Origin of the sequence: Nonomuraea phyllanthi (genome assembly GCF_006334985.2) — a bacterium.
In the GTDB taxonomy this organism is placed as follows: Bacteria; Actinomycetota; Actinomycetes; order Streptosporangiales; family Streptosporangiaceae; genus Nonomuraea; species Nonomuraea phyllanthi.
Genome location: NZ_VDLX02000012.1, coordinates 57,672 through 169,596 on the forward strand (window position 1 = coordinate 57,672; position 111,925 = coordinate 169,596).

At 71.2% G+C, this 111,925-nt stretch carries 107 protein-coding genes and 2 pseudogenes (2 of these 109 only partly in view); 53 read left to right on the forward strand and 56 right to left on the reverse strand.

Annotated features, from left to right (window positions below; all coding sequences use genetic code 11):
• Positions 1-123, forward strand: partial view of a hypothetical protein gene (locus FH608_RS29645; protein ID WP_139633930.1) — the final stretch only. Its footprint begins 891 nt before the window's first position; 123 of the gene's 1,014 nt are visible here — the last part of the coding sequence; its start codon lies off the left edge, out of view; its stop codon occupies positions 121-123.
• Positions 124-142: 19 nt separating this feature from the next.
• Here FH608_RS29645 and FH608_RS29650 read toward each other — a convergent pair whose 3' ends face one another.
• The 4 genes from FH608_RS29650 to FH608_RS29665 all read right to left on the reverse strand — a co-directional run bounded on the left by FH608_RS29650 (position 143) and on the right by FH608_RS29665 (position 6,079).
• Positions 143-517, reverse strand: a complete 375-nt coding sequence (locus FH608_RS29650) for a hypothetical protein (protein WP_139633931.1) — start codon at positions 515-517, stop codon at positions 143-145.
• A 23-nt stretch (positions 518-540) separates the two neighbouring features.
• Positions 541-1,068, reverse strand: coding sequence for a DUF2950 domain-containing protein (locus tag FH608_RS29655; protein WP_139633932.1), 528 nt, complete (start codon positions 1,066-1,068; stop codon positions 541-543).
• A gap of 40 nt (positions 1,069-1,108) precedes the next feature.
• Positions 1,109-5,596, reverse strand: coding sequence for an amidoligase family protein (locus FH608_RS29660; RefSeq protein ID WP_139633933.1), 4,488 nt, complete (start codon positions 5,594-5,596; stop codon positions 1,109-1,111).
• 78 nt (positions 5,597-5,674) lie between these two features.
• Complete coding sequence (locus FH608_RS29665) at positions 5,675-6,079, reverse strand: YbaB/EbfC family nucleoid-associated protein (protein ID WP_139633934.1); 405 nt, start codon at positions 6,077-6,079, stop codon at positions 5,675-5,677.
• 133 nt (positions 6,080-6,212) lie between these two features.
• On the opposite strand from FH608_RS29665, the gene FH608_RS29670 reads away from it, so the two are divergent.
• The 9 genes from FH608_RS29670 to FH608_RS29715 all read left to right on the forward strand — a co-directional run bounded on the left by FH608_RS29670 (position 6,213) and on the right by FH608_RS29715 (position 16,295).
• Entirely contained in the window at positions 6,213-6,518 is a 306-nt protein-coding gene (locus FH608_RS29670; protein ID WP_139633935.1) for a hypothetical protein, read from the forward strand.
• Between the two features lie 73 nt (positions 6,519-6,591).
• The gene (lhgO, locus tag FH608_RS29675; protein WP_139633936.1) at positions 6,592-7,782 is read left to right on the forward strand and encodes an L-2-hydroxyglutarate oxidase; all 1,191 of its coding nucleotides are present in this window, start codon (positions 6,592-6,594) and stop codon (positions 7,780-7,782) included.
• A gap of 17 nt (positions 7,783-7,799) precedes the next feature.
• Positions 7,800-8,492: a response regulator transcription factor gene (locus tag FH608_RS29680; RefSeq protein WP_139633937.1), complete on the forward strand. Its 693-nt coding sequence runs from the start codon at positions 7,800-7,802 to the stop codon at positions 8,490-8,492.
• Positions 8,492-9,904, forward strand: a complete 1,413-nt coding sequence (locus tag FH608_RS29685) for a sensor histidine kinase (RefSeq protein ID WP_139633938.1) — start codon at positions 8,492-8,494, stop codon at positions 9,902-9,904. Before FH608_RS29680 ends, FH608_RS29685 begins: the two co-directional genes overlap by 1 nt.
• A 65-nt stretch (positions 9,905-9,969) precedes the next feature.
• Positions 9,970-10,626: a response regulator transcription factor gene (locus FH608_RS29690; RefSeq protein ID WP_139634175.1), complete on the forward strand. Its 657-nt coding sequence runs from the start codon at positions 9,970-9,972 to the stop codon at positions 10,624-10,626.
• 58 nt (positions 10,627-10,684) lie between these two features.
• Positions 10,685-12,580 carry a GTPase domain-containing protein gene (locus FH608_RS29695; RefSeq protein WP_139633939.1) on the forward strand — a complete coding sequence of 632 codons (1,896 nt, stop codon included), beginning with the start codon at positions 10,685-10,687 and terminating at the stop codon, positions 12,578-12,580.
• Positions 12,577-14,847: a GTPase gene (locus FH608_RS53030; RefSeq protein WP_226900027.1), complete on the forward strand. Its 2,271-nt coding sequence runs from the start codon at positions 12,577-12,579 to the stop codon at positions 14,845-14,847. Before FH608_RS29695 ends, FH608_RS53030 begins: the two co-directional genes overlap by 4 nt.
• 67 nt (positions 14,848-14,914) lie before the next feature.
• Entirely contained in the window at positions 14,915-15,334 is a 420-nt protein-coding gene (locus tag FH608_RS29710; RefSeq protein WP_139633940.1) for an NUDIX hydrolase, read from the forward strand.
• 40 nt (positions 15,335-15,374) lie between these two features.
• Positions 15,375-16,295 carry an aminoglycoside phosphotransferase family protein gene (locus FH608_RS29715; RefSeq protein ID WP_139633941.1) on the forward strand — a complete coding sequence of 307 codons (921 nt, stop codon included), beginning with the start codon at positions 15,375-15,377 and terminating at the stop codon, positions 16,293-16,295.
• Between the two features lie 149 nt (positions 16,296-16,444).
• Here FH608_RS29715 and FH608_RS29720 read toward each other — a convergent pair whose 3' ends face one another.
• Genes FH608_RS29720 through tdh form a run of 4 tightly spaced genes read right to left on the reverse strand, consistent with a single transcriptional unit; the run spans position 16,445 to position 20,843 of the window.
• Positions 16,445-17,611, reverse strand: coding sequence for an MFS transporter (locus FH608_RS29720; protein WP_139633942.1), 1,167 nt, complete (start codon positions 17,609-17,611; stop codon positions 16,445-16,447).
• 46 nt (positions 17,612-17,657) lie between these two features.
• Positions 17,658-18,560: a LysR family transcriptional regulator gene (locus tag FH608_RS29725; RefSeq protein ID WP_139633943.1), complete on the reverse strand. Its 903-nt coding sequence runs from the start codon at positions 18,558-18,560 to the stop codon at positions 17,658-17,660.
• Between the two features lie 19 nt (positions 18,561-18,579).
• Positions 18,580-19,749: a glycine C-acetyltransferase gene (locus tag FH608_RS29730; RefSeq protein WP_139633944.1), complete on the reverse strand. Its 1,170-nt coding sequence runs from the start codon at positions 19,747-19,749 to the stop codon at positions 18,580-18,582.
• The gene (gene tdh, locus FH608_RS29735) at positions 19,749-20,843 is read right to left on the reverse strand and encodes an L-threonine 3-dehydrogenase (protein WP_226900028.1); all 1,095 of its coding nucleotides are present in this window, start codon (positions 20,841-20,843) and stop codon (positions 19,749-19,751) included. Before tdh ends, FH608_RS29730 begins: the two co-directional genes overlap by 1 nt.
• A gap of 218 nt (positions 20,844-21,061) precedes the next feature.
• Here tdh and FH608_RS29740 point away from each other — a divergent pair, with 218 nt between their 5' ends.
• Positions 21,062-22,231 (forward strand): Gfo/Idh/MocA family protein, encoded by a 1,170-nt coding sequence (locus tag FH608_RS29740; RefSeq protein WP_139633945.1) that lies wholly within the window; start codon positions 21,062-21,064, stop codon positions 22,229-22,231.
• Between the two features lie 509 nt (positions 22,232-22,740).
• Positions 22,741-23,274 carry a hypothetical protein gene (locus FH608_RS29745; RefSeq protein ID WP_139633946.1) on the forward strand — a complete coding sequence of 178 codons (534 nt, stop codon included), beginning with the start codon at positions 22,741-22,743 and terminating at the stop codon, positions 23,272-23,274.
• 80 nt (positions 23,275-23,354) lie between these two features.
• On the opposite strand, the gene FH608_RS29750 is transcribed toward FH608_RS29745, so the two are convergent.
• The 7 genes from FH608_RS29750 to FH608_RS29780 form a co-directional block, all read right to left on the reverse strand.
• The gene (locus tag FH608_RS29750; protein ID WP_139633947.1) at positions 23,355-24,437 is read right to left on the reverse strand and encodes an SPFH domain-containing protein; all 1,083 of its coding nucleotides are present in this window, start codon (positions 24,435-24,437) and stop codon (positions 23,355-23,357) included.
• A 3-nt stretch (positions 24,438-24,440) separates the two neighbouring features.
• Complete coding sequence (locus tag FH608_RS29755; RefSeq protein ID WP_139633948.1) at positions 24,441-24,872, reverse strand: NfeD family protein; 432 nt, start codon at positions 24,870-24,872, stop codon at positions 24,441-24,443.
• A gap of 89 nt (positions 24,873-24,961) precedes the next feature.
• The gene (locus FH608_RS29760; RefSeq protein ID WP_139633949.1) at positions 24,962-26,116 is read right to left on the reverse strand and encodes a L,D-transpeptidase; all 1,155 of its coding nucleotides are present in this window, start codon (positions 26,114-26,116) and stop codon (positions 24,962-24,964) included.
• Between the two features lie 90 nt (positions 26,117-26,206).
• Positions 26,207-27,310, reverse strand: a complete 1,104-nt coding sequence (fahA, locus tag FH608_RS29765) for a fumarylacetoacetase (protein WP_139633950.1) — start codon at positions 27,308-27,310, stop codon at positions 26,207-26,209.
• Positions 27,311-27,337: 27 nt separating this feature from the next.
• Complete coding sequence (locus tag FH608_RS29770; RefSeq protein WP_193318700.1) at positions 27,338-28,093, reverse strand: hypothetical protein; 756 nt, start codon at positions 28,091-28,093, stop codon at positions 27,338-27,340.
• Positions 28,090-29,259 carry a homogentisate 1,2-dioxygenase gene (locus FH608_RS29775; protein WP_139633952.1) on the reverse strand — a complete coding sequence of 390 codons (1,170 nt, stop codon included), beginning with the start codon at positions 29,257-29,259 and terminating at the stop codon, positions 28,090-28,092. The genes FH608_RS29770 and FH608_RS29775 overlap by 4 nt, the downstream gene beginning before the upstream one ends.
• Positions 29,260-29,338: 79 nt before the next feature.
• A complete protein-coding gene (locus FH608_RS29780) occupies positions 29,339-29,968 on the reverse strand; it encodes a helix-turn-helix domain-containing protein (protein ID WP_139633953.1) in 630 nt (209 codons plus the stop codon).
• 68 nt (positions 29,969-30,036) lie between these two features.
• Here FH608_RS29780 and FH608_RS29785 point away from each other — a divergent pair, with 68 nt between their 5' ends.
• The 3 genes from FH608_RS29785 (at position 30,037) to FH608_RS29795 (ending at position 32,400) form a co-directional block, all read left to right on the forward strand.
• Entirely contained in the window at positions 30,037-30,654 is a 618-nt protein-coding gene (locus FH608_RS29785) for a hypothetical protein (RefSeq protein ID WP_139633954.1), read from the forward strand.
• Between the two features lie 39 nt (positions 30,655-30,693).
• On the forward strand, positions 30,694-31,809 hold the full coding sequence (locus FH608_RS29790; RefSeq protein WP_139633955.1) for an NAD(P)/FAD-dependent oxidoreductase: 1,116 nt from the start codon (positions 30,694-30,696) through the stop codon (positions 31,807-31,809).
• A gap of 99 nt (positions 31,810-31,908) precedes the next feature.
• Positions 31,909-32,400, forward strand: a complete 492-nt coding sequence (locus tag FH608_RS29795) for a hypothetical protein (RefSeq protein ID WP_139633956.1) — start codon at positions 31,909-31,911, stop codon at positions 32,398-32,400.
• On the opposite strand, the gene FH608_RS29800 is transcribed toward FH608_RS29795, so the two are convergent.
• On the reverse strand, positions 32,392-33,867 hold the full coding sequence (locus FH608_RS29800; RefSeq protein WP_139633957.1) for an MFS transporter: 1,476 nt from the start codon (positions 33,865-33,867) through the stop codon (positions 32,392-32,394). The genes FH608_RS29795 and FH608_RS29800 overlap by 9 nt on opposite strands.
• Positions 33,868-34,095: 228 nt before the next feature.
• Here FH608_RS29800 and FH608_RS29805 point away from each other — a divergent pair, with 228 nt between their 5' ends.
• On the forward strand, positions 34,096-35,394 hold the full coding sequence (locus tag FH608_RS29805; protein ID WP_139633958.1) for a hypothetical protein: 1,299 nt from the start codon (positions 34,096-34,098) through the stop codon (positions 35,392-35,394).
• A 93-nt stretch (positions 35,395-35,487) separates the two neighbouring features.
• Here FH608_RS29805 and FH608_RS29810 read toward each other — a convergent pair whose 3' ends face one another.
• A complete protein-coding gene (locus FH608_RS29810; RefSeq protein WP_139633959.1) occupies positions 35,488-36,246 on the reverse strand; it encodes an alpha/beta fold hydrolase in 759 nt (252 codons plus the stop codon).
• Positions 36,247-36,256: 10 nt separating this feature from the next.
• Positions 36,257-36,991, reverse strand: coding sequence for an SDR family NAD(P)-dependent oxidoreductase (locus FH608_RS29815; RefSeq protein WP_139633960.1), 735 nt, complete (start codon positions 36,989-36,991; stop codon positions 36,257-36,259).
• A 68-nt stretch (positions 36,992-37,059) separates the two neighbouring features.
• Between FH608_RS29815 and FH608_RS29820 the strand changes: the two genes are divergently transcribed.
• The gene (locus FH608_RS29820; RefSeq protein ID WP_139633961.1) at positions 37,060-37,659 is read left to right on the forward strand and encodes a TetR/AcrR family transcriptional regulator; all 600 of its coding nucleotides are present in this window, start codon (positions 37,060-37,062) and stop codon (positions 37,657-37,659) included.
• A gap of 100 nt (positions 37,660-37,759) precedes the next feature.
• Here FH608_RS29820 and FH608_RS29825 read toward each other — a convergent pair whose 3' ends face one another.
• From FH608_RS29825 to FH608_RS29850, 6 genes are all read right to left on the reverse strand, one after another.
• The gene (locus FH608_RS29825; RefSeq protein WP_139633962.1) at positions 37,760-39,421 is read right to left on the reverse strand and encodes an alpha-amylase family protein; all 1,662 of its coding nucleotides are present in this window, start codon (positions 39,419-39,421) and stop codon (positions 37,760-37,762) included.
• A 57-nt stretch (positions 39,422-39,478) separates the two neighbouring features.
• Positions 39,479-39,682: an EF-hand domain-containing protein gene (locus FH608_RS29830; RefSeq protein WP_139633963.1), complete on the reverse strand. Its 204-nt coding sequence runs from the start codon at positions 39,680-39,682 to the stop codon at positions 39,479-39,481.
• 105 nt (positions 39,683-39,787) lie between these two features.
• The gene (locus tag FH608_RS29835) at positions 39,788-40,528 is read right to left on the reverse strand and encodes a cytochrome d ubiquinol oxidase subunit II (RefSeq protein ID WP_139633964.1); all 741 of its coding nucleotides are present in this window, start codon (positions 40,526-40,528) and stop codon (positions 39,788-39,790) included.
• Positions 40,529-40,540: 12 nt separating this feature from the next.
• Complete coding sequence (locus FH608_RS29840) at positions 40,541-41,779, reverse strand: cytochrome ubiquinol oxidase subunit I (RefSeq protein WP_139633965.1); 1,239 nt, start codon at positions 41,777-41,779, stop codon at positions 40,541-40,543.
• A gap of 98 nt (positions 41,780-41,877) precedes the next feature.
• Positions 41,878-42,546 (reverse strand): response regulator, encoded by a 669-nt coding sequence (locus tag FH608_RS29845; protein ID WP_139633966.1) that lies wholly within the window; start codon positions 42,544-42,546, stop codon positions 41,878-41,880.
• Positions 42,543-43,667 carry a sensor histidine kinase gene (locus FH608_RS29850; protein ID WP_139633967.1) on the reverse strand — a complete coding sequence of 375 codons (1,125 nt, stop codon included), beginning with the start codon at positions 43,665-43,667 and terminating at the stop codon, positions 42,543-42,545. The genes FH608_RS29845 and FH608_RS29850 overlap by 4 nt, the downstream gene beginning before the upstream one ends.
• 51 nt (positions 43,668-43,718) lie before the next feature.
• Between FH608_RS29850 and FH608_RS29855 the strand changes: the two genes are divergently transcribed.
• On the forward strand, positions 43,719-43,937 hold the full coding sequence (locus tag FH608_RS29855; protein ID WP_139633968.1) for a hypothetical protein: 219 nt from the start codon (positions 43,719-43,721) through the stop codon (positions 43,935-43,937).
• Positions 43,938-44,051: 114 nt separating this feature from the next.
• Positions 44,052-45,437 (forward strand): FAD-dependent monooxygenase, encoded by a 1,386-nt coding sequence (locus FH608_RS29860; protein WP_139633969.1) that lies wholly within the window; start codon positions 44,052-44,054, stop codon positions 45,435-45,437.
• On the opposite strand, the gene FH608_RS29865 is transcribed toward FH608_RS29860, so the two are convergent.
• The gene (locus FH608_RS29865; protein ID WP_193318701.1) at positions 45,359-48,196 is read right to left on the reverse strand and encodes a BTAD domain-containing putative transcriptional regulator; all 2,838 of its coding nucleotides are present in this window, start codon (positions 48,194-48,196) and stop codon (positions 45,359-45,361) included. The genes FH608_RS29860 and FH608_RS29865 overlap by 79 nt on opposite strands.
• Before the next feature lie 135 nt (positions 48,197-48,331).
• On the opposite strand from FH608_RS29865, the gene FH608_RS29870 reads away from it, so the two are divergent.
• From FH608_RS29870 to FH608_RS29910, 9 genes are all read left to right on the forward strand, one after another.
• Positions 48,332-49,309, forward strand: coding sequence for an NAD-dependent epimerase/dehydratase family protein (locus FH608_RS29870; protein WP_139633971.1), 978 nt, complete (start codon positions 48,332-48,334; stop codon positions 49,307-49,309).
• Positions 49,302-49,571 carry a sulfurtransferase TusA family protein gene (locus tag FH608_RS29875; RefSeq protein WP_139633972.1) on the forward strand — a complete coding sequence of 90 codons (270 nt, stop codon included), beginning with the start codon at positions 49,302-49,304 and terminating at the stop codon, positions 49,569-49,571. The genes FH608_RS29870 and FH608_RS29875 overlap by 8 nt, the downstream gene beginning before the upstream one ends.
• A gap of 68 nt (positions 49,572-49,639) precedes the next feature.
• The gene (locus FH608_RS29880) at positions 49,640-50,671 is read left to right on the forward strand and encodes a LacI family DNA-binding transcriptional regulator (RefSeq protein ID WP_139633973.1); all 1,032 of its coding nucleotides are present in this window, start codon (positions 49,640-49,642) and stop codon (positions 50,669-50,671) included.
• A gap of 41 nt (positions 50,672-50,712) precedes the next feature.
• Entirely contained in the window at positions 50,713-50,910 is a 198-nt protein-coding gene (locus tag FH608_RS29885; protein ID WP_139633974.1) for a hypothetical protein, read from the forward strand.
• A 272-nt stretch (positions 50,911-51,182) separates the two neighbouring features.
• Complete coding sequence (locus FH608_RS29890) at positions 51,183-51,977, forward strand: alpha/beta fold hydrolase (protein WP_139633975.1); 795 nt, start codon at positions 51,183-51,185, stop codon at positions 51,975-51,977.
• Positions 51,974-52,420, forward strand: a complete 447-nt coding sequence (locus tag FH608_RS29895; RefSeq protein ID WP_139633976.1) for a YdeI/OmpD-associated family protein — start codon at positions 51,974-51,976, stop codon at positions 52,418-52,420. Before FH608_RS29890 ends, FH608_RS29895 begins: the two co-directional genes overlap by 4 nt.
• A gap of 50 nt (positions 52,421-52,470) precedes the next feature.
• Positions 52,471-52,788 carry a DUF3140 domain-containing protein gene (locus tag FH608_RS29900; protein WP_139633977.1) on the forward strand — a complete coding sequence of 106 codons (318 nt, stop codon included), beginning with the start codon at positions 52,471-52,473 and terminating at the stop codon, positions 52,786-52,788.
• 3 nt (positions 52,789-52,791) lie between these two features.
• Positions 52,792-53,142 (forward strand): nuclear transport factor 2 family protein, encoded by a 351-nt coding sequence (locus tag FH608_RS29905; RefSeq protein ID WP_139633978.1) that lies wholly within the window; start codon positions 52,792-52,794, stop codon positions 53,140-53,142.
• Positions 53,143-53,179: 37 nt separating this feature from the next.
• The gene (locus FH608_RS29910; RefSeq protein ID WP_139633979.1) at positions 53,180-53,395 is read left to right on the forward strand and encodes a hypothetical protein; all 216 of its coding nucleotides are present in this window, start codon (positions 53,180-53,182) and stop codon (positions 53,393-53,395) included.
• Between the two features lie 188 nt (positions 53,396-53,583).
• On the opposite strand, the gene FH608_RS29915 is transcribed toward FH608_RS29910, so the two are convergent.
• On the reverse strand, positions 53,584-54,201 hold the full coding sequence (locus FH608_RS29915; protein WP_139633980.1) for a TetR/AcrR family transcriptional regulator: 618 nt from the start codon (positions 54,199-54,201) through the stop codon (positions 53,584-53,586).
• A gap of 45 nt (positions 54,202-54,246) precedes the next feature.
• Here FH608_RS29915 and FH608_RS29920 point away from each other — a divergent pair, with 45 nt between their 5' ends.
• Positions 54,247-55,185, forward strand: coding sequence for a beta-ketoacyl-ACP synthase III (locus tag FH608_RS29920; RefSeq protein ID WP_139633981.1), 939 nt, complete (start codon positions 54,247-54,249; stop codon positions 55,183-55,185).
• A gap of 9 nt (positions 55,186-55,194) precedes the next feature.
• On the opposite strand, the gene FH608_RS29925 is transcribed toward FH608_RS29920, so the two are convergent.
• Entirely contained in the window at positions 55,195-55,872 is a 678-nt protein-coding gene (locus FH608_RS29925; RefSeq protein WP_139633982.1) for a glycosyltransferase family 2 protein, read from the reverse strand.
• A 139-nt stretch (positions 55,873-56,011) separates the two neighbouring features.
• Positions 56,012-57,025, reverse strand: a complete 1,014-nt coding sequence (locus FH608_RS29930) for a LacI family DNA-binding transcriptional regulator (protein WP_139633983.1) — start codon at positions 57,023-57,025, stop codon at positions 56,012-56,014.
• A gap of 110 nt (positions 57,026-57,135) precedes the next feature.
• Between FH608_RS29930 and FH608_RS29935 the strand changes: the two genes are divergently transcribed.
• From FH608_RS29935 to FH608_RS29965, 7 genes are all read left to right on the forward strand, one after another.
• Entirely contained in the window at positions 57,136-58,407 is a 1,272-nt protein-coding gene (locus FH608_RS29935) for an ABC transporter substrate-binding protein (protein ID WP_139633984.1), read from the forward strand.
• Positions 58,404-59,315 (forward strand): carbohydrate ABC transporter permease, encoded by a 912-nt coding sequence (locus FH608_RS29940; protein ID WP_139633985.1) that lies wholly within the window; start codon positions 58,404-58,406, stop codon positions 59,313-59,315. Before FH608_RS29935 ends, FH608_RS29940 begins: the two co-directional genes overlap by 4 nt.
• A complete protein-coding gene (locus FH608_RS29945) occupies positions 59,312-60,076 on the forward strand; it encodes a carbohydrate ABC transporter permease (RefSeq protein WP_139633986.1) in 765 nt (254 codons plus the stop codon). Before FH608_RS29940 ends, FH608_RS29945 begins: the two co-directional genes overlap by 4 nt.
• Entirely contained in the window at positions 60,069-61,919 is a 1,851-nt protein-coding gene (locus tag FH608_RS29950) for a glycoside hydrolase family 127 protein (protein ID WP_139633987.1), read from the forward strand. The genes FH608_RS29945 and FH608_RS29950 overlap by 8 nt, the downstream gene beginning before the upstream one ends.
• A gap of 27 nt (positions 61,920-61,946) precedes the next feature.
• Complete coding sequence (locus tag FH608_RS29955) at positions 61,947-65,951, forward strand: galactose-binding domain-containing protein (RefSeq protein ID WP_139633988.1); 4,005 nt, start codon at positions 61,947-61,949, stop codon at positions 65,949-65,951.
• Positions 65,952-66,095: 144 nt separating this feature from the next.
• Positions 66,096-67,298, forward strand: coding sequence for a site-2 protease family protein (locus FH608_RS29960; protein ID WP_139633989.1), 1,203 nt, complete (start codon positions 66,096-66,098; stop codon positions 67,296-67,298).
• 77 nt (positions 67,299-67,375) lie between these two features.
• On the forward strand, positions 67,376-68,668 hold the full coding sequence (locus FH608_RS29965; protein WP_139633990.1) for an ArsB/NhaD family transporter: 1,293 nt from the start codon (positions 67,376-67,378) through the stop codon (positions 68,666-68,668).
• 48 nt (positions 68,669-68,716) lie between these two features.
• Here the strand turns inward: FH608_RS29965 and FH608_RS29970 are convergent, their stop codons facing one another.
• The 4 genes from FH608_RS29970 to FH608_RS29985 all read right to left on the reverse strand — a co-directional run bounded on the left by FH608_RS29970 (position 68,717) and on the right by FH608_RS29985 (position 73,105).
• Positions 68,717-69,175: a nuclear transport factor 2 family protein gene (locus FH608_RS29970; RefSeq protein WP_139633991.1), complete on the reverse strand. Its 459-nt coding sequence runs from the start codon at positions 69,173-69,175 to the stop codon at positions 68,717-68,719.
• 22 nt (positions 69,176-69,197) lie between these two features.
• Entirely contained in the window at positions 69,198-71,432 is a 2,235-nt protein-coding gene (locus FH608_RS29975; protein WP_139633992.1) for a xanthine dehydrogenase family protein molybdopterin-binding subunit, read from the reverse strand.
• A 103-nt stretch (positions 71,433-71,535) separates the two neighbouring features.
• A complete protein-coding gene (locus FH608_RS29980) occupies positions 71,536-72,510 on the reverse strand; it encodes an FAD binding domain-containing protein (RefSeq protein WP_139633993.1) in 975 nt (324 codons plus the stop codon).
• A gap of 88 nt (positions 72,511-72,598) precedes the next feature.
• Complete coding sequence (locus FH608_RS29985) at positions 72,599-73,105, reverse strand: (2Fe-2S)-binding protein (RefSeq protein WP_226900049.1); 507 nt, start codon at positions 73,103-73,105, stop codon at positions 72,599-72,601.
• Positions 73,106-73,220: 115 nt separating this feature from the next.
• Here FH608_RS29985 and FH608_RS29990 point away from each other — a divergent pair, with 115 nt between their 5' ends.
• Complete coding sequence (locus FH608_RS29990) at positions 73,221-73,865, forward strand: TetR/AcrR family transcriptional regulator (RefSeq protein WP_139633995.1); 645 nt, start codon at positions 73,221-73,223, stop codon at positions 73,863-73,865.
• Between the two features lie 106 nt (positions 73,866-73,971).
• Here the strand turns inward: FH608_RS29990 and FH608_RS54460 are convergent.
• From FH608_RS54460 to FH608_RS30010, 3 genes and pseudogenes are all read right to left on the reverse strand, one after another.
• Positions 73,972-74,064, reverse strand: a pseudogene (locus FH608_RS54460) (IS5/IS1182 family transposase); the annotation flags it as partial.
• 1,597 nt (positions 74,065-75,661) lie between these two features.
• Positions 75,662-75,871 (reverse strand): annotated as a pseudogene (locus FH608_RS30005) (IS5/IS1182 family transposase); the annotation flags it as partial.
• A 42-nt stretch (positions 75,872-75,913) separates the two neighbouring features.
• Entirely contained in the window at positions 75,914-76,300 is a 387-nt protein-coding gene (locus FH608_RS30010) for a hypothetical protein (RefSeq protein ID WP_139633996.1), read from the reverse strand.
• A gap of 49 nt (positions 76,301-76,349) precedes the next feature.
• On the opposite strand from FH608_RS30010, the gene FH608_RS30015 reads away from it, so the two are divergent.
• Positions 76,350-76,805, forward strand: a complete 456-nt coding sequence (locus FH608_RS30015) for a MarR family winged helix-turn-helix transcriptional regulator (RefSeq protein WP_139633997.1) — start codon at positions 76,350-76,352, stop codon at positions 76,803-76,805.
• 27 nt (positions 76,806-76,832) lie between these two features.
• Here the strand turns inward: FH608_RS30015 and FH608_RS30020 are convergent, their stop codons facing one another.
• Positions 76,833-77,282, reverse strand: coding sequence for a nuclear transport factor 2 family protein (locus tag FH608_RS30020; RefSeq protein ID WP_139633998.1), 450 nt, complete (start codon positions 77,280-77,282; stop codon positions 76,833-76,835).
• 13 nt (positions 77,283-77,295) lie between these two features.
• Positions 77,296-77,691 (reverse strand): carboxymuconolactone decarboxylase family protein, encoded by a 396-nt coding sequence (locus FH608_RS30025; protein WP_193318702.1) that lies wholly within the window; start codon positions 77,689-77,691, stop codon positions 77,296-77,298.
• 102 nt (positions 77,692-77,793) lie between these two features.
• Between FH608_RS30025 and FH608_RS30030 the strand changes: the two genes are divergently transcribed.
• Positions 77,794-78,606: a helix-turn-helix domain-containing protein gene (locus tag FH608_RS30030; protein WP_226900050.1), complete on the forward strand. Its 813-nt coding sequence runs from the start codon at positions 77,794-77,796 to the stop codon at positions 78,604-78,606.
• A 51-nt stretch (positions 78,607-78,657) separates the two neighbouring features.
• On the opposite strand, the gene FH608_RS30035 is transcribed toward FH608_RS30030, so the two are convergent.
• From FH608_RS30035 to FH608_RS30070, 8 genes are all read right to left on the reverse strand, one after another.
• The gene (locus FH608_RS30035; RefSeq protein WP_139634001.1) at positions 78,658-79,920 is read right to left on the reverse strand and encodes an LLM class flavin-dependent oxidoreductase; all 1,263 of its coding nucleotides are present in this window, start codon (positions 79,918-79,920) and stop codon (positions 78,658-78,660) included.
• A 60-nt stretch (positions 79,921-79,980) separates the two neighbouring features.
• The gene (locus tag FH608_RS30040) at positions 79,981-80,967 is read right to left on the reverse strand and encodes a MerR family transcriptional regulator (RefSeq protein WP_139634002.1); all 987 of its coding nucleotides are present in this window, start codon (positions 80,965-80,967) and stop codon (positions 79,981-79,983) included.
• A gap of 586 nt (positions 80,968-81,553) precedes the next feature.
• Positions 81,554-82,066: a GNAT family N-acetyltransferase gene (locus tag FH608_RS30045; RefSeq protein WP_139634177.1), complete on the reverse strand. Its 513-nt coding sequence runs from the start codon at positions 82,064-82,066 to the stop codon at positions 81,554-81,556.
• 110 nt (positions 82,067-82,176) lie between these two features.
• Positions 82,177-83,253: a ribosome small subunit-dependent GTPase A gene (gene rsgA, locus FH608_RS30050; RefSeq protein ID WP_139634003.1), complete on the reverse strand. Its 1,077-nt coding sequence runs from the start codon at positions 83,251-83,253 to the stop codon at positions 82,177-82,179.
• A gap of 408 nt (positions 83,254-83,661) precedes the next feature.
• Positions 83,662-84,510 carry a phosphotransferase gene (locus tag FH608_RS30055; protein WP_139634004.1) on the reverse strand — a complete coding sequence of 283 codons (849 nt, stop codon included), beginning with the start codon at positions 84,508-84,510 and terminating at the stop codon, positions 83,662-83,664.
• Positions 84,511-84,835: 325 nt separating this feature from the next.
• Positions 84,836-85,099, reverse strand: coding sequence for a hypothetical protein (locus tag FH608_RS30060; protein WP_139634005.1), 264 nt, complete (start codon positions 85,097-85,099; stop codon positions 84,836-84,838).
• Positions 85,100-85,233: 134 nt separating this feature from the next.
• Positions 85,234-85,524, reverse strand: coding sequence for a hypothetical protein (locus tag FH608_RS30065; protein WP_139634006.1), 291 nt, complete (start codon positions 85,522-85,524; stop codon positions 85,234-85,236).
• A complete protein-coding gene (locus FH608_RS30070) occupies positions 85,521-85,703 on the reverse strand; it encodes a hypothetical protein (RefSeq protein ID WP_139634007.1) in 183 nt (60 codons plus the stop codon). The genes FH608_RS30065 and FH608_RS30070 overlap by 4 nt, the downstream gene beginning before the upstream one ends.
• Positions 85,704-86,245: 542 nt before the next feature.
• On the opposite strand from FH608_RS30070, the gene FH608_RS30075 reads away from it, so the two are divergent.
• Positions 86,246-86,656: a winged helix-turn-helix domain-containing protein gene (locus tag FH608_RS30075; protein ID WP_139634008.1), complete on the forward strand. Its 411-nt coding sequence runs from the start codon at positions 86,246-86,248 to the stop codon at positions 86,654-86,656.
• 330 nt (positions 86,657-86,986) lie between these two features.
• On the forward strand, positions 86,987-87,901 hold the full coding sequence (locus tag FH608_RS30080; protein ID WP_226900029.1) for an HNH endonuclease: 915 nt from the start codon (positions 86,987-86,989) through the stop codon (positions 87,899-87,901).
• A 103-nt stretch (positions 87,902-88,004) separates the two neighbouring features.
• On the opposite strand, the gene FH608_RS30085 is transcribed toward FH608_RS30080, so the two are convergent.
• The 5 genes from FH608_RS30085 to FH608_RS51715 all read right to left on the reverse strand — a co-directional run bounded on the left by FH608_RS30085 (position 88,005) and on the right by FH608_RS51715 (position 95,556).
• Complete coding sequence (locus FH608_RS30085; RefSeq protein WP_139634009.1) at positions 88,005-88,271, reverse strand: hypothetical protein; 267 nt, start codon at positions 88,269-88,271, stop codon at positions 88,005-88,007.
• A gap of 554 nt (positions 88,272-88,825) precedes the next feature.
• Entirely contained in the window at positions 88,826-90,706 is a 1,881-nt protein-coding gene (locus FH608_RS30090) for a serine/threonine-protein kinase (protein ID WP_139634010.1), read from the reverse strand.
• A gap of 97 nt (positions 90,707-90,803) precedes the next feature.
• Positions 90,804-94,274 (reverse strand): WD40 repeat domain-containing serine/threonine protein kinase, encoded by a 3,471-nt coding sequence (locus tag FH608_RS30095; RefSeq protein ID WP_139634011.1) that lies wholly within the window; start codon positions 94,272-94,274, stop codon positions 90,804-90,806.
• 45 nt (positions 94,275-94,319) lie between these two features.
• On the reverse strand, positions 94,320-94,922 hold the full coding sequence (locus FH608_RS30100; protein ID WP_139634012.1) for a TetR/AcrR family transcriptional regulator: 603 nt from the start codon (positions 94,920-94,922) through the stop codon (positions 94,320-94,322).
• Between the two features lie 247 nt (positions 94,923-95,169).
• Positions 95,170-95,556, reverse strand: a complete 387-nt coding sequence (locus FH608_RS51715; protein WP_153265198.1) for a hypothetical protein — start codon at positions 95,554-95,556, stop codon at positions 95,170-95,172.
• Between the two features lie 347 nt (positions 95,557-95,903).
• Between FH608_RS51715 and FH608_RS30110 the strand changes: the two genes are divergently transcribed.
• The gene (locus FH608_RS30110; protein ID WP_139634014.1) at positions 95,904-96,644 is read left to right on the forward strand and encodes an SDR family oxidoreductase; all 741 of its coding nucleotides are present in this window, start codon (positions 95,904-95,906) and stop codon (positions 96,642-96,644) included.
• Between the two features lie 22 nt (positions 96,645-96,666).
• Here the strand turns inward: FH608_RS30110 and FH608_RS30115 are convergent, their stop codons facing one another.
• A complete protein-coding gene (locus FH608_RS30115; RefSeq protein WP_139634015.1) occupies positions 96,667-97,935 on the reverse strand; it encodes a flavin-dependent oxidoreductase in 1,269 nt (422 codons plus the stop codon).
• Between the two features lie 145 nt (positions 97,936-98,080).
• Here FH608_RS30115 and FH608_RS30120 point away from each other — a divergent pair, with 145 nt between their 5' ends.
• The 6 genes from FH608_RS30120 to FH608_RS30145 all read left to right on the forward strand — a co-directional run bounded on the left by FH608_RS30120 (position 98,081) and on the right by FH608_RS30145 (position 103,873).
• Positions 98,081-98,839 (forward strand): IclR family transcriptional regulator, encoded by a 759-nt coding sequence (locus FH608_RS30120; RefSeq protein ID WP_139634016.1) that lies wholly within the window; start codon positions 98,081-98,083, stop codon positions 98,837-98,839.
• 193 nt (positions 98,840-99,032) lie between these two features.
• Positions 99,033-100,520, forward strand: a complete 1,488-nt coding sequence (locus FH608_RS30125) for a UbiD family decarboxylase (RefSeq protein ID WP_193318705.1) — start codon at positions 99,033-99,035, stop codon at positions 100,518-100,520.
• The gene (locus FH608_RS30130) at positions 100,517-101,569 is read left to right on the forward strand and encodes an ABC transporter substrate-binding protein (RefSeq protein WP_139634018.1); all 1,053 of its coding nucleotides are present in this window, start codon (positions 100,517-100,519) and stop codon (positions 101,567-101,569) included. The genes FH608_RS30125 and FH608_RS30130 overlap by 4 nt, the downstream gene beginning before the upstream one ends.
• The gene (locus FH608_RS30135; RefSeq protein WP_139634019.1) at positions 101,566-102,366 is read left to right on the forward strand and encodes an ABC transporter ATP-binding protein; all 801 of its coding nucleotides are present in this window, start codon (positions 101,566-101,568) and stop codon (positions 102,364-102,366) included. Before FH608_RS30130 ends, FH608_RS30135 begins: the two co-directional genes overlap by 4 nt.
• Positions 102,363-103,202 (forward strand): ABC transporter permease, encoded by an 840-nt coding sequence (locus FH608_RS30140; protein ID WP_139634020.1) that lies wholly within the window; start codon positions 102,363-102,365, stop codon positions 103,200-103,202. The genes FH608_RS30135 and FH608_RS30140 overlap by 4 nt, the downstream gene beginning before the upstream one ends.
• Entirely contained in the window at positions 103,199-103,873 is a 675-nt protein-coding gene (locus tag FH608_RS30145) for a UbiX family flavin prenyltransferase (RefSeq protein ID WP_226900030.1), read from the forward strand. Before FH608_RS30140 ends, FH608_RS30145 begins: the two co-directional genes overlap by 4 nt.
• Here the strand turns inward: FH608_RS30145 and FH608_RS30150 are convergent.
• The 3 genes from FH608_RS30150 to FH608_RS30160 are packed head-to-tail and all read right to left on the reverse strand — an operon-like array spanning position 103,856 to position 106,445.
• On the reverse strand, positions 103,856-104,542 hold the full coding sequence (locus FH608_RS30150) for a maleylpyruvate isomerase family mycothiol-dependent enzyme (RefSeq protein ID WP_139634021.1): 687 nt from the start codon (positions 104,540-104,542) through the stop codon (positions 103,856-103,858). The genes FH608_RS30145 and FH608_RS30150 overlap by 18 nt on opposite strands.
• Complete coding sequence (locus tag FH608_RS30155) at positions 104,539-105,366, reverse strand: fumarylacetoacetate hydrolase family protein (RefSeq protein ID WP_139634022.1); 828 nt, start codon at positions 105,364-105,366, stop codon at positions 104,539-104,541. The genes FH608_RS30150 and FH608_RS30155 overlap by 4 nt, the downstream gene beginning before the upstream one ends.
• On the reverse strand, positions 105,363-106,445 hold the full coding sequence (locus FH608_RS30160; RefSeq protein WP_139634023.1) for a cupin domain-containing protein: 1,083 nt from the start codon (positions 106,443-106,445) through the stop codon (positions 105,363-105,365). Before FH608_RS30160 ends, FH608_RS30155 begins: the two co-directional genes overlap by 4 nt.
• Positions 106,446-106,544: 99 nt before the next feature.
• Here FH608_RS30160 and FH608_RS30165 point away from each other — a divergent pair, with 99 nt between their 5' ends.
• Positions 106,545-107,300 (forward strand): IclR family transcriptional regulator, encoded by a 756-nt coding sequence (locus tag FH608_RS30165; RefSeq protein ID WP_139634024.1) that lies wholly within the window; start codon positions 106,545-106,547, stop codon positions 107,298-107,300.
• Between the two features lie 45 nt (positions 107,301-107,345).
• Here the strand turns inward: FH608_RS30165 and FH608_RS30170 are convergent, their stop codons facing one another.
• Positions 107,346-108,077: a class I SAM-dependent methyltransferase gene (locus FH608_RS30170; RefSeq protein ID WP_139634025.1), complete on the reverse strand. Its 732-nt coding sequence runs from the start codon at positions 108,075-108,077 to the stop codon at positions 107,346-107,348.
• An 81-nt stretch (positions 108,078-108,158) separates the two neighbouring features.
• Here FH608_RS30170 and FH608_RS30175 point away from each other — a divergent pair, with 81 nt between their 5' ends.
• Positions 108,159-108,527 (forward strand): VOC family protein, encoded by a 369-nt coding sequence (locus tag FH608_RS30175; protein ID WP_139634026.1) that lies wholly within the window; start codon positions 108,159-108,161, stop codon positions 108,525-108,527.
• 33 nt (positions 108,528-108,560) lie between these two features.
• Here the strand turns inward: FH608_RS30175 and FH608_RS30180 are convergent, their stop codons facing one another.
• Positions 108,561-109,466, reverse strand: coding sequence for an NAD-dependent epimerase/dehydratase family protein (locus tag FH608_RS30180; protein WP_226900031.1), 906 nt, complete (start codon positions 109,464-109,466; stop codon positions 108,561-108,563).
• Positions 109,467-109,537: 71 nt separating this feature from the next.
• Between FH608_RS30180 and FH608_RS30185 the strand changes: the two genes are divergently transcribed.
• From FH608_RS30185 to FH608_RS30195, 3 genes are all read left to right on the forward strand, one after another.
• Positions 109,538-110,470 carry a GlxA family transcriptional regulator gene (locus FH608_RS30185; protein ID WP_139634027.1) on the forward strand — a complete coding sequence of 311 codons (933 nt, stop codon included), beginning with the start codon at positions 109,538-109,540 and terminating at the stop codon, positions 110,468-110,470.
• A 4-nt stretch (positions 110,471-110,474) separates the two neighbouring features.
• Entirely contained in the window at positions 110,475-111,230 is a 756-nt protein-coding gene (locus FH608_RS30190) for a DUF429 domain-containing protein (RefSeq protein ID WP_139634028.1), read from the forward strand.
• A gap of 177 nt (positions 111,231-111,407) precedes the next feature.
• A protein-coding gene (locus FH608_RS30195; protein ID WP_226900032.1) for an ABC transporter ATP-binding protein crosses the window boundary here: on the forward strand, positions 111,408-111,925 show its 5' end (the start). 1,342 nt of this gene lie beyond the right edge of the window; only the first 518 of its 1,860 coding nucleotides appear in the window; its start codon is at positions 111,408-111,410; its stop codon lies off the right edge, out of view.

The following is a 111,925-nucleotide window of genomic DNA, read 5'->3' on the forward strand; positions in this document are numbered from 1 at the left end:
GCCGAGACGAGGGGCGCCGAGGAGAGCGGCACCGGCTCGACGGTCAAGAACATCCTGATCTGGCTCGCCGCCGCCGCGACCGCCCTGGGCACCATCACGTTCATCGCCCGCCGCACCCGCTGAACGGCCAAGCATCGTCCCCTCAGCGGGTGTGACGCAGCATCGCGGTGAAGCCCTCGCCGCGCAGGGCTCGCTCGACGACCTCGATGGAGCGGGCCAGGCGCACCAGGCGCGGACCCTCCTCGCGATAGACGTCGAGCACCGCCTCGACGGCGTGGGGCGGAAGGCAGGTCTTCAGGTCGACGGCCGCGCTCCGGTAGCCAGCTCTGGCGGCCTCGACGGCGGCGTCGACGTGGTGATGTGCCATCCTGGCCAGCGCCACCGGGTGGCGGCGCAGCACCTCATAGGCTCGGTAGTCCGGCGGGACGGCGTCGAGCAACCAGGACACGGCCGAGGTCTCCCACTCGGGAACGCTGGGCGGACGGACCTCGGGCGGCCACTCCGGCGGGAGGTACATACGGCAATCGTACACATATTCGATTAGCGGGGCGGCGCGGCCCCGCGTCGCACGTTCACCGTGATCACGCCGGCCGTGTGCAGGCTCGTCAGCAAGGTCCAGTCGTCGGCGGGATCGAGCCAGACCTGGAGGTCCGCGGGCCCCGACGGCCTCGGCAGCGGCCCGGCGGGCTCGTAGAAGGTCGAGATCAGGACCAGCGGGACCGGCGCCTCCCAGCGAGCGGGGGCCGGTGGCTCGTGCCGCCCGCCGAGGATCACCGCGCGGTCCGCCTCGTCGCACGCATCGAGCCGTCCTCCGGACGCGAGCTGGGCCTGCAACCTGACCTGCGCGTCCATGGCGAGGCGGACCCGCGCCGCCGAGCGCTCGCCGGGGGTGGCGAGCGAGGCGTAACCGGGGGCGAGCATCTCGACGAGTTCGGCGGGATCGTCGGCGTAGCCACGGCAGGACCCGCCCGCGTGGATCATCTCGTAGCGGTACGGCAGGCCGTCGCCTTTGAGCGGTGCGGCCGGGGCCGGCTCCATCGCTGAGGGGTTGCGGAGGGTCACGGCCATGGGATGCCATCCCGTCTCGTGGTGGGAGTGCCGCACGTCGTCATGGTGCGGGCACCCAGCGGGTGACCGCGAACAAGGCGGTGAGCTGCTCCTTGTCGGCGGCCCGCCAGAATATCTCGTCCATGAGAGTCCGGAAGGAGAGGCTGCCCTGCTCGGTGAGGTCCGGTAAGGGGTCGAGTTCGAGGAGTTCGGCGTGGGTGCCCAGCCGGTCGTACCGGCCCCTGTTGGGAGGATGGTTCAGGGCCGCGGTGCGGAACGCCGCTTCGACCAGCGCGAGCGACACCTTCACCTGGGCCTGGATGACGGCGGGATCGAGCGAACCGTCCCATGACCGAAACTCGATGTGATCCTGGGAGGAGCCTTTCATCGCCGCCATGTTCACCGCGGGGAAGTGGTCCTTGTCGGTGTCCCGCTCCGGGACCATCGACTCGTAGCCTCCGGCGGGCATCTCGTTGGGGCGGCAGTACCGGAGACCCCGATGGCCTTCTCGTTCTGGATTGTGCCCGAGCCTGAACACCGTGTCGGTGTGATGACCCGCGTAATTCAGCACGCTGGTGTAATTCTCCACGATGTGGTCGTAGTCGTGCGTGCTCACGTGGACGTGCCCGCCGGTTCTGGCAGTGGCCCTGCCGCCGTGCGCTCGGATGATCTCGCAGGCGATGCGGAGGTTCTCCCATGTCGCCGGCTCGTCGTACAGGATGGGCGAGACCAGTTCGCCCGCGACCGTGATGTCCTCTTCCAGCCTCCAGAGGCCGCGCCCGCCGTTCCTTCCTGAGCGGTAGCCCTCCGCCTGCATGGTGTGGTAGGCGTGCATCCGGGTGTCGTGGGTCAGACCGGCCTCGTGCAGAGCGCGGGCGATGCCCGGTCGTTGGCGGGGGGTGGTGCCCGTCAGGTCGAACTCGATCTCCAGTCCGAAGCCCCGCCCGCCGTCACGGGCCGCCAGGGACGCGGTGGCGTCCTCCAGCATGTACGGAATCACCTCCTGTCCCCTGTCGGCGCGTTCCACCGCCCGCTCGTAGGCGCTGCGGAACGCCGCGAAATCCCTCGTGTATGACACCTCGGGACGATCCGGCCAGCGCTGCCACGCGTGGACCCGGGCCTCCAGCGAGGCGATTTGCTCCTCCACGGCCGCGACCCTCTGCTCGAAGTCGGGGAACCGTGACAGGACGGAGTAAGTGTGGTGACGCACCCGTCGCGCCTCCGCGTGCAGGTGGATCGCGGCCTGCCGGGCCTCCCGGACGGCCGAGGGCGACAGATCGTGCAGCCCCGGCTCGATGTTCGCCGGGTCCTGCGGCCGGGCGGCCGCGGCACGACCGGCCTCTCCGGTCAGGGCGTCGAGCACCTGTCGCCGATCGACCGGCCCGAAGAGGTCGAACCCGTTCTGCTGGGCCTCGACCGCCCTCTGCGCCAGCCGTTCGACGGAATGGTCCAGCCCCGCCTCTTTCGCCAGCCGCCGCAGCGGATCGAACACCCACAGCCGGGATGGCCGGTCGGATCCGGTGATCTCAGCAAGACGGGAAAGTGCTCGCGCCTCGTCGTCGCTCGGATGCGGGACGTCATTCTCGGCCGCGATCCGCAACCCGTCCCACAGACGCGGGTCACGCGCCCGGTGAGCGTTGAGGAGGCCGGTGAGTTCCTGAGGACCTGCGGCCCGCGCGAGGTCGGCGCCGTGCGCCCGCGCGTCCTCGGCCAGGCGCGCGAGCTGCTCGACCCAGCGTCCCTGCCCGGTGTCGCCGGCCAGGCGCTCCAGCGGATGGACGGTTGGCCGCCCATCATCGACCGAGCGCGTGACGACCTCGTTCAGGAGTGCGACCATACGTGTGGTGGTGTCGCCGAGGCCGGTCAGAGATAGCTGGTCGGTGAGCTGCACGCCGTGCCACAGGTACGGGTCCTGCTGCCGGAACAGTTCCATGCCCGCATGAAATGCCGTGTTTCCGGTCGTTCCGCGGGGAAGGTAGCCGTGCTCATAGGCCGCCTGGACGACCGGGATCAAGAGCCTGCCGCTGCGGATGCCGTTCCGCACGAGCACGGGCCCGAGGAGATCCAGGATTCTGGTCGAGGTGACAGGACCCCCCATGATCTCGATCAGGAGCCCGAGCGTGCGTGCCTGCGCCGCGGTCGCTTCGAGGAAACCGAACCGCGACTGGTGCCGGTGCCCCGACCAGCGATACGGGTCCGCCGCCATGCGCTTGCCGAGAATGCCGACCAGGGCCGCACGGTCCGTCGCGGTGTCTGGTGACATGTCATGTCGCAGGGCGTCGTGGAAGAGTTCGACCAGGGCGCCCGCGTCGTGGCGGAGGCCGAGCTCGGCCGCCAGTTCGGGGAGGGCCACCAGCGGGTCCGGCTCGCCGATGGCCCTGCTCATCAATGCCAGAGCTCTTGCGGACTCAGCGGTGTCGTCCCTGACGAGCAGCCGTTGTGCCAGGCGCCGGCCTTCCGTCAGGAGCACCTCGTCCGGTACGGCCGGCGGTGGCGGGGCGGTGGCGTCCGAGGAGCCGCTGAGCAGCCGTTCGATCCGGTTCGCCGGGCCCTCCTGGTGAGGATGGCCGGGTCGCGGACCGTCCGGGCCCGCGGTGTCCCCGTTGCGCGGAGGCCGGCGGTGGACGGTCGCCTCGGCCTCGGCGACGTTGCGTGGCCGCGGATCCGCTGCCGGAGAGAAGCCGTCGGGACCGTCGGGACCGTCGGGACCGTCGGGAAATGAGGTGTCCGGGAGGCTGGGCCTCGGGTGCGTTCCCGCCGGGCTTGTTGGCTCCGCGCCTCGCTCTGTCGCCGACGTGCTCGGGAGGTGGTCCTCGGGCAGCGCGCTGGAGTGGGTGGCGGACCTGCCCGGGGCGTCCTGCGTGTCCGTCCGCGAGATGCCGGCCGTGGCGTCCGTGGTGACGTTTGCGGCGGTGCCTGTAGTGGTATCTGCGGTGGCGTCCGTGGTGGTGTCTGCGGTCGTGTCTGCCTTGGTCGCCTCCGTGGGATGTCCCTCGTGCTCGGGTGAGCGCGGCTGAACGGACGCCGCCTGGTCGGTCCATTCCGGTGCGGCGGCTTCGGTGCTTTCCGGGGCCGCGGTGATGATCGCTGGGACGGTGGCGGGGAGCAGCGAACCGCGGGGGAGGCCGCCCTGGGACGCGGTGTCGGCTCCAGGAGCTCCCGGAGCTCCTGGAGCGGGAGGGGCGGCCGGGGCTCGCTCGGCGGGGAGGTTCTGCGGGGCACGTGCGGGGGTCCCGCCGTGTTCGGCTCCGTCCCCGACCGCCCTGTGCACGGCCGCTCGGTCAACGACCGGGCCGGGCAGAAGTGTGTCGTGGCGCCGGGTGACCTCGCCCACGATCACGTTGTTCGAGTGCGGCTGGGGCAGGTTGGCGCCGGGTTCGGACGGCCGCCGGCCGATCAGGGCGTTGGCGTGGTGCTCAGGCTGGTTGGCGTGGTGCTCAGGTGGAGGGCGCTGCGCGAGGGTGGTGGTGTCGTGGCTCGTGGCCGGCGGGGTGTTGCCGTCCTGGGGCGCGTGCGGGTGGTTCTCCACGGCTCTGGGGGTGGGCGGGGGTGATCCACCGGGTGGGTGCGGCGGGTCGGTGCCGACGTGCGGGGTGGTGAGTGGGGCGTCGGCGAGTTCGGCGACGCCGAGCATCGGGAGATAGCTCACCCGGGCCGAGGCCGGGATGTCGATGCCGCCCGCGACCCCGGAGATGAAGGTGTAGGCCAGATGTGAGGCGTCGAGTTGCCCGCTGAGCGCCAGCCCGGGGACGGCGCCCGCGGTGCCCGACACCCCGCCGAGCAGCGCCTGGCCGTACAGGCTCTGCCCGATCGCCACGATCTTGTCACGCACGGCCAGCTCGGCTTCGGAGGCGGCGTACACCATCTCGCGGCTCAGCAGGCGCGAGAGCCCCGCGTTCGCGCCGGCGAACAGGGCGCCGGTCAGGGCGCCGCTGCCGAGCGACATCGCCAGCGACGCGAGGTCGAAGTCGCCCGCCTCACGATCTCCCCAGACCTGCTGCGCCGCCTGCACGCCGAAGTCCAGGCCGCCCATGATCCCGGCGAACTTCAGCATGCTGATCATGACGAGCCGCCTGATCGTCCGGATCTTCATCTGGGTCAGCAGGGTGTTGTACTGGATCAGCGCGAGAGCGGCCGGGCCATTCACGTAGATCCACACCAGCAGCCTGACGATCACCGCGCCGAGCAGCGCCAGCGAGGCATAGATCATCCACTCGGTGTGCTGCATCCGCACGCCGTGCTCGCGCAGGGACGCCGCCTCGTCGCGAAGAGCCTGCTCGAGCAGGTCGAGCAGGTCCTCCCCGGAACCGGGGCGCTCGGCGTCCTCCTGTCCGCCGAGCGCGGCGAACACCTGCTCGAACGCCTCCTTGGCGGGACCCTGCCACTCCCTGTCGCGCAACAGCCGCACGACCGCGCCGGCGTCCTCCGCCTTGATCCCGGCCAGGAGGTCCGCCAGGTTCTCCATGGTCTGCGCCTCGGCGATGATCCCGTCGACGTCGGCCTCCGGGAACGCCCCGCCCGTCAACGGCCGCGCCAGCGGCTTCACCACGTCTGGCACCCGGCTGAGATCGAGCCCCATCAGAGGGCGCCGGATTTCGCGATCACGGTCATGGCCGGCCGGCGCCGATCACGCCCGCGGCCCGCGGTCCCTCTGCTCCGGTGTGCCGGGCTGCGGCAGGAACGACTCGAAGCTCGTTTCCGCCCCGAACAGGTCCTCGAACGGAAGATCCGGTACGAAGGGCTCCATCAGCTCCTTCATCTGACCGGAGACCTGCCTGGTCGCCCGCCCGATCTCCGCGACGATCGAGGCCGACAGCTCCGACGGCGACAGCTTGCGGTAGACCCGGGGGTCCAACTCGATGGCCAGCACTTCACCGCGGGGGCCGACGGTCACGGTCACCATGCCGTCCTTCGACGTGGCCGTCGCGGACAGTTCCCGGACCTTCTCGTGCGTCTCCCTGAGCTGCTCGGTCTGCTGGTTGACCTCCTGGACGAGTTGCTCAAGCAGCCGCCACGGCTCGTCCGTCGTCACCTCGGCACCTCACTCCTATTACAAAAGCATCAAAAGTCTCACCAGTACCATTCTTTCCATATTTCGGCGAATTTTGGTGGCTATTTACATCAATCGTTCGAATAGCGGCATGCGCCCGCTAGGGTTGCCATCCGTGGAGTTCAAGGGCGTCGTCTACAGCCAGGGCCACCTCCACCGGCTGGCGTGCGCGGCGGACGGCATGGCCGGTGACGTGTTCTCCGTGCAGGCCCGGTTCGAGGCGTCCTCGGGCGCGGCGCGCGTCGCCATGGGGGACGACGAGTACGGCCGCACCTACTGGCGGGCCCGGGGCCAGCGGCTGGAGAGCATCGGCATCGGGCTCGAACTGCTGGCGACCGCGCTCCAGGAACAGGACGCCCGGCTGCACGAGGCGTCGGGACGATACGGGGTCTGCGAGGACGCGAGCACCCTGCGCACCTGAGAACGGCTCCCCGTACTCATGTTCGCTTCTTCCTGATATGGCGGGGAGGGCCGGTTAGCCGGAAAATCGTCATGTGACGGAGAAGATCGGGGTCGTGGGAGCCGGCATCGTCGGCCTGGCCGTGGCGCGCGAGCTGGCGATGGCCAGGGGCGCCGTGGTGACCGTGCTGGAGAAGGAGTCGCGCGTCGGCGCCCACCAGACCGGGCACAACAGCGGCGTCGTGCACGCGGGCATCTACTACCAGCCCGGCTCGCTCAAGGCCAGGCTGTGCCGCGAGGGCGTGACGCTGCTCAAGGAGTACTGCGCCGCGCACGCGCTGCCGTACGACGAGGTCGGCAAGCTGGTCGTCGCGAGCACGCGCGCCGAGCGGCCGCTGCTGGGCGCGCTGGCCGAGCGGGCGCGGGCCAACGGCGTGCCGGGCATCGCCGAGCTCGACGCGCTCGCGCTGCGCGAGGTCGAGCCGCACGCGGTCGGCGTCGCCGCGATCCACTCGCCGCACACCGCGATCTGCGACTTCGCCGCCGTGGCGCGGCGCCTGGCGCTCGACCTGGAGGAGCTGGGCGGGTCGGTACGCCTGTCGCACCCCGTCAGGGCGATCAGGGAGCGTGCGGGCAAGGTGGAGGTGCTGGCGGCGCGGCGGAGGTTCGCCTTCGACCGGCTGGTGGTCTGCGGCGGCCTCGGCACCGACCAGGTGGCCGAGATGGCCGGGCACGCGGGCGAGGTGCGGATCGTGCCGTTCAGAGGGGAGTTCTACGCGCTCAAGGGCGCGGCGGAAGCGCTGGTGCGCGGGCTGATCTATCCCGTGCCCGATCCGCGCTACCCGTTCCTGGGCGTGCACCTGACGCGGCAGATCGACGGCCGGGTGCTCGTGGGCCCGAACGCCGTGCTCGCCCTGGCCTACGAGGGCTACCGGTGGAGAGACGTCCGCGACGCCGGCCGGATCCTGGGCTGGCCCGGCACGCTCCGCCTGGCGAAGGCGCACTGGCGTACCGGGGTCAAGGAGGTCTACGGGTCCGCCGTCAAGGGTGCTTTCGTCCGTGGCGCCCGCCGCTACGTCCCCGAGCTGACCGCCGCCGACCTGGTGCGGGTCCCCGGCGGCGTGCGCGCGCAGGCGGTCGCCAGGGACGGCCGCATGGTCGACGACTTCGTGGTGGACGTGCACGGCAGCGTCGTCCTCGTACGCAACGCGCCCTCGCCCGCCGCCACCTCAAGCCTGGCCATTGCTCGATATATCGCAGGAATTGTCCCAGCACTCGTCCGATGAGGGCATCCTTGGATGTGATGGAATCACGCCTGCTGATAGTCGAGGACGACCCGAACATCCTCGAACTCCTCGCCGCGAGCCTCAGGTTCGCGGGTTTCGACGTGAACACCGCGAAGAGCGGCCACGACGCCGTCGCCGCCGTGCAACGGCACCGGCCCGACCTCGTCGTGCTCGACGTTATGCTGCCCGACCTGGACGGGTTCGAGATCGTCAGGCGGCTGCGCGGCGGCGGGCTGCACACGCCCGTGGTGTTCCTCACCGCCCGTGACGAGACCGAGGACAAGATCCGCGGGCTCACCATCGGCGGCGACGACTACGTGACCAAGCCGTTCAGCCTGGAGGAGGTGGTCGCGCGGATCCACGCGGTGCTGCGCCGTACGAGCGGAGACCTCCCGGCGGCCCCGCCGCGGCTGACGTTCGCCGACATCGAGCTGGACGAGGAGAGCCACGAGGTGTGGCGCGGGGGCAACGCCGTCGCGCTGTCGCCGACCGAGTTCAAGCTGCTGCGCTACTTCATGACGAACGCCGGCCGCGTCCTGTCCAAGCCGCAGATCCTCGACCACGTCTGGGACTACGACTTCCGGGGCGAGGTGGGCATCGTCGAGTCGTACGTGTCGGTCCTGCGCCGCAAGATCGACAACCGCAGCCCCCGGCTCATCCACACCCTGCGCGGCGTCGGATACGTGCTTCGCCTGCCACCGGGCCCCTGATGCGTGCCCTGCCGCTCCGGATCAAGCTCATCGCGTCGATGCTGGCCCTGCTCGCGCTGGGCATGACCTTCATCGGCCTGGTGAGCGTCTCGGTGCTGCACGGCTACCTCATGGACCGGGTGGACAGCCAGCTCAACCTGCTCACCGTCCGGATGGTGAAGAAGGTCAAGTACGACTGGCGCAAGGACAGGGAGACCGACGACCGGCCGATCACCATCGAGACCGACGCGATCGTGCTGGTCAAGGAGCCGGGCAGCGAGTTCGTCCCGATGATCGCCGACCGGGACGTGGACGCCAAGCCGAAACCGGTCCTGTCGCCCTCGCCCGGCCCCGACCCGTACACCACGCCCGCGATCAGCGGCGACGGCGAGTGGCGGGTGCGGGAGAGCACGGTCCGGCGGCGCACGCTCGTGGTCGCGGTCGACATGGAGGAGGTCGACGCGATCACCAGGCGGCTCGTGCTCATCGAGCTGCTGGGCGGCGGCGGCATCCTGCTGCTGCTGGCCGTCGTTGGCATCACCATCGTCCGGCGCAGCATGCGCCCGCTCGCCCAGATCGAGCGTACGGCCGAGGCCATCGCCGGGGGCGAGCTGAGCCGCCGCGTGCCGGACGGCGACCCGGGCACCGAGGTCGGACGCCTGGCCAGGTCGCTGAACGGCATGCTCGCCCAGATCGAGACCGCGTTCACGGCGCGGTCGGAGTCCGAGGCGGCGGCCCGCCGCTCCGAGAACCGCATGCGCCAGTTCGTCGGCGACGCCTCCCACGAGCTGCGCACCCCGCTGACCTCGATCAGGGGCTTCGCCGAGTACGCCAGGCAGAACCCCGGCGCCGACCCCGCCGAGCTGATGCAGCGCGTGGAGCAGGCCGCGGGGCGGATGAGCCTGCTGGTGGACGACCTGCTGCTGCTCGCCAGGGTGGACCAGCAGCGGCCGCTCAAGATGCGGCCGGTCGACATGCTGGCCCTGGCGGCGGACGCCGTACAGGAGGCCAGGATCCTGGCGCCCGACCGGATCATCAAGCTCGACGTGGTCGGCGGCGCGGCCCTGATCGTCTCCGGCGACGAGGTACGCCTGCGCCAGGTCATCAGCAACCTCGTCACCAACGCCATCATCCACACCGAGGCCGGCTCGCCGATCATCGTCCGGGCGGGGGCCGGCACGGGCACCGTCTTCCTCGAAGTGGTCGACCAGGGCCCCGGCCTCACCCCCGAGCAGGTCGAGCACGTCTTCGAGCGCTTCTACCGCGCCGACTCCGCCCGGTCGCGCCGCCGCTCGGGCGAGGACAGGGGCAGCGGCCTCGGCCTGGCCATCGTGCAGGCGCTCGTGCAGACGCACGGCGGCACGGTCACGCTCGACAGCACGCCGGAGGGCGGCTCCACCTTCCGGGTGGAACTCCCACTCGCCTTGGAGTGAGCCTTCAGCAAACCCTCAGGTGACTGAGTCACTCTGAGTACGTGACAAAACCCGAGGCGCTGATCATGGTGGTGGACGACGAGCCCAGCATCAGGGATCTGCTGTCCGCCAGCCTGCGCTTCTCCGGGTTCGAGGTGCTGACCGCCGCCGACGGCCAGGAGGCCGTGGAGGTGGCCGAGCGGGCCTCGCCCGATCTCGTGGTGCTCGACGTGATGCTGCCCGACCTGGACGGGTTCGAGGTGGCCAAGCGGATCGACGCTCCCGTGCTGTTCCTGACCGCCCGCGAGGCGACCGAGGACAAGATCGCGGGACTGCGGCTGGGGTACGACTACGTGACCAAGCCGTTCAGCCTGGAGGAGGTGCAGGCCAGGATCCGGGCGGTGCTGCGGCGCACGCGCGGCGAGGGCGTGCCCGCCAGCAAGCTCAAGGTGGCCGACCTGGAGCTGGACGAGGACGCCCGCGAGGTGTGGCGGGGCGGGCGCCAGGTGCGCCTGTCGCCGACCGAGTTCAAGCTGCTGCACTACTTCATGGTCAACGCGGGGCGCGTCCTGTCGAAGGCGCAGATCCTCGACCACGTGTGGAACTACGACTTCGGCGGCGACGCGGGCGTCGTCGAGTCGTACGTCTCCTACCTCAGGCGCAAGGTGGACGACGTCGAGCCCCGGCTCATCCACACCCTGCGCAGCGTCGGCTACGTGCTCAGAGAGCCCCCCGCGGGCTAGCCGCGACACCCGCCACCTGCGGTGGACCACCGAACGTGGTTGACCGTAGCGTGGTGGTATGGACCTGCTGGCCGCGTTGGAGGCGCTGCGCCGGCCGCTGGATCGCGAGCTGTTCCCGCTCGCGGTCGGCGAGTCGGCGGCCGACCGGCGCGCCCTGCGCGAGCTCGCCGGGCAGCTCGACGACTACCTGCTGCCCCGGCTGCGCTCCCTGGACGCGCCGCTGCTGGCCGTCGTCGGCGGGTCCACGGGCGCGGGCAAGTCCACGCTGGTCAACTCCCTGGTCGGGGCCGACGTCAGCGAGCCGGGCGTGCTGCGGCCCACCACGCTGGTGCCCACGCTCGTCGTCAGCCCCGCCGACCGCGCCTGGTTCATGGGCCAGAACGTGCTGCCCGGCCTGTCACGCGCCACCGGCACCGGGCCGGGAGCGCTGCGGGTCGTCACCTCCGACGCGCTGGGCGCCGGCCTGGCGCTGCTCGACGCGCCCGACATCGACTCCGTGGTCGCCGCCAACCGCGAGCTCGCCGCCCAGCTGCTGGCCGCCGCCGATCTGTGGCTGTTCGTCACGACCGCCGCCCGCTACGCCGACGAGGTGCCGTGGAGCTTCCTGCGCTCCGCGCGCGAGCGCAGCACCGCCCTGGCCCTCGTCCTCGACCGGGTGCCCGCCGAGGCGATCGAGCCCGTCTCGCGCGACCTCTCCCGCCTGCTCGCCGAGAACGGCCTCGACGGCACCCGCCTGTTCACCGTCCCGGAGGCCGCGCTGCCCTCGGAGCGGGCCCGGCTGCCCGAGGAGAGCGTGCGGCCCATCTCCCGCTGGCTCACCGGCCTGGCCGCCGACGCCGCCGAGAGATCCCGGGTCGTACGCCAGACGCTGTCCGGAGCCCTCGACAGCCTCGCCACCCGGGTCCCCGCCCTCGCCCAGGCCGTCGAACGCCAGCAGGGCGCCTTCGACGGGCTCCGCTCCGTCGTCGCGGGCGCCTACGCGGGCGGGCTGGCCGACTTCGACGCCGGCATGCGCGACGGCTCCCTGCTGCGGGGCGAGGTGCTGGCCCGCTGGCAGGACTTCATCGGCACCGGCGACCTCATGCGCTCCCTGGAGAGCCGGGTGGGCTGGCTGCGCGACAGGATCGTCGGCTTCTTCACGGGACGCGTACCGGAGGCCCAGCTCAGGGACGCCCTTGAGAACGGCGTGGCGGCGCTCATCAGGGGCGCCGCCGACGGGGCCGCCGAGCGCGCCCTGGACGGCTGGTCGGCCGCGCCGGGCGGCTCCGGGCTGCTGGACCGGCTCGGCCCCATGGAGGCCGCCCGTCTCGGCCGCGCCTCGCCCGACCTGGCCAGGCGCTCGGAGGCGGCGGTGCGGGGGTGGCAGGAGTACGTCCTCGACCTCGTACGCGAGGAGGGCGCCGAACGCCGGACGGCCGCCCGGGTGGCGTCGTTCGGGGTGAACGGGGCGGGGCTGCTGCTCATGCTGGGCGCGTTCGCCTCCACGGGCGGGCTGACCGGGATCGAGGTGGGCATCGCTGGTGGGACGAGCCTGCTGTCGCAGAAGCTGCTGGAGGCCGTCTTCGGGGATCAGGCGGTGCGTACGCTGACCGTCCGGGCGCGGGCCGACCTGCGGGATCGGGTGCGGGGGCTGCTGGAGGAGGAGTCGCGCCGGTTCACGGCCCAGCTGGAGGCGCTGGAGCCGCCCAAGGGGACGGCGGAGGCGCTGCGGTCGGCGGCCGACCGCGTCCACACCCACCGCACCCAGCTCCCCGCCCCCACGGGGCCGCCTGCCTTGTCCCCGCTTGGGAACCCCACGGGGCCGCCTGCCTTGTCCCCGTCTGAGGACCCCACGGGGCCGCCTGCCCCGTTCCCGCCTGAGGATCCCACGGGGCCGCCCGCCTCCTCCTCGCCCCATGACCCCACGGGACCGTCCCCTTCCTCTTCCGACGGCCCGGAGGAGGGGCGACCATGAAGCTGCTGCGCCGCAAGGAGGGTCCGTCCCTCGACATCCGGCTGGCCGCCCTGCTCGAAGCCGCCTCCCTGGCCGAGGGACGGCTGTCCGAGGAGGCGGTGTCCAGCGCCCGTGCCGTCGCCGAACGGGCCGGCGCCCGCCGTACGCTCTCGCTCGACCACACGGTGGCCGCGCTGGCGGGCGCCACCGGCAGCGGCAAGTCGTCGCTCTACAACGCCCTGGCCGGGACGGACCTGGCGGCGGTCGGCGTCGTACGGCCCACCACGGCGGCCGCCCAGGCGGCGCTGTGGGACGGCGACGGCGCGGGCCCGCTGCTGGACTGGCTGGACATCCCCCAGCGCCACTCCGCCACCCCCGTTTCCGACCTGTCCGGGCTTGTGCTCCTGGACCTGCCCGACCACGACTCCATCCGGCTCTCCCACCGCCTGGAGGTGGACCGCCTGGTGGAGATGGTGGACCTGCTGGTCTGGGTGGTGGACCCGCAGAAGTACGCGGACGCCGCGCTCCACGAGCGCTACCTGCGCCCGCTGGCCGCCCACCGGGGCGTGATGCTGGTGGTGTTGAACCAGGCGGACCGCCTCCCCGGGCCCGCCGTGGACCGCTGCCTCGCCGACCTCCGCCGCCTCCTGGACGAGGACGGCCTGACGGACGTCCCCGCGCTCGCCGTCTCGGCCCGTACCGGTTCCGGGCTCGGGCGCCTGCGCGAGCTGCTGGGCGACCGGGTGGCACGCCGCAAGTCCTGGTCGGTGCGCCTGACCGCCGACATCGCCACCGCCGCCGCACAGCTCGCCACCGCCGGCCCGCCCTCCCCGCAGGCGCCGCTGCCCGCTGAGAGGGCCGCACGTCCGGCGCAGGCGGGAGGCCCGGGGGAACGCACACTGGACGGCTCCCCGCCGCCGCCCGAAGGCCCCTCGGTCTCTGGAGGCGGCCCCCAGGCGGCGGCGGGGCCTCCGGCGAGAGGGAAAGCGCCGGGCGCCCCGGCCACAGGCGACGCCACGCCAGGCGTTCCGGCGGCAGGCGATGCCGCGCCGGGCGCCCCGGCGGCGGGCGGTGCCACGTCCGGCGTGTCGGCCGCGGGCGGTGCGGCGCCGGGCGTTCCGGCGGCGGGCGGTGCCACGTCTGGCGTGTCGGCCGCGGGCGGTGCCGCGCCCCGCGTTCCCGCGGCGGGCGGTGCCACGCCTGGTGTGCCGGCCGCGGGCCGTGCCACGCCCGGCGTCCTGGCCGGAGGGCGGGCGTCTTCGGCCAGGGGGCAGGCGGCGGTGGAGCCGTCGGGTGCGGGGAAGGCGGCGCCGGGCGCTCTGGCAGGTGAGCGGGTGCCGGGGATGGAGCGGGCGCTCACGGCGGCGCTCAGCGAGGCGGCCGGGGTGCCGCTGGTCGTGGCGGCCGTCGCCAAGGGACACCGGCACCGCGCCGTCGTCGCCACCGGCTGGCCCGTCACCCGCTGGGTCCGCAAGCTCCGGCCCGACCCGCTCCGCAGGCTGCGCATCGGCATCGCCGCTCCGGTGAGCGGACCGGGCGAGGCACGGCGCGCCCGCGCGGCCGCCACCGGACGGCACGGCGAGCCCCCAGGGCTCCCTCCGGCCGGCCGCCCAGGAGAGCAGCCGGGCGCACCGGCGACCGGGCGGGTGGACGCGGGCGCCGGTGCGGCCCGGGGGCACGCCGGCCAGGTGCCGCGAATCGAGATCGTGGGCCGTACCTCCGTGCCCGCCGCCTCGGCCGTGCAGAAGGCGAAGGTCGACACGGCCATCAGGGACGTCGGCGAGACGGCCGCGGAAGGGCTGCCCGGACCGTGGGCGGTGGCGGTGCGGCAGGCGGCGCGCTCCCGTTCCCAGGAGCTGGCCGACCAGGTGGACCGGGCGGTGGCCACCACGTCCGCCCGCGCCACGCGCAGCCCCCGGTGGTGGGGGATGGTGAACGGCCTGCAGTGGCTGGTGTTCGCGGTCATGCTGGCCGGCGCCCTGTGGCTGGGGGTGCTGTTCGCGATGGACTACCTGCGCCTGCCCCAGCCGCCGCTCCCGACCGTGGGGGAGGTTCCGTGGCCCACGGTGCTGCTGGCGGGCGGGGCGCTCCTGGGAGTGCTGATCGCGTTGCTGTCGCGGCTGGCCGCATGGGCGGGCGGCCGGCGCAGGGCCAGGCGTACGGCCAGAGCCCTGCGCGCGGCCATCGGTCAGGTGAGCGACGACCTCGTGCTGGCCCCCGTACGGGCCGAACTCGACAGGTACGCCCGCTTCACCGAGCTCCTGGCCCTGGCCCGGGATCGCCGTTGAAAGACCGGCCGGCGCGCCGACAGGCGGTGGCCGTGCGCGGCTTCGGCGACCGGGTTAGGGTCCGACCATGGAACAGCGGGACGAGGGTGGCGCGCAGGTGCGGGAGAAGGTGGCCTGGGTGCTGGTGCGCGACCACCAGGTGCTGGTGACGCGCTCGCACGGTCGTGACGTGTTCTACTTCCCGGGCGGCATGCGCGAGCCGGGCGAGTCGGACAGCCAGACCCTTGTCAGGGAGATCGACGAGGAGCTGCAGACGGCGATCGACCCGGCGACCATGGTGCATGTCGGCACCTTCGAGGTCCCGGCCGGGCATCCGGAGCGCGGCCCCTTCCGGATGATCTGCTACACCGCCGACCACCAGGGCCCGCTGGCCCCGGCCATGGAGATCGCGGAGAAGGCCTGGTTCGGGTACGCCGACCGGCACCGGGTCTCCTACGTGGATTCCCTCGTCCTCCAGGCCCTGTACGACGGCGGTCTCCTGCGGTGAGACCGAGGGGCGGGCCGCGATCCGGTTACTGTTGGTCCGCATGACTCACACCGAGATCGAGGTCAACGCGGAGCTGGTGCGGGATCTGCTGTGCGACCAGCACCCCGACCTGGCCGATCGCCCCTTGCGGCTCGGTCCGCGGGGCTGGGACAACCAGATGTGGCGGCTCGGCGACGACCTCGCCGTCCGGCTGCCTTGGGCGACGCGGGACGCGGACGAGCTGTTGCGCAAGGAGCACGCTTGGCTGCCCGTCCTCGCCCCGCGCCTTCCGCTGCCGGTTCCCGTCCCGCAGCGCCTGGGCGAGCCCTCCGCCCTGTTTCCGCGGCCCTGGATCGTCACGACGTGGGTGGCGGGCGAGCCCGCCGACCGCGCCCCCGTCACGCGCGCCGAGGAGGCCGCCGACGCCCTGGCCGCCTTTCTGACGGCTCTGCACCGGCCCGTCCCCGACGACGCGCCCGCAGGCCGCTTCGGCCGCGGAGGGTCGCTCGCCGACGGCTCCGAAAGGTTCGCCAAGCAGCTGGCCTCGGCCACCGAGCTGCGGCTCGTCCCCGACCCGGACGCCGTACGCGCTGTCTGGGACGACGCCGCCGTCGCGCCCGGCTGGGCCGGTCCGCCGGTCTGGCTCCACGCCGACCTGCATCCGGCCAACGTCCTCACCGCGGACGGCGGCATCTGCGGCGTGGTCGACTTCAGCGACCTCTGCGCGGGCGATCCGGCCGTCGACCTCGCCGCCGCGTGGAGCCTGCTGCCGGACGGAGCCGTCGACCGCTTCCATGCCGCCTACCAGCCGGCCCCGGACGCCGCGGCCCTGCGCCGTGCCCGCGGCTGGGCGGTGGGGACCGCACTGGGCGGCCTCCTCATCGGAGAAGCCGGCGTCCGCGGCCGTCCGGGGGGCAAGGCCACGTGGGGCCCACCCGCCCGCGCCGCACTGCGCCGCCTCGTCGCGACAATCGCTCGCTGATCGACCGCTGCCTCGTAGCGACGGTCGTCCGTTGATCGACCGCCCCGTAGTGTCGGTCGCCCGCTGATCGACCGCCTCCTCGAACACCTTGACGCCGGGCCACCAGGGCCCAGGGCATGGGCCGGCCCCCCAGCCACCGCCCGAGGGCCTTAGACGGTGCCCGGGCGGCCGGTGCGGAGCAGCGTGGACGCCAGCGCCGAGCCGCCGAGGGCGAAGGCGGCGGCGGCCAGGAAGGGCGCCGAGTGGCCGAAGAGGTCGCCGGCCACTCCGGCCGCCGCCGAGCCCGCCGCGCCGCCCATCCCGATGGAGGTGGAGATCCACCCGAACGCCTCCGCCTGCGCCGCTGGCGCGTACTCGTCCACCAGAAGTGAGGCCGTGGTCAGCGCCGGATTGAGCACCAGCCCTCCGGCGAACAGCACCGCCCAGAACAGCGGCAGCGCGCCGACCAGCACCAGGGGCGCCAGGACGAGCCCGAGCACCAGCAGCAGCCCCGCGAGCCGCGCCTGGACGCGGAATCCCCACGAGCGGGCGCCGTAGGCGGCGGCGCCCGCGATGCCGCCCAGGGACAGCGCCGCCACCAGCAGGCCGGTGGCGGCGGGCGCGCCGCGGGCGGCGGCCAGCGCGGGCAGGCCCACCTGGAGCGCCCCGATGACGCCGCCGAGAAGCAGCACGACGGCCAGCAGCACCAGCATCCGGCGATCGGTGAACACCCGTCCCCGCCCGCGCGAGGAGGCGGTGGCGCCCGCCCGGAGCGCCAGGGAGAAGGCCAGCGTGCCGGCCCCGGCCGCCACCGCGACCAGGCCGAGCGCCAGCGAGGACGAGGCCACGGCGATCAGCAGCCCGAACGCCAGCGGCCCGACCAGCATGGCGAGCTCCTGGACCAGGTACACGAGGCTGTAGGCCGCGGTATGTCCCTCGGCCCCGATCCTGCGGCCCCACTCGATCCGCATGCTGAGCGAGATCGGCGGCAGCCCGATGCCCGCCACCCAGGACAGCACCGCCATGGCCCACCACGCCCCGCCCGCCTGAGCCCATCCGACCAGCGCCAGCAGCGCCGCCACATGGATCAGGGCCGTGGCGGCGAGCACCGGCCGGGACCCGCGCCGGTCCATGAGCCGCCCCTGTACGGGCCTGCCCATGCCCGCCCCGACGGAGAACGCCGCCGCGGCCGCCCCGGCCAGGGCCAGCGAGCCGCTCGCGCGCTGCGCCACCAGCACGATGCCGACCGGCGCCACCTGCTGGGTGAGCTGCGCCAGGAACCCGAGCACGGCCTGGGCCGGTACGCCGGGCACGCCGCGGATCTCGCTGTAGGGCATTCGTCCAGGCTAGAGCCTCAAGATCGAGGGCTACGGGTGCCGACACTCAGCCGGTTCCGAGGGACTCCGCCACCGTACGGAGGGCTGACAGGAGCGGGCGCAGGAGGGGGCGGGCGTCGGCGCCGCGGCGTACGGCGGCGAAGACGCGGCGTTCAGGCCCCGGCGTCCGGCGGACCACGACGCCCGGCAGCGCCATGTCGCGCAGCGCCAGCCGCGGCACGAGCGCGACCCCCGACCCGGCCCCGACCAGGGCGACCACGGCGCGGAAGTCGTCGGAGCAGTGCCGCAGGTCCGGCGTGAAACCGGCCTGCCGGCACGCGAACGTGATCACGTCGTGCACCGGGTTGCCCGGGTAAGGCCCGATCCAGGTCTCCTCGGCGAGCGCGGTCAGGGTCGCGGACTCCGCCAGGGGATGGCCGGCGGGCAGCACCACGTCGAACGGCTCGGCGTACAGCGGCAGGCGGGACAGCCGCCGGTCGGCCGCGTCGGGGGCGCCGCCGTACTCGACCGCGATGGCGAGGTCCACCTCGCCGTCCAGCAGCATGGTCAGGCTGTGGTCGCCCTCGGCGTCCAGGACGCGTACGCGCACGCCCGGGGACGTGGCGCGCAGCGCGGCGATGGCGGGGGAGAGCACGGCGCTGATCGCGGTGGCGAAGCATGCGACGGTGACCTCGCCGGCCTCGCCCGTGGCGTACGCGGCCACCTCGGCCTCGGCGCGTTCGAGCTGGGCGAGCACCTCGTTGGCGTGGCTCAGCATGATCCTGCCGACGGCGGTGAGGCGCACGCCGCGGCCGTCACGGGTGAACAGCCGGTGGCCCACCTCGTGCTCCAGCGCGACGAGCTGCTGGGACACCGCCGACGGGGTGAGGTGCAGCGCGGCCGCCGCGGCGGTGACCGTGCCGTGGTCGGCCACCGCCCGCAGCGTACGCAGCCGCCGCGTGTCTATCACGCAGCGAGGATACTGAGGCTCACCCTCTGGCCTGCACGAAGGCCCTGATCGCGCGGTCGACGTCCTCCGGCGAGTGGGCGGCCGACAGCTGGACGCGGATGCGGGCCTGGCCGTGCGGCACCACCGGGTAGGAGAAGCCGATGACGTAGATGCCGAGGTCGAGCAGGCGTTCGGCCAGGGCCGCGGCCTCGGCGGCGTCGCCGATCATCACGGGCACGATGGGGTGCTCGCCGGGCAGGAGGTCGAAGCCGGCCTCCGCCATCCCGGCGCGGAAGCGCGCGGTGTTGGCGCGCAGCCGCTCGCGGGCCTCGTTCGAGCTTTCCAGCAGGTCGAGGATGCGCAGCGACGCCGACGCGATCACGGGGGCGAGCGAGTTGGAGAACAGGTACGGGCGCGAGCGCTGGCGCAGCAGCTCGCAGATCTCCTTGCGGGCGGAGACGTAGCCGCCGCTGGCCCCGCCGAGCGCCTTGCCCAGCGTGCCGGTGATGATGTCGATCCGGTCGGTCACGCCGTGCAGCTCGGGCGTGCCGCGGCCGGTCGGGCCGACGAAGCCGACGGCGTGGGAGTCGTCGACCATCACCATGGCGTCGTACCGGTCGGCCAGGTCACAGATCTCCCGCAACGGCGCGAAATATCCGTCCATGGAGAACACGCCGTCGGTCACGATCAGCCGCCGCCGCGCCTCCGACGCCTCCTTCAGCCTGGCCTCCAGTTCGGCCATGTCGCGGTTGGCGTACCGCAGGCGCTGGGCCTTGGAGAGCCGGATGCCGTCGATGATGCTGGCGTGGTTGAGCGCGTCGGAGATCACCGCGTCCTGGGCGTCGAGCAGGGTCTCGAACACGCCGCCGTTCGCGTCGAAACACGAGCTGTACAGGACGGTGTCCTCCATGCCGAGGAAGTCCGACAGGCGCGCTTCGAGCTCCTTGTGCACCTCCTGGGTGCCGCAGATGAACCGTACGGACGCCATGCCGAAGCCCCACCGGTCCAGCGCCTCCTTGGCCGCCTCGATCACGGCGGGGTGGTCGGCGAGGCCGAGGTAGTTGTTGGCGCAGAAGTTGAGGACCTCGCGCCCGGCCACGCTCACCGACGCGCTCTGCGGGGTGCCGATCACCCGCTCGGGCTTGAGCAGCCCTGCCTCGGTGATCTCTTCGAGCGTCGCACGAAGCTGCGGACGCACGTTTACGAACATCAGGCGCTCCTGTTCATGGTCGCGGCCGCTTCGGCCTTCGTCGGCTCCGCTCTCTCCGGCCGAGCTCCTCCGCTCCAGTCCAATATGACCTTGCCCGTCCGGCCGCTGGCGGCCGTGTCGAAGGCGGCGTCGAACTCGTCGTACGGGAACCGGTCGGTGATGACGGGGGAGAGGTCGAGGCCCTTCTCCAGCAGAACGGACATGTTGTACCAGGTCTCGAACATCTCCCGGCCGTACACGCCCTTGATCGTGATCATGGACGTCACGACGGTCGCCCAGTCGACCGCGAACTCCTCCGCGGGCAGCCCGAGCATGGCGATCTTCCCGCCGTGGGTCATGCTCGCGATCATGTCGCGCATCGCCCCCGGGTTGCCGGACATCTCCAGCCCCACGTCGAAGCCCTCGCGCAGGTGGAGCTGGCGCATGCCCTCGGCGATCGAGGACCTGGAGACGTTCAGGGCGAGGGAGACGCCGAGCTTGCCGGCAAGGTCGAGCCGCTCGTCGCTGACGTCGGTGATCATCACGTTGCGCGCGCCGACGTGGGTGGCCACGGCCGCCGCCATCAGCCCGATCGGGCCCGCGCCGGTGATCAGCACGTCCTCGCCGACCAGGGGGAACGACAGGGCCGTGTGTACGGCGTTGCCGAACGGATCGAAGATGGCCGCCACGTCGGGGTGGACGGGCACCCGGTGCACCCAGACGTTGGAGGCGGGCAGCGTCACGTATTCGGCGAAGGCGCCGTCGCGGTTGACCCCGAGGCCGACGGTGTTGCGGCACAGGTGCCTGCGGCCGGCCATGCAGTTGCGGCACTTGCCGCAGACGATGTGGCCCTCGCCGCTGACCAGGTCGCCGACGGCGACGTCCTCGACGCCCGCCCCGACCTCGACCACGTGCCCGGAGAACTCGTGCCCGACGATCAGCGGGAGCTCCAGGGTGTGCCGCGCCCAGTCATCAAATTTCCGGATATGCAAGTCCGTGCCGCAGATGCCGGTCCGCAGGACCCGGATCTTCACCTCGCCGGGACCCGCCTCGGGCTCGGGCACGTCCACAAGCCAGAGGCCGGCCTCGGCCCTCTCCTTGACCAGCGCTTTCATGGCTCCCATTCCCCCTACTCGAACCTAACGCACTGTGCCCGCTCCCCTCCGAGCATGTCCATCGAGGGATTCTTAAGTGCCCCCACAGCTCTGCTTCACGCCCTCGCAAAGCGTCCGAGAGTTGATCAGTTGTGCTCAGATCTGCACGATTAGCGCTAGTTATTGGCACAAACACGTACTAACCTGGGGCCGCTGTGGCTGCTTCGGGGAGGACACCAGTGGAAGACCTGCGCATCGGCGTCATCGGCCTCGGCCTGCGCACGAGCCTGGCGCTCGCCGCCCACCGGCCGGGCAAGGGATCGGTCGTGACCGCCCTGTGCGACTCCGACCCGGCGGTGCTCAAGCGGCAGGCGCACAAGTTCCAGGCGGAGTTCCTCACCGTGGACCACCGCGAGCTGCTCGACCGCCCCGACCTCGACGCGATCGTCGTCAACACCCCCGACGACACCCACGAGCGCCTGGCCATCGACTGCCTCCAGGCCGGCAAGGCCGTCTACCTGGAGAAGCCGATGGCGATCACGGTGGAGGGCTGCGACGCCATCCTGCGCGCCGCCCGCGACACCGGCACCCGCCTCTACGTGGGGCACAACATGCGCCACATGGGCGTGGTCCGCCTCATGCGCGACATCATCCGCAAGGGCGTCATCGGCGAGCCGAAGACCGTCTGGGTGCGCCACTTCATCTCGTACGGCGGCGACTACTACTTCAAGGACTGGCACGCCGACCGCACCCGCACCACCGGCCTGCTGCTGCAGAAGGCGGCGCACGACCTGGACGTCATCCACTGGCTCGCCGGCGGCTACACGACCAGGGTCAACGCCTTCGGCGACCTCATGGTCCACGGCGACCTGCCGCGCCGCGCCCCCGGCACGCCGCGCCCCGACGGGTGGCTGCAGGAGTACGAATGGCCGCCGACCGCGCGCACCGGCCTGCACCACGTGGTGGACGTCGAGGACGTGTCCGTGATGAACATGCGCCTCGACAACGGCGTCATCGCCGCCTACCAGCAGTGCCACTTCACGCCCGACTACGTGCGCAACTACACCGTCATCGGCACGGAGGGCCGCCTGGAGAACTTCGGCGACGGGCCGGGCGACACGGTCAAGGTCTGGAACACCGGGCCCACGGCCTACCGGGACGACTGCGACATCGCGTACAAGGTGCCGCTCGCGCAGGGCTCGCACGGGGGCGCCGACGCGCAGATCGTGGCGGAGTTCTGCCGGTTCGTCCGCGACGGGGGGACGACGGACACCTCGCCGGTGGCGGCCAGGATGAGCGTGGCGGCGGGCTACATGGCCACCATGTCGCTGCGGGACGGCGGCATGCCGTACGACGTGCCGCCGCTGGACCCCGAGCTGGCCGCGTACTTCGACGCCGGTCAGGGGTGACCGGGATACGCTTGGCCTTCCCCGAGCCGGCCGCGATCTCAGCCCCGGAGGAGATCCTCCGCATTCCTCGGCCGATGGCCTCACACTAGCCACGAGAGGCGCCAGGATGCCCGCCGCGACGGCACCACGTCCTCGATCGCCCTGGCGTGCCAGTCAGGAATGCGCACCTCAGACAGAACCGTTCGTACGGTAATCGTCACGTTCAGTAGGCGCTCCAGGGTCGGAAACGCGGTGCCGGGCTGTGTAACACTGTTGCAAGGTTGAAACACGGTCGGTCGAGGGAGACATCAGCACAACGAGATCAACTCGGCCCTTAAGGCGGCCCGCAAGATCGAGACGTTGACCGTGGTGGAAAGCCACAATGGGCACCGCTGGGGGTGGATCGAATGCGCCTGCGGCGCAGTTCCGCAGCCGGTCTGGTGCACGCCGCGTAGTCCGGGCAACCACGCGAAGCGCATTCTCCGATGGGTCAATGATCACATGGAGTGCGGAAAGAACGAGGAGGGGTCATGATCAGCTGGGATTTCAGCATCACTCTGAACCGAGCACCCACCGGGGAGGAGCTGGACGCCCTGTTCGAGGCTGGTCTGGATGACTGCTCGGTATCAGGCGGGTTCACAGACGGCAAGGTCCATGTCATGTGCGACCGCGAGGCGGAGACCATGCTCGACGCGATCGCCTCCGTGGTCGCACAGATCAAGACCGTGCCCGGTCTCTGGCCGCTCGGCGTGGGAGAAGACGACGGGGTGACGCTGGGCGACGCCGCCCGCAGGCACGGTGGTCGCACTCAGGCCAGCCTGCGACAGCTGGCCACAGGGCAGCGCGGTCCCGGCGGCTTCCCTGCGCCCCTCATCGAAGCGGACAACATCAGCATCTACTCGTGGGCGGAGGTCTCGGAGTGGCTGCGCACCAGGATGGGGGATGACATTCCGCAGGAGAATCCGGACGTCGTCCTGGCGGATGCGCTGGTCAAGGTCAACTGCCGGGCTCGGGCGGCGCACCGTGAGGAGGGGCTCCGCCAGTTGTTCGAAGCCATCGCCTGATACCGCCTCCCACTCCTCGACAGACCACGGGCGCCCGCCGTACGGCCGGCGCCCGCTTCCTTGCCGAGATCCTGCCGCCGTCAGCGGTCGGCTTCCGAAGCCTCACGGTCGCGGTCGAGGTCGGGGAACGGGGACGGCTCCTGGACGCCCTGGGTGATCTGGCGCGGCCCGTTGGGGCTCTCCGCCTCCTGGGCGTCCGCGACCGCCTCGGCGGCCGCCTCCGAGGCCTTGGCCACCGCCTCGTCCATCTCCGAGGTCTCGGGCACCTCGTCCCGCGTCGCCTCCGAGCGCGGCAGCGCCTCGGTGAACGCCTTGGAGACGCCCTGCAGCGCCGACGTGACCTCGCTCGGGATCACCCAGAACGTGTTGCCCTCGCCCTGCGCCAGCTGCGGCAGCACCTGGAGGTACTGGTACGCCAGCAGCTTCGGGTCGGGGTCGTTGCGGTGGACCGCCTGGAAGACCTGGTCGATGGCGCGCGACTGGCCCTCGGCCTCCAGGATGGCGGCGGCCCGCGTGCCCTCGGCCCGCAGGATGCGGCTCTGCTTGTCACCCTCGGCCGTGAGGATCTGCGACTGGCGCTGGCCTTCGGCGTTGAGGATCGCGGCCCGCTTGTCGCGTTCGGCCCGCATCTGCTTCTCCATCGCGTCCTTGATGGTCTTGGGCGGGTCGATGGCCTTGATCTCGACGCGGTTGACGCGCAGCCCCCACTTGCCGGTGGCCTCGTCGAGCACGCCGCGCAGCTGGCTGTTGATGGTGTCGCGGGAGGTGAGCGTCTTCTCCAGGTCCATGGAGCCGACGACGTTGCGCAGCGTGGTGACGGTCAGCTGCTCGACGCCCTGGATGTAGTTGGCGATCTCGTACGCCGCCGCCCGCGGGTCGGTGATCTGGAAGTAGAGGACGGTGTCGATCTCGACGACGAGGTTGTCCTCGGTGATGACCGGCTGGGGGCGGAAGGAGACCACCTGCTCGCGCAGGTCCAGCTTGGGGTAGACGCGGTCGATGTACGGGATGACGAAGTTGAGGCCCGGCTTGAGGGTGCGGTGGTAGCGGCCGAGCCGCTCGACGTTCTGGGCCCTCGCCTGCGGGACGATCCGCACCGCCTTCAGCACGGTGAACACCGCGAAGAGAATGATGAAAATTCCGACCAGCAACAGCGGATCCATAGGTCACTCCCGGGGATATACGAGGGCTGTCGCCCCTTCGATCTCGATGATGTCGACGGTTGCCCCCGTGGGGATCACCAACGTCTCGTCATAGGCCCGCGCCGACCACTCCTCGCCTCCGACGCGCACGCGGCCGTCGCGGCCCGTCACCTCCGAGACCACGTAGGCGGGCTTGCCGACCAGCGCCTCCACGCCGAACCGCTGCAACTGGGGCTGCCTGATGTGGCGCCTCGCGATCGGGCCGAGCACGATGAGGCCGGCCGCCGACGAGAGGGCGAAGAAGAGCAGCTGCAGGGGAACGGGGAGGCCCAGCGCCGCGGCGGCGGCGGTCAGGGCGGCGGCGACGCCCAGCAGCCCGAGCGAGGCCGTGAGGGTGAAGATCTCGGCCACACCGAGGACCACCGCGAGGATTACCCAGACGATCCATTCATCCATGTCCGGCCCTCCTATTAGGACAACGGGCCTGTGCTCACCTTTGGTTCCCCCTCTCTACCGTAATCCCCGTTCCACCATGGCGGCACCGGTCAGCGTGCCGGCCCGGCACCCGGCAGGGCGCTGCCCTGGCGCCACCGGTCCCACGGCAGCTGCCAGAAGCCCCATCCGTTGTCCCACGCGAGCCGGCGGTCGGTGCCGGTGATCGTGACGGGGTCGCCGCGCAACGAGCTGTCGTAGAACCAGGCCGCCTGGTCGGGCCTGGCGTTGACGCAGCCGTGGCTGACGTTGGCCCGGCCCTGCGCCCACAGGTTGTTCTTGGCGTGCACGTATTCGCCGCTGTTGGAGATGCGTACGGCGTGGTCGATCAGCAGGTCGTAGTAGCCGGGCTCGCCCTCGGCGCGGCCGGGGGAGATCATGCGGACCGGATTGCCCTTGTCCATCGTCAGGTGGATGCCGCTGGTCGTGGTGTATTCGGGGGTGGTGGCCATGCCGGCGCTGATGGCCATGCGCTGCACGACCGCGCCGTCGCGGCGGACGACCATCTGGTGGGTCCTGGTGTCGATGGTGCTGGTCTGCCCCCGGCCGACGGTGAAGGCGAAGGTGGAGTCGGTGGCGCCGTAGAGGCCCGCGCCGCCGCGCACGCCGGCCAGGTGCGCGGTCACCGTGACCTGCTGGTGCGGCGCCCAGAACCGGCGGGTGCGGTAGATCACCCGGGTGTCGCCGACCCACCGCCACGCGCCCTCGACCGGGGTCTCCGCCCGGACCTCCAGCGTGCGCTCGACGGCCGCCTTGTCGGTCACGGGGCTGTCGAAGTCGATGATGATCGGCATGCCGGTGCCGACGGTCTCGCCCGGCAGCGGCGTCGTGGCGGCCACCTGGAAGCCGCGCCGGGCGGGGCGGGTGCGGAAGCGGCCCATGGCCACCGTGTCGGGGCCGCCGGAACCCTGGGCCGTGGCGGTCACCGTGTATTCGGCCGCGGGCTTGAGCGTCCAGTCGGAGCGCCAGATCGTACGGGACCTGTCGAGCCGGCCGGGCACCTGCTCCCCGCCCTCGGAGACCAGCACCCGGCTGAGCGTGCCGCCGCGCGCCCTGACCACCAGGCCGTGGTCGGTGCGGGCGCGCCTGGCGTCGAAGGGCGGCCAGACCTGCACGACCGGGGGCGAGGACGGGGTCTCGGCCGTCACGGACGCGCAGCCGCAGACCAGGAGGAGGAAGGCGACACAAGTCAGCACGGCCCGCCGCATGTCACTCCTGTCGCTACGAGGGAAGCCAGAGGGAAGCCCGAGGATGGTCCCAGAGTAGCGGGGAGTCAGCGGTCAAGCACGTTGAGTCACTTATACGATGGTTCCGGTAACTTCCCCCAATGTCAGGTCGCCGGCGGTGGCTCGGATGGTCACGGTGTCGCCGTCCTCCAGGAAGGAGCGCGTCTCGCCGCTCGCGAGCTTGAGCGGGTCGCTCCCGTTCCAGGTCAGCTCGATGAGCGAGCCGCGCTCGCCGGGCGAAGGCCCTGAGATCGTGCCGCTGGCGAACAGGTCCCCGGTGCGGAGCCATGACCCGTTCACGGTCATGTGGGCGAACATCTGGTCGGGCGTCCAGTACATGCTCGAATAGGGCGGCCTGGACACGACCTCCCCGTTGAGCAGCACGTCGAGCGTGATGTCCAGCCCCCAGTCGCCCTGCCTGCGCAGGTACTCGGCGGGCTCGGGGTCCTGGGCGCGGCCGGGGATCCTGGGCAGCGCCTCCAGCGGCGTGACCCACGGCGAGACCGACGTGGCGAACGACTTGGCGAGGAACGGCCCGAGCGGCACGTACTCCCACGACTGGATGTCGCGCGCGCTCCAGTCGTTGACCAGCGTCACCCCGAACACGTGCTCCTCGAACGCCCCGGGCGGCGAGCCCGGCGTCGTCGGGACGCCGACCACGAACCCCAGCTCGGCCTCGATGTCCAGCTTCGCGCACGGCCCGAACGCGCCCGGCCCGAGCTGCCCGTGCGGGCGCCTGACCGGCGTGCCGGACACGACGACCGTGCCGGCCCTGCCGTGGTAGCCGACGGGCAGGTGCCGCCAGTTGGGCTGCAGCGGCTCGGTGCCGGGCCGGAAGATGCTGCCGATGTTGGCGGCGTGGTCGATCGAGCAGTAGAAGTCGACGTAGTCGGCCACCTCGAACGGCATGTGCAGCCGCACCTGTTCCAGCGGGATCAGGTGCCGCTCGGTCACGGAGGCGTCGCCGGTGAGCTTGTTCTGGATGAGCGTCCTGGTGTCGTGCCAGGCCGCGCGCCCGCGGGCCATGAACGGGTTGAGCGACGGCGCGCTGAACACCTCGTCGTGCAGCGCGGGTGCCAGGTCGAGCACGTGGTCGCCGTAGCGCACGCCCACGCGGGGCGCCTCGCCGGGGCGCGAGAAGACCCCGTACGGCAGGTTGTCGGCTCCGAATCCCATCAGATCAGCCCCATCAGATCAGCCCCATCAGATCAGCCCCAGCGTGCGCAGGTCGTCGACGGGGATGCTGGTGCAGCACGAGCCGTAGCTCACCAGCAGCCGCCGCGCCCGTTTCGCGGTGTCCTCGGGTACGGACCGCGCGAGCCGTACGATGTGGCCGACGTCGGTCATGCGCAGCACCGGCACCGGGTCGCGGCCCTCGACGGCCTCGCAGACCGCCAGCACGAGGTTCAGGAAGCCGTGCCGGTCGACGCCGAGCGAGGGGTCGAAGTGGCGTACGGCGTGGTGCAGCCCGGCCGTGGCCTTGAACGGGATGTCGTGCTCGACGCAGAAGCGGATGAACGCCGCGAGATGCTCCGCCGGCGGGAAGTCCTCGGCGGTCAGCCCACCGCACCGGACCTTCAGCCCCACGCCCTCGGGCACGCTGACGCCCGGCCTGCCCGCCGGCACCTCCACGAAGAGCCGCGCGTTCGCCGGCAGCCCCAGCTTGCGGGCCAGCGCGTCGATGGTCATGCCGGGCGGCAGCCTGGTCTCGACGAAGTCCACCGGCAGGTCGTGGAAGGCCGGCACGTCCTCCTGGTCCAGGATCAGCCCGATCCGCCGCGGCCGGTACTCCATGGTGCGCAGCCGGTGCAGCCGGCTGGCGGGGCACAGGAAGCGGTGGGTGAGCACGGTGCAGCCTTCCTCCAGGTCGCGCCGGTTGCGTGCCAGTGCCTCGTGCATGTGCAGGGACGTCGGCGGGAACAGCCCCGCGTCGTCCACCAGTGACGTGTAGATGTTCATCGTGACCAGGTCCAGGCGTAGCCGGGGTCCTCACAGGACAGGGCGCCCTGCCCGAGGTCGAGCGGGCGGAACGTGTCGATCATGACGGCCTTCTCGCTGGTCACCGTGACGCCGCGGGAGACCGCGTCGATGACCGCCTCCACCGCGCCCGGCTGCGGCCCGTGCGTGAAGCCGGCCGGATGCAGCGAGACGGAGCCGACGTCGATGCCGGAGCCCTTGCGCGCGGAGTAGTCGCCGCCCACGTAGAACATGAACTCGTCGGAGTCCACGTTGTGGTGGTTGTACGGGATCGGCACCGACTCGGGGTGGAAGTCGAGCGGTCGCGGGCAGAACGAGCACACCACGAACCCCGGCCCCTCGAACGTCTGGTGGACGGGCGGCGGCGCGTGCGTCTTCTTCACGATCGGCTCGAAGTCGTCGATGTTGAACGCGAACGGGTAGAGGCAGCCGTCCCAGCCCACCACGTCGAACGGGTGGTTGCGGTAGACCAGCCTGCTCAGCCCGCCGCGCGTGCGGACCAGCACCGGCACCTCCTCGCCCTCGGCGACGAGCGGCTCGGACGGGGCGCGCAGGTCGCGCTCGCAGTAGGGGGCGTGCTCCAGGAACTGCCCGTACTGCGACAGGTAGCGCCTGGGCGGCCTGATGTGCCCGCCGGCCTCGATGGCCAGCACGTTGACCTGGCCGTCCGGCACCCAGCGGTGGATCGTGCCGGTCGGGATGACGACGTAGTCGCCCTCACCGGCCTCGATCGCGCCGTACGTCGACTCGAAGCGGACGCGGCCCCGCTGGACGTACACGCATTCGTCGCCCATCGAGTTGCGGTAGAGCTCGCTCGGCGCGTCGCTCGTGGCGTACGACAACCGCACGTCGCCGTTGCCCGCCAGCAGCATGCGCCCGGTGACCAGGTCGCCCGCGCCGGCCAGTTCCTGCGTGCGGAAGTGGCGCGGCGAGAGCGGCAGGTTGGGCTCCAGCCGCGCCTCCGTCGTGGGCGTGACCGCCTCCGCCTTGACGATCGCGGTCGGCAGGTAGCGGTGGTAGAGCAGGGAGGAGTCGGACGAGAAGCCCTCCTCGCCCATCAACTCCTCCGCGTAGAGACCGCCGTCCGGCCGCCTGAACTGCACGTGCCGCTTGCGCGGCACCTCCCCAACGACGCGGTAGTACGGCATCCGCTACCTCCATAGTGTCCGATAATCGGACGGAAGTGTCCTTTATGTGTAACAACCGTCTGCCATGGGTCTGGAGATGTCAACCCAGAGCGGCGGCCAGCTCGGCGGCCGCGGCGACCACCCGGGGCCCGGCCGACCTCTCCAGCGGCCCGAACGTCACCACCCCCACCGACGCCTCCAACCAGGGCAGCCCGGTGACGGGCGCGGCGATGCCCCGCGCCCCTTCCTGCAACTGCCCCTCCGTCGCGAAGTAGTCGTCACGTCCCGCGCGCAGGGCCAGGATCGCCTGCCCCGCCGCGCCTTTCGCCAGCGGATGGCGCGAGCCCTCGCGGTAGGCCACGTGCATGTCGGTCCAGGACGGCTCCACCACGGCCACGGCCAGGCCGTCGTCACCCTCCGCCACGGTCAGATGGGCGGTCGCGCCGACCTCCTCGGCCAGCCGCCGCAGCGCCGGCATCGCCGCCGCCCGCAGCAGCGGCTGCACGGCCTGCGCCAGCGCCAGCAGCCCGAACCCCAGGTGCACCCGCCCCTCGGCGTCCCGCCGTACGAACCCCTCGCTGGTCAGCGTCGTCAGCAGCCGGTACACCACGGGACGGCTCAGCGACAGCTCCGCGCCCAGCTCGGTCGGCGTGCGGCCGCCCCTGCCGTCGGCGAGCAGTCTGAGCAGGCGAAGCCCGCGTTCCAGGGTCTGAGCGGATTCAGCGGCCATGCGACCGATTATGGGGTGACTCCGCGTCATGGAGGGTACGTAGGGGAAGCAGACCTGGGGGGTGGACCGTGCGGCGGTGGTGGGTGCTCGTGCTCGCCGTGGCCGCCGTGTGCGCGATCTCCTCCGCCGTGCCCAGGTTCGCGATGACGCTGACGGCCCGGCAGGTCCCGCTCGACCCGCCGGACGCCGTGCTGGAGGACACCTTCCACCTCACCGAGGGCATCGAGGTGCGCCGGAAGCTGCTGCCCACCGCGAGGGGCGTCACGTTCCACCCCGCCTACCTGGCGGTGGGCGTCAGGGTCGACGAGAGCGGCAGGCTGTACGGCACGCCGCAGCGCCCTGGCACGTACGTCGCCCCCGTCCGGCTCTGCGCCGGCCAGACGTGCAGGGAGCAGCCGCTCACCCTCGTCGTCTACGGCAACGTGCCCTGGGAGCCGCGCGAGCTGACCTTCCCGGGCCGGGTCGGCGTCCCGCTGGACGGCGAGATCGGCGTCGAGGGCGGCCCGTCCGACGTGATCCCGACGTTCACCGTGACCGACGGCACCAGGCTGCCCCGGGGCGTGAGCATCGGCCCCGACGGGCACGTGAGCGGCACGCCGGCGGCGAGCGGCATCTCCGAGGTGCCGGTGCGGATCTGCGTGGCGGGCAACTGCGCCGGCGTGGTGGTCCGGCTCATCGTCGTCTGAGTCTTGCCTGCGGGCGCCGTTTCCGGTCACTGTGGTCCCATGAAATCGGTCATCGTGGTCGGAGCGGGCATATGGGGCTCATCGGTGGCGCTGCGGCTGGCCGACGCGGGCTGGGCGGTGACGCTGGTCGAGCAGCACAAGCCGGGCCACGTACGCCAGGCCAGCGCGGGGGAGACGCGGCTGCTGCGCTGCGCCCACGGTGACGACGACTGGTACGCCGGGCTCGCCTGGCGGGCGCGGGACGGCTGGCGGCGGCTGGAGGAGCGGGCCGGCGAGCGGCTCTACCACGAGGCGGGCATGGTGTGGCTCGCCGGGACGCCGGACGGGTGGGAGCACGCCAGCGCCCGGGTCCTGAAAAATCTGGACATCCCGTGTGAGGTGCTGGACCCGCGCGACGGGGCGCGGTTCTTCCCCGACTTCCGCGGCGACGACCTGAGCTTCCTGCTCTGGGAGCCGCACGCGGGCGTGCTCAGGGCCAGGCGCGCGACCCAGGTGACCGCCGGGCTGGCGGAGGCGGCCGGCGCGCGGCTGGTGAGGGCCCGCGCGGTGCCCGTCGCTGGGGCCGCGGCGGTCGAGATCGACGGCGAGGTACGGCGTGCCGACCGGGTCGTGTGGGCGTGCGGCGCGTGGCTGCCCGAGCTGTTCGAGGGCACGTCCATCACCGTGACGAAGCAGGACACGCTGCACTTCGCGGCGCCGCCCGCGTGGTCGGTGCCCGAGACGCCGGCCTGGGTCGACTACGGGGCCTCCGTCTACGGGCACGGCGACGTGGACGGGGTCGGCATGAAGGCCACCTCGGACCTGGAGGGGCCGCCGTACGAGCCCGAGCACGGCGAGCGCGTGGTCGGCGCGGACAGCGTCGAGCGGGCCAGGGGCTACCTGCGGCGCAGGTTCCCGTCGCTGGCGGGCGCGCCGGTGCTGTTCACCCAGGTGTGCCAGTACGCGCTCACGCCCGACGCCGAGTGGCTGATCGCCGAGGCGTCGCCGGGGGTGTGGCTGCTCGGAGGCGATTCCGGGCACGGGTTCAAGCACGCCCCGGCGCTGGCCGCGTACGTGGCGGGCGTGCTCGACGGCGACCACGCGCCCGAGCACCGCTTCGGCCGGCACGAGCGCACCCCCTCCCGTGGCCTGCGGACGAGCGGAGAGACCTGGTAGGGCGCGCCCTACCTGAGCTCGGGGGACGGCGGGCATGCCCCGGCCCCGGCCTGAGACGGACACTTCTGGAGTAATCACCGCTATTCCGGGAGACCCCCTATGAACGCCGTCATCGACGCCCCCAAGACCGCCCCCGCCGCGATCGACCCGCCGCCCGTCGTCAGGACCGCCGCCGTGCTCTGGCTGACGGCCGTCGCGTTCGGCGTGCTGGAGACCGCGCTGATGGCCGGCCAGATCCTGCATGAGGGCAGCGCCACGTTCGCCGGCCTGCTGCCCCAGATGGGATTCCGGCTGGTGGTGTTCGGGGTGGCGGTCCACCTGGCGCTGCGGCTCCGGCACGGCGCGAACTGGGCGCGCTGGACGATCGGCGTGATGCTCGGCGTGTTCGGCACGCTGTCGCTCGTGATCGAGCCCGTCCAGTTCCTGCTGGCCGGGGGATCGATCGGCGAGGCCGTCGCGGGGGCCGACGCGGTGTGGTTCGCCTTCGCGGCGAGCCGGATCGCGCACCTGGTGGCCGTGCTGGGGGCGATGGCGCTGATGTTCCAGCCCAGGGCGAACGCGTACTTCCGGCCGGCCCTTCGATCAGCCTGACGCCGGCACGCCCTGCGGCGCCTTCTCCGGCGCGTCGCCGGGCGCGCGGAGGTTGCGCACGCCGGGGGCCAGCAGCGCGGCCAGGGTGGACACGAGGATGATGACCGCGCAGCCGATCAGCGACTCCTCCGTGCCGAACCACTCCGCCGTCCGGCCCGCGAGCAGCAGCCCGATCGGGCCGAACATCAGCGACCCGAGCATGTCGTACGAGCTCACCCGCGACAGCGACTCACCCGGGATCTCGCGCTGCATCGTGGTCTGCCACAGCACGCCGAACACGTCGAAGCACACGCCGAGCACGAACGCCCCGATCACGATCGCCCAGAGCGGCGCGTCGACGCCGAGCAGCACGTACGGCAGCGCGACGGGCAGGCACAGCAGCACCGCCACCAGGATGGGGCGGCGCGCACGCAACCGCATCGCGGTCAGCACCCCGACGATCGTCCCGACCGCCTCGCCCGCCAGGAAGGCCGACCAGGCGCCCGGACCGCCCATGCTCTCCTTCGCCAGCAGCGGGCCGAGCACCCCGTGGCCGGCCTGGATGGCCATCACGATCAGCGAGAACTGCGCGACGACCACCCAGATCCACTGCCGCGAGCTGAACTCCCGCCAGCCGTCCCGCAGATCCACCAGCACCGACTGCCGCCCGCCCTCCTGCGGGCTCCCGGCGGCATCCGCCTCCGGCACGGCGGCGGCGCCGGGGACGGCGGCGTCCGGAAGAGCGGCGGGGCCGGGGACAGCGGTGACGTCCGGAAGAGCGGCGGGCTCGTGGACGGCGGCGGTTTCGGAGAAGGCGGGAGAGCCGGGAACGGCGGCGGAACCCGGGAGAGCGGTGGGCTCGGGAACGGTGGCGGGATCCGGGACGGAGGCGTGGCGGGCGCGGGGGAGCAGGGCGATGAGCAGGCCCGCCACCGCGAACATCGCGCCGCCCACCGCCAGCGCCCAGCCGCCGCCGAAGAGCACCACCGCGCCGCCGCCCAGCACCGCGCCCGCCACCCGGGCCGCGTTGGAGCCCAGGCCGATCAGCGCGTTGCCGGCCTGCAACTGCTCGAGCGGCACCACCTCGGGGATGATCCCGGTCAGCGCGGGGAACGCGATCGCCGTGGCCACCCCGCTCAGCGCCGCGGCCACGCACAGCGCGGGCAGCGGGGTCCAGCCGGTGAGCAGCATCACCGCCAGCCCCCAGTATCCGGCCGCCATCAGGACGTCGCCGGTCATCAGCACCCATTTGCGCGAGAACCGGTCAGCGAGCACGCCGCCGAACAGGATGAACGCGATCATGGGCACCGACTCGGCGGTGAGCACGGCCGACAGGGTCGAGGCGGTGGCGCCGGGCAGGTCGAGGATGCCGAACGCGAGGGCCACCGGCGCGAACGCGGCGCCCAGGACCGCGATCGTCCTGGCGGACGCCAGCAGCGCGAACCGGCGATCCCGGAGCAGCCCGAGATCGCTGAGATAACTGTGCACCGGCGTCCCCCTTGAAGCGGTCAAGCCCCGCCATTCTGCCGAGCCGCACCGACAAAGTCGCGCGATTATCCTCCGCCGACGCGGGTGGTCGCCCGGGTGCGGAGGCAGCAACTCGTTCGCCTACTTCACGTCGAGAACGGCGTGAAGAAGCGGGCGATCTCATTGAACGTTATTGATCGTCCGGATATTGTGCGATAAGCCACGATCATCCCCTGGAAGTAAGGTGCCATGCGACTGCGGTTACGGCAGATCTTCGTCATCGGACTAGCCCTCTCGCTGCTGGGCATCGGCGTTCCGGCGTGGTCGCAGGACGACCCCTCGAGGAGCTGCAACGACGAGCTGGCGGCGGGCACGCCCTCATACGTCGTCTGCCGATGGATGGCCACCCCCGAGGAGGCCGCGGACATCGCGAAATTCTGGCTGGAGAACGACGGCCAGCACATGATCGAGGCCGGTCCCCAGCCTCCCATCACGATCGACTGCTCCGAAGAGGGCAACGTCTGCCCGACCGACTCCGAGGGCGACGGCCAGATGCACGACGTCGGCTCCCCGGACGTCCCGGGCGCCGAGGACGGCGGCACGCCCGAGTGCCAGAACGGCGACGAGTGTGGCTACGTCGACCCCACCGGGGTCACCGCCGCCGAGAAGGCCGCCGCCCAGCAGAGCACGGCGGGCCAGGCCGCGAAGGCCGTCACGCAGACCACCATGCGCCTCTGGATCGAGACCGAGCTGGCCGACGAGTACAAGGCCGGCAAGCTGGCCGAGGGCGTCAAGAAGGTCGCCGCGCTGGTCGCCGCGCAGCCGGAGGTCGTCGGGGTCAGGTTCACCTCGCAGCTCGGCTACAACCAGACGTTCGCCACGGCGGAGGAGCTGGACAAGTTCGTCGCCGAGACGACGGCCGCGCTGCGCACCGCGCTGCCGGGCAAGAAGCTCGCCGCGCACACCGTCGTCCCGCAGCTCGGCTGCGGCACGAACGACACCTGCAAGGCAGAGCTGGCCAAGAAGTACCCGCTGCTCGACCCCGACCGCATCGGCACGTGGCTGGCCAAGGGCATGATCGACCAGCTCGCCCTCGACAACGGCCACCTGGCCACCGAGTACGCCACCTGGAACATCGACGCCGCCACGGCCCAGCGCAACCAGTGGATCCAGGTCCGCGCCCGCGCCTGGGACGCCTACGCGCAGATCGCCGCCGAGGACGCCTCCTTCGCCGCCTCCGGCAGCTCCCAGCTGACCGAGGAGCAGGCCACCCAGGCCATCACCGAGCGCATCGCGGCGCCGCTCCAGGACGACGCCGCCGAGACGGTCACGCTGTGGACCCGCTGGCAGAACGACCAGGGCCAGGTCAGCCGGGTGTACGGGGAGAAGTGGGCGGCCAACACGACGTGGGACCAGCTCAAGAAGCTCGGCTCGGTCCGCGCCCGCCTGGCCACCATCTACGACCCGGCCAACCCCGAGGTGGACGTGGCCACGGACCTGAAGAACCTCTCCGAGGTCTTCGGCCAGGTCTACCTGCACGCCGCCTGAGCGTTTCCGAGGCCCGGGTCACCGCGTCGGCCGGCGCGGTGACCCGGGCCTCGCGCTGTCCGCGGAAAGCCGGTCACTCGCGGGAGACGCCGGTCACTCGCGGGAGATGAAGTCGCGGATGAGCGCGCTCACCTCCGCCGGACGCTCGTGCAGGACGACGTGGCCGCTGTCCAGCTCGGCGTACTCGCTGCCCGGCAGCGCCGCGTGCAGCGCGCGGGCGTGCTCCACCGGGATCAGGTAGTCGCGGGTGTTGCCGACGACCAGCGTGGGTGCGGTGATCTTCGGCAGCAGGTCGCGGAGGTCGACGCGGAGGTCCAGCTCGATCTGCCGCAGCGTGCCGTGCGGCGGTTCCCCGGCCATGATCGCCCCGGCGCCCGCCGCGCTCACGTACTCGGGGCTGAAGGCCACCAGCGGCCCGTACGCGGCGAAGCTCTCCGGGTCGGTGGCCGCCAGCCTGGCCCAGGTGCGCAGGCCGAGCCGGAGCCGGGAGTCCTCCGCGTGCGTCCAGCCGGCGATCAGCACCAGGCGCCTGACCAGCTCGGGACGCTCGGCCGCGACCGCCACCGCCACGGCGGCGCCCAGCGAGAAGCCGACGAGGTCGGACGGCTCCTCGAACGCGGCCGCCACCTGCCCGGCGAGCAGGTCGAGGGTGAGGTCGCCGCCCGGGTCGGCGGTCTGGCCGCTGCCGGCGTAGTCGGGGGTGATGACGGTGCGGATGTCGGACAGGCCCGGCACGAGGTGGGCGTAGTTGGTGACGGCGTCGCCGCCGGTGCCGTGCACCATGACCAGGCCGGGTCCGCTGCCCGCCCGGCGGTAGTGGACGGCGCCCGAGCTGTGGATGGCGATGGGCATGCGTGTCTCCCTAGAGGTTTCCGCCGCCGGTGGCGTCGATGGTGGTGCCGGTGATGAAGCTCGCCTCGGGTGAGGCGGCGAAGGCCACCGCGTTCGCGATCTCGTCCACGTGGCCGATGCGGTTGAGCGCGTGCCGCCCGGCCGCGTACGCCTGCGCCGCCGGGTCCCCGCGCAGCCAGTCGGCGTTGGTGTCGGTGTCGATGATGCCGGGGGCGACGTTGTTGACCGTGATCCCGCGCGGCCCCAGCTCCTTGGCCAGCGCCAGCGTGAACACCTGCACCGCGCCCTTCGTCATCGCGTACGCGATCCCCTCAGGGAAGGCGATGCGGGTGACGCCCGAGGTGATGTTCACGATCCTGCCGCCGTCGGGGATGAGCGGCAGCAGCCGCTGGGTGAGGAAGAACAGCCCTTTGACGTTGACCGCGAACAGCCGGTCGTAGTCCTCGGGCGTCTCCTGGCCGATCGAGCTGGACCGGCCGATGCCCGCGTTGTTGACCAGCACGTCGAGCCTGTCCGTCTCGCTGCTCAGCCGCTCCACGAGCCGGTGCACGTCATCCTGGCGTCCCAGATCGGCGCGTACGGCGAACGCCCTGCCGCCCTCCCGCCCGATCAGCCCGACGACCTCCTCGGCCGCCGCCTCCTCCCTGGCGTAGTTGACGGCCACCTGGAACCCGTCCTTGGCCAGGCGCAACGCCGTGGCCCGGCCGATCCCCCTGCTGGCCCCTGTCACAAGTGCGGTTCTCATCCCGGCGAAACCTTTCTGTAGCGATCGATACAGAAACCATAACATAGCGATCGCTATAGAATGGGGTCATGGCGAGGCAGCGGACGTTCGACAGGGAGGCGGCGCTGGAACGGGCGCTGCTCGCGTTCTGGCGGCACGGCTACGAGGCGACCTCGATCGCCGAGCTGACCGCCGCGATGGGCATCAGGCCGCCCAGCCTGTACGCGGCCTTCGGCGACAAGCGGCGGCTGTTCGAGGAGGCCGTGCGGCGCTACCGGGAGACGTACGGCGCCTTCACGACGCGCGCGCTCGCCGAGGAGCCGACCGGGCGGCGGGCCGTCGAGCGGGTGCTGCGGGAGACCGCTGCCGAGTACACCGGCGAGGCGCATCCGGCGGGATGCCTGATCATCACCGCCGCCGTCAACTGCGGGCCCGAGTCGGCCGAGGTCGAGGGGCTGCTGCGGGAGTTCAGGGAGCAGGCGAAGGCGGCGCTCAAGGCCAGGATCGACGGCGACGTGGCGGCCGGGCGCCTGCCCGCGGACACGGACACGGGAGGGCTGGCGACGTTCTACGCGGCGGTGATCCAGGGCATGTCCACGCAGGCCCGTGATGGCGCCTCCCGCGCCGACCTGCTGCGCATCGCCACCCTCGCCATGTCCGCCTGGCCTTCTGAGCCCCTGCCCGCGTGACGCGCTCAGCGCTGCTCGCCCGGCCCTCCTGAGCTCCTGTCCGCATGACCAGCTCAGCGCGGTTCGCCCGGCCCTCCTGGTCCGGGATGTTCGGGGGCGGTCACCGGGATTTGACCGAGGCGTCCTCCGGCGGGACGTCAGGGGCGGAGGCGCGGAACCAGCGCGAGCCGTGCGGCCCCAGCGGGACCTCGACCGTGTCGTCGCCCGACACCCGCAGCGTCCCGTCCACCAGCAGGTCCGTGAGGTGGCAGCCGGCTAACCCCTCCAGCGCCAACGACACGTCCACCGCCGTGTCGCACAGGTTGTGGACGACCACCACCGTGGCCCCGTCGGCGTCGCACCGGTGCGCGAGCACCGAGCGGTGGCCGCTGTCCAGCACCGTGCAGTCGCCCCACGCCAGCTCCGGGCTCTCCCGATAGCGCTCGATCAGCAGCTGGAACCAGCGCAGCAGCGAGTCCGGGTCGCGCTTCTGGTCGGCCACGTTCACCCGGTCGGGCGCGAACGAGCCCTCCGGGACCTCGCGCACCGGCTCGCCCTGGGTGAACCCGCCGGTCTCCGACCACTGCATGGGGATGCGGACCGCCATGCGGCCCTCCGCGTCGAGGTTCTCGCCCATGCCGATCTCCTCGCCGTAGAAGATCACGGGCGTGCCCGGCAGGGAGAACAGCAGGCTGTACGCCATCTTGATGCGCCGCAGGTCCCCGCCGAGCATGGTCGGCAGGCGGCGGCGCAGGCCGCGGCCGTAGATCTGCATGTCCTCGCGCGGCCCGAACGCCTCGAAGATCTCCTGCTGCTCCTCCTCCGTGAGCTTGTCGAGGGTGAGCTCGTCGTGGTTGCGGAGGAACATGGCCCACTGGCAGTCCTGCGGCGGTTTGGGACGTTCGCGCAGAGCGCGGGCGAGGGGCGTGGCGTCGGCGCGGGCCATCGCCAGCCAGGCGTTCTGCATGCCGATGAAGTCGAAGCACATGGTGAGCTGGTCGCCGAGCCCCTCGCCGAAGTAGGGGAGCAGGTCCTCGTACGGGACGTTGACCTCGCCCAGCAGCACCGACCCGCCCTTGCGCCGGGTCAGGAACGCCCGCAGGTCGGCCAGGAACTCGTGCGGCTCGGCCAGCCGCGGCTCGACGTTCTCGATGAGGAACGGCACCGCGTCCACCCGGAACCCGGACAGCCCCAGCTCCATCCAGAAGCCGAGGATGCGCGCGATCTCGTCCCTGACCTCGGGGTTGCCGACGTTCAGGTCCGGCTGGTGCCGGTAGAAGCTGTGCAGGTAGTACTGTCCCGACCCCTCGTCGTACTCCCAGACGCTGTCCTCCTTGTCGGGGAAGACGATCTGCGAGGGGTCGTCCGGTTCGGGGGTGTCGGACCAGACGTACCAGTCGCGAAGGGGCGAGTCCCGGCTGGACCGGGCCTCGACGAACCAGGGGTGCTGGTCCGAGGTGTGGTTGACGACGAGGTCGGCGATCACCCGCATGCCCCTGTCGTGGGCGGTGCGCATGAACTCCACGAAGTCGCCCAGCGTGCCCAGCCTCGGGTCGACGGTGTAGAAGTCGGTGATGTCGTATCCGTCGTCCCGGTTGGGGGTGGGGAAGAACGGCATGAGCCAGAGGCAGGTCACGCCGAGCCGCGAAAGGTAGTCGATCTGCTGCGTGAGCCCGCGGAAGTCGCCCACGCCGTCGCCGTCGCCGTCCTTGAACGTCTCCACGTCGAGGCAGTAGACGACCGCGTTCTTGTACCAGACGTCGGAGGTGTACGTCAGTCGCATGGGCGACCGCTACCCTCGATCAGCCTCCCTGCACGGCCTCGTCGCCTTACCGTCCGGTCACTTCTGGAGGAAGGCGGCGAATTCCTCCCTGTCGATCAGGCCGTCGCCGTCCTTGTCGAGCTTCTGGACGCCTTCCTGCGCGGCGTCCAGCGTGACCGGCTGGCCGAGCACCTCCATGAGCCGTACGAGCTCGACGGCGGAGATGCGGCCGTCCTTGTCGGCGTCGATGAGGTCGAAGGTGGTGGCGTAGTCGTCGCTCATGTGTCGCCCTTCCGAGGAGTCGGATCTCGCGTCAGACCTTAGTGGCAACCTGTCCCGGTACGTCGGCGAATCGGTCCGTACTGCCCGGTTGAGGGAAGGGGCGGTTCACAGATAGGAGGGGCCCGTGACGCGGTGGCGGAACATCCACCACACCCACGCCTGGGCGGCCGCCAGCAGCGGCATGAGGGTCAGGATCAGCGGCACCAGCACCGAGCCCGACGTGCCGGGGTGCAGCGGGAGCCGGAGCCCCGCCAGCACGCCCACGGCCAGGAGCACGGCGGCGGTCAGGGCGTACGTGCGGGCCTCGCCGGCCCCGCCCGACAGTACGGCCGCCCGCTCGCGCAGGGTGCCGCGCAGCCGTAGCGCCGCGAACGCCAGCCCGTGAGTGGCGAACAGGGCGGCCACCACCGCGGCCGGCAGCACGGCGAACGGCCCCTGGATGCCCACCAGCACGTGGCTGAGCAGGGCGCCCCAGCTCAGCGCCAGCCCCCAGCTCCCGGCCACGATCGCGCCGTCCCAGAACGCCTGCCAGCGCGCGCCCGGCTCCCGCCCCCGCAGCCACAGGCCCATGTCGCGTACGGCCCACGCCAGGACCAGCACCACGACCAGCGTGTGGTTGCCGCTCAGCAGCTCGCCCTCCAGCTCGGGGAACAGCCCGGCCAGCACGCCTGCCGTGGCCACCAGCCAGACCTCGTTGCCCAGGAAGAACGGCGCGATGGCGGCGATCACCTCGCGCCGCTCGGTGGCCGTCCTGCCGAGGTACGGCAGCGCCATGCCGACCCCGATGTCGGCCCCGCCCAGCACGAGGTAGCCGAGCGCGAAGAAGGCCAGAATGAAGATCTCCATGGTGACGGCTCCTCAGAAGGAAAGCGCGGGGACGGCCGGGGCGCCGAGCGATGTGGCCTCGGGGCCGCGGCGGGCCTGCCTGGCCAGCAGCCGGTAGTTGACCACGATGAGCACGGCGTACACGGTCGTGAAGGCGATCAGGGAGAGCCGCATCTGCCCGGCGGACACCGGTGACATGGCGTCGGCGGTCTTCAGCAGCCCGTAGACGGCCCACGGCTGCCGCCCCATCTCGCGGAACATCCAGCCCGCCAGCATGGTCACGAACGGGACCGGGATCATCAGCGTCAGCAGCCAGTGCCATAGCCGGAACCGGCGCACCACCGGGCGGAAGAGCACGAGCAGGCAGCTCAGCCCGGCCACCACCGTCATCACCAGCCACAGCACCATCATCGTGATGCCCGCCGCGAGCACCGGGCCGACCGGCGGCAGGTAGTCGCCGGGGCCGTGCGCGGCCACCATCTCGGCCTGCGCCGCGGCCATCCGGGCCGCGTCGTCCGACCAGGCCGCGGCCTTGGTCGGCTGCAACGTCTGAAAGCCGAGGCCCCCGAAGGTGACGGTGAAGAACGTCGCGGGCAGCGCCACCCACACCCCGATCCGCAGCGACTTGCGGAAGAAGTCCTGCTCGGCGGTGCGCTTGCGCAGGTGGTACGCGCTCACCCCGGCCACGAAGAACCCGCCGGTGATCATCGCGCCGCCCATCACGTGCCCGAACGCGATCTGCGCCGCCGGATTGGCCACCAGCGCGCCGAAGTCCACGAGCCGCAGCACGCCGCCGTCGACCACGTGGCCGGCCGGCTGCTGCAGGAAACCGTTCGCGACCATGATCCAGAACGCCGACGCGTACGCGGTCAGCGTCACCACCCAGATCAGCGCCAGGTGGACCCACCGGTTCAGCCGGTCCCAGCCGAAGATCCACAGGCCCAGGAACGTCGACTCGACGAAGAACGCCACCAGCGTCTCGATCGCCAGCGCCGACCCGAAGACGTTGCCCGCGTACTCCGTGAGCCCGCTCCACGACAGCCCGAGCTGGAACTCCATCACCAGCCCGGTGGCGATGCCCATTGCGTAGTTGATGATGTAGAGCTGGCCCCAGAACCGGGTCATCCGCAGGTGCACGGGGTCGCGGCTGAACGTGGCCCTGGTCTGGATCGCGGCGACCAGCGTCGCCAGGCCGAGCGTCAGCGCCACGAAGAGGAAGTGCGCGCCCGCCGTGAGGGCGAACTGCAGGCGGGCCAGGTCCACGGTGTCCATGGTGTAGAGACTCCACGTACGGTGGCGCCCGCCGCGTCATGCCCGGGGAGGCAACCTGGCGTACAACCCCGGTGGTAAGGGGTCGCGGGAGGTACTGCTCAGGATGTAACCCAGCCCGGCACGATCATGCCGGCCTCGTACGCGATGACGACGAGCTGCGCCCTGTCGCGCACCGACAGCTTGGTCATGATGCGGCTGACGTGCGTCTTCGCGGTGGCGGGGCTGAGCACGAGCCGGGCCGCGATCTCGTCGTTCGACAGGCCGCCGGCGACCAGCGTCATGACCTCGCGCTCGCGCTCGGTCAGGGCGTTCAGCTCGGGGCCCGGCTCCGGGCGCTTGACCCGGCCGGCGAACTCGGCGATCAGCCGCCGCGTGATCGACGGGGCGATGAGCGCGTCGCCCCTGGCGACGACCCTGACCGCGTGGATCAGCTCGGCCGGCTCGGTGTCCTTGACCAGGAAGCCGCCCGCCCCGGCGCGCAGCGCGCCGTAGACGTAGTCGTCCAGGTCGAACGTGGTCAGGATGATCACCCTGACGTCCCCGAGCCTGGGGTCCTCGGCGATCCGGCGGGTGGCCTCCAGGCCGTCGAGCTCCGGCATGCGGATGTCCATGAGCACGACGTCGGGCAGGTGCTCGCGGGCCGCCGCCACGGCCGCCGCGCCGTTGGGCGCCTCGGCGACGACCTCGATGTCGTCCTCGTCGCTGAGTATGGACCGGAACCCGGCCCGTACCAGGGTCTGGTCGTCGGCGAGCAGTACGCGGATCATCCGGCTCCGTTCAGTGGTAGGTGGGCGAGCACGCGGAAGCCGCCCTCGGGGCGGGGGCCCGCCTCCAGGGTGCCGCCGAGCGCGGTGGCGCGCTCGCGCATGCCCTGCAGGCCGAAGCCGCTGCCGCCGTCGTACGGGGCACCCGGCCCATCATCCTCCACGCAGATCACGATATTTCCGGACGTGTTGGTGATGGTGAGGGTGGCTTGGGCCGTACCGGAATGGCGGGAGACGTTGGTCAGCGACTCGCGCACGATCCGGGCGGCGGCCAGGTCCACCTCGGTCGGCACGGCGTCGAGCGGCCCGTCCAGGGACGTACGCACCTCCAGGCCCGACGCGGCGACCAGGGCGTCCACCCGCGCCAGGCTGTCGGCCGGGGCCGTCGGCGCGCCCTCGTCCACCTGCCGCAGCACCCCGAGGGTGGTGCGGAGCTCGCGCAGCGTCTCCTTGCTGGTGTCCTTGATCGTCCGCAGCGCCGCCTCGGCGTCCTCGGGCCGCCTGCGCAGCCCGTGCAGTGCCGCCGCGGCCTGCACGTTGATCATGGAGATGTTGTGCCCGAGCACGTCGTGCAGCTCGCGCGCGATCCGCAGGCGCTCCTCGCTCGCCCGCCGCCTGGCCTCCTCCTCCTTGCTGTGCTCGGCCTCCAGCGCGCGCTGCTCCACGGCCTGGAGGTACGCGCGGCGGCTGCGCGTGACGCCCCCGGACGCGATGGCCGCCACCTCCCACCCGGTGATCATGAGGAACAGGCTGTTCTCCACGTGCCGGACGCCTCCCGTCTCGCCGAGGCCCATGCCGAGCAGCGACGCCGCCCCGATGGTGATGGCCGCGATGAGGTGGCCCAGGTCGGCCGCGGTGTAGAGGGCGACGAACGGCAGGATGACGAGCGGCCCGTCGAGCGTGGCGTTCCGGTAGTACAGCGCGACGAACACCATGATGAGGAGCAGCACGGCGACGGGGTAGCGCCGGCGCAGCAGCAGCGTGCCGGAGGCGGCGAGCGGCAGCACCACGTCGAGGGCGTTGGGCCGCACGTCACCGCGCAGGGCATACGTGAGTGCGATCCCGGCCAGCGTGGCCGCGATCACGCCGAGCGACACGAGAGTGCTGGTGGACGGCCTGCGCATGCCTCCATTGTGCGGGGTAATCCTGGTGGCATATCGGGGTAGAGCAGGTAAATGACCACAAAGGACGAACTCCGGCAGGTCGAGGAGGACCTGGACCGGTTGCGTGCCGAGAACCGGGACCTGCGCGACCAGGTCAGCGACATCGGCGCGACCGACCAGGTGGAGATCTCGGCCATGATCAGCCAGGCGGACGAGCAGGAGGAGCTGATCGCCCAGCTCGAACGCCGCCGCGACACGCTCAGGCAGCGCCTCCAGGCCGAGGGCACGTAGGCGGGACGCTGATCCCCGAGTTCGTGAAAGGGAGCCCCGGGTTCGTGAAAGGCCCTGACAGTCGCTGAAAGCGGCTGACAGAGATCCGGCAGCGCGCCCCTGCATGGTCGTCCCATGACGAACGTGCTGATCGTCGGCTCCGGGCCGACAGGACTGACCCTGGCCATCGAACTGGCCCGCCGGGGCGTCGACCTCCGCATCGTCGAGCGGTCCCCGCGGCCGCCCACCGGCGTGCGCGGCAAGGGGCTCCAGCCGCGCACGCTGGAGGTCTTCGACGACCTGGGCGTGATCGACGAGATCCTCGCCACCGGCTCCGAATATCCGTCCATGCGCAGCTACCAGGGCGACAAGGTCGTCTGGGAAGGGAGCATGGGCCAGCTCCGGGAGCCGTCGGACGGCGTGCCGTACCCCAACTCGATCATGCAGCCGCAGTGGCGGACCGAGCGGATCCTGCGCGACCGGCTGGCCGAGCTGGGGCACCGGGTGGAGCTCGGGGCGGAGCTGACCGGGTTCGAGCAGGACGACGAGGGCGTGACAGCCACCCTGAGCACGGGCGAGCAGGTCCGCTGCGCGTATCTGGTGGGGGCGGACGGCGGGCGCAGCACCGTGCGCAAGCAACTCGGCGTCGGCTTCGTCGGCGAGACGTACGAGGACGAGCGCATGCTGCTCGCCGACATCAGGACGGGCGATCTCGACCGGGACTACTGGCACGTCTGGGGATCCCTGGCCGACCGAACCGTACATTTCACCATCTGCCCGCTGCCGAACACCGACATCTTCCAGCTCGTCACCCCCGACACCGGCGAGGACCTGACCGAGCTCGTCGCCCGGCACGCGCCGCACGTCCGGATCGACGAGATCGTGTGGCGCTCGGAGTACCGGGTCAACATCCGGATGGCCGAACGGTTCAGGGCCGGCAGGGTGTTCCTGGCCGGGGACGCGGCCCACGTGCACTCGCCGGCGGGCGGCCAGGGGCTCAACACCGGCGTGCAGGACGCCTACAACCTCGGGTGGAAGCTCGCCGCCGGCTCGGAGGCGCTGCTCGCCACGTACGAGGACGAGCGAATGGCGGTGGCCGAGCACGTGCTGGGTCTGAGCACCCGCCTGTACCGGGAGAACGACACCAGGCGCGGCGACAACACCAACCAGCTCGACCTGGCCTATCCCGGCAGCCCGCTGTCGGTGGGGGAGCGCGGCGGCGAGCGGCTCGGCGCGTACTTCGCCGAGCAGCGCGGCACCGGGTTCCTGCTGCTGGCGGACACCGCGGCCGGCCACCCGGTGCTGCCGGCGGACACGGCGCCCGGCCACCCGTCCACAGTGCTGCCGGCGGACACGGCGCCCGGCCACCGGTTCACGGTGCTCCCGCCGCTGGACGGCCAGGAGGGCGTCATGCTCGTCCGCCCCGACGGCTACATCGGCTATCACGGGGACGAGAGCGGGCTCAGCGCGTACCTCTCGGGGTTCGGCATCGCGGCGCCCCTCTCCGACGCCGCGCGGTAGGCGTCCTCGCCGAGCGCGGCCCTGCACCGGGCGGCCAGCTCGTTGACGTGGGGATCGGCGGACGCGCCGATCCCGCGCAACGCCCGCGCCGCGCCGAGCAGCTCGGCCGCCGCCTCCGGCTCCAGGTGCTCGGCCACGCCCTCCAGCACGGTCGCCCGCGCGGTCCTGTCGGAGCAGGTGGCCATCAGCTCCAGCGCCCACCGCAGCGGCTCACCGGACGCGGTCACCCTGGCCAGTTCGACATACATGAACGCCTTGGGCTGGGCGGGCAGGTCGGCGTCGAGCGCGAGCGCCGCCTCCAGCAGCCGGGCCGCCTCGCCGGGATCGCCGGTGCGCCTGGCCAGGTCGGCCCTGGCGTGCATGGCCCTGGCCACGAACGCCTGGTCCCCGGAGCGCACGGCGGCCTCCCAGGCCCGGCCCAGCGCGCGGGCCGCGCCGGCGTGATCGCCCGCGCGCGCCTTGAGGTGCCCGACCCGCAGCTGGAACGTCATCGGCCCGAGCAGCATGTCGAGCCCCGACAGCTCGGCGGCCAGCTGCTCGGGCTCCTCGGCCAGGGCGACCGCGGCGGCGAAGTCACCGCGGTTCTCCGCGACCAGCGAGAGCCAGAAGAGCCCGGCCCACTGCCCCCACCGGTCGCCGATGGCCCTGAACCCGGCGACCGCCGGCTCCAGCAGGTGCTCCGCCCCGGCCACCGTTCCGTACTCGAACCGCACGATGCCCGCGCCCAGCAGCGCCGCCGACCGGGTCCACAGGTCGGGATGGTCACGCAGCCGCTCGACGGACCGCTCCGCCAGGTCCACCAGGCCGGCGGGCGACCCGAGCCCGCTGATCGCCCACGAGGCCAGGGCGGCCGGGTGGTCGGAATCGAGCACCGCCCGGCTCGGCGCGGACCCCGTCACCGCCCGGCAGATCCCGTGCGCGAGCTCCCGTCCCGGCGGCGGCGCGTCGCCCACCCTCCGCAGCACCGCCGCCGCCTGCTCGGTCATCTCCCGGTAGCGGCCCCGCATGATCCACGACCAGAACCGCGGCAGGACCAGCCGCAGCGGGTCGTCGGAGTGGCGCAGCGCCGCATCCAGGTTGCCCTGCTCGGCGTCCAGCACGGCCAGCCACCTCAGCTGCTCGCCGGTCCGCAGGCCGGGCTCGGCGGTCTCGGCCAGCGCGGTGTAGTAGCGGGCGTGGGCCTGGCGGAGCTCCGGCAGGTCGGCGGCGGCGTACTGCCTGATGGTCTCCAGCATCGTGTAGCGGTCGCCGGTGACCCCGATGAGCGACTTGTCCACCAGCGAGGAGAGCAGGTCCGGGTCGCCGCCGCAGACCTGGGAGATCGCCTCGTACGTGGCGCCGCCCGAGAACACGGTCAGCCCGCGCAGCAGGTCGCGCTCGCGCTCGGACAGCAGGTTCCAGCTCCAGTCGATGACCGCGCGCAGCGTGCGGTGGCGGGGCTCCGACGTGCGGCCGCCGCGGAACGCCAGCCGGTCGCCGAGCTGCTCGACCAGCACGGAGACCGGCATCGTCCGCAGGCGGGCGGCGGCCAGCTCGATGGCCAGCGGAATGCCGTCCAGCTCCCGGCAGATCCGCGCGGCCTCCTCCCGCTCCAGCGGGAGGTCCGGGCGGGTGGCGGCGGCCCGGACCGTGAACAGCTCGGCCGCCTGCGCCTCGGGCAGCGGCCGCACGTGGTGCAGGCTCTCGCCGGGGATGTCGAGCGGCTCCCTGCTGGTGGCGAGGATCCGCAGCCCGGCCACCTCGGACAGCAGCCACCGCGCCGTGCGGGCGGCGTCCTCGATCAGGTGCTCGCAGTTGTCCAGCACGATCACGGGCGCGCTGCCGCGCAACGCCCTGACCAGGTCGGTCGTCCTGAGCGTCGCCTCCACGGCCGCCCGCACCCCGGTGGCGGCGGCCAGCTCGACCAGCCACACGCCGTCGGGCACCGCGAGCTCCGCGGCCAGCTCGACGGCCAGCCGGGTCTTGCCGACGCCGCCGGGGCCGACGAGCGTGACCAGCCTGGCCCGGCCGAGCAGCCCGGACAGCCGGGCGAGGTCGTCGGAGCGGCCCACGAAGCTCGTGAGCCGGGCCGGCAGGTTGCTCCTCGGCTCGGCGTCCCTGAGCGCTTCGAGGTGGGCCTCCCGCAGCTCGGGGCCAGGATCGACGCCCAGCCCCGAGGCCAGCGCGGCCCGCGTCCGCTCGAACGCGTCCAGCGCCTCCGCCCGGCGTCCCGTCGCGGTCAGCGCGCGGACCAGCAGGGCGTGGAACGGCTCGCGCAACGGGTGGGCGGCGACCAGCTCCTCCAGCTCGGCGACCAGGTCGGCGTCACCGCCCGCGGCGAGGTCGGCCGCGATCCTCGCGGCCAGCGCGGTCAGGCGCAGCTCCTCCAGGCGGGCGGCCGGGGCGGTCGCGAAGGGCAGGTCGTACGCGCCGGCCAGCGCCCCGCCCCGCCACAGCGCCAGCGCCTTGTGCGCGTCGCCGGCCCGTACGAGCCGCTCGAACGCCCACGCGTCGACCTCGTCGGGCCGCACGTCGAGCACGTAACCGGCGGGGTGGGACGCGATCAGGCCGGGCGCCTCCCTGCGCGCCCTGGACACCAGCGACTGCAGCGCCGCCATGGGGTGGGCGGGCGGCTCGTCCGGCCACAGGTCGTCGATCAGCCGGTCGGCCGTCACCACGCGGCCGGGGTCGAGCGCCAGCCGCACCAGCAGCGCCCGCACCCGGGCACCACCGATCTCGCCCCCCGCCACCTGAACCGGCCCCAGGATCCCGACCCGCATCCGCCCTCCACGCGCCGCCTCCCCCAGTATGCCGCCCGCCGCCCGGACCCGGCCTCGCCGTGCGCCCCGCGGGGCACCTGGGACGTCTCCGGTTCGTAAGATCCGCGAGGTGAAGGCGGGTGTTGGATCGGCGGCATGCGCGTGTTGCTCACCGGCTCGGCCGGCTTCATCGGCAGCCACATCGCGGAGGCGCTCGACCATGAAGTGGTGACCGCCGACCTCCGTACAGGTGTGGACGTCCGCGACCCCGACGCCCTCGACCGCCTGCTGCCCGGCGTGGACGCCGTGATCCACCAGGCCGCCAAGGTCGGGCTCGGCGTGAACGTGGCCGACCTGCCCGACTACGCCTCCGCCAACGCGTACGGGACCGCGACCCTGCTCGCCGCCATGGCCAGGCACGGCGTCGGGCGGCTGGTGCTGGCCTCCTCCATGGTCGTGTACGGCGAGGGCGCCTACGACTGCCCGCGCCACGGGCGCGTGCGCCCCGGGCCCAGGCGGGAGGAGGACCTGGCCGGCGGGGTGTTCGACCCGCGCTGCCCGCTGTGCGGCGACGTCCTGTCGCCGTCGGTCATCGGCGAGGACGCCCCGCTGGACCCGCGCAACGCCTACGCCACCACCAAGCTGGCCCAGGAGCACCTGGCCGCCAACTGGGCACGCGAGACGGGCGGCACCGCGGTGGCCCTGCGCTACCACAACGTCTACGGTCCGCGCATGCCCCGGGACACCCCGTACGCGGGCGTGGCCTCCCTCTTCCTGTCGGCGCTGCTGGCGGGGCGCGCGCCCCGGGTGTTCGAGGACGGGGGCCAGCGGCGGGACTTCGTGCACGTGCGCGACGTGGCCCGCGCCAACGTCCTCGCGCTGGGCGCGGGGAGACCGGGGGAGTCGGCGGCGTACAACATCGCCAGCGGCACGCCCCGCACGGTCGGGGACCTGGCGGCGGCGCTGGCGGTGGCGACGGGCGGGCCCGAGCCGGTGACGACGGGGGAGTACCGGCTCGGGGACGTGCGCCACATCGTCGCCTCGCCCGCCAGGGCGGCAAGGGAGCTGGGCTTCACGGCGGAGATCCCGTTCGAGGACGGCATCAAGGAGGTGGTTTCCTATACGTATGCCTGATCTCGTCGTCGACGGGGCCGACAAGCTCTGCGTGCGGCTGCTCATCGAGCTGCGCGACCACGTGCGCACGGCCGGTCCCGGAGCCGTGGTCCACCTGATCGCCACCGACCCGGCCGCACCCGTCGACCTGCCCGCCTGGTGCCACCTGACCGGGCACACCTACCTCGGCCCCGTGCCGGGCACGGAGCGGCCCACGTACGCGCTGCGGGTGAGCGGCGAGGCGCTGGCGACTCAGGAGGCTAAACCCTGGCACGTGGCTTAAGCGGTTAATTCCCCTATCGGATGGGGTGGCCTAGAGTATGAGGGTTACCCGGTTCAGAGAGGGAGTCCGTGAAGCGACCGACGATCGCCGACATCGCCAGCCGGGCCGGGGTGTCCAAGGTGGCGGTCTCCTACGCGCTCAACGGGCAGCCGGGGGTCTCCGAGGCGACGCGGGCCAAGATCGTCGCCATCGCCGAGGAGATCGGCTGGCGGCCCAACAGCGCGGCGCGCGCACTCAACGGCGCCAGGGCCGACTGCGTGGGCCTCGCGCTCTGCCGCCCCGCGCGCATCCTGGGCGTGGAGCCGTTCTTCATGGAGCTGATCAGCGGCATCGAGGGCGTCCTCGCCGACCGCTCCTACGCGCTGCTGCTCCAGGTCGTCACCAGCCACGAGCAGGAGAGCGAGGTCTACCGGCGCTGGTGGGGCGAGAGCCGCATCGACGGCGTCTTCCTCGTCGACCTGCACTATTCGGACACCCGCGTGGCCGAGCTGGAGCGGCTCGGCATGCCGGTCGTGGTCATCGGCCACCCCTCGGAGTCGGGCTCGCTGTCGGCCATCTGGTCCGACGACGGCGAGGCCGTGCGCGAGACCGTCGGCTACCTGGTGGCGCTGGGCCACCGCCGCATCGCGCGGGTCGCCGGGCTGCCCGAGCTGGTCCACACGACCGTGCGCGACCAGGCGTTCGCGCAGGCGTGCGAGGGCGTGGCCGAACACGTCACCGTCCACACCGACTACACCGGCGAGGAGGGCGCCCGGGCCACCAGGCGGCTGCTCAGCTCGCCCCAGCGGCCCACGGCGATCATCTACGACAACGACATCATGGCGGTGGCGGGGCTGTCCGTGGCGCAGGAGATGCGGGTGGAGGTGCCGCGCGACCTGTCCATCGTGGCGTGGGACGACTCGCCGCTCGCCCAGGTCGTCCGCCCGCCGCTGACCGCCCTGACCCGCGACATCCCGGCGTACGGCGCGCACGCCGCCCAGCGCCTGCTCGCCCTGATCGCCGGCGAATCCGTGCCTCCCTTCCAGGACCAGGCCCCCGTCCTCTCCCCTCGCGGCAGCACGGGACCCTTCACCGCATCCCCATCCGTCGCGGCGGGCTGATCCCCCCGTCGGGCTGATCGCGCGCATCCGTTGCGGCCAAGTTGATCGCGCGCATCCGTTGCGGCGGGTTGATCGCGCGCATCCGTTGCGGCGGGTTGATCGCGCGCATCCGTTACGGCTTCGCCGGGCCGGCCGCACGCGCCGACCCGGGTTTCCGTCTGTCATGGCCGGTCGTGAAGGCTCACGGGCCGGTCGCCGTGACGGCGCGCACTCTTGGCCTGTTCCGTGGTTTCACGTGACCCCCGTGCGCCGACGCCACGGCACGTGCCCCGGGATGGGCGGCTGGCAGACCGCTGGTGCCCGGGGCACGTGCCGTCCCCTCCTTCGCGGCGCGTCCCCCGGGAGCCCGCCCCCGCGTGGCTCCCACCATGACTGAGTCCGGAGTGGGGCGTTTAGTACGCCTATACCGAAACGAGATGGGAAATGCGGCGAACCGTGACCTGAGCTTCCAAGTCTTGACAAATTTTTTTGTCGGCGACTAGCCTCATCCTCAGAGAGAGGGAGACGCGACATGAGCAAGGTCATCTCGGCGGACGGCACGTCCATCGCCTACACCCGCGCCGGCCAGGGCCCGGCGGTCGTCCTGGTGGACGGCGCGCTGAGCTTCCGCGGGCAGAGCATCAACGCCGGCCTCGCCACCGCACTCAGCACGAGCTTCACCGTCTACACCTACGACCGGCGCGGTCGCGGCGAGAGCGGCGACACCGCGCCGTTCGCCCCCGAGCGCGAGATCGAGGACCTGGCAGCGCTCGTCGCGGAGGCGGGCGGCCGGGTGCGCCTGTACGGCACGTCGTCGGGCGCCGCCCTCGCGCTGGCTGCCGCGGAGAGCGGGCTCCCGGTCGAGCGGCTGGCGCTGTACGAGCCGCCGTTCATCGTGGACGGCACCAGGGAGCCCATCCCGGACGACTACGAGCGCACGCTGGACGAGCTGGTCGCCGGCGAGCGCAGGGCCGAGGCCGTCCGCTACTTCATGCGCAGGGGCGTCGGCCTGCCGGCGATGGTGGTGGCCATGATGCGGTTCATGCCGGCCTGGTCCACGCTGAAGGGCGTGGCGCACACGCTGCCGTACGACGTGGCGTTCGTGGCCCCGTACGAGCACGGCAGGCCCTACCCGGCGGGCGGCTGGGCCTCCGTGAAGGTGCCCACGCTCGTCATGGACGGCGGCAAGAGCCAGGCGTGGATCCGCAACGCCGCCAGGTCGCTGGCCGATCAGCTGCCCGACGCCGAGCACCGCACGCTCGACGGGCAGACCCACATCGTCAAGCCGGCCGCGCTGGCGCCGGTGCTGGAGGGATTCTTCAAATGAGGTTCCGCACCACGGTCGAACTGAACGGCAAGACCGCCACAGGGTTCGAGGTCCCCGCCGAGGTCGTCGAGCAGCTCGGCTCCGGGAAGCGGCCGTCCGTGACCGTCACGGTCGGCTCCCACACCTACCGCAGCACGGTGGCGTCGATGGGCGGCAGGTTCATGCTGCCGCTCAGCGCGGAGAACCGGGAGCTCGCCGGGGTGACGGCGGGCGACGAGGTCGAGGTGGAGCTCGCGCTCGACACCGCGCCCCGGGAGGCCGAGGTGCCCGCCGACCTGGCCGAGGCGCTGGAGGCCGCGCCCGAGGCCAAGACGTTCTTCGAGAGCCTGTCCTACTCGCGCAAGCGGCGTTACCTGCTCCAGATCGAGGGCGCCAAGAAGCCGGAGACCAGGCGGCGGCGCGTCGCCGACACCGTCGCCAAGCTCGCCGACGGCATCGGCTGAGGACCCCTTGACAGGGGCGTAATGGCCGGTTCGGCGGGTATGCGGCCAGCATGACTGAGGGCTTCGACACCGAGATGTTGTGGGACGAGTTCCACCGGCTGGTCAACATGAACTCCGAGGAGCTGCGCTCGTACCTGCTGGCCGACGCGTCCGACGAGGAGAGCTTCCCTCCCGACCCCGACCTGGGCATCGACGAGCTGGGGCGCGGCGTGCTGCACGTCCTGAGCAAGCGCAAGGGCGACCTGACGGGCGACGACGTCCAAGTGATGCGGCAGGTCGTGGAGCTGGTCGAGACCATGGGCGACCGGACGGACGACGAGTCGCGGCGTGAGCTCATGTCCGTGGGCCACGATCCGCTGAGAGGGTAGGTCATGGTCGAGCCGCTTCCGTGGATCGAGGGCTACGTCCGCGCGTGGAACTCCAACGATCCCGACGACATCGCGGCACTGTTCACCGAGGACGCCGTCTACTACACCGAGCCGTACAGCTCGCCCTGGCAGGGCCGCGACGCGATCGTCGCGCAGTGGCTGGGGAGACAGGACAAACCTGGTGAAGCCACGTTCGAGTGGCATCCCGTCTGCGTGACCGAGGACGTGGGCGTTATCCAGGGGGTCACGACATATCCGGACAAAACGTACAGTAATCTGTGGGTGATCAGGTTCGTACCCGACGGCCGGTGCCGGGAATTCACCGAATGGTGGATGCGGCATGACGTCAGATGATGCAATGGGCCGAACCGTCTTCACCCGAGGAGATCCGTTGAGAGACAACCTCGACCTCGCCGCGAGCGCCCAGGAACTGGCCGACGCCGCCCCGACGGGATCGATCGACCACGCCGCCGCCTCGTCCGTGGCCATCACGCTGGCCACCACCCGGGACATCAGCCACGCCAGGAAGACGCTCGACGGCGTCTCCCCCGTGGAGGTACGCGAAGCGGCCGTGGCCCTCTTCGAGCGGCTGTCCGCCGGCGCCTGAGGCTCTGTCACGGTTCACCCCGGTCGCCCCTCGGGGGCCGCGACTGGGGCTTTTGTCCTGCCCGGGGGTTTCTGTCCCGCCGGGTGCGTGCCCATCGCGAGCGCTGCCAAGGATGGCATTCCGACAGCGCGCGTACGCACAACTTCCCGAATCCGGGCTTGTCCGTACGGTGCTGGGGGCGGAGCGCCTCAAGCGATACGGCTCGGGTGAGAGGTGAGGCGGGCGTGCATGGCCTGGCGGGCGCGGGTCGGGGCCTGGGGGTCGTGGTGGAGTTGGAGGGCATGGTTGAGGGCCATGGCCGCGCCCAGCAACTCGAACGCGACCTGCTCCGGGTCCGTCCCCTCCGGCAGGTCGCCGGCCGCCACGGCGCGCCCGGCCTCCTTGCGCAGCCGTTCGCGCCACATCTCGAAGCGGGCCTCCACCGCCTCCCGCACCGGACCCGGCCGGCCGTCGAACTCGTGGGCCGCCGCGACGAAGAAGCACCCGCCGGGAAAGACCCCGCGCTCCAGGTAGGAGACCCACGCCTCGCAGAGCACCCGCAGCCGGGTCAGGCCGGGCGCGGCGGGCAGGGCGGGCTCCCAGACCTCGGCGCGGAAGATCTCGCCGGCCCGGTCGAGCGTGGCCAGTTGCAGCGCTTCCTTGGAGCCGAAGTGGCCGAGCACGCCTGACTTGCTCATGCCCAGCTCTCCGGCCAGGCGGCCGATGGTCAGCCCTTCGAGCCCCTCGGCGGAGGCGATGGCGACCGAGCGGTCGAGGATGGCGGCTCGCGTGCCGAGGGCTTCGGCGGCGGATCTGCGCGGGCTCATGCCGGCCACTTTAGCGTCCGAACGTTCGGTTGCTATAGTCCGCCCATGAATGGATCACGACTTGTCGCCACAGGCCACTATCAACCCGCAAAAATCCTGACAAATGAGGACCTGGCGGCCATGGTGGACACCAGCGACGAGTGGATCAGCAAGCGCGTCGGCATCCGTACCCGGCACGTCGCCGAGCCCCACGAAAGCGTCGCCGACCTCGCCGGGCACGCCGCCGCCAAGGCCCTGGCCGCGAGCGGGCTGGCCCCGTCCGACATCGACCTCCTGCTCGTCGCCACCTGCACGCAGACCGAGCGCGCCCCCAACGTCGCCTCCCGCGTCGCCGCCAGGCTCGGCGTGCCGGGCGGCGCGCTGATGGACGTCGGCGTGTCGTGCTCCGGCTTCACCCACGCCATGGCGCTGGCCGACCACGCCATCCGCGCGGGCTCGGCCACCAACGCGCTGATCGTGGGGGCGGAGAAGATGACGGCGGTCACCGACTGGACCGACCGGACCACGTGCGTCCTGACCGGCGACGGGGCGGGGGCGGCCGTGGTGAGCGCGGCGGACGAGGCCGGGATCGGCCCCGTGGTCTGGGGGTCGGTGCCGGAACTGGGCACCGCCGTGCGCATCGAGGGGACCCCCACCCGGTTCGCCCAGGACGGCCAGACCGTCTACCGGTGGGCCACCACGCGCCTTCCCGAGATCGCCCGGCAGGCGTGCGAGCGCGGCGGGGTGCGTCCCGAGGAACTGGCGGCGGTCGTGTTCCACCAGGCGAACCTGCGCATCATCGAGCCGCTCGCCGCCAAGCTGGGCGCGGTCAACGCGATCGTGGCGCGGGACGTGGTCGACTCGGGCAACACCTCGGCCGCGAGCGTGCCGCTGGCGCTGTCGAAGCTGCTGGAGCGGGGGGAGGTGCCCAGCGGGGCGCCGATGCTGCTCTTCGGCTTCGGCGGCAACCTCTCCTACGCGGGGATGGTCGTACGCTGCCCCTGAGCGTGGGTCCTACGCCGGGATGGTCGTACGCTGCCCGTGAGCGTGGGCGGCCATGACGGCGCGCATGTCGGCGACGGCCCGCAGCGTTCCCCGCACGGTGCCCGTCACCTTGGAACGCCCGGCGCGCGGCAGATACCGGACGGCCACCTCGCCGACCCGCCATCCGGCCGCCGCCGCCCGCAGCACCATCTCCAGGGGATAGCCGAAGCGCCGGTCGGCCAGCTCCAGGTCCAGCAGCGCCGTACGGCGGCAGGCCCGCATCGGGCCGAGGTCGTGCACCGGCACCCCGGCCCGGCGCCGCAGCCCGCGCGCCAGGACGGCGTTGCCCAGCCGCGCGTGGGCCGGCCAGGCCCCCGCCTCGGCCACCCGCCGCCCCAGCACCAGATCGGACGTCCCCGCCGCCACGGGCCCGGTCACGAGGGGCAGCTGCCGGGGGTCGAGCGAGGCGTCGGCGTCCATGAAGCAGACGATCTCGGCGGAGGCGGCGAGCAGCCCGGCGTGGCACGCGGCGCCGAACCCGCGCAACGGCTCGCGCACGACCAGCGCGCCGTGCTCGGCGGCCACCCGGTCGGAGCCGTCGGTGGAGCCGTTGTCGACGACGATGGGCCGGTAACCGGCCGGCATCCGCTGGAGCACCCAGGGCAGCGCCTCGGCCTCGTCGAGGCAGGGCAGCACGACATCGATCATGCGTCCGACGCTAGAGCCCCCGCCCCTCGCCAACCCTTACGGACCGGTGACGGCACGAGGTGCGGTGTCAGGCAGCGGGCGCCCGCGATGCTACAAGGAAGCGTGTGAATGCACTTTGCTTTCGCGCGAATACTCTTGGTTATGAGATGCCGGGTGGGGAGGTGGAGTCGCGGATGACGAGCTGGCAGGGCATCCGGTGCACCCCCGGGGTCGCCTTGCCGTCGATGGCGGCGAAGAGGTGCTGTGCGGCCGTGCGCCCGAGTCGTTCCAGGTTCATGTCCACGGTCGTCAGCGCGGGCCGGGTCTCGGTCGAGAGCACCTCCCAGTTGTCGTAGCCCACCACCGCGATGTCGTCGGGCACCCGGCGCCCGCGCTCCCTGGCCGCCTCCACGAAACCGGCCGCCACCTGGTCGCTGCCGCAGAACACGGCGTCGATCTCCGGCTCGGCCATGAGCAGCATCTCGGCGGCGTGCCGGCCCCAGCGCTGCGACCACGGCCCCGACAGGGTCTGCCCGGCCTGGGCGACCCCGGCCTCCGAGAGGGCGAGGCGCAGGCCCTCCTCGCGGTCGCGGGCCGCCTTGTAGTGGCTCGGCCCGGTGATGTGGGCGATCCTGCGCCGGCCCATGGCCAGCAGGTGCCGGACGGCCATGGCCGCGGCCCCCACGTCGTCGGGCACGAACGACACGTCCGCCGGGTCCTCGGAGGGGCCGTACGCGTAGACCACGGGGACGGGCAGGTCCTTGCTCACCGACGGGCGCGGGTTCGTGCTCTCGCCCACCACGATCAGCCCGTCGACGCGGCGCGACAGCAGGGCGCGTACGTGGTGCTGCTCCCGGATGGCGTCGCCGCGGGCGTCGCAGAGCAGCACGGCCATCTCGCCGGCCCCGAAGGCGTCCTCGGCCCCGAGCAGCACGGGGATGCCGAACCGGCCGACGCTGTCGGAGGTCAGCAGGCCGACCGTGCGCGTCTGCCCCGAGATCAGCCCCCTGGCCAGGGCGTTCGGCTGGAAGGAGAGCTCCGCGGCGGCGGCGAGCACGCGCTCGCGCGTCGCCGCCCGCACGTCCTGGCGCCCGTTCAGTGCCTTGGACGCCGTGGCGATCGAGACCCCCGCCAGCGAGGCCACATCCGAGATGGTCGCCCGCTTACTCGCCATGTTACGAAACCCTTTTCGGTCGCCTGTGAACTCCTAGAACCCTAGCACCCATTGACATGGACTCTTGTTTCTTCTACGTTTCCGAAAACCTTTAAGTCCAGGAGCACATCATGAGACGAAGGCTGGCCGGGATCTCCCTGCTCGGTGTGTTAGCGCTCACTTCGGCGGCCTGCGGCAGCGGCGGCGGTGGGGGCGGCACGCCGGAGGCGGAGGGCCCTGTGACGATCACCATGTGGACCCGCGCGGCCACCCAGGCGCAGAGCGAGCGGCTGGTCGAGGCCTACAACAGCAGCCACAAGAACATTCAGGTCAAGCTGACCGTCATCCCCACCGACAACTACCAGCCGCGCATCGCCGCCGCGGCCGGCGCCAAGCAACTGCCCGACGTGTTCGCGTCGGACGTCATCTTCGTCCCGAACTACACCTCCCAGGGCCTGTTCGCGGACATCACGGACAAGATCGCCAAGCTGCCGTTCAAGGACGGCCTCGCGCCCTCGCACATGAAGCTGGGCACGCTCGACGGCCACCAGTACACGATCCCGCACACCCTCGACCTGTCCGTCTGGTTCTGGAACAAGGACCTGTACGAGAAGGCCGGGCTGGACCCGGAGAAGGGGCCGAAGACGCTCAAGGAGTTCGCCCAGCAGGCCACCACGATCCAGGAGAAGCTCGGCAAGGACGGCAAGGTCCACGGCACCTTCTTCGGCGGCAACTGCGGCGGCTGCTACGTGTTCACGTTCTGGCCCTCGGTCTGGGCGGCCGGCGGCCAGGTCATGAACCCCGAGGGCACCACCTCGCTCAACGACCAGCCCGCGATGACGGACGTCTTCAAGATCTGGCGCGGGCTGTACGAGAACAAGGTCACCGGCCCGACGGCCAAGGAGGAGCAGGGCCCGACCTGGACCGGCTTCTTCCCGAAGGGCGAGATCGGTGTCATGCCGATGCCCTCGACCACGCTCGGCCTGATGCCGAAGGACATGAAGATCGGCGTCACCCCGATCGCGGGCCCGGACGGCGGCGAGTCGACGTTCGTGGGCGGCGACTCGGTCGGCATCTCCTCGACCAGCGAGCACCCCGACCAGGCGTGGGACTTCCTGTCCTGGACGGTCTCCGACGACGCCCAGATCGAGGTCATGGCCAAGAACAAGGACGTGCTCGCGCGTACCGACCTGGCCGACAACAAGTACTCCGCGGAAGACCCCCGCGTGGTGATGATCAACTCGCTGGTGGCCAAGGGCCAGACGCCGTACGCGCTGCGCTTCGGCCAGACGTTCAACGACCCGCAGGGGCCGTGGCTGCGGCTGGCCCGCGAGGCCGTGTTCGGTGACGCCTCGAAGATCCCCCAGCTCAACGCCGAGATCACGAAGTCGCTGCAACAATGACCTTGACGATCACGCGATCCAGGCGGCCGGCGCACTCCGCGCCGTCCGCCCGGTGGCGGAGCAGGAAGGTCCAGGGCTGGCTGTACGCGGCCCCGACGGCCGTCATCGTGGGCGTGCTCTTCATCGCGCCCCTGGTGCTGGTCGTCTGGATGTCGCTCAACCGCTGGCCGCTGCTCGGCCCGGCCACGTTCAACGCTCCCGACAACTACCTCAAGATCGCTGACAACCCGCTCTTCCTCGACGCGGTCCTGTTCACGCTGAAGTACACCGCCATCACCACCGTCCTGCTGTCGGCCGTCGCACTCGGCCTGGCGATGCTCGTGCAGGACCGGCGGCCGGGCATCGGCTTCTTCAGGACCGCGTTCTTCCTGCCGGGCGCGGTCGGCTTCGCCGCGGCGGGCCTGCTGTTCTACGGCATGCTGAACAACGACTTCGGCCCGATCGACCCGATGCTCCAGGCCCTGGGCATCACGAGCGAGCCGGTCAAGTGGATCGGCACCCCCAACATGGCGCTGTTCTCCACGATCGCGCTGGTGCTGTGGCGCTTCGCCGGCTTCAACATGCTCATCCTGCTGACCGGCCTGCAGGCCATCCCGACCGAGGTGTACGAGGCCGCGCGGAGCGACGGCGCGAACCGCTGGCAGATCTTCACCAAGATCACCCTGCCGCTGCTGCGCCCGACGCTGGCGCTCATGCTGATCCTCAGCGTCACGGGCTCGCTGCTCGCCTTCGACCAGTTCTTCGTGTTCACCAACGGAGGCCCGGACAACAGCACGGTCTCCATGGTCATGGTCGTCTACCGGGCCGCGTTCTTCCGCTTCGACCTCGGCGGCGCGGCGGCCATCTCGGTCGTCCTGCTCGTCGCCCTCGTCGGGCTCAACACGGTGATGATGCGGAGGCTGCGATGAGCCGTTACCTCACGCTGTCCGCCCTGGCGGTGCTGTTCCTGTTCCCGCTGGTGTGGAGCGGCTACGCCTCGCTGGAGGAGCCGGCGAACTACCTGGAGATGGCCCGCTTCGGCGAGGGGCTCGGCACGTACGCGACCAACAGCGTGCTCGTGTCCGTCATGACCGTGGTGGGCACGCTGGTCATCTCCGCGCTCGGCGGCTACGGGTTCGCCCGCTTCGACTTCCCGGGCAAGAACCTGCTGTTCCTCGCCACGCTGGCGATCCTCATGGTGCCGTACGCGACGATCCTCATCCCGCTCTACGTCCTGCTCGGCTACATCGGCCTGCAGAACTCCCTGGTGGGGCTGTCGCTGGTGTTCGTCATGTTCCAGCTGCCGTTCGCGCTGTTCATGATGCGCAACGCGTTCGAGGCGCTGCCGCGCGAGCTGGAGGAGGCGGCGCTGGTGGACGGGTGCGGCACGCTCAAGGCGTTCGCCAGGATCCTGCTGCACGCGGTGCGGCCCGCGCTGATCACGGTCGGCCTGTTCGCGTTCCTCGCCTCGTGGAACGACTTCTTCGCGCCGCTCATCCTGCTCAACGACGGCTCCTCGTTCACCCTGCCGGTGGCCGTGGTGAGCATGACGCAGCAGACGTTCGGCGCGATCGACTACGGCATGCTCCAGGCCGGCGTCATGGTCATGGCCTTCCCCTGCCTCATTCTCTTCATCGTGCTGCAGCGCCACTACGTGCGCGGATTCATGTCAGGAGCTCTGCGTGGCTAACCCCGTCCTGCCCTCATCGGGCGTTTTGTCCCCCCTCGGCCTCGACGCGGTACGGCTGAACCCCGGCTTCTGGGGCGACCGCGCCGCGCTCAACCGTGAGGTCACGATCGCCCACTGCCAGGAATGGGAAGAGCGCGAAGGCTGGATCGGCAACTTCCGGGGCGAGCGGCCCCGCAGGGGGCGGGAGTTCAGCGACTCGGAGACGTACAAGCTTCTGGAGGCGATGGCCTGGGCGGACCATCCGGCGCTGCCGGCGCTGGCCGAGACCATGGCCCAGGCCCAGGAGGGCGACGGCTACCTCAACACCCGCTGGTCGGGCAGCCGCTACACCGACTTCGAGTGGGGCCACGAGCTCTACTGCTACGGCCACCTCATCCAGGCCGGGGTGGCGCGGCTGCGCATGCACGGCGAGGACCGGCTCACCCAGGTCGCGATCAAGGCCGCCGACCACGTGTGCCGCCGGTTCATGGAGGGCACGCGGACGTGCGGCCACCCCGTGATCGAGATGGCGCTCGTCGAGCTCTACCGCGTGACCGGGACCGAGCGGTACCTGGAGATGGCCCGCCGCTTCGTCGAGCGCCGCGGCCTGCCCGCGCTCGCCGACATCCCCTTCGGGCGCGCCTACTTCCAGGACGACATGCCGGTCAGGCAGGCGCAGGTGTTCCGCGGGCACGTGGTGCGCGCGCTCTACCTCGCCTCCGGAGTGGTGGACGTGGCGGTCGAGACCGGCGACCAGGAGCTGCTGAAGGCGGTCGAGGCCCAGTGGGAGCGTACGGTCGCCCGCCGCACGCACCTGACCGGCGGCATGGGCTCGCGCCACATCGACGAGTCGTACGGCGACGACTACGAGCTGCCGCCCGACCGCGCCTACAACGAGACCTGCGCGAGCATCGCCTCCATCATGCTGGCGCACCGGCTGCTGCTGGCCACCGGCGACGCGCGCTACGCCGACCTCGCCGAGCGCACTCTCTACAACATGCTGGCCACGGGCGTGGCGCTGGACGGCCGGTCGTTCTTCTACGCCAACCCGCTGCAGGTACGGGTGCCCGCGGTGCCGCTGGAGGGCGTCAACCACGCAGCGGAGGGCGGGCTGCGCTCGCCCTGGTTCGACGTGTCGTGCTGCCCGCACAACATCGCCCGCACGCTGGCCTCGCTGCCCGCCTACCTCGCGACCTCCTCGGCCGACGGGATCCAGATCCACCACCCCACGCCGTCGGAGATCCGCCACGGCGGCCTGGCGGTGCGGGTGGAGACCGGCTACCCGTGGGCCGGCTCGGTGACGGTCCGGGTGCTGGAGGGCGGCGAGGGCCGGATCGGGCTGCGGGTCCCGGCCTGGGCCACCGACGCGACGCTCGCGCACGTCCCCGCGTCGTCGCCGGAGTCGCCGCTGCCGGAGGGCCCGGTGATCCGTCCCGTCGATCCCGGGTACGCCTACGTGGACGGCCCCTGGCAGGCGGGTGACGAGATCCGGCTTGAGCTGCCGATGGCGCCCCGCTGGACGCTGCCCGACCGGCGGATCGACGCGCTGCGGGGGAGCGCGGCGGTGGAGCGGGGGCCGCTGGTCTACTGCGCGGAGTCCGTGGGGGACGAGCCGCGGCTGGGGGACCTGACCGCGCGGGTCCTGCCGCCCGAGGAGCGCGAGGCGGACGGCGTCGTGGAGCTGGAGGTGGCGGCCTCGCTGCGGTCCGGCGACGGCGACGGCTGGCCGTACGCGCCCGCCGACGGCCGCGCCGATGAGAGTGCTGAGCCCACGGACGTCACGCTCCGGCTGGTGCCCTACCACCGCTGGGGCAATCGCGGCCCCGCCACCATGCGTGTCTGGCTACCGATCCAGGAGAAGTAAGTGCGTAAACCGTTGGTCTGCTTAGCCGTGTTAGCGCTAACCGGCTCGCTCGCCGCCGCCCCCTCGTATGCCGCCTCCTCCAGCGCCGTCTCCTCCGGCGCCGCGCAGGACGCCCTCGGCCTGCCGGTGTTCACCGGCGACGACCCGGTGCCCGCCGAGCCGGTGAAGTACCACCCGCGCAAGATGATGGAGGAGATCTACAAGAAGGAGAAGGGCGGCGATTCGTACTGGATCGACCGCATGCTGGCCCGGCCGGGCAACGACCCGGCGGGCACGTGGCTGATGTCGCGCGGGCGGGCGCTGTTCATGAAGGAGCACGATCCGTCCGTCATCGGGTTCGGCGGGTACGTGGCGTACTGGGAGAGCATCGACAACCGGGAGGCGTACGAGATCTCCCTGGGCACCGAGCTCACCGAGGACGTGGCCAAGCGGCTGCAGATGCCCAGCCACTGGACCGGCCGGTACACCGGCGACGGCCTGGCGGTCGGGGTGAAGAAGTTCATCACCCACGAGAACGTGGCCGTGACGACGCTGGAGATCACCAACACCGGGTCCGCGTCGCGGGACGTGCCGATCACCGTGACCTCGCCGTACGCGAGGACGCCGGACGGCGACCGGGAGCTGACCGGGGTCGTGGCGGCCAAGAACAAGCTGACCACCATCTTCCCGAGGCTCAGCGGTGACGGGCTGAAGGCCGCGGACGGCGCGCTGAAGGGCTCGGTGACGGTCGGGCCGGGCGAGACCGTGCGGACCAAGGTGCAGATGGGGTTCGTCACCGAGGAGCTGCCGCAGTCGCGGTCGGAGTACGACGGCTACAAGGGCCGCTCGCCCGAGAAGGCGCTGCGCCGCCAGCTCCAGGACTACAACGCCTGGTGGGCGCGGAACCTGCCCTACATCGACGTGCCCGACGAGAACATCAAGAAGTTCGTGTACTACCGCTGGTGGCTCATGCGCTTCAACTTCCTCGACGCCGACATCCCCGGGAACGACTTCCAGTTCCCGACCTCGGTGGAGGGGGCGCTGGGCTACAACAACGCGATCGTGCTGACCGTGCCGATGTTCGTGCAGGACCTCAAGTACCTGCGGGACCCGATCTACTCCTACGGTCCGTGGGTGTCGGTCGGCGAGGTCTCCCGGAACTCGAAGTACACGGACAACCCGGGTGATCCGGAGAACTGGTCGAACAGCTACACCCAGTACATCTCGGCCGCGGCCCTGGAGAGCTACCAGATCCACGGCGGCCAGCCCTCGATCCTGCGCAACCTCGCGCACTACGCCGAGAAGGACGTCTACGGCCAGCTCGCCGCGTACGACTCCAACGACAACGGCGTCATCGAGTACGACTGGGAGGCCATGACCGGCAACGACGCCGACGCGGTGTCGTTCCACTACTACGACCGGGCCAACGAGCGGCTGGAGGGCGCCTACGTCTACGCCAACGCGATGGCGGCGGCCCAGGCGTACGAGCTGTCCGGGAACGCGGCGAAGGCCGATGAGATGCGCGGCGTGGCCGACAAGGTGAAGAACGGCATCCTCACCCTGCTCTGGGACGACCAGGACAAGCTGTTCAAGCACCGCGACCTCCAGACGGGCAACCTGATCCCGTGGAAGGAGTCGAACAACTACATCCCGTACGCGACCGGCCTGGTCCCCACCGATGACCCGAAATATCGGGAGGCGCTCCGCCTGTGGGCAGACCCGGCGGAATATCCGATATTTCCGGCGTACACCGCCAACCAGAAGGACAAGGCGGAGGCCGCGGCGGCCGGCCAGCCCGGCTCCAACAACTTCAGCCAGATCAACTCGACCAGGAACTTCGCGCTGTTCTCCAAGGCGCTGCGCCAGTACGCCTCGCCGTACATCACGGCCGAGCAGTACAAGCAGCTCCTGTACTGGAACGCCTGGTCGCAGTTCGTCGGCGGTGACACCCGCTACCCCGACGCCAACGAGTTCTGGGCCGACTGGAACCCCTCGACCAAGACCATCGGCTACCGCTCCTGGATCCACCACACGATCCTGGGCAGCAGCAACTGGACCGTCATCGAGGACGCGATGGGCCTGCGCCCGCGCTCGGACGGCAAGGTCGAGCTCTGGCCGGTGGACATCGGCTGGGACCACTTCACCGTCAACGGCATCGACTACCGGGGCAGCGACCTGACCATCGTCTGGGACAGGCCGGGCGACGGGACGAAGCACTACGCCGGGGTTCCCGAGGGGTACTCGATCCTCATCGATGGCAAGCGCAAGGTCACCCTGTCCGGGCTCGATCACGCCGTCTGGGACCCGGAGACCGGCCGGGTCGAGGGCGGCCAGGTCCTGTACGCGGAGAAGGCCAGGTCGATGCGGGCGCCCGCCGAGGTGAAGCTGAAGGGCGAGCGCGTCGAGGACCTGTTCCAGAAGGCCGGCGTGGACCTGCGCTCCGACCAGCCCGACCTGGTCACGTCCGCCACCGCCTCCCACGGGGACGCGGCGGGCGCGGCCGACGGGTTCACGATCAACGAGCCGTACTGGGGCAGCAAGGGCTCCGGCCAGGCACAGGACTGGCTGGAGGTGGACCTCGGCGAGGCCCGCGAGGTCGACCTGGTCAGGCTGTACTTCTTCAACGACCGCAAGGCCGGCGGCTACAGCGAGCCCGCCTACTACTCGGTGCAGTACCTCGACGGCGAGACCTGGAAGGACGTGCCGAAGCAGGCCAAGGCCCCGGCCTATCCCCGCGCCAACCTCAACGAGGTGAGCTTCCCGGCGGTCACCGCGCGGAAGCTGCGGGTGCTGGTGACCCACCGGCCCGGGTACGCGACCGGGCTCAAGGAGGTCCAGGCGTACGCGACCGGCCGGCGGGCGCCGTCGGCGGCCAACAGGGCGCCGTACGTGCTGGCCGTGCCGGACCCGACGTTCAGCCGTCCCGGACAGGCCCGGGTGGACGCGGTGGTCAAGGACGACGGGCTGCCGTCGGGCACGCTCACCACGCAGTGGACCAAGGTGGACGGTCCTGGCGAGGCGTTCTTCACCGACCCGACCGGGACGAGCACGGTCGTCTCGTTCACGGAGGAGGGCACGTACCGGCTGAAGCTGACCGCCACGGACGGCGCGAAGAGCACCTCCGCGACCGTCACCGTCACCGCCGCGGCCCAGGGCGAGCAGGCGAACGCGGCCCCCTACGCCACGCCCACCGCCTCCTACACCTCGCCGTGGGAGAAGGTCACCGCCGTCAACGACGGCATCGACCCGCCGCGCTCCAACGACGGCGCCAACCCGCGCTGGGGCACCTGGCCGCAGCAGGGCACGCAGTGGGTGCAGCTCGAATGGCCCGCGCCCGTGCGGGTGAACAAGGCCGACGTGTACTTCTTCGACGACGGCGGCGGCGTGCGCCTGCCCGGCTCGTGGAAGATCCAGCAGTGGGACGGCGACTCGTTCGAGGACGTCACCGGCGTGGAGTCCTACCCGACGGCGGCGGACGCCTACAACACCGTCTCGTTCGGCACCGTGACGACCTCCAGGCTGCGGGTGCAGCTGGAGTCGGCGGGGGCGTCGGTCGGGCTGCTGGAGTGGAAGGTGTACGCGGTGCCGCCGGACTCGGTGCGCCCCGTGCACGTGCCCACGCCGGCGGGCACGCTGCCGGAGCTGCCGGACACGGTGGAGACCCTGTACGCCGACGGCACCCGCGGCCAGGCCGCCGTCACCTGGCAGCAGGTGACGCCCGACCAGGTGAAGAGCGGCGGCACCAGCTTCACCGTCGCCGGGCTGGCCGAGGGCGTGCGGCAGCCCGCCCAGGCCACCGTGTACGTCCGCGCGACCGACGCGGTGACGATCACCTCGATCGCGGAGGAGGCGGTCACGACCCGGGCCGGGGCCGCCCCGTCGCTGCCGGGGACCGTCGTGGCGACGTACAACGACGGGTCCAAGGACAGCGCGGTCGCGGTCACCTGGGAGGCGGTCAGCCCCGACCAGTACGCCGAGCCGGGCACGTTCACGGTGAACGGTCAGGTGGCGGGCACGACGGTCGCCGCCAGGGCCACGGTCACCGTCGAGTGACACGCATCTCCCTGCCCCGGCCCGCGGCGATCGCGGGCCGGGGCAGGGCCGTGCCGGGGGCCTTGAACGGGCCTGAAGCGGGCCTGCGGGGGCAGCAGAGCGGTAGGCCGACAAGTCGGCCGCCGTATCCGCAGGGGAGAAGAGATGCGTTCGTCGATCCCGCTGGGCCGCATCGGGGGCGTACGGGTGGGGCTCAACATCAGCGTGCTGGTCATCGTCGCGATCCTGGTGTTCGGGCTGGGGCTCGGGCGCTTCCCCGCCGCGTTCCCCGGCCACTCCATGGCCGTCTACCTGCTGGCGGGGCTGGTGGCGGCGGTGCTGTTCCTCGCCTCGCTGCTCGCGCACGAGCTGGCGCACGCGCTCATGGCCCGTCGCGAGGGCGTCGAGGTGTCGCGGATCACGCTCTGGCTGCTGGGCGGGGTGGCGGAGCTCAAGGGCGAGCCGCGCACGCCCCGCGCCGACCTGAAGATCGCGGTGGTGGGGCCCGCCACCAGCCTGCTCGCCGGGGTGGTGTTCGGCGTGGTGGCCTGGTTGGTCGCCGGGGCGGTGATGGTGCCCAGGGCGTCGCTGGTGGCCGGGATGTTCGGCTACCTGGCCGCGGTGAACGTGCTGCTCGCCGTCTTCAACCTGATCCCGGCCGCGCCGCTGGACGGCGGGCGGGTGCTGCGGGCGGTCCTGTGGTGGCGCTGGCACGACCGCTCGCGCGCCGCCATCGCCGCCGCCCGGGCCGGGCGCTGGTTCGGGTACGCGCTCATCGCGCTGGGGTTCCTCCAGGTCGTCACCGGGCGCGGCTTCGACGGGCTCTGGCTGGCGCTGATCGGCCTGTTCCTGGTGAACGCCGCCGCCGCCGAGGAGCAGCAGACCCGGCTCGGCACCGCGCTGCACGGCATCCGCGTCGCGGACGCGATGTCGCGCGACCCCGTGACCGCCTCGCCGGACGAGACCGTGGCCCAGCTCGTCGAGCGGGTGGTGATGCGGCACCGGCTGTCGACGTACCCGCTGGTGGACCAGGAGGGGGCCTTCCGCGGCCTGGTGACCCTCAACCGCGTCCGCCACGTGGAGCCGGAGCGGCGCGACCGCCTGCGGCTCGCCGACATCGCCTGCCCGCCGCAGGACGTGCCCACGGCCCGGCCCGAGGAGCCGCTGACCGACCTGCTGCCCAGGATGCAGGGGTGCGCCGACGGGCGGGCGGTCGTGCTCGACGCGGACGGGCGGCTGGTGGGGCTGGTGACGCCCACCGACATCAGCCGCACGATCCAGACGGCCGACCTGCGCGGCACGTTCTCGGGGCCGCGTGGCGCGGACCTCGCCCCGCCGTACCACGGCCACCACCGCGACGCCGCCTGATTTGCCGGTTTTGATAAGTTACCGGTGGGTGTGCCGGGACATCTGGTCGCCTGACCGTCGATGTTCCCCGGAGCCGCATGACCGTCACCGCCTGGCTGGCGCTGGCCGTGTTCCTCCTCGCGTACACGCTGATCGCCACGGAGAAGGTGCACCGGGTCGCGGCGGCGCTCGGCGGCGCGGGGATCATGCTGCTGATCCACGCCACCGACGCGGGATCGGCCTTCTTCGACGAGCACTCCGGCATCGACTGGAACGTGATCTTCCTGCTGCTCGGCATGATGGTCATCGTCGGAGTGCTGAAACAGACTGGAATATTCGAATATCTCGCGATCTGGGCGGCTAAACGCGCCAAAGGGCGGCCGTTCCGGCTCATGACGCTGCTGATCGTGATCACCGCGACCGCCTCCGCCCTGCTGGACAACGTGACGACCGTGCTGCTGATCGCGCCCGTGACGTTCCTGGTGTGCGAGCGGCTGGCGGTGCCCGTGGCCCCGTACCTGATCGCCGAGGCCATGGCCTCCAACATCGGCGGCGCGGCCACGCTGGTCGGCGACCCGCCCAACATCATCATCGCCAGCCGCGGCGGCCTGACCTTCAACGACTTCCTCGCGCACATGGCGCCGCTGATCGTCGTGCTCGTCGTGGTGTTCGCCCTGCTGTGCAGATGGCTGTTCAGGAAGTCGTTCCGCTACGACCCCGAGCGGGCCGCCGAGATCATGGCGCTGAACGAGCGCGAGGCCATCGCCGACCACCGGCTCCTGCGGCAGTCGCTCGCCGTGCTGGCGCTGGTCGTCGCGGCGTTCGTGCTGCATCCTGTGCTGCACTACGAGCCGTCCGTGGTGGCGCTGCTCGGCGCGGGCGTGCTGGTGGCGGCCACGAAGGTGACCACCGAGGAGGCCATCCGCGAGGTCGAGTGGCCGACGCTGGTGTTCTTCGCCGGGCTGTTCGTCATGGTCGGCTCGCTGGTGGAGACAGGGGTCATCGACCAGGTCTCCCAGGCCGCCGCGCAGGCCACCCACGGCCGGCTCGGGCTGACCACGATGCTGCTGCTGTGGGTCTCGACCGGGCTGTCGGCCATCGTGGACAACATCCCGTACGTCGCCACCATGAGCCCCATCGTGGCCGATCTCGTCCAGGCCAACGGCGGCGACGGCCCCGCCCAGGTGCTCTGGTGGGCGCTGGCCATCGGCGCCGACCTGGGCGGCAACGCCACGGCCGTCGGGGCGGCGGCCAACGTCGTCATCCTCGGCATCGCCGCCCGCAACGGCACCCCGATCAGCTTCTGGCAGTTCACGAAGTACGGGGTGGTGGTCACGTTCGTGACCGTGGCCCTGTCGGTGCCCTACCTCTGGCTGCACTACCTCACCTGAGCGGCCTCACGTGACGGGCCGCATCTGACGGGCCGCATCTGACGGGCCTCATCTGACGGGCAGGACGTCCACGCCCCGCTCGTCGTCGCCGCGCGGGCCGAAGATGCGCCGCTCGCTCTCGTCGATCCGCACGTCGTTGATGCTGGCCTCCCTGCGCCGCATCAGCCCCGACTCGTCGAACTCCCACTGCTCGTTGCCGTAGCTGCGCCACCACTGCCCTGAGGCGTCGCGCGACTCGTACTGGAACCGCACCGCGATGCGGTTGCCGAGCACGCCCCACAACTCCTTGCGCAGGGCGTAGTCGCGCTCCCTGTCCCACTTGCGGCGCAGGAACGCCCTGATCTCGTCGCGGCCGGCCAGGAACTCGTCGCGGTTGCGCCACACCGAGTCCTCGGTGTAGGCCAGCGCGACCTTGTCGGGATCGCACGTGTTCCAGGCGTCCTCGGCCGCCTGCACCTTGACGCGGGCGCTCTCCTCGGTGAACGGCGGGAAGGGCGGCTTCGACATGGGCTCCTCCTCCTGAGGTGCTTCAGTGCGGAAGCAGCTTATCGAGCGTGATCGGGAGATCCTGGACCCGCCTGCCCGTCGCGTGCCGGACGGCGTTCGCGACCGCCGCGCCGACGCCCGTGATGCCGACCTCGCCCACCCCGACCAGGCCCAGCGGCATCGTCGGGTCCGGGTCGTCCAGGCAGTGCACGTCGATGCGCGGGACGTCGGCGTGCACGGGGACGTGGTAGTCGGCCAGGCTCGCGTTCACGACCCGCCCGGTACGCCGATCGACCAGCGTCTCCTCCGTCAGGGCCAGGCCGATGCCCATCACGATGCCGCCGCGCAGCTGGCTCGCGACCGTCTTCTCGTTGATCACCCTGCCGATGTCGAACACGCCGACCCAGCGCGACACCCGTACCTCGCCGGTGTCCTGGTCCACCCGCACCTCGCAGAACTGTGCCCCGCTCGCGGCCTTCATCCACCGCCGCTGCTCGCGGACGGTCCTCGCCAGGAACCTGAGCATGCCGACGCCGGCCCTGGCCTCCAGGTGGTCGCGTCCCGCCCTGGCAAGGATCTCCGCGTACGTCTCGCCCCTGCCGTCCTGGTACAGGCCGCCGTCGCGGGCCCGCGGATCGGTCGCGCCGCGCAGAGGGGAGCCCGCCGACCTCCTCGCCAGGTCGAGCGCCGAGCGCCGCAGCTTGCGGCACGCCTCCAGCACGGCGGACGCCGCGCTCGCCGTCTGCGCCGAGCCGCCCGCCATGGGGCCCTCCGGCAGGTCGGAGTCGCCGATCTCGACGCGTACCGACTCCAGCGGCACGCCCAGCTCGTCGGCGGCGATCTGCGCCTGCGCGGTCGCCGCGCCCACGCCGATCTCGTGCAGCGCGCAGCGCACCACGACCCCGCCGTCCGCGTCCAGCCGCACGGTGACGCTCGCCGGCATCTGCAGGGACGGGTGGTACGCCGTCGCGACCCCCATGCCGACCAGCCACTTCCCGTCCCGCATCGAGCCGGGCCGCGGATCACGCTCGCTCCACCCGAACCGCTCCGCCCCCACCGCGTACACCTCGCGCAGCATCCGGTGCGTGAACCGCCTGCCCTCGATCGGGTCGCGCTCGGGCTCGTTGCGCATCCGCAGCTCGATCGGGTCCATGCCCAGCTCCCAGGCCAGCTCGTCCACGGCCGACTCCAGGGCGAAGGTACCGATCGACTCGCCGGGCGCCCGCATGGACGTGTTCGCGATCAGGTCGAGCTGGACGAGGCTCTGGCGCAGGTGGATGTTCGGGGAGTCGTACAGGTGGCGGGAGGCCGCGGTGATCTGCTCCAGGTGGCCGCCGACCCGGCCCGTCCTGGCCACGCTGGTGTGGATCAGCGCCGTCAGCCGGCCGTCCCTGTCCGCGCCGAGCGCCACCCGCTGCGCGCTCGGGGTCCGGCCGCCGACCGCGTGGTGGACGCCCGCGCGGGTGAGCGCCAGCCGTACCGGGCGGCCCGTCGCGCGGGCGGCCAGCACGGCGAGCAGCGTGCCCGCCCACACCTGGCCCTTGCCGCCGAACCCGCCGCCCACGAAGGGGGAGAGCATGCGGATGTTCCGCTCGGGCACGCCGAACCGCTGGGCGAGATGCCTGCGCGTCCACGCCATGCTCTGCGTGCCCTCGTGCACGGTCAGGCGGTCGCCGTCCCACACGGCGGTCGTCGTGTGCGGTTCGAGCGCGTTGTGACTGTGCTGCGGGGTGGTGAAGCGCAGGTCCACCGAGACCTCCGCGTCGGCCAGCGCCTTCTCCGCGTCCCCCTTGTCCGCCCTGGCCGACTGCAGCGCGTTGCTCTTCTGCGGGACGGCGTTCGGCTCCTCGGCCGCGAAGTCCACCACGGCGGGCTTCTCTTCGTACGTGACCCGCACCAGGCTCGCCGCGTGCCGGGCCGCCTCCTGGGACTCGGCCACCACGACCGCGATCGGCTGGCCGTTCCAGTGCACCTCGTCCGTGGCCAGGTGGTTGACCGACGTGCCGATGGCGAGCGTGCTGAGGTTCAGCAGGGTGACCTTGGGCGGCGGCTTCATGGCGGGGGCGTTCTCGTGCGTGAGGACGTCGATCACGCCGGGCACGGCGCGCGCCGCCGCGTCCTCGACGGCGGTGATCCGGCCGCGGGGGATCGTGGCGTGCACGAGCGCGGCGTGGGCGAGGTCGGGGTAGCGGTGGTCGCCGGCGTACCGGGCCTCGCCGACGGTCTTGATCGCGCCGTCGAGGCGGTCGACGGGACGGCCGACGTACTTCTCACTCATGCGCCCGCTCCCTCGACGTACTTCTCGCTCATGCGCCGGCTCCCTCGACGTACTTCTCGCTCATGCGCAAGCTCCCTCGACGACGAGGCGTCGGACGTGCCTCTCATCCGGCCAGCTCCTTCAGCGTGGCCACGATCGTGGCGCGGGCCAGCGGCACCTTGAACGCGTTGCCCTGCCTGGTGATCGCGGCCGCCAGCTCGGCGTCGGCCGCGCGGCCGAACGCCTCCTCGGTCGCCGGGCCGCCCTCCAGGAGCCGTTCGGCCTCGCGCGCCCGCCACGGCGTCGTGCCGACGCCGCCCAGGGCCAGGCGGACCGCCGTGACGGTCCCGTCGCGCACCTCCAGCGCCGCCGCGACGGAGACCAGGGCGAACGCGTACGACGCCCGGTCGCGCACTTTGCGGTAACGGGAGCCGGCCGCCACCGGCGCGGGCGGCAGCTCGACCGCCGTGACCAGCTCGTCCTCGGCCAGCGCGGTCTCCACGTGCGGCGTGTCACCGGGCGGCAGGTGGACGTCGCTCATGGGGATCCGGCGCGTGCCCCGTACGCTCTGCACCTCGACCGTGGCGTCCAGCGCGGCGAGCGCCACGCACATGTCGGAGGGGTGCGCCGCGATGCAGCTCCCGCTGACGCCCAGCACGGCGTGCCCCCGGGTGAACCCGTCCAGGGCGTCGCACCCGGTGCCCGGCTCGCGCTTGTTGCAGGCGTACGCCTGGTCGTAGAAGTAGCGGCACCGGGTGCGCTGCAGCAGGTTGCCGCCCACGGTGGCCATGTTGCGCAGCTGGGGCGAGGCACCGGCGAGCACGGCCTGCGACAGGACCGGGTAGGCGGCGCGGACCCGCCGGTCGGCGGCGAGCGCGCTGTTGCGCACGAGCGCCCCGATCCGCAGCCCGCCGCCGGGCAGCTCGTCCACCTCGTCGAGCGGCAGGCCGGTGACGTCGACCACCGTCTCCGGGAGCTCGATGCCCTCGCGCATGAGGTCGACCAGGTTGGTGCCGCCGCCCAGGAACTTCGCGCCGGGGCCGATCGCCGCCACGGCCTCGGCGAGGTCGAGCGGCTTCACGTACGAGAACGGTTTCACGACGCCTCCCGGCGGTCGGCGTGCCGGGTGCCCACGAACGGCGTCATGACACCCTCGCGGTCGGCGGGCTCGGCGTCCAGGAACGGTGTCATGACACCGTCTCCCGCCCGGCGACGTCCCTGATGGCGTCGAGGATGCCGTTGTAGGCGCCGCACCGGCACAGGTTCCCGCTCATGCGCTCCCTGATCTCGTCATCGCTCAACACGGCGCTCGCCGGTTGGACGGAGGGAGTGAGGACGCTCGGCATACCGGCGGCGTGCTCGTCCAGCATCGCGATGGCCGAGCAGATCTGCCCCGAGGTGCAGTAGCCGCACTGGAGTCCGTCATGGCGGACGAACGCCTCCTGCAGCGGGTGCCTGCCCTCGCCGTCTTTGGCGATGCCCTCGATCGTGGTGATCTCCTTGTCCGCGTACTGCATGGCCAGGGCCAGACAGGCGTTGATCCGCACGCCGTCGGCCAGGACCGTGCAGGCGCCGCACGCGCCCTGGTCGCACCCCTTCTTCGGGCCGGTCAGCCCCAGGTGGTCGCGCAGCGCGTCGAGCAGGCTCACCCACGGCTCGATGTCGAGGGACTCGACCACGCCGTTCACCCGCATTCGTACCTCGGTCACGCCCTACTCCCTTCCTCAGGAGCCAGACGTTAACAGAACGCTGTTCACTTAACAAGTGAACGGTGTTCTCTAAACTTGGGTCAGTATGCTGGAGCGCGACATGACAAGGGCGTTCGTCCGGGCCAGGCGGCCGGAGCACAAGCAGCAGCGGCGTGAGGCGATCCTCGCCGCCGCCCGCGACCTCGCCGTCTCCTCCGGGGTGCGCAACGTCAGCCTCGGCGCGGTGGCGGAGGCCGCCGGGCTCGCTAAGTCCAACATCATGCGATATTTCGGGACTCGCGAGGAGATCTACCTCGACCTCGCCGCCGAGGAGTGGCGCCAGTGGGGCGCCGCCGTCCACGACCGGCTCGACGCCTCCGACGACGTGGTGACGGCCCTCGCGGAGACGCTCGAAGACCGGCCGCTCTTCTGCGACCTGCTCGGCCAGACCACGACCACCCTGGAGCACAACGTGTCGGTGCCGGCGGCCCGCACGTTCAAGCGCGCCTGCCTGGCCATCACCGCCGACCTGGGCCGGCGCGTCGCCCGCATCGCGGGGCTGACGGACAGGGAGGGCGTCGAGCTGGTCGCGGCCGCCGGCGTCATGGCCGGAGTCCTCTACCCGATCTCCCGGCCCGGCCCGGCCCTGGCCGAGCTGTACGCCCAGGACCCCGACATCGCGGCGGCCTGCCCCGACTTCCACGCCGACCTCGTCCGCACCCTCAGGGCACTCCTCGCCGGCCTCCCGGCGATCAGGGAGAGCTGAGCGCGCAGAATGTGACCATACGGCCACCTCGGGCGAAGTACTGCGACGCCACCGGCCCCGTGTGACAAGGCCACGTAGTTGAGTGGCCGCGCGGATGGGGATGCGGTCATAGTCGGTGGTTCGGGCGCTGGTCCCAGCGGTGCGTCGTCCATGCCCGCCGGATCAGACCACGCAAGGTGATGATCACGTCCGCGAGGTCGAGTCCGTCGTGCCCGTCCTCAGCCGGCCTCCCGTACTCTCGCCGCGGTCCGCTCGGCGAGCTCGCGAACGCCGTTCGCGGCGTTCTCCGAGAGCTCGCCGAGTATGGCGTCGGCGGCCGCGAGGAGGGCACGCGTCTCCTCGGGGCGGCCCGCGTCGGCCAGGGCGAGGGCGAGCCGGTAGTGCTCCTCGGCGATGTAGCGGCCGAGGTTGACCTGCTGCCAGTGGCGCAGTGAGTCGTCGCCCGGGGTGGCCAGGGCGTCGCGTACGGCGGCCAGGGTGTCCGCCGCCTGCGGCAACCGGCCCGCCTCCCGCTCGAGGCGGGCCAGGGTGGTTCGGGCCGAGGCCCGGTCCCACGCCGTCTCCTGAAGGGCGGCGTACAGGCGCTGGGCGCGCAGCGCCTGGGTAACGTCGCCGAGTTCCTCGAAGTTCCGGGCGAGATCCCTCAGCGGAGCCGTGGCCAGGGTGCTGGGCGCCTCGGGGCGGCGGAGTCTGCTCTGGTCCATGAAGATGTTGTCGAGTTCGCGGATCAGCATCACCCGAGCGAGGTCCGTCATCCCCTGGTCCCGCGCCAGGGCGGTCCATGTGGAGACCGGCTCGTCCGACGGGTCCGTCCCGAACATCGACTCGTCGAGCGACCGCGCCCACTGGTGCAACTCGTCCGCGCTCGCACCCGGTTCCGGCATCCCGCCCAGGCCGCACGCCGTGTCGAAGTCCGTCTCCCGGACCTCAAGCAGCAGCGGCAGATCTCCGGTATCCCCGCGCAGCCCCACCAGCACCGCCGCGAGCCGCAGCTCGTCCGTCATCGAGGACCGTGTCTCGTGCCGCAGCAAATGCCGCAGCAGCTCCAGATCGTCCTCGGCGCGGTCGAACTGCGCGGCCCGCAGGGTGATCCGGCGCCGCACCGGGTCCTCGGCGACTTCACGCCATGCCGTGCGGTCGCCCTCCCGCAGCCAGGCGAGATCGGCGCGGCCCGCCGCGAGCACCGGCTCCCACAGCGGGGGACCGGCCGGGCCTATCCTGTCGTACGCGCAACCCTCATCCGCGTTGAGCAGTACAAAGTCCGGCTCGGTGCGCAGCAGTGCGGCACGCAGTCTGCCGACCAGCTCGACCGGGGAGCGTTTCGGGAAGCCCAGCGCTGCACGGAGCTCGGCCCGCTCCTCATCGATTCCGTAGTACTCACGGATCTCGTCCTCGGTCTCCGTGACGCACGCCAGGATCTTCTCCTCACCGTCGTCCGGGGACAGACGTGTGTAGCCGCGCCAGCCGGGCAGGCCGATCACGAGTTCCAGGGTCTCGTCGACACTGGAGCCGATGATCCCCGCGGCGCCCTCCGAGTCGGCGTAGAGCACCGAGCCGTCCGCGCACACGAAGTACGTACCGCCGGTATCGTCCCCGGCTACCGTCTCCAATGGCCCGCCCGAGGCGAGGCGGACTTCCTCAACATGGCCATGGGCGGCGCGGTCCAGGTCGAAGTTGAAGGGGAAGGCGGCCAGTTCGGCCAGGCGGCGGGACTGCCGCAGAAGCCGTAGCGCATGATCGGTCATGTCACGAAACGTAATACCGTCCACTGACAACGTACTCGCGGCCTCTGTAGGACGGTTGACCGGTGAGCGACCGGCCACCTCGCCGCCTCCGGGAGCCTTGGTGATGGAGCCGTCCACGGCGATCTGGTCGAGGACGAGGCCGACGATCCGGTCGTAGGAGTGCAGCGCGATCTGCTTGGGCTGGGCGAAGACGCCGAGTCGTGTCCACTCGTCGTGACGGTTGCGGATCGTGGTGGCCGAGCAGCTCGTGTCGGCGATCGCGTCCTGCGGGTGTGACAGGTGCACGAGATCCAGCTGACAACGTCATGCCCTGCTCGGCGCACTGTCCATCGAGATCGACCGCTCCCGTCCCCGGTCCCGCAGAATCCACGCCGACGCCAGATGGCCTATGGCGCACACCGTGCCACCGGCCATCATGCCGGGGATGCCCTGGCCGAGCCCGATGAGGGCGTCGGCGAGCTGCACCACGCCCGCCATGGTCAGCATCGGCACGAGCAGCCCCGGCCGGGCACGGCTGGTCAGCGCGTAGAGCAGCCCGGCGCCCAGCGGCAGGGCGCGTGCCGCGTACAGCTCGACACCGGCCGAGACCTCGCTGCCCGGCAGGATCAGGCCGGGCTTGACCAGCCCGATCACAGCCGAGGTCATGGACCCGACAGCGAGGACGGCGTTGACCGCGGTGACGGCTTTCATCGTTCTCCTCGAAAATCGTTCATACTCTGAATGGTATTGTGAAGCTACCATGCTGAATGTGAACGATGTCAACGCCACTTCCCTGCCAGGCACCCTCGCCTTCCGCTTCGGCACCCTGGGCGCCATGGTCACGGACCTCTTCGTCGCCGCCCTGGCCCCGCTCGACCTGAAGCCCAAGCACGTCGGAGTGATGGTCATGCTCGACCTCCACGGCCCCGCCGCCCAGCTGGAGATCGCCCGCACCATGGGCGTCGCTCCGAGCCTGGTGGTGAGCCTGGCCGACCATCTGGAGAAACTGGGCGCGATCCAGCGCGTTCGCGACGCCGGCGACCGCCGCCGCCAGGTGCTCAGCCTCACCGGCAAGGGGCGGGAGCTGCTGGCGGACGCCCTCGCGGCGGCGAACCGGCTCGACGCCGACCTGGCCGGGCCGCTGAACGAGAAGGACAGGAAGGAGCTCAACCGCCTCCTCGGCGTCCTCGCTGCCGAAGCGGGTCTGCCCCATTGAGGCGCGGCCCGACACTGCTGGCGAAGCTCACGGCGTGGTGGAACCGGCGGCTTCGAGGATGATCTGTCGGTCGCCTTCCTCCCAGTTCCAGTTCATGTACACGCCGTCGATAAGCCAGGTGCCGCCGGTGCGGGTGAGAGTGATGCGGTAGGTGCCGTACAGGGTCCAGGTGCCGCGATCCTGCTGACCGTGCATTGCACGGAATGAGGCCGTGTAGGTGGCGCTGTCGCCGTCGACCGTGACGAGGTGATTGCCGAGCAGGTGTTGGGTGGCGTCGAGGCCGGCGAACAGATTGGACCACATGGCGGTGATCTCGGTGGGAGTCTGCATCCAGGGTTCGCCGCCCCAGATGCTGGTGTAGTCGAGGGTCACAGAGTCGGCGAACACGGTTGGGAACGCGGTCCAGTCGCGGGTGTCGACGAACCACATCATGCGGGTGCAGGTGTCGATGATCTCGGTACGGTCGGTGCTGGTCATGGCGGGCTCGCTTTCAGTGGGCGACGGGCAGTAGGTGTTGTTCGTCCAGGACGCGGCGAGCGATGCCCATCGCGTTGAGGACTCGCGGGAAACCCGCGTACGGCAGAGCCTGAAGGGTGGCCTCGACAAGTTCGCGGGAGGTCAGACCTGCGGCCAACGCCGACTGATAGTGGGCTTCGAGCTGGCGTTCGGTGTCGCCGAGCACGATCAGGATGCCGAGAATGACGAGCTCACGCTTCGCGGCCTCCAGACCGGGGCGACTGTGGATGTCGCCGTAGGCGAATTCGATTGCAAAGCGGCTCAAGTCGGGAGCGATGTCGGCCAGAGTGTCGTAGACCCGGGCGCGGACAGCGGTGGGACCGCCGAGCTCCTTTTGGCGATCCAGGCCGCGTTGGTATCGGTCGTTCATGGCACCCAGCCTGGCGAGGCGACCGGATTCGACCCAGACCCCGATTTTCCGGGTACTGATAGTGCCAGGATGAAACCGGCGGTTACGGTGTTGAATCGGGATATGCACGATTACCGGCACCTCGGAGCCTTCCTCCAGTCGAGGCGCGCACGGATCACACCGGCAAGCGTCGGGTTGCCCCCGCATTCGCGCCGCCGAGTGCCAGGGCTGCGGCGGGAGGAGTTGGCGCAATTGGCTGGGATCAGCGTGGAGTACTACCAGCGGCTGGAACAGGGTCGGGCGAGCAATCCGTCGGAGGAGGTGCTCACCGCGATCTCGAACGCACTGCGGTTGGACGCGGTGGAGCAGGATCATCTGCGGGTGCTGGTCCGAAGGCCCCGCCCCAACACCGCAGCGTCGGAGGTGCGGCCGGAACTGACCCGACTGGTGAACCACATGACGGTTCCCGCGATGGTGATCGACGACCTGTTCATGGTGTTGGCGGCGAATCCGTTGGCGTCGAGACTGTTCGAGGCGTCGGGGCGCAACCTGGCCCGATACCTGTTCCTCGATCCCGACGCGCGCGGGTTCTATATCGATTGGGACGAGGTGGCCACCGCCACGGCGGCGCAGCTACGGGTGACCGCCGCTAGGTATCCGGAGGACGACGGGCTGGTCGTACTGCTGGACGAGTTGGCGGACAGCCCGGAGTTTCGAAAGCTCTGGATGCGCGGCGACGTCGAGGTCAGGACGCACGGAGTGAAGAGTTTCCGGGTTCCGGGTGTCGGAGTGCTGACCTTCACCTACGAGAACCTGGAAGTGGCCGGAGCTTTCCGGCAGCGCCTCGTAGCGTTCACTCCACATCAGGACAGCGCCACCGAGGCAGCGATGGAATTGCTTGGCACCGAATCGCTCGGACTCCAGCGCAAGCCCTAGTCGAGCGGTCTGCTGATCGGGCCGGCTGGCTGTGGAGCACGCCATGGGGATTCAGGTGGAACCGGTCCCAGGGAATTCCGCGATGACGTATCGGGAGAAGGCTCGAATCTGGGCGCGCATCTCATCCATCGTGTTGCCGACGAACAGCAGGGAGCACAGGTGATCAAGCCCGGCCTCCCTGTATGCATCGACCTTGGCGCATACCTCGTCCGGCGTGCCGACAAGGTTTATATCCATGTAGGTGCCGATGTCGACGCCTTTCATCATCGTCCCCTGCAAGGACTTCCTGAAGAGGTCGAATGATGAGTTCACAAAGGTCTCGCGCGCCTCCTCGGTCGTTCTGCCGAGGCAGACGATCGACTGTAGTGCCGTGGCGATCGTGGCGGGATCACGACCGGCCCGGCGGGCGAAGGAGTCAAGCTTGTTCCTGCCCTCCCGGAAGGCGCTCGGCCCCATCTTGGCCGGCAACCAGCCCTGGCACAGTTCGGCAGCCCGCCGGATCGACCCTTCCACGTTGCCGCCGGAGTAGATCGGAAGGGGCGCCTGCACCGGCTTCGGGTAGGACTCGACGTCCTCAAAGCGTATGTACTGGCCCTGGTAGGTCGACCTGGGCTTCTCGAAGAGGACGCGCAGTGCTTCAATGCATTCTCTGGTCAGCTCCGCCCGGTTCGCGTTCTTGAGGTCGGGCATGACGCTCTCGAACTCATCGCGGTAGCCACCGACGGCGACACCGAGGATGACGCGCCCGCCACTGAGTTGGTCCAGCGTCGCCACTTGCTTGGCCAGGAGGACGGGCTGGCGCATCGGCAGGACCATGATCCCGGTGGTGAGGCGGATCACCGACGTCCGCGCCGCGATGTTCGCGAATGTGACGAGCGGTTCGAAGTAATCCGGCGGCGACTGCCAGGCGTCGCGAACGAACTGCATCGTGCTGAGGTGATCGTTGCCGCCCGCATCGTAATAACCGAGCTGTTCTGCTTCGACGGCTGTGTCCACGACGTCGTTCACGCCGGCGAACGGTACGGGATGCATCATCCCGGCCGTACACGTAGGAATTTCGACCCCGAACTTCACCAGGCCCCCGTGCGTCGAGGATTGCGGCCGAGCCACCCACTTCGGCGGAATCTGCCCGCCGGCCGGTGCTCTTTGCGGACCCACAATTATATCGAGAGAAGCAGATCCCCAAAGGTCGCCTGAATCGACAGTCCCGGTCTGTTCATCGCAAAGTTGCTCTCCAAGCGTCTCGGGTTCGGTCGACCTGACATGCCTTGCACTAGGAGGCCGGAGGTAAACGTCCGCCGTTATGGCGAACATAGGCGGCTGCCGGCCCTCGGGACGCGGACATTCAGCGTCTGTGGGGATGACGATCGACCGCTAAGGTCGCGATTCCGCGTTGAGAGCCACGGCGAGCCATTCGTAGGGCACGGGGACCCCTGCCTTTGTCCCGTTGATGGTGGCCACCAGCGACAGGTACCTGCCGTGGGCGTCGGTGAGCCCAGAAGCGGCGCGCTGGATTGCCGTCTCGTGCAGGTCCTTGGCGAGCATTAGGTTGGCGGCCAACCGGTGGCGTACCTCGGTGGTGGCACGGCTCCCGGCGGCCTCGGCGATCGCGGTCACGAAGCGGTCGGCGATGTCCCGGGCCTGTGGAGAATCCTCGGGCACTCCGGCCTGGTGCGCCACCTGGGCCTCCTGGATGATCGCCGCCCCCTTGTCGATCGAGCCCAGCGTCGCCGGTGCGGTCATGAGGCGTCCCGAGGGGGTGGAGTAGGTGTCGTGGAGGTACGTACGTACGGAACGGCGGAAGTCGTCGTCCCGCACCAGGTCCGCCAGCTCGATCCAGGCTTCGAGCTGCTCGGTGGTGGGCTCCTCCGGCAGGTTCGGCCGCACCTCGCGCAGCCGTTCGACGAAGGAGGGACGCACGTCGAGGCCCTCGCTGACCTCGTCCCAGAACTGGTCGATGAGCTGGACGCGGTCGTCGTCGGACATGGAGACGAGCTTGTGCATGAGACTCACCTGTTCGGTCGGGGTGTGCTGCCGCACGATCGTCCGCAGGACGGCACTCCTGACCCGCAGGCGGCGCGCCTGGCGCTCGACGAGCGCGAGGTGCGCCGTGGCGAGATCGCGTAGCGTCGTCTCGCCGTCCAGCAACCGGCGGATGTCGTGCAGGCCGGCGTCCAGCTCGCGGAGGGTGCGCACGAGCTCCAGTCTGGCGATGGCCTGGACGTCGTAGAGCCGGTACCCGGCGTCGGTGTGGCCGGTGGGCGTGATGATCCCGGCGTCGGAGTAGAACCGGATGGCGCTGACGCTCAGACCGGTGCGGCGCGCCACGTCCCCGATGGGATACAACTCGCTGTCGTCCACGACGCCCACTATGGAGCCTCAACCAGGTTGAGACTCAACACGGCCTGCACGCGGCGGTGATCGGCTTTCTGCTGATTACTGCGACGAGCCGAAGACCTTTCTGCTCAGGCCGATCGTCTCGTGCGGTGCTGTGGCGGCCGGTGAGGACGAGGAACGGGATCTGACGCCTGGCCTTCTTACACTCCTAAGACGACGCCATGGACACGGTGGACCCCACGTCCTTCTTCGCGAAGTACGGCTCGGTCGGAAATGGCTGGGCGATCTTCAAGGCGTACCTCGACACCGGCTTCCTCGGCCAGTACGGCATGGACCCGTAAATCACACAGCTCAGCGGTGGTCGAGGGCTTCCTTCGGAGACCGGCAGCCGACGCCGCGACGGCCCAGGCAGGCGACGATCGTGATGAGACCCTGCGGGGAGCGAGCAAGCCGGTCGAGCAGTGCCCGCCGGTCCGGGGCTGTCGGTTCGGTGCCGACGGGCGGCACCGCCCTTCCGGCGGGAGGGCGGTGGCCCACCATGGAGAGTTTGCGACGGTCGAACGGCCCCAGCCGCGCTGAGGGCCGTTCGCCGCAGTCAAGGAGCGGGAAATCAGACGCCGAACGCCGCCGCGTAGCGGATGACGCCGCTCGGGACGGGCCGCTCAGGGTCGAGGGCGAGCGCCATCATGTACTTGTCCTCGACGTCGAAGGGCGGGCGGATGCCGAATCCGGAGGCCGGGGTGAAGCCGAAGCGCGGGTAGTACTCGGCGTGGCCGAGCACGACCACCAGGTTCTCGCCCTGCTCGCGGGCGGCTTGCAGAGCGGCGCGGATGGCGGCGGACCCCGCGCCCCGCCGCTGATGTTCGGGCTTGACGGCGCAGGGACCCAAGGCGAGGGCGGGCGAGTCGCCGACGTGGCAGCGGGTGAGCAGCGCGTATCCGGCGAGTTCGCCGCCGGGGGCCTCGGCCAGCCAGGACAGGCCGGGCAGCCACGCCTGCGGGTCGGCCCGCAGCGCCTCGATGAGGTCGGCCTCGTGCGGGGTGGGGAAGGCGGCAAGGTTGATGTCGCGGATGATGGCGACGTCGCCGGCGCTCTCGGGACGGGTGATGAGGGAAGAGGTCATGATCGGGTTCGTCTCCTTGTTGTTCTTCCGCGGATGCAGGACATAGCCGGTGCACTGGTAGTCCGCGCCGTGCTCGGCCCGCACCGGAGAGGTCGGTGGGATGCGGCCGGTCATGCCTGCCGGTCCCGGAACCTGTAGGTGGCGCGCAGGTGACTGGTGATGGCCTTCTTCTGGTTGTCGCGCTCCTCGCGCAGCCGGGCATCGGTACGTGAGGCCGCCCAGGCGTTCTCCCGCTGCAGTTTGTGGTAGCTGCGCAGGCGACGTTCGGGCAGTTCACCCGCCTGGACGGCGGCCTGCACCGCACATCCTGGCTCGGTGTCGTGGGAGCAATCGCCGAAGCGGCAATACGCGGCGAGGTCTTCGATCTCGGCGAAGACCTGCTCCAGGCCGTCGGCGGCGTCGTGCAGGCTGATCCCGCGCAGGCCGGGCGTGTCGATGAGGACCCCGCCGCCGGGCAGGGGGAGCAGCTCGCGGCGGACGGTGGTGTGGCGGCCCTTGCCGTCCTGCTCGCGTACCGTGCCGGTGGCCAGCAGTTCCTCGCCGAGCAACGTGTTGGCGAGGGTGGACTTGCCCGCGCCCGACAGGCCGAGCAGCACGGTGGTGCCGTGCATCATCGCGGCCAGTACGTCGATGCCGTGACCGGTGACGACGCTGGTGACCAGGATGTCCACCCCGGGTGCCAGCGCTTCGGCCTCGGCGCGGACGGCCTCGGGATCGTCGGCCAGGTCCGCCTTGGTCAAGACGATCACCGGCTGTGCCCCGCTCTCCCATGCCAGGGCGAGCAGCCGCTCCAGTTTGGCCGCGTCCAGGGGCGCGGCCAGGGACAGGGCGATGACGACCGTGTCGACGTTGGCGGCGAGCACCTGTCCGTGGGAGGACCTGGACGCCGACGAGCGCACGATCGCGCTGTGCCGCGGCAGCAGCGCCACCAGGTGCGGCTCGGCGCCCGGACGCAGCGCGGCCCAGTCGCCGGTGCAGGGCGTCAGGAGCGGGTCGGGCGGGTGCGGCGCGGCGAACGTGGCCCGCATCGGGCCCGACGTGGTGATCGCCGTGCACAGGCCACGATCGACCCGGGAGATCCGGGCCGGCACGAGGCCCGCTTCGTAATGTTCGGTGAAGGCTTGGTCGAGTGCGCCGGTCCACCCGTACTGGGACAGGTCGGATGGATCGCTGTACGTGTGTTGCAACGTGAGACCCTTGCGGAGAAGGGGCCCCGACGAGACGCGGGCATCACCCCGCCTAGCGAGCCGGATGGCTCAAGGCTGGGGGAGGAAGTTGGTCAGACCGGGACCCGGGACGTGAGGTTGGTCCGGGTGCTGCGCAGAGCAGCGGTCTTCACCGCGGTCATCAAACCTCACCTCCCTCACACATCGATCCAATACCGAACAACCGGCAGCCTAGCACCTCGACGAGAGCCCGTCGTACCGCTGCCGTTCCGGTCACGGCGGTCTATCAGTCTCTGACGATCTTGACGCGAGACGAGGAGCGGCCATCGTCATCGCGCCGAGGAAGGAGCAGCGCACATGGCATCGAGCTCGGCGATCGACTTGTCTTGACGCTCGTCCGGGCTGAGACAAGCCGCGGCACCGTTGGGGCTACGCTGCGGTCAGCGCCGCCTCGATGATGGTGCCATGGCGATCCAGCCAAGCCTCGCGCCGTTTGATCTCGTCGCCGATGCCTTCAGCCCACATCCGCGCCCAGCCGCCGCCCCGTTCCTCGGCTCTCTGCTTCATCAGGAACCACGCCCGCCGGGTCCGCAGCGTGAACACCTCGACAAGCCGGGAACGGTCGACGTCCGACATCCCGTAGGCGTCGGCCAGGATCCGGCAGCGGCGCGCGACGTCCACCTCCCGCAACAGCGGGTCGGCGTCGATGGGGTCGCACAGCGGCGCCCAGTACATCATCGCGTTGGCCACCTCATCCACCCGGGTGGTGGGCTTGGCGAGGTCGAAGTCGATCAGTGCGACCGCCTTGCCATCCCGGAACACGATGTTGTCTGGCGTGTAATCCATGTGCCCGACCACTTCAGCCGGGTAAGGCGGTGCGGGCGGCATACCCGGCGGCTCGGAGAACGCCCGGCTCGGCTGCACACCTTCAGGGATGACGAACCCTGCGGCAGCGTTGTCGCAGTCGCGAACGAGGCGTCCGACGGAGGCCAACCGTTCCTCGTCGGCGATCCACGCCGGCCTTGGCCGTCCTGCCACTTCGCCGGGAATGAAGGTCAACACCTCGCGTCCTTGCGCGTCGATGCCGAGGAATCGCGGAGCGCCCGGGAATTCGACCTTTTCCAGATGACGCAGTAGAGAGTGGACGAGCGGGGCGTTGGAGCCGACTGGTCGGCGCACGGTGCCGCCGATCCGCACGACTCCCTCGGTGACGTCGCCCCCTACCAGAGGGATCTCGGGATGGGGCTCAGACGATTCGACGTAGGTGAAAGAGTTCATTTTCCTTGGAGGTAAAGCCAACGGCTCGGTCTGCCGGAGCGAGTACAGCCATGCTTTCAAAGCACATGACCCAGATGACGGGTGAGTTCTCGGCCGAGGCGGGCCTGTTCGGCGATGAACGGTGCACCCACCATCTCTGCGGGCACCTTGGGCATACTTTCGTCACGAGCGCATGCTGCTCGATGGGCGGCTTGAGGAGGTGATCGCCGCTCTGCAGGCCCGGACGACCAGCCGAGGTGACGCTCTGACTGGCAAGCGTCTCGGGCGCTGTCACTTCTCAGCGATATCACCTCGCAGCGGAAACGATCGGTGTCGCAGCAGACCATCAAACGCCGTCACAAGTCACCGACGGAACCAGCAGGAGCCGGAGGTCGTTCCAGTAGTATCCGCAGTTCTCAGGGGGAGGGCCCTCGAACGTGTGGAGAGGCACGATCTCCAGATCCCACAGCCGCTGGTCCTGGGAGAGTGCGTGGTAGGCCAGGGCCTTGTTCATGGCACTGGCCATGTCGGTCGCCTCCACGACCCACGTGTAGGGCGCCTCTCCGTCGTGCCGTTCAGGACCGGCGATGGTCACCGTGAAGGTCTTCATCTTGCGTGGCTCCTTCGGCATGCGTAGCCCTGTGGCGAGGGTCCAGGTCGATCGGGACGGTCCTGGCCTGGGACTTCGTTTCCGTGACGGCGCGGCGGGCGACGCGCGGCGTGGGCGTTCCTCCGGACCGCCCTCTATCGGGCCTTGCCGCGGAGGATCCGGTTGAAGGTGCGACGCGCTTTCAAGGTCAGCGTCCATGCGGTTTCGTGGACGGTGCCCTGTTCTCGGTCCGTGCGGCGGATGAAGCCCTGCCCGGCGGCTGAGCACAGCTCGTACAGGATGGCCTCGCATTCACAGCTGTAGGAGATGATGCGGATGCGTGGCGCCCGGTTGGTCGGCTCGTGCCAGGTCAGCTTGATGTGGTGCGGCTCGGGCGGCTCGACGTGCGGTCCGTGGAGGTCGGGGAATGCGACTCGCCGGGTCACCAGGTCCTGCCTTCGAAGACCTCGACCAGGTTCTTGAGCGCGGTGTCGACGCGAGCGGTGACGAGCTCCCGGACGTGATCGCTGCCGGCTGGCAGGCGATAGCCGTGCCTCTCCAGCACGGCCTGAATTTCCGCGGTCAGCAGAGGCGTGAACCGTAGGTCTGTGATGGAGTTGCCCATGGGCCGGACCTCCTGTGAGTCAGCTTGCCCCGCTGGGATGGGGGGGTGGGCACGACCGCGGTCGCGTCGAGGACGATCTTTAGACCTCCAGACGCGAATACGTGGGCGGCGAGGACCGGCAGGCGCCACCGAGTTCACGGGTATGCGGCGGTCGAGCTCACTGCGGGTTTCAGGGCAGGTCTCCCGTCCGGAAAGGATCTCAGCGGTCTGCCGTGGATGGTGTCGCTGGTCCTTCGATGCGGTGCAGACGATCCAGTCAGCGCGGAGCGGATACGTGTCATTACGCCACACGCCGGTGTCGAGTTGGACGATTGGGATGCCGCAGACGCAAATACGAGTGACCTTGATCTGCCCACTGAGCAGTATGAGGCCCTCAATCAGTGACGGTGAACTGTCCGGGGGAGCTGCCATATAGTCAACATACTGTGCTACTCATCAGTAGCCTACTCTGTAGCCCACTGTGATCCATATTCTGGCCTAGAGTGACCTATATAGGATGGCGCAGAAACAGGGGTGGCAGCCGTCCTACCTACGGTCAGATCGTGGTCGACTATGACTCTGACTTCACAGTGAAGCAGCAGATCGTCAACGCCCTGCGCGCCCGCATCGAAGCAGGCGAATGGGCACCCCGACGCCGCCTACCCTCCGTCGTCCACCTCAGCCAGGAGTTCGGCGTGGCGCGGGACACCATCCTGCGAGCCCTCGAAGTACTGAGAGATCTCGGGCTCATCTACACCGTGAAGAACCGCGGCAGCTTCGTGAAGCTCGGCGCCGACTTCGTCGCCCAGCTCATCCCCGAGCCAGGGGTGCGCATCATCAACCGGCCGGCGCACGATGACGAGATCCGGGAGCTGAGTCTTTCGGAGCATGGCTGGGTGACTGTGGTGGAGCGCGGCGATGAGGTCGAGGTGTATCCCGCCGACAGGGTGGAGATCCGCGGCCCCGAGGGCTGAGCTCGCCACTAGAGGTGCGTGCCAACGCACAGTAAGCATGTCCAACTGATGCGGAGAGGGTTCGTGCCGCTCTCGACGTGCTCGGGGCAGCCATACGGCATATCGGGAATATGGGCAACGGCCGCCGTCGACGTAGTCACGCCAGGTCTCAGGCATCTCATTCCATGGGAGCGAGCTGGAAGGGACGTTTCGCGTACGTCCTGGAGTCTGCGTATCCGGAGCAGGAAACGGCTGCTTGGGTAGGCGCTGGCCTGGTAACTCGTCGAGGACCCGGGACATCTTCTCGGTTTCCTCTAGCCGGTGCGTTGGTCGCAGGTGTAAGACTCGGATGTGATCACATCGCTGGGCGACGATATGGACAGCCGTGTACGAGCAACAGCTATGGCATGGCTTCGTCAGAGATGTACACCCGAGGACCCTGTCGTACGGCGTGATGAGCTGCTTGGGTTCCAGTTTGAGGGGCGAACATTTCCCCTGATCGACAATCAGCTGGGGATTAGGAAGCCGCAGGGCATGACGGCTGCGCTATCGATCCTCACGACCTACACCTCCGATGGCGCACGCGCGCCGTACGAGGATGCAGTGGGGGATGACGGCCTGCTGCGGTACAAGTTCCAGGGCAACCCACGGCATTACACGAACGTCGGACTCCGAGCCGCCTTCGATCAAAGGGTCCCGTTGATGTGGTTCTTCGGCATCAAACAGGGGTTGTACCTTCCCTTCTTTCCGGTCTGGATTGTTGCTGTTGAGGTCGCGTCCTCACAGGTCGCGGTTGCACTGGATGAGGCTCAGCGGCATCTTTTGATCGACAGCGTGGGAAGCGAGATTGAGCGCCGCTACTCCCAGAGGATTACCAAGCAACGGCTGCATCAACCCGTGTTTCGGCAGAGGGTGATTCAGGCATACGAAAGCTCCTGTGCCATGTGCCATCTCCGGCATCGATCGCTCCTTGACGCCGCTCACATCGTTCCTGATCGCGAGACTCGTGGCGTTCCTGCCGTGTCCAATGGCGTTTCGCTGTGCAAGATCCACCATGCGGCGTACGACGAGAACATCCTCGGCGTCCGGCCCGACTACGTCATCGAGGTACGCGCCGACATCTTGGAGGAGATCGATGGACCGATGCTGAAGCATGGGCTCCAGGAGTTGCAGAACCTGAGACTTACGCTTCCTCGGAGACGAGCTGATCGTCCGGACCCGAACCTTCTTGAGGAGCGCTATGAACGGTTCCGTGCCGTGAGCTGACGGAGCTCATTTATTGTAGAGCCCTGATCGTTTATGTCGACTCGATATGACCGGCCAACATGCGGCCGGTGCACTCGCTGCCACCCCGCCCGCAAGTCTCTTATCACATTGATGTGTTTTCCTGAGTTCCCGCCATCTTCAAATCAGGGAACGTGCTTGTGATTATGTGAAGGAGTTCTGCGGCCCGTTGTCGATCGAGCTGAAGGGTTTGACTTGTTTTCTTTTCGGACTGTCGCTCGTCAGAACCGTATGTGCTCAGTTGCAAAAAGACACCCTCATCGGTGTGTATCGCCTGGTAGCCGCATTCCACCTCGGTAGGGTGCGGTCCTGAACTCTTAGTAGCTCGGAAGAACTCCTTGATCCTGGCCATGATGCTATCTTCGTCCCGGACAAGTCGACAGGCAAGAGGATGTTTACGAACCTGCTGCCTGGATTTGCTGAAGACAGTGGTGGACCTAGGTGAGGTTGGGGTCGCGGTGCGTGGCAATGGACGCATATCCAGGGCGTCTTTCTTTTGGTCCGGGTGAGGATTGCCAACCGTCGCGAGGTCTCTCGGGTGGCCAGAGGACGGGCTATTGGCAAGGTCTGTGAGACCCGCGCACCGCAACTCGGAAGTAAGAGGTAAGTGGGAGTCCTGCCGTTGGCCGCAGATGGGATCGCCTGGCTTGGTGAGCGCTTGCAGGTGTGGCGCAGGCCACATCGGTACTGGACGCCGCGCCTCACCGGTTCCGTCAGCTCGCTCGGCGGGTGCCTCGGCGAGTAGGGCGCGCCCAGTGGAGATCATGGCATCAGTTTGAGACTTCAACCGCGCTTGAGGTCAACCGATCCGGCCGAGCACGGGCGGACGTATGTGGGCGCACCAGTCGGGACGATCTGCCACCCCCCGTGCTTCGCCCCCTACCGGGCGTTTTCGGATCGGGGCGGTTACCAGAGGGTCCAGGGGCTTTCCGCGCCGCCGCTGAAACTTTCGGTGCCGCTTCTCCTCCAGCGCTGGCGTACGTTGGTCTTGGCTCCGCTGCGCGGCACGCTGAGCTTGAACGGGCCGCAGGTGACGACCTCGCCCGCGCTCGACGGCGAGACCCCTGTGCAGATGAAAGGCTGCGAGATGTTCGTGTCGGCGTCGGTGTTGTACAGCTGCACGTGGATGTCCGAACGTACCGAGGTTGACCCTCTGATCTGCCCCTTGAGGTAGAAGACGTCGCCCACCATGGCCATGCAGGGCGCCATTTCCACGGAGCTGCCGGGGCCGGCGGACACCCATGCACGGCACTGCCAGTTCGGTGTCGCGTTCTGGTTCTCCGATCCGGCGGGGCGGTCGTTGTCGGACGGGTCGGCCACCCCGGGCGTCGTCTGCTGCTCCTTGCGCGTTTTGGCGGGCGGTGTCTTCGGGTCGGTCGAGCGGGGCTGGGTGGTGGGCGGCTCTGAGACGGCGGTCTCCGGGGGCTGCTTCCGCTCCGTGCGGGCCTTGGGTGAGCTGACCGGGATGCTTTCCGTGTCGGCGGCCGGGGTGGAGGGCGTGGGACCCGCGTTCCCGGCGGGGCCGTCCGCCGATCGGGGTGGGGCGGCGGCCGCCCGGGGGGCCGGGTCCGCGTTCCCTGCTCGCCAGGGTGCCATCACAGCCACGGCGGTCCCGCTGAGCAGCAGCGCCAGCGAGGCGGTGGAGATGATGATCAAGCGCTGGCCGCGCCGCTCGTGGCGGGTGGAGGGGAGGGCTCCGCTGGTGGCGGAGGGGGCGGTGTCGGTGAGGGACGGGCCGTATGTTCCGGCGGGCACGGGGGTGCGCGGGGCCGGCACAGCGGGGGTGGGGTGCGCGGGTGGGCCCATCGTGGGGGAAGGCAGGGGGCCTGCCGGAGGGAGCGCTTCGGATGTTACGGGGCTCGCCGGAGGGAGGGTTTCGGATGTCACGGGGCCCGTCGCGGGGAGGGCCTCGGAGGTTGCGGAGGGTGGGGCTTCCCGCGGGACCGGGGGCAGGACGGGCCACTGGGCCAGCGACGCCGTCGCCTCGCCCAGCGTCATCGCCACCGCCCTGGCGCTGGGACGTACGGCCGGGTCCTTCGCGGCGCAGGACGCGATGACCGACCACAGGGGGTCGGGCATCCCGGGGAGCCGGCGGGGCGTGGCCGCCGCGTGCTGCCGGAGCAGGGCCATCGGATGCTCGCCGACGAACGGCGGGCGCCCGGCGAGGAGCTCGTAGAGGATCAGGCCCAGGGCGTACACGTCCACCGCCGGGGTGGGAGCGTTGCCGTCGGCGACCTCGGGAGACAGGTAGACGGGCGTGCCGATGATCGAGGTGGTCCGGGTGAGACCGGGGCCGTGGACGATGCGGGCCACGCCGAAATCCGTCAGCCGTACCTGGCCGGTGGCCCCGTCGATCAGGACGTTCCCCGGTTTGATGTCCCGGTGCACGATGCCCGCGGCGTGCGCGGTCGCCAGGGCGTCGGCGACCTGGGCCATCAACTGGGCGGCTTCGGCGGGAGGCAGCGTGTCGCGCTGCCGGAGCAGGGTGCGGAGGTCCCCGCCCTCGACGAGGTCCATGACGAGGGCCAGGCGCTCGCCTTCGATGACGAAGTCGCGCACGGTGACGATGTTGGGGTGGCGCAGCGTCCGCATCACGTTGCGTTCCTGTACGAACCGCAGCACCAGGTCCTGGTCGCCGGCGAGGCCGTCACGCAGCAGCTTCACCGCCACGATCTCCTGGGTGTCGCGATGGCGTGCCCGCCAGACGGTCCCCATCCCACCGGCGCCGATCTCGTCCAGAAGCACGTACCGGCTGCCCAAAGACGCCTCGGACCCGCCCGTAGCCATCAGTATCCCCCTCGCGACAGACGGAGATCACAATAGTCAGGTGGATCGGCAACGAGAAAGGTCCGCATCGCTTGCTCATTCGAGGACCCGGCGATGGTCACTGGCCTGTTTCGCACGGCCGCGTCGGCATGCCCGGGGCGTACCTGTGCCATTCGGAGGCGGTGATCACCCTGTCGGCCCTGCGGCAGACCTTCCGCAGCAGATCGTCGGGGCGGAGCGGGATCTTCAGGCCCCAGCCGGTGACCAGCTCGTCTTCGCCGAATGCCAGCTGCGAGGTGGTCCGCCCGGCCGGTCGGCCCTGGCCGAGGCGGGTCCGCGTGGCCACGTCCCACAGCGTGACCCCGTCCCCGGACGCGGCCAGGGTGTGCCCGTCGGCGCTGAACGCCAGCCCGGTGACCTGGTCGTCGGCGGGGTACGGCAGGCCGCTGGGCTGCCAGGTGCGGGTGTCCCAGTGCACGATCTGGCCTGCCCGGGTGGCGACGACGAGGGTGCGGCCGTCCGGGCTGAAGGCGGCCGCGGTGAGGGCCTGCTGGCCGAGGGGTACGTCCTCGGAGGTGTCCGGGGTGACGCGCCGGGGTTGGGCGCCGAGAACGATCAGGGTGTCGCCGTCGGGGCTGAAGAGCACGTCGTAACCCAGCAGCGTCTCGACGGGTCGCAGGACGCGCCGGCCGGTCAGGTCGTAGATCGTGGTGCGGGTCCAGCCGGAGTTGCCGCCGTCGTTGTCGGTGACGGCGACGAGCTTGCCGTCAGGGCTGAGGGCGACGTCGCTGACGAACCGATACGGCTCGGCCACGGTGAACGACGCGAGCTTCCGGCGGCCTGGCACGTCCCACACCGTGACCTCGCCCTGACCGGTGGCGGTGACCAGCCGGTCGGCCGACGAGCCGAAGCCGAAGCTGTCCTGGAGTCCCAGCCGCGCCGGGAGCCGTCCCAGGGAGGCGGGCGGCTCCGAGGCGGTGCTGATCAGTTCGAGTGAGTCGGCGTGGCGCAGGGCCAGAAGCGTGCCGTCGGGGCTGACCGCGCGCTCGCTCTCTTGCGCCGACAGACTCCCCTGCGCCGACAGACTCTCCCGTGTCAATTGACCCTTCTGTCCAAAAATACTCTTCTGTCCCAACAGATAGGGGGACATGTCGAGATCGGTGACGGCGCCGCTCGCTCCTGCCACGCGCAGCACGTGCTCTCCGGCGAACCAGAGATCGTCCACCATGTCGGAGGTGTCGTACGTCATCACCGGAATTCCCGACCCCACCTGCCACAGCGCGATCTGCCCGGCCGAGTGGGCCATCGCGAAGTAGCGCCCGTCCGGGCTGAAAGCCGCCCGGGTGGCGGTTCCCGCTTCCGGGGTGGCCTGGTACTTCTCGCTCGTCTGCGTGCCCGTCACCCTGTCGATCAGCCGCACGCCCTCCGCGTTCGAGATCGCCAGAGTCCTGCCATCAGGGCTGAAGGCCAGCCCGTCGAAATCCGTGGCGGGCAGATCGTGGAGCTTCGCACCGCTCTTCAGGTCCACGATTCCGACCCCGGTCAGGGCGGCGTAGCGGTCCCCGGGGGCGACGGCCGCGTTCTGCGGGGTCCCGGGCACCACGAGCTGCGTGCGTGAATCCACCGACCACAGCTGCACCCCGTTCACTGTCTTGGCCATCAGCACTCCGCCCGACGGGCTGAACTCCAGCGGGGCGATCAGGCCCGGCCACCTGTTCTCCATGTCGAGGTAGTCCGCGATCCCGGACGGCCCGAACGCGTCGCCGCGCCGCCGTCCGTCCTGCCACAGCCTGACGCCCTTGGAACCGCTCACGGCCAGCAGCCGCCCGCCCGAGGCGACCGCGACGGCGTCGACGGGGGTGGGCAGGTCCGTGATCTCGGTCGTACGGGTGCCGGAGGCGAGGTCCCACAGCTCGGCCCGCCGGCCGTCCACCACCACGAGCGTGCCGCCGTCGGGGCTGATGGCGATCCGGCCGGACGGGGGCACGAACCGGTCGAGCTCGGTCTGGGCGAGCGCGGAGTGGAGCCCGGCTCTGGTCTCCAGCAGCGGTGCCAGCTGCCAGGCCGCGGCCGACAGCGCCATTCCCAGCGCCGGGTCCACGGTCCGCAGCTCGGCGGCCTTGGCGACCAGCTGCCGCGCGGTCACCTCGGTGAGCTGGCGCGCGACCGTCGCCCGCTGGGCCTCGGCCTCCCGCCGCTGGTACTCGGCCACTCCCGTCGCCGTCAACGCCACGACCAGCAGGACGGCCAGCGCCGCGGTGACCGTCCGCCTGATGCGATGGCGCCGCGTCGCGGCGGCTTGCGCGGCGGCCAGGAACTCGCGTTCGGCAGAGGTGAGGGTCAGCCGGCCCGTGTGGCCGGCGGCCCAGCGTAACGCCTGGTCGAGGCCGCTGCCGTGGAGCAGGTCACCGGGCCGCCTGCCGTACGCCTGCCAGCGCATGGCCCCGTCCCCTACCACCCGATATCCCGAAATATCCTCGGAAGCTGCCCAAGCGCGCAGCCGCGGCCACGCCCGTAACAGCGCGGGGCTCATCGCGAGACGGCCCTCGTCCCGCGTGATGATCCCCGCTTCCGCGAGGACCGACGCCACCTCCTCCGCGCCCTGCCCCAGTGACTCCAGCTCGGCCGGCTCCACCTCCCGCACCGCGTTGCCCGGCATGACGGCCCGCAGCAGGATCTGTGCCACCAGCGCCTGCCGTGTCGCATCGAGCCCGCCGTACACCTCCTCGGCCAGTTCTCCGAGCGGCGGCCTGCCGCCCGTCAGCCCCTGCGGCGGCCTGACCCGCGCCGCCACCCGGCTGCCCCGCTCCGGCTCCGCGCCGCCGATCAGCTCCAGCAGCAGTCCGGAGGCGCTCGGCCGGCGCGCGGGGTCCTTCTCGAGCGCCCGCGCCACGAGGCCGCGCAAGGGCTCCGGCACCGCCGACAGCTCGGGCTCGGTGTGCAGGTGGGCGTAGATGACCGCCGCGTCGGTCGTCCCCTGGAACGGGGGCCTGCCCGTGGCGGCGAACACCATGACCGCGCCCCAGGCGTAGACGTCCGCCGCCGGCCCCGCTTTGTTCCCCCGGAACACCTCGGGCGCCATGTAGGGCGGCGTGCCCGCCACGCTCATCGTGCTGGTCGACGACGCGTCCAGCACCCGCGCGATCCCGAAGTCGATCACGCGCGGGCCGTGCGGCCCCAGCAGCACGTTGTCCGGTTTCAGATCCCGGTGCACCACGCCGGCCGCGTGGATGGCGACCATCGCCGTCGCGATCCCGGTCGCCAGCCGGTGCAGGTCGTCCCCGCCGTACGGCCCGCCGTCGAGCACCGCGTGCCGCAGGCTCGGCCCGTCCACGAACTCGCTGACCAGGTACGGCGGATCCGCCTCGAGATCGTGGGCGAGCACGCGGGCCGTGCAGAAGGAGGCCACCCGGCTGAGCGCCGCCACCTCCCGGTCCGGCCCGAACCCGCTCTCCGGCCGCAGCACCTTGACCGCGACCCGGTTCCCGTCCTCGTCGTAGCCCTCGTAGACGACGGCCTGCCCGCCTGCTCCCAGCCTGGCCGCGAGCCAGTAGCCGCCGACGTGGTGGGGACGCTCGGGATCGGCCATGCCCGCAAAATATCGTTTGTCCCTTGCAGGGCACTGAACGCCGGCTCAGGGGCGGGAGGTGCGGAGGCCGGCCACGAGGATCGACAGCAGCCGCGGCCCCCGCGCGTCGAGCTCGGCGTCGTCCAGTCGCGACAGCCAGCTGATGAGCACGATGACGTCGCGGGCCTCGGCGTCGGCGCGGACGCTGCCGGCTGAGCGGCCGGCGGCCAGCAGCAGCTCCACCGCCTCACCGATCGGGCCGAGGCTGTGGTCGGCGAGGTCGCGCCACGTCGCCGCCTCGACGGCGGCGAAGACGTCGCGCTTGACCCGGGCGTAGGCGGCCACCCGGTCGAACCAGGCCGCCAGCGCGTCGAGCGGCTCGTGGGTCGCCAGCAGGCGCGGCGCCTGGGTGACCAGCTCGTCCACCTCCCGGCGGTACACCTCGGCCAGGAGGTCCTCGCGTGTCGGGAAGTGCCGGTACAGCGTGCCCTGCCCGATTCCGCAGGCCTTCGCGACCGCGTTGAGCTTCAGCTCTCCCGGCTCGCGTACGAGATCGCGGGCCGCCTGAAGGATCCGCTCGCGGTTGCGCCGTGCGTCGGCACGCCGCGCTCCGTCGCTCTTGGCGATATCAGACACGTGTCCGCTGAGGTCGTCGGTGTGACCGGACATGTGTCCATGCTAGGAGGTCCCAACAGACCGGCCGATGATCGCAGCGGCGAGGGTCATGAAGACCTCATGGACGTCGTCGCGGACGGTGGTCCGGGGTGAAGAAACCGCCGCCGACCGGCTCCGGCCTCGAGAAGGCGTGGTGCGGGTCGGCGGCGGACGGGAGACCGACAGGCCGTGGCGGAGTCTCCACGGCCTGTCGGCGCCTTGTTACGGCCGATTCACGGCCGTGGGTGATGCGTACCGAGGCTCAGCGGTGACCCCAGCGGTGACCCAGGTGGTGACCCCAGCGGTGGTTCCAGCGGTGGTCCCAGCGCCGGTCCCAGTGCCGGTCCCAGCGGTAGCGGCCGGTGGTCGGGTCGAAGTGCCAGTAGCCCAACCTGGGGTCGTGGCGCCAGTAGCCCCATCGCGGGTCGTATCGGTTGCCCTGGTGCGCGTCCCAGCGGGGGTCGTCGGTGCCCCAGCGCGGGTCGAGCGGGTGGTGCCCGTGTTGCCGGACCTGGCTGACGTCGGCCTTCGCGGCATGGTCGACCGACGTGGTGGCGGCCGAGGCGATGGGAGCGAGCCCCGCCAGCGTCCCGATGGCGATGGCCGGACCGATCAAGGCGGCCTTCACGATCGTTGAAAGAGGTTTCATGGATCCCCGTATCGTTTGTCGGGAACGGACGCCGGTTATCTTCCGCGTGCGACGGAATGGCAAGCCCAATGAATGGTCAATGCCAGGCGGGGAATTGGCGGGGCCATTTTTCTCGGGGTTGCCGCCCTCGACGGTTCCCTGGCGTCGCCGCCCGGCTGTGGTGCCACGGGTGAGGTGGGGCATCAGGCGAGCACCGCCGCCTTCGATGCCCAGGGCGAATGTCCCGGGCGAAGCGACCACGACCGGTGGAAGGGAGATCGACGGGCGGAGTTGGTAGAAGCGGACACATGTCCGGTAAGGTCCGTGGATGTAACCGGACACGTGTCCATTCCAAGGGGAGGATCGTCATGGCCATCCAGGGCAAGGTCGTCGCCATCACCGGCGCCAGCAGCGGAATCGGTGAGGCGACGGCTCGCCACCTCGCCTCGCTCGGTGCGGCCGTCGTCCTCGGCGCCCGCCGCACCGACCGGCTGGAGCGGCTGGTCGGCGAGATCGAGGCCGCCGGTGGGCAGGCGGCCGCCACGCGCGTGGACGTGACCCGTCCCGACGACCTGCGGTCGCTGGTGGCCGTCGCCGTCGAGCGCTTCGGCCGGCTGGACGTCCTGGTGGGCAACGCCGGGATCAGCCGGATCGGTCCCGTCGCCGACCTGGACGTCGAGGGCTGGTCCGCGATGGTCGACGTGAACGTCAAGGGGATCCTGCACGGGATCGCCGCGGCCCTGCCGGTGTTCCGCCGTCAGGGCGGTGGCCACCTCGTCACCGTCGTCTCGACCTCCGGCCTGAAGATCGTCCCCACCCAGGCGGTGTACGCCGGGACGAAGAACGCCGTACGCACCCTCCTGGAGGGCCTGCGGCAGGAGAGCACCGACGGGGTGCTGCGTACGACGTCGATCTCCCCGGGCTACGTCCGCACCGAGCTGATCGACCACGCCGTCGACGATCCGGACGTGCGCGAGCAGGCGAGGCGGAACATGGCCGAGCTCGGCATCGACCCGATGGCGGTGGCCCGGGCGATCGCCTTCGCGATCGACCAGCCCGACGACGTCGAGATCGGGGATCTGACCATCCGGCCGGCCCGCCAGGGCTGAGCGCTTGGCGCGACGTGCCCCGTCAGCGGTCGGTGCGCAGGGCCTCGGTGGAGAAGCCCGCGATCTCCTTGTACCGCTGCGAGATCTCCGCCAGCTCCTCCACCTTGATCACGTCATCGATGGAGTCGAACGGCCGGTCGCCCGTCCGCTGCGACACCTCACGGATGATCACGTCCGGCGGCATGCTGCGGTTGGCCAGCACCACCTGGGCGGTCGCGGGCAGCCGCTCGGCCTCGTAGGCCCGCAGGGCGCTCACCGGGTCGGGTGCGGTGCTCAGGTGCCGGCGCAGCGCGCGGGCGTCGAGGATCGCCTGGCCGGCGCCGTTGGAGCCGCGCGGCACCATCGGGTGGGCGGCGTCGCCGAGCAGCGTGATGCGGCCCACGCTCCAGTGGTCCAGCGGGTCCTGGTCGACCATCGGGTACTCCAGGACGGTCTGCGAGCCCCGCATCATCGCCGGCACGTCGAGCCAGTCGAAGTGCCAGTCCTCGAAGGCGCCGATGAAGTCCTCCAGGCGGCCGCGCCGGTTCCAGTCGCGTTGCAGGTGGCGGGGGGTCTGGATCTCGACGACCCAGTTGAGCAGCTGGTCGCCGTCCGGCAGGTTCCTGATCGGGTAGGCGACGAGCTTGCCGCGATCGATCCAGCCGGCCCGCACCATGCTGGCCCCCGACAGGAACGGCCTGCCCTTGGTCACGCCCCGCCACATGTTGATGCCGGAGTAGCGCGGCTCGCCCTCGTCGGGGTGGAGCTGCCTGCGCAGCGCCGAGTGGATGCCGTCGCAGGCGACCAGGGCGCGGGCCCGTACGGAGGGCAGGTCGCCGCCGTCGGGGCCGGTGAAGTGCGCGGTGACGCCGTGCTCGTCCTGGTCGGCGCGCACACAGCGGTGGCCGAGCAGGACGGCGTCGTGGCCGAGCCGCTCGCGTACCGCGGCCAGGAGGACGGCGTGCAGGTCGCCGCGGTGGACGGAGTACTGCGGGTGGTCGTATCCGGCCTTCCGCCCGGCGGGCTCCCGGTAGATGAGCTGGCCGAAGCGGTTGAAGAAGACCGATTCGGCGGTGACGACGGCGACCTGGCCCAGCTGCTCGCCGAGCCCGAGCCGGTGCAGGACGCGGCTGGCGTGCGGCAGCAGGTTGATGCCCACGCCCACCGCGCCGACCTCGGGCACGGCCTCGTGGACACGGCAGTCGATCCCGGCGTCGTGCAGTTCGAGCGCGAGCACCAGGCCGGCGATGCCGGCGCCGACGATGAGGATTTCGGTGGAAGGGCTCGCGGGATCGGGGGACCGTCGCGGCATGAAGACTCCTGGCTCCTGTACGGGGTGCGCCGGACGGGGATGAGGAGGGCCGGCGCCGGCGCCGGGTCGGGCGCCGAGCACATGGTGCCATCGTGTTGTCTATTGCGTACAAGTTCACGGTGGATTTTCTGCTATACAGAACAGCATGCTTGAATCCCTCCCCCCGTACGCCATCGGATCGGTGGACAAGGCGCTGCTCATCCTGCTCATGATCCGGGACCGAGGGGAGGTGCGGGTCACCGACGTCAGCGACGAGCTGGGCGTGGCCCGTTCGACGGCCCATCGGCTGCTGCTCACCCTGGCCCACCGCGGTTTCGTCGCCCAGGACCGGGTCAGCCGGGCCTACCGCGCGGGCCGGGTCGTGGTGGAGATCGGGCTGACCGCCGTGGGCGGGCTCGACATCCGGCGCAAGGCCAGGCGGCACATGGAGTGGCTGGCGGCGGAGCTGCACGAGACGGTCAACCTGCTCGTCCTGGAGGGCAACGGCACCCGCTTCATCGACGGGGCGGAGGGCGACCGCCCGCTGCGGGTCTCCTCGCGTACCGGCACGTTGCTGCCCGCGCACAGCACCTCGGGCGGCAAGGTGCTGCTCGCCGAGCTGTCCGACGAGGAGGTGCTCGCGCTCTTCCCCGGAGGGCTGACGCGGGTCACCGACCGCACCATCACCGAGCCCGACGCCCTGAGCGCCGAGTTGCGCAGCGTGCGCGACCTCGGCTACGGAGTGAATCACGAGGAGAGCACGCCCGGCCTGGACGCGGTAGCCGTGTGCGTGCGCGACCACCTCGGCCGGGCCCTCGCCGCGCTCGCGGTCAGCGTGCCTCACCAGCGCATGACCCAGGGGAGCCTGCACATGATGCTGCCGTTGCTGCGCTCGGCGGCCGAGGCCATCAGCCAGGATCTGTAGAACCGGCGGCCGGCCGACGGCGTAAGTTGTTCCGCCATACAGAATTTCTGGCGGTTCAATTCCCTTTTGCGCAATCCCGCCGTAGCTTCTGGCATCTAACCAGCAGATCCGGGCGCTGTGCCACGAAACGGGTAGATGTCATGATTCAGCATGGAAACGGTCGATTCAGCGTGCTTCCGCGCGGGTGGCGCCGGTGACCTACAACGACTACGACGGCCCCCACGCCGACCTGCGGGAGCTGATCGAGCGTATTGACCGCTCCGGGCAACTGGTGCGGGTCGCCGGCGTCGATCCGCACCTCGAGCTCGGCACCCTGATCGAGCTCATCGCGCACCGCGGCGGCGAGGGCGGCCCGGCCGTCCTGTTCGACGAGCTCACCGGCGCCAAGCCCGGCCACCGCGCCTTCTCCGGCGCCACCAACTCCGCCGCGCGGCTGGCGCTCACCCTCGGCCTGCCGGCACCGGACCATCCGCTCGACGTCGTGCGCGCCTACCGCGACCGGATGAAGACCCACACGCCCATCCCGCCGGTCACCGTGGACGACGGCCCCGTGCTGGAGAACGTCCTGCGCGACGACGAGGTGGACGTGACCACGCTGGTCGCGCCTTTTCTGCACGAGCGGGACGGCGGCCGCTACATCGGCACCGACGACCTGGTCATCATGCGCGACCCGGACGACGGCTGGGTCAACGTCGGCACCTACCGCAGCATGGTGCACGGTCCCGACCGGGTGGGCCTGTGGATGTCACCCGGCAAGCAGGGCAGGCAGATCAGGGAGAAGTACTTCTCCCGCGGCGAGCCCTGCCCGGTCCTGATCTCCTGCGGCCACGACCCGCTGCTGTTCCTGGCCTCGGGCAACGAGCTGCGCTACGGCCTGTCGGAGTACGACTACGCGGGCGGGCACCGCGGCCGGCCCTTCGAGGTGGTGGCCTCGGAGCTGTACGGGCTGCCCATGCCGGCCAGGGCCGAGCTGGTGCTGGAGGGCGAGATGTACCCGGGCGAGGTCGCGCCCGAGGGCCCGTTCGGCGAGTTCACCGGCTACTACGCGGGCGGCCGCTCGGACCAGCCGGTGGTACGCGTCCGCAGGATCTACCACCGCAACGACCCCATCGTGACGGTCGCCTCCCCGATCAGGCCCCCCTCGAACTTCTCCTACAGCAAGTGCGTGATGAAGTCCGGGATGATCTGGGACGAGGTGGAGCGGGCCGGGCTGTCCGGCGTGCAGGGCGTGTGGTGCCACGAGGCCGGCGCCGCCCGCCTGTTCAACGTCATCTCGATCAAGCAGGCCTACGACGGGCACGCCAAGCAGGCCGGGCTGCTCGCCGCGTCCTGCCAGTCGGGCTCCTACCTCGGGCGCTTCGTCGTCGTGGTGGACGAGGACATCGACCCGGCCAACACCTTCGACGTGCTCTGGGCCATGTCCACGAGGTGCGACCCGGCCGAGGACATCGAGATCATCCGCCGGGCGTGGAGCGGGCCGCTCGACCCCCGCATCCCGCACGGGCAGACGCACAACTCGCGCGGCGTCATCATGGCCGTCCGCCCCTACCACCGGCTCGCCGACTTCCCGCCCGTCGCGGAGGCGAGCCCGGAGCTGCGTGACGAGGTCGCGCGCAAGTTCGCCGGCGTCCTGGCCAGCCTCGGCTCCCCAACCCCCCACGTACCGAAGGAAACAGAATGAGCAGGCTCCGCCTGGCCGCGGTCGCCGCGGCGACCGTCTCCCTGGCCCTCGGCCTCACCGCGTGCGGCGGCGACACGACCTCCGCCGGGGCGTCCGGCTCTTCCGGCGGTGACGGCGCCACCATCACGTACGGCATCTACGAGCCCGGCGCCGACTCCGGCTACCTGCTGATGGGCAAGGAGAAGGACTTCTTCGCCAAGCACGGCGTCAAGGTCGAGATCGTGCAGCTCAAGAGCGCCCAGCAGGCGTTTCCCGCGCTGCTGGCCAAGCAGGTCGACATCATTCAGGGCAACCCGAGCGAGGCGCTGCTGGCCGTGCAGAAGGGGGCGAAGCTGAAGTTCGTCGGCTCCACCATGCCCGGCCAGAACTACGCCCTCTACGCCAAGAACGACGTCGCCTCCGTGCAGGCCATGTCCGGCGCCACGCTCGGCGTCTCCACCCCGACCGGCCTGCCTGCCGTGGTGGCCAAGGCCATGATGCTCCAGTCCTCCGTGGATCCCTCCTCGGTCAAGCTCGTCAATTCCGGCGGCTCCTCCGACCGGTACAAGGCGGTGGTCGCCGGACAGATCCAGGCCGCCTCGGCGCCCCTCGACTACACCGCGCAGGCGGCCAAGGACGGCGTCAAGGTGCTGGCCCGCGCCAAGGACGTGGTGCCGGACTTCCCCAGGTACGCGCTCATCACCCGCGACGACGTGCTCCAGAGCAAGGGGCAGGCGGTGAGCGGGCTCATCGCAGGGCTGGTCGAGGGCATCCGCTACGCGAACGACCATCCGGACGAGGCCAAGGCGCTGGCCGCCAAGACGCTCAAGCTGCCGGCCACCGACCCGATGATCGAGGAGACGTACAAGGAGTTCCACGACGGCGGCTACCTGGCGCTGAACGGCGAGATCCCGGTCAAGCAGATCAAGTACCTCGCCGACCTGCAGGTCAAGCTCGGCATCACCGACAAGGCCGTCCCGGTGGACCCGATGGTGGACGACAGCTACCGCCAGAAGGCCGTGGAAGGGCTGGGGCAGGTCACCTCGAACTACTACGGAGACGCCAAATGAGCGGCGACGTCGCGGTGGACGTCCGCGGGGTGTCCAAACGCTTCCAGGACGACAAGGGCCGGGAGGTGCACGCGCTCCAGGACGTGTCCTTCCAGGTGCGCCGCGGTGAGATCGTGGCGCTGACGGGACGCAGCGGCTGCGGCAAGACCACGTTGCTGCGCATCATCATGGGCCTGGAGCACCCGACCTCCGGCGCCGTCGACGTGGACGGCGAAGCCGTGCACGGCCCCGGGATCAACCGCGGCATCGTCTTCCAGAACGCCGAACTGCTGCCCTGGCGCACCGCGCTCGGCAACGTCGAGTTCGGTCTGGAGGCCCGGCGGCTGCCCAAGGCGCAGCGGCGCGAGGCCGCGGAGCAGGCGATCGAACTGGTCGGACTCAAGGACGCCGCCCACCGCCGCCCGCACGAGCTGTCCGGCGGGATGCGCCAGCGCGTCGGCATCGCCCGCGCCCTGGCCATCGACCCCGCCGTGCTGCTCATGGACGAGCCCTTCTCCGCGCTCGACGCGCAGACCAGGGAGAAGATGCAGGGCGAGCTGCTGGAGATCCACCAGCGGACCGGCAAGACCATCATCTTCGTCAGCCACGACATCGACGAGTCCGTGCTGCTCGCCGACCGGGTGGTCACGCTCGTGCCCGACCCCGGCCGGGTGCACGGCCTGCTCGACACCGACTTCGGCGCCTCGATCGATCTGGACGAGCGCCGCGGCTCGGCGAAGTTCGCCCAACGCCGCCACGAGCTGCTGCAACTCGTGCACGGCCGGGAGATCGCGCAGCAGGATGGAGTGTCTGTATGACCGCCCTGGCAGACCAGGCGGCGCCCGTCGAGGACGAGACCGCGCTGTCGAGGAGGATCCGGTCCCAGCGCCGCAGCGGTCGTGACCGGCTGATCACCGCCGCCGCCGTGGTCGTCCTGCTGATCATCTGGGAGGTCGCCGCGCGGCAGGTCGACCCCATCCTGGCCGCGCCGCCCAGCGCCGTCTTCACGGCGCTGATCGGCATGGTCGGCGACGGCTCGCTGCCGACCGCGGTCTGGGAGAGCGCCCAGCCCTTCCTCGTCGGGTACGTGCTGGCCATCGTGGTCGGCGTGCCGGTGGGCCTGCTCATCGGCCGGTTCCGGGTGGTCGAAGCCGCCATCGGCTGGCTCGTCATCGCCGGTTACGCCATGCCGATGATCGCCCTCACGCCGGTCTTCATGCTCTGGTTCGGGCTGGGCTTCGCGGTCAAGGCCGCGATGGTGATGACGATGACGGTCTTCGCGATCTCCATCAACACCTGGAACGGCGTGCAGAACGTGCCCCGCACCCTCATCGAGGTCGGCACCGCCTTCTGCACCTCGCAGCCGCGCATCCTGACCCAGATCGTCATCCCCTCCGTCATCCCCTCGATCATGACGGGCCTGCGCATCGGCATCGGCAAGGCCGTCGTCGGCATCGTCATCGCCGAGTTCTTCACCGCCATCGGCGGCGTCGGCGGGGTCATCGTGGACGCCGGGCACAGCTTCCAGCCGGACCGCATGTTCGCCGCGGTCGTCGTCCTGATGCTCGCCGCCGTCGCGCTGACCGGGCTGGTCGGGCTGATCGAGCGCCGGCTGGCCCCGTGGAACCGGTCGATCGCGGGAGGTGCGCGGTGAACACGCCGATCGCCGGGGCGCCGCGCCGCGTGGTGGTCGGCGTCTCCGGCGCCACCGGCACGGCCCTGGCCGTACGGGCGCTGCAACTGCTCGGCGCGGCCGGGGTGGAACGGCATCTCATCGTCAGCCCCGCCGCCCGGCGGACCGCGGCCTACGAGCTGCCGGAGGCCACGTTCGACGCCGAGGTCGTGCACAACTTCCGCGACATCGGCGCCTCCATCGCCTCCGGGTCCTACCCGGTGGACGCGATGATCGTGATCCCGTGCAGCGTCAAGACCCTCGGGGCGATCGCCTCGGGGGTGTCGGAGAACCTGCTGGTGCGGGCCGCCGACGTCACGCTCAAGGAACGGCGGCGGCTGGTCCTGTGCGTACGGGAGACGCCGCTGCACCTGGGGCACCTGCGGGCCATGGTCACCGCGACCGAGATCGGCGCGATCATCGCGCCGCCGATGCCCGCGTTCTACTCCATGCCGGAGTCGCTGGACGACGTGGTGGACCACATCGTGGCCAGGGCGCTGTCGCTGATCGGCGTGCACGTGCCGGGCGCGCCGCCGTGGCAGGGGGAACCCGCCTCGGCGGCGCGCGCGGAGGGACGGCGTGCCGGCATCGAGCGCACCCAGGACCGGCCTACGGAGGGACGGCGCTCGGCGGAGTCAGAGCCAGGCCGGTAGCGGCGGGCCCGGGCTGGCGCCGGGGCGGCCGAGCAGGTAGGCCGTCACCTCCGCCAGCTCCCCGCGCACCCGCGCCGGAGAGCCTTGGGTGCCCACGTCCCAGTGGTCGCCGGTGTCGGTGGCGGTCAGCGCCGCCCGCGGCGCGTCCGGGCGGGCGGACATCGCCGCCGCGGCGTCCCCGGCGAGCGCGCGCAGCACGTCGGCGGGGACGTCGCGCAGGCTCGTGCCGGCGTCCAGGTCGGCGGCGTGCACCCAGACCTCCCGGGTGCGCATCCACACCACCTCGGAGGCGGGCACGGCGCGGCCGCGGGCGGTGCGTACCTCGGACTTCCAGGCCGCCTCGGGCATCGCGGTGATCTCCCGGGCGAGGCGGGCGTTCGCGGCGGCCAGCTTCGCGCGCAGGTCGCCGGCAGGGAGCGCGGCGCCCGCCTCGATGTCGGCGGCCCGCTGCGCCGGCGAGGAGTACATCGGGTTCTCCACCCCGGTGCGGGCCCATCCGAGCAGGTTGACCAGGGCGTCGGCGTTGCTCGCGACGTGCGCGACGACGTGGCGGCGGCGCCAGCCCGGCAGCGCCGAGGGCGCGTCCAGGCCGGCGTCGTCGATCCCGCCCAGCGTCTTCTCGAAGAGCGCGGTGCCCTGCTGGACCCAGGACAGCCCGGCCACCGTCACGCCTTCTCCAGCCGGCAGACGTTGCGGCACTCGCCGAGCCCCTCGATCCGCGTGGTGACCACCGTGCCGTCGGCCAGGTAGCGCGGGGGCTTGCGGGCGTGGCCCACGCCGCCCGGGGTGCCGGTGGCGATCACGTCGCCGGGCGCCAGCGTGATGATCGTCGAGATGTAGGAGACCAGCTCCACCGGGGTGAACAGGATGTCCGCCAGGTCGGTGCTCTGCATCACCTCGCCGTCCACCTCGCAGCTCATTTCGCCGCTGGTGGCCGGCACCTCGTCCGGGGTGACCAGCCAGGGGCCGATCGGGGTGGTGTGCTCGAACGTCTTGCCCTGCAGCCACTGCAGGGTGCGGTACTGCCAGTCCCTGGCGGTCACGTCGTTGAGCACGGTGTAACCGGCGATGGCGGCCCTGGCCTCGTCCTCGTCCGCGTTCCTGACCTCGGTGCCGATGACCAGGGCCAGCTCGGCCTCCCAGTCCATGGCCTCGGAGACGGCGGGCAGCACGACGTCGTCGTACGCGCCGATCAGCGAGCGGCCGTACTTGGCGAAGAGCGTCGGGTACGCGGGCAGCTCGCGGCCCATCTCCTTGATGTGGTTGCGGTAGTTCTGCCCGACACAGATGATCTTCTCGGGCATGGTCACCAGGGGCGCGTAGTCGAGCCCGTCGAGCGGGTGGGCGGGGCCGTCGGCGGCCGCCGCGGCGTCGCGCCAGTCCGGCGTGCGCAGCAGCTCCACCAGGTCGGCCGTGCCGAGCTCGACCGCGGCGTCGGCGTCGACGCGGACCGCGCGGGTCCGGCCCGCGACGCGGATGGTGGCGAGTTTCATCGGTTTTCCTGCCTGCCTGCCGCCTGCCGCGCCAGGCCGGTGAAGCCGAGCGCGTCGTAGACGGGTTCGTCGCTGAAACGGAACAGATCCACCTGCGTCCCCGCCTCCAGCGAGAACTCGCACCAGGACGGTACGACGAACAGATCGCCCTTCTCGACCGGGAACCGCTGCTCGCCCAGGGCGACCGTGGCCTCGCCCTCGAAGACCTGCCACACCGCCGAGCCGACGATGCGCGAGGGCTCCGTACGGACCCCCGCCCGCAGCCGGTGGAACTCGGTGCGGATGGTGACCAGCGCGTCCCCGCCGGTGGTCGGGTTGGAGTAACGCACCCCGGCGTGGCCGGGCCCGAGCGCCGTCGGGTGCCCCTCGTCGGCGAGTTCCAGCTGCGCGGTCAGGGCGGCGTCGGTGTGCGCCCAGCGGTAGGCCATCAGCGGCGAGCTGGGCTGGTCCTGCGCCCCGATCGGGCGCAGCCCCGGGTGGCCCCACAGCCGCTCGTTGCGGGAGCGGTCAGGGGTCTCGGTGACCGTGAGCTTGTCAGGACCGAACTCGAAGAACCCGGCGTCGAGCTGGTGCACCAGCGGGATGTCCAGCCCGTCGATCCAGGCCATCGGATGGTCGGTGACGTTCTGGTGCTCGTGGAAGGCCCAGCTCGGGGTGAGCAACAGGTCGCCCCTGCGCATCGCCACCGGGTCGCCCTCGACGTTCGTCCAGACGCCCTCCCCGTCGATCACGAAGCGGAACGCGGTCTGCGTGTGATGGTGCGAGGGAGCCGTCTCGCGCGGGCCGAGGTACTGGATGGCGGCCCACAGGGTCGGGGTCGCGTACGGCAGGCCGGGCAGGCCCGGGTTGGCCAGGGCGATGGCCCGGCGCTCGCCGCCGCGCCCCACCGGCACCAGGTCGCCCGAGCGCTGCGCCAGCGGGTAGAGGTCGGACCAGCGCCACACGTGGGGGACGGCGGCCGGCTGCGGTGTCAGCGGCATCAGGTCGTCCCTGGCGGTCCACAAAGGGATCAGATGGTGCGCGCCGAAATCTCGGTAGAGCTGGTCGAGCGCGGCCTGTTCCTGCTCGGTCGTCGTCATGGGGTCCACTCCTCACGTGTGCGGAGCCGGCCGGGGCCGGCGTTTCGACCGTAGTACAGGTGCTCGCACCACGGAACTTTGCCTTGCTAACATTCCAGGATGCAGAATCAGCCCACGTACCCGCTCAAGGCGGTGGAGAACGCGCTGGTGACGCTCAAGTTCCTCCAGGAGCGCGGGGAGGTCCGGGTGGCCGACGTCGCCGAGCACCTCGGGGTGGCCCGCTCGACCGCGCACCGGGTGCTGGCGATGCTGGTCTTCCACGACTTCGCCATCCAGGACGCCCGGCGCCTCTACCGCCCCGGGCCCGCGCTCAGCCCGCTGCGCCAGCCCGGCCTGGCCCCGCCCGATCTGGTCACCCTGGCCCACCCGCACCTGCGCGAGCTCAACGTGGAGGTGGAGGAGACCGTCCACCTGATGGTGCTCCAGGGCAACGGCGTGCGGTTCGTCGACGGGGTCGAGGGGCCGCAGGCGCTCCACGTGGGCAGCCGGATCGGGATGCTGCTGCCCGCGCACGCCACCTCCGGCGGCAAGGCGCTGCTGGCCGAGCTGCCCGACGAGCAGCTGCGCGCCCTCTACCCCAGGGGCGTCTCCCAGGGCGCCGCCACGGTCGGTGACCTGGCCGCGCTGCGGCGCGAGCTCGACGGGGCGCGCCGGCGCGGGTACGCGGTCAACAGCGAGGAGAGCGAGCGGGGGGTGCGGGCGGTGGGCGCGTGCGTACGCGACGGCGCCGGGCGCGCGATCGCGGCGGCGGCGGTCGCGGTGCCCAGCGTCCGCTGGCCCAAGCGCCGCCTCACCGAACTGGCCGCCCCCCTGCTGGCCGCCGTCACCCGCATCAGCGCGGCGCTGGCCGGCTGAGCCGCCGCCGGGCCGATGACGAGCATGGCCGTCAGACGGCTTGGCTCACCCCTCCGGCCGCCGGGCGAAGAACACGAACTCCCTGCCCGGCCTGTCCGGCGCGTCGCGTACTTCCCGTACGTCGTAGCCGTGCTCGACCAGCGCCGCCTCCACCTCGTCGCGCTCGCGGAACCGGAGCGTCGAGTGCGAGGTCAGCACCTGACCGTCCGCGGCGAAGACCCACGTGCCGCGGAACGTCACCAGCGGCCCGCTGACGTCGATCAGATCGGTCCACTGCTCGACCGTGCCGACCCCGTCGATCGTGACGACCTGGTAAGAGGCCTCGCGGTTCCACTCCAGCCAGGCCCGGCGCGCCGGGTCGCGCGTCTCGAACACCAGGTGCCCGCCGGGCCGCAGCGCGTCATGGACGCCCTGGAGCGTGCCGTCCCAGTCGTGCGGGTCGGCGATCGCCTGGGCGACGTTCGCCGTCATGGTGGCGAGGTCGACCCGCATCGGGGGGAGGCCGGTCGCGTAGCCGTGGATCCAGCGCACGCGATCGCCGCCCGGCTTGGCCCGCGCCACGTCGAGCGAGGCGCGGGCCGGCTCGACCCCGGTCACCGCGAGCCCGCGGTCGGCCAGGAGCAGCGCGAACGTGCCCGTACCGCACCCGACGTCCAGCACGCTCCGCGCGCCGAGCTCGGCGGCGATGGCGACGTACACGTCCAGATCGCTGCGGTCCGGGTCGAGCGGGTCGTAGACGGAGGCCAGCCGGGGGTGCTCGAAGATCTCGTCAGGCATGGGTAAAACCTACGGCGTGACGCCGCCGAGGGACACGAGCGGCGGCCGGGGCCGAGGGCCGGCCCGTGCCAGACTGGCGAGATGATCAGAGGGCTCCATCTGCTGCTCCTCAGCCAGGACCCGGCGGCCGACCGGGCGTTCCTGCGCGACGTGCTCGGCTGGCCCTGGGTGGAGGACCAGGCGTCGGAGCCCGGCTGGCTCATCTTCGAGACCCCGCCGACGGAGATGGGCGTGCACCCGGTGAGCGGGCGGCCGGGCGTGGCCCTCCACCTGATGTGCGACGGCATCGCGGCGACGGTGGCCGAGCTGAAGGCCAAGGGGGTCCCCGTCGGCGAGGTCGTCAACGCCGGCTACGGCCTCGCGACGACCGTGACGCTGCCCAGCGGGGCGGAGGTCGGCCTGTACGAGCCGCGCCACAAGAGCCCGCTCGCCGCCTTCGACCGCACGTGACTCAGCGGCGACCCGCCTTCGACCGCACGTGACTCACGCGGCGGCCGGGCCGGTCACCGTGCGGAGCACGTCGTCCACCGGGGTGGCGCCGACGCCGAGGACCTTCTCCGTCTCCGAGTAGTCGACGACGAACGGGTGGCCGGGCTTGGTGATCACCTCGTGCAGCTCCGCCCAGAACGGCTCGGTGAGCGCGAGCAGGGTCAGGTCGCGCTCGGTCAGCTCCTCCAGCCGCGGCTCCGGCGCCCCCGCCAGCCGCGCGAGCCGCCCGGCCAGCTCCCGCACCGACAGGGTGGAGGTGGGGGCGTGCCACGCCCTGCCGTACGCCTGCTCGTTCCGGCTCGCGGCCACCAGCGTGCGCGCGGCGTCGCCGATCGCCGTGTAACTGTGCGGCACGTCGAGCTCCTGCGGCACCAGCGCGAGCCGGCCTTCCAGCACGTTCCGCTGCACCATGAGACTGAACACCGAGAAGGCGCCGGCCCCGTAGAACTGGGCGGCCCGCACCTCGGTGACCTTCACCCCCGAGGCGGCGGCCTCCTCCCACACCCGCGCCCTGGCCCGCCCCTTGGGGCCGGTCGCGGCCAGCGGGAAGTCCGGCGTGATGGGACCGTCCACCGGGCCGTAGGCGTACAGGTTGCCGAGCATGACGTACGCGGCCCCCGTCCGCCGCACGGCCGCGAGCAGCGACGCCGACAGGACGGGGAACTGCCGGGGCCAGGTGTGGTACGCCGGGGCGGCCGTGGTGAACAGCGTGTCCGCCCCCTCGGCCAGCTCGGTGAGCCGGTCGGTGTCGGTCGCGTCGGCGGCGACCCTCTCGACGAGCGGGTGGTCGGGCCCGCCGCCGCTGCGGCTGATCATCCGTACCCGCTCGCCGTCCTCGGCCAGCAGCAGAGCGGTCTTCGTCGCGGTGGCACCGCGACCCACGATCACATGAAATGTCATGACCACAAGGCTGCCGACCTGCGACCTCATGGCATAGTGGCCGGAATGCCAACTATCCGGAGGATCTGGCCATGCATCGCGTCGTCGCCGTCATCGTGCCCCCCGTGCTGAGCTTCGACGTCTCGATCCCGCTCATGGTGTTCGGCAGCGTCCCGCACTACGACGTGCGCACCTGTACGGCACGGCCGGGCGCGGTGCCGACCGTGAACGGCCCTGACGTCGTGGTGAAGGACGGACTGGACGCCGTGGCGGACGCCGACACGGTGCTCGCGGTCGGCAGCGGCGGCGAGCGGGCGCCCGAGGAGGTTCTCGACGCGCTGCGCGGGGCCGCGGCCGGCGGCGCGCGCATCGCCTCGCTCTGCACGGGCGCGTTCGTGCTGGCCCAGGCCGGGCTGCTCGACGGGCGCCGCGCCACCACCCACTGGGGGCTGGCAGGCGACCTCGCCGCCCGCTTCCCGTCGATCGACGTCCGGCCCGACGTCCTCTTCGTCGAGGACGGCGGCATCTTCACCTCGGCGGGCGCGGCGGCCGCCATCGACCTGTGCCTGCACCTGGTCAGACTCGACCACGGCGCCGCGGTCGCCAACACGGCCGCGCGGCTCACGGTCGTCTCTCCCGTACGGCCGGGCGGCCAGGCCCAGTTCATCGAGACCCCGCTGCCGGCCGAGCGCGGCACCTCGCTCGCCCCCACCCGGGCCTGGGCACTGGAGCACCTGGACCGGCCGCTCACCCTGGCCGACCTGGCCGGTCACGCCGGGATCAGCGTGCGCACCCTGACCAGGCGCTTCCACGCGGAGACCGGGCTGAGCCCGCTCCAGTGGCTGCTGCACCGGCGCGTCGACCGGGCCAGGCAGCTGCTGGAGACCACGGAGCTGCCGATGGACCGGGTGGCGGAGAAGAGCGGCCTGGGCAGCGCCGACTCGCTGCGCAAGCACCTGGTCAGCCGGGTCGGGCTCACGCCCACGGCGTACCGCGCCGGCTTCACGCAGCGGACCCTATCGTGAGGGGATGCTGACGGTAGGCGTCGATCTCGCCGCGGAGGCCGTGCGCACCGCGGTGGCGTGGCTCGACTGGTCCGCGCCCGGGCGCGCGCGGCTCGTCGGGGTGGCGGCCGGGGCCGACGACGGACTGATCGTCGAGGCCGTGACGGGAGCGGACAAGGCGGGGATCGACTGCCCGCTCGGCTGGCCCGACAAGTTCGTCGACTTCGTCACCGCCCACCGCGCGGGGCACGTCGAGGTGCCGGAGGGGGTGGCGGGCCGGACGTGGCGGCGGGACCTGGCGTGGCGGGTCACCGACCAGGTGGTGTACGCCCGGACCGGGCTGACGCCGCTGAGCGTGTCGGCCGACCGCATCGCCCATGCCACCATGCGCTGCGCCGCCGTACTGGCCGAGCTGGCGCGGCGGGGACGGCCGGTGGACCGGCGCGGGGACGGGGCCGTCGTGGAGGTCTACCCGGCGGCCTGCCTGAAGGGCTGGGGGCTGCCGCACCGGGGGTACAAGCGCGCGGCCGACCTCTCCGAGCTGGGCCGGCTCGTGGACCGGCTGCTGGAGGCCGCGCCCTGGCTCGACCTGGGAGAGTACGACCCGATCTGCCGCGCCTCCGACGACGCCACCGACGCCGTCGTGTCGGCGCTGGCCGCCCGCGCGTCCGCGCTCGGGCTGGTGACCGTACCGGAGCCCGGGCAGGCGGGTGCGGCGGGCACGGAGGGGTGGATCGCCCTGCCCACCACTCCTCTGGACCGCCTCGTCGCGGCGGGCTGACGCCACGCCCGCCGCACCGGGGCGGCGGATTTTCACCGCGCGGCGCGATGGCTCGCGGCCTGGCGCGACACCGGGGAGGTCCGGGCCGGGGGCGCCGAAAACCGTTGGGAAACTGTCGGTGGCCGGTGGTAGAAACCGAGGTCGAAGCAAGCTCGCGGCCGGGGGAGGGCCTTGCCTGTGACCACCAGCAGTTCGGAGTTCTCCACCTCCGGCCCGCGCTACAACCGGCGCGGCCCGGTGCGCTGGCTCTGGTCCCATCTGCGCCGCCACGCGCTCCACCTCACCGGGTTCCTCGGCGGGTCGCTGGTCATGGTGGTGCTCAACGCCATGGTCCCGCAGTTCACCGGCGACGCCTTCGACGCCGTGCTCGGCAACCGGGGCGAGCCGCTCGACGCGCTCGGGTCGATCGCGCTGGCCCTGCTGGCGATCGTGCTGGGCCGCGGGCTGTTCGACCTCGTCGCCCGGCTGTCGAGCGAGGTGCTGGCCAAGCGGCTGGAGCGCGACGCGCGCGACGAGCTCTACGTGAGCCTGCTCGGCAAGAGCCAGACCTTCCACAACCGGCAGCGGGTCGGCGACCTGATGGCCAGGGCCGCCAACGACATCAGGCAGCTGTCCATCATGGTCACGCCCGGCCTCGACCTCATCGTCGACTCGGGGCTCACCGGGCTGGTGCCGCTGTTCTTCATCGCGGCGAT

Excerpts from the sequence above, each read along its gene's own strand:
- FH608_RS29935 (WP_139633984.1), top strand. The coding sequence starts at position 57,136 with ATGAGACGAAGGCTGGCCGGGATCTCCCTGCTCGGTGTGTTAGCGCTC.
- FH608_RS29875 (WP_139633972.1), top strand. The coding sequence starts at position 49,302 with ATGCCTGATCTCGTCGTCGACGGGGCCGACAAGCTCTGCGTGCGGCTG.
- FH608_RS29925 (WP_139633982.1), bottom strand. The coding sequence starts at position 55,872 with ATGATCGATGTCGTGCTGCCCTGCCTCGACGAGGCCGAGGCGCTGCCC.
- FH608_RS30155 (WP_139634022.1), bottom strand. The coding sequence starts at position 105,366 with ATGAAACTCGCCACCATCCGCGTCGCGGGCCGGACCCGCGCGGTCCGC.
- FH608_RS30110 (WP_139634014.1), top strand. The coding sequence starts at position 95,904 with ATGGCCATCCAGGGCAAGGTCGTCGCCATCACCGGCGCCAGCAGCGGA.
- FH608_RS30055 (WP_139634004.1), bottom strand. The coding sequence starts at position 84,510 with ATGAACTCTTTCACCTACGTCGAATCGTCTGAGCCCCATCCCGAGATC.
- FH608_RS29865 (WP_193318701.1), bottom strand. The coding sequence starts at position 48,196 with ATGCGGGTCGGGATCCTGGGGCCGGTTCAGGTGGCGGGGGGCGAGATC.
- FH608_RS29975 (WP_139633992.1), bottom strand. The coding sequence starts at position 71,432 with ATGAGTGAGAAGTACGTCGGCCGTCCCGTCGACCGCCTCGACGGCGCG.
- FH608_RS30070 (WP_139634007.1), bottom strand. The coding sequence starts at position 85,703 with ATGGGCAACTCCATCACAGACCTACGGTTCACGCCTCTGCTGACCGCG.
- FH608_RS29655 (WP_139633932.1), bottom strand. The coding sequence starts at position 1,068 with ATGGCCGTGACCCTCCGCAACCCCTCAGCGATGGAGCCGGCCCCGGCC.
- FH608_RS29895 (WP_139633976.1), top strand. The coding sequence starts at position 51,974 with ATGAGGTTCCGCACCACGGTCGAACTGAACGGCAAGACCGCCACAGGG.
- FH608_RS29775 (WP_139633952.1), bottom strand. The coding sequence starts at position 29,259 with ATGCCGTACTACCGCGTCGTTGGGGAGGTGCCGCGCAAGCGGCACGTG.
- FH608_RS29890 (WP_139633975.1), top strand. The coding sequence starts at position 51,183 with ATGAGCAAGGTCATCTCGGCGGACGGCACGTCCATCGCCTACACCCGC.
- FH608_RS30015 (WP_139633997.1), top strand. The coding sequence starts at position 76,350 with ATGCTGAATGTGAACGATGTCAACGCCACTTCCCTGCCAGGCACCCTC.
- tdh (WP_226900028.1), bottom strand. The coding sequence starts at position 20,843 with ATGAAAGCGCTGGTCAAGGAGAGGGCCGAGGCCGGCCTCTGGCTTGTG.
- FH608_RS29710 (WP_139633940.1), top strand. The coding sequence starts at position 14,915 with ATGGAACAGCGGGACGAGGGTGGCGCGCAGGTGCGGGAGAAGGTGGCC.
- FH608_RS29830 (WP_139633963.1), bottom strand. The coding sequence starts at position 39,682 with ATGAGCGACGACTACGCCACCACCTTCGACCTCATCGACGCCGACAAG.
- FH608_RS29905 (WP_139633978.1), top strand. The coding sequence starts at position 52,792 with ATGGTCGAGCCGCTTCCGTGGATCGAGGGCTACGTCCGCGCGTGGAAC.
- FH608_RS30095 (WP_139634011.1), bottom strand. The coding sequence starts at position 94,274 with ATGGCCGATCCCGAGCGTCCCCACCACGTCGGCGGCTACTGGCTCGCG.
- FH608_RS29805 (WP_139633958.1), top strand. The coding sequence starts at position 34,096 with ATGCGACTGCGGTTACGGCAGATCTTCGTCATCGGACTAGCCCTCTCG.
- FH608_RS29690 (WP_139634175.1), top strand. The coding sequence starts at position 9,970 with ATGGTGGTGGACGACGAGCCCAGCATCAGGGATCTGCTGTCCGCCAGC.
- FH608_RS29840 (WP_139633965.1), bottom strand. The coding sequence starts at position 41,779 with ATGGACACCGTGGACCTGGCCCGCCTGCAGTTCGCCCTCACGGCGGGC.
- FH608_RS29835 (WP_139633964.1), bottom strand. The coding sequence starts at position 40,528 with ATGGAGATCTTCATTCTGGCCTTCTTCGCGCTCGGCTACCTCGTGCTG.
- FH608_RS29900 (WP_139633977.1), top strand. The coding sequence starts at position 52,471 with ATGACTGAGGGCTTCGACACCGAGATGTTGTGGGACGAGTTCCACCGG.
- FH608_RS29930 (WP_139633983.1), bottom strand. The coding sequence starts at position 57,025 with ATGGCGAGTAAGCGGGCGACCATCTCGGATGTGGCCTCGCTGGCGGGG.
- FH608_RS30135 (WP_139634019.1), top strand. The coding sequence starts at position 101,566 with ATGAGCGGCGACGTCGCGGTGGACGTCCGCGGGGTGTCCAAACGCTTC.
- FH608_RS29745 (WP_139633946.1), top strand. The coding sequence starts at position 22,741 with ATGATCAGCTGGGATTTCAGCATCACTCTGAACCGAGCACCCACCGGG.
- FH608_RS30115 (WP_139634015.1), bottom strand. The coding sequence starts at position 97,935 with ATGCCGCGACGGTCCCCCGATCCCGCGAGCCCTTCCACCGAAATCCTC.
- FH608_RS30060 (WP_139634005.1), bottom strand. The coding sequence starts at position 85,099 with ATGAAGACCTTCACGGTGACCATCGCCGGTCCTGAACGGCACGACGGA.
- FH608_RS29990 (WP_139633995.1), top strand. The coding sequence starts at position 73,221 with ATGACAAGGGCGTTCGTCCGGGCCAGGCGGCCGGAGCACAAGCAGCAG.
- FH608_RS29870 (WP_139633971.1), top strand. The coding sequence starts at position 48,332 with ATGCGCGTGTTGCTCACCGGCTCGGCCGGCTTCATCGGCAGCCACATC.
- FH608_RS29855 (WP_139633968.1), top strand. The coding sequence starts at position 43,719 with ATGACCACAAAGGACGAACTCCGGCAGGTCGAGGAGGACCTGGACCGG.
- FH608_RS29770 (WP_193318700.1), bottom strand. The coding sequence starts at position 28,093 with ATGAACATCTACACGTCACTGGTGGACGACGCGGGGCTGTTCCCGCCG.
- FH608_RS30085 (WP_139634009.1), bottom strand. The coding sequence starts at position 88,271 with ATGGCCAGGATCAAGGAGTTCTTCCGAGCTACTAAGAGTTCAGGACCG.
- FH608_RS30160 (WP_139634023.1), bottom strand. The coding sequence starts at position 106,445 with ATGACGACGACCGAGCAGGAACAGGCCGCGCTCGACCAGCTCTACCGA.
- FH608_RS29850 (WP_139633967.1), bottom strand. The coding sequence starts at position 43,667 with ATGCGCAGGCCGTCCACCAGCACTCTCGTGTCGCTCGGCGTGATCGCG.
- FH608_RS30030 (WP_226900050.1), top strand. The coding sequence starts at position 77,794 with ATGCACGATTACCGGCACCTCGGAGCCTTCCTCCAGTCGAGGCGCGCA.
- FH608_RS29945 (WP_139633986.1), top strand. The coding sequence starts at position 59,312 with ATGAGCCGTTACCTCACGCTGTCCGCCCTGGCGGTGCTGTTCCTGTTC.
- FH608_RS53030 (WP_226900027.1), top strand. The coding sequence starts at position 12,577 with ATGAAGCTGCTGCGCCGCAAGGAGGGTCCGTCCCTCGACATCCGGCTG.
- FH608_RS29860 (WP_139633969.1), top strand. The coding sequence starts at position 44,052 with ATGACGAACGTGCTGATCGTCGGCTCCGGGCCGACAGGACTGACCCTG.
- FH608_RS29920 (WP_139633981.1), top strand. The coding sequence starts at position 54,247 with ATGAATGGATCACGACTTGTCGCCACAGGCCACTATCAACCCGCAAAA.
- FH608_RS29810 (WP_139633959.1), bottom strand. The coding sequence starts at position 36,246 with ATGCCCATCGCCATCCACAGCTCGGGCGCCGTCCACTACCGCCGGGCG.
- FH608_RS30035 (WP_139634001.1), bottom strand. The coding sequence starts at position 79,920 with ATGTTCGCCATAACGGCGGACGTTTACCTCCGGCCTCCTAGTGCAAGG.
- FH608_RS29915 (WP_139633980.1), bottom strand. The coding sequence starts at position 54,201 with ATGAGCCCGCGCAGATCCGCCGCCGAAGCCCTCGGCACGCGAGCCGCC.
- FH608_RS30165 (WP_139634024.1), top strand. The coding sequence starts at position 106,545 with ATGCAGAATCAGCCCACGTACCCGCTCAAGGCGGTGGAGAACGCGCTG.
- FH608_RS29715 (WP_139633941.1), top strand. The coding sequence starts at position 15,375 with ATGACTCACACCGAGATCGAGGTCAACGCGGAGCTGGTGCGGGATCTG.
- FH608_RS30185 (WP_139634027.1), top strand. The coding sequence starts at position 109,538 with ATGCATCGCGTCGTCGCCGTCATCGTGCCCCCCGTGCTGAGCTTCGAC.
- FH608_RS29940 (WP_139633985.1), top strand. The coding sequence starts at position 58,404 with ATGACCTTGACGATCACGCGATCCAGGCGGCCGGCGCACTCCGCGCCG.
- FH608_RS30190 (WP_139634028.1), top strand. The coding sequence starts at position 110,475 with ATGCTGACGGTAGGCGTCGATCTCGCCGCGGAGGCCGTGCGCACCGCG.
- FH608_RS29720 (WP_139633942.1), bottom strand. The coding sequence starts at position 17,611 with ATGCCCTACAGCGAGATCCGCGGCGTGCCCGGCGTACCGGCCCAGGCC.
- fahA (WP_139633950.1), bottom strand. The coding sequence starts at position 27,310 with ATGGGATTCGGAGCCGACAACCTGCCGTACGGGGTCTTCTCGCGCCCC.
- FH608_RS29685 (WP_139633938.1), top strand. The coding sequence starts at position 8,492 with ATGCGTGCCCTGCCGCTCCGGATCAAGCTCATCGCGTCGATGCTGGCC.
- FH608_RS51715 (WP_153265198.1), bottom strand. The coding sequence starts at position 95,556 with ATGAAACCTCTTTCAACGATCGTGAAGGCCGCCTTGATCGGTCCGGCC.
- FH608_RS29790 (WP_139633955.1), top strand. The coding sequence starts at position 30,694 with ATGAAATCGGTCATCGTGGTCGGAGCGGGCATATGGGGCTCATCGGTG.
- FH608_RS29650 (WP_139633931.1), bottom strand. The coding sequence starts at position 517 with ATGTACCTCCCGCCGGAGTGGCCGCCCGAGGTCCGTCCGCCCAGCGTT.
- FH608_RS29730 (WP_139633944.1), bottom strand. The coding sequence starts at position 19,749 with ATGTTCGTAAACGTGCGTCCGCAGCTTCGTGCGACGCTCGAAGAGATC.
- FH608_RS30170 (WP_139634025.1), bottom strand. The coding sequence starts at position 108,077 with ATGCCTGACGAGATCTTCGAGCACCCCCGGCTGGCCTCCGTCTACGAC.
- FH608_RS30175 (WP_139634026.1), top strand. The coding sequence starts at position 108,159 with ATGATCAGAGGGCTCCATCTGCTGCTCCTCAGCCAGGACCCGGCGGCC.
- FH608_RS30045 (WP_139634177.1), bottom strand. The coding sequence starts at position 82,066 with ATGACCTCTTCCCTCATCACCCGTCCCGAGAGCGCCGGCGACGTCGCC.
- FH608_RS29825 (WP_139633962.1), bottom strand. The coding sequence starts at position 39,421 with ATGCGACTGACGTACACCTCCGACGTCTGGTACAAGAACGCGGTCGTC.
- FH608_RS29815 (WP_139633960.1), bottom strand. The coding sequence starts at position 36,991 with ATGAGAACCGCACTTGTGACAGGGGCCAGCAGGGGGATCGGCCGGGCC.
- FH608_RS30025 (WP_193318702.1), bottom strand. The coding sequence starts at position 77,691 with ATGAACGACCGATACCAACGCGGCCTGGATCGCCAAAAGGAGCTCGGC.
- FH608_RS30020 (WP_139633998.1), bottom strand. The coding sequence starts at position 77,282 with ATGACCAGCACCGACCGTACCGAGATCATCGACACCTGCACCCGCATG.
- FH608_RS29965 (WP_139633990.1), top strand. The coding sequence starts at position 67,376 with ATGACCGTCACCGCCTGGCTGGCGCTGGCCGTGTTCCTCCTCGCGTAC.
- FH608_RS30140 (WP_139634020.1), top strand. The coding sequence starts at position 102,363 with ATGACCGCCCTGGCAGACCAGGCGGCGCCCGTCGAGGACGAGACCGCG.
- FH608_RS30130 (WP_139634018.1), top strand. The coding sequence starts at position 100,517 with ATGAGCAGGCTCCGCCTGGCCGCGGTCGCCGCGGCGACCGTCTCCCTG.
- FH608_RS29780 (WP_139633953.1), bottom strand. The coding sequence starts at position 29,968 with ATGGCCGCTGAATCCGCTCAGACCCTGGAACGCGGGCTTCGCCTGCTC.
- FH608_RS29820 (WP_139633961.1), top strand. The coding sequence starts at position 37,060 with ATGGCGAGGCAGCGGACGTTCGACAGGGAGGCGGCGCTGGAACGGGCG.
- FH608_RS30100 (WP_139634012.1), bottom strand. The coding sequence starts at position 94,922 with ATGTCCGGTCACACCGACGACCTCAGCGGACACGTGTCTGATATCGCC.
- FH608_RS29845 (WP_139633966.1), bottom strand. The coding sequence starts at position 42,546 with ATGATCCGCGTACTGCTCGCCGACGACCAGACCCTGGTACGGGCCGGG.
- FH608_RS29985 (WP_226900049.1), bottom strand. The coding sequence starts at position 73,105 with ATGCGGGTGAACGGCGTGGTCGAGTCCCTCGACATCGAGCCGTGGGTG.
- FH608_RS30090 (WP_139634010.1), bottom strand. The coding sequence starts at position 90,706 with ATGGCTACGGGCGGGTCCGAGGCGTCTTTGGGCAGCCGGTACGTGCTT.
- FH608_RS29960 (WP_139633989.1), top strand. The coding sequence starts at position 66,096 with ATGCGTTCGTCGATCCCGCTGGGCCGCATCGGGGGCGTACGGGTGGGG.
- FH608_RS30180 (WP_226900031.1), bottom strand. The coding sequence starts at position 109,466 with ATGACATTTCATGTGATCGTGGGTCGCGGTGCCACCGCGACGAAGACC.
- FH608_RS29695 (WP_139633939.1), top strand. The coding sequence starts at position 10,685 with ATGGACCTGCTGGCCGCGTTGGAGGCGCTGCGCCGGCCGCTGGATCGC.
- FH608_RS29970 (WP_139633991.1), bottom strand. The coding sequence starts at position 69,175 with ATGTCGAAGCCGCCCTTCCCGCCGTTCACCGAGGAGAGCGCCCGCGTC.
- FH608_RS29755 (WP_139633948.1), bottom strand. The coding sequence starts at position 24,872 with ATGGATGAATGGATCGTCTGGGTAATCCTCGCGGTGGTCCTCGGTGTG.
- FH608_RS30120 (WP_139634016.1), top strand. The coding sequence starts at position 98,081 with ATGCTTGAATCCCTCCCCCCGTACGCCATCGGATCGGTGGACAAGGCG.
- FH608_RS30010 (WP_139633996.1), bottom strand. The coding sequence starts at position 76,300 with ATGAAAGCCGTCACCGCGGTCAACGCCGTCCTCGCTGTCGGGTCCATG.
- FH608_RS29795 (WP_139633956.1), top strand. The coding sequence starts at position 31,909 with ATGAACGCCGTCATCGACGCCCCCAAGACCGCCCCCGCCGCGATCGAC.
- FH608_RS29760 (WP_139633949.1), bottom strand. The coding sequence starts at position 26,116 with ATGCGGCGGGCCGTGCTGACTTGTGTCGCCTTCCTCCTCCTGGTCTGC.
- FH608_RS29750 (WP_139633947.1), bottom strand. The coding sequence starts at position 24,437 with ATGGATCCGCTGTTGCTGGTCGGAATTTTCATCATTCTCTTCGCGGTG.
- FH608_RS29680 (WP_139633937.1), top strand. The coding sequence starts at position 7,800 with ATGGAATCACGCCTGCTGATAGTCGAGGACGACCCGAACATCCTCGAA.